This is a genomic window from Pseudomonas sp. 13159349 (genome assembly GCF_013305685.1).
In the GTDB taxonomy this organism is placed as follows: domain Bacteria; phylum Pseudomonadota; class Gammaproteobacteria; order Pseudomonadales; family Pseudomonadaceae; genus Aquipseudomonas; species Aquipseudomonas asiatica.
Map to the genome: position 1 here is coordinate 5,870,360 of NZ_CP045553.1, position 106,933 is coordinate 5,977,292.

A 106,933-nucleotide genomic window follows, 5' to 3' on the forward strand; every position below is an offset into this window, starting at 1 on the left:
GACATGTCGATGCCGTGGGTATGGGATTCTTGCTGCATGGTCAACTCCATACGCTAACAATTCGTTTCTAAGGGCCGCCCGTTTAACGGGCGGCACGCTTGCAATCAGGATCAGCTGTCGAGGGCCTTGTACTTCTCGCGCAGGTGGTTACGGATCCACACGGCCGAGAGGTTGAGGGCCGCGATCACCAGCACCAGCAGCAACGCCGTGGCGTATACCAGCGGCCGCGCGGCTTCTACGTTGGGGCTCTGGAAGCCGACGTCATAGATATGGAAGCCCAGGTGCATGATCTTCTGGTCCAGGTGCAGGTACGGGTAGTTCCCGTCCACCGGCAGGGATGGAGCCAGCTTTACCACACCCACCAGCATCAGCGGCGCCACTTCACCGGCGGCGCGGGCCACGGCGAGGATCATGCCGGTCATCATCGCCGGGCTGGCCATCGGCAGGACGATCTTCCACAGGGTTTCGGCCTTGGTAGCGCCCAGGGCCAGCGAGCCTTCGCGCACGGTGCGCGGGATACGCGCCAGGCCTTCCTCGGTGGCCACGATCACCACCGGCACGGCCAGCAGCGCCAGGGTCAGCGATGCCCACAACAGGCCTGGGGTACCCAGGGTTGGCGCCGGCAGTGCTTCGGGGAAGAACAGGCGGTCGATCGAGCCACCCAGCACGTAGACGAAGAAGCCCAAGCCGAACACGCCGTAGACGATCGCCGGCACACCCGCCAGGTTGTTCACCGCGATGCGGATCAAGCGGGTCACCGGGCCCTGTCTGGCGTATTCGCGCAGGTACACGGCAGCCAGCACACCGAACGGGGTGACGATCACGGCCATGATCAGGGTCATCATCACGGTACCGAAGATGGCCGGGAAGATACCGCCCTCAGTGTTGGCTTCACGCGGGTCATCGCTGAGGAACTCCCAGACCTTGGTAAAGTAGGTGCCCAGCTTGGTGAACCCCGACATGGCGTTAGGCTGGATGGCGTGCACCACCTTGCTGAGGTTGATTTCCACTTCACGGCCGTTGCCATCACGGGCCACCAGGCTGTCGCGGGCGAAGGCCTGGTGCAGACCGGCCAGGCGGTCTTCGATAGCCTTGTAGCGACTGTTCAGCTCGGCGCGCTCGGCGTCCATATCGGCCTGGGCGGCGGCGTCCAGCTTGCCGTCCAGCTCCAGCTTGCGCGCTTGCAGACGCAGGCGCTCGAGGCCATGGTTGATGGCGCCGATGTCTTTCTTTTCGAGGCTTTGCAGTTCGCTGTTGAGCTGGTTGGCGCGCTTGAGGCGGGCCTGCAGCTCGGCCCAGGCCGCAGCGCCTTCGGCGACCACGCGGCCTTCTTCCTTGACGCTGACCAGGTAACCGTAGAAGTTGCCCCACTCGCGGCGCTCCAGGGCGACCAGGTCGGTCGGGTGCCTTTCGTCGACCAGCCAGTCGCCGACCACCCAGGTGAAGTCGCTGCCGTTGAGGTCGCGGTTGCCCACCTTGATCAGCTCACGGGTCATGAACTCCGGGCCTTGGTCAGGCACTGGCAGGCCAGCGCCCTTCAGGCGGGCACGGGGTACTTCTTCCTTTTGCACCACTTCGCCAATGACGACATGGTCGGCCTGGCCCGGCACCTTGTAGGTAGCCTGGACAAGATCGGCCGGCCAGAAGTGGCCCAGGCCGCGCACGGCAATCACCGCCAGCAGGCCAACGGTCATGATCACTGCCATGGCCACCGCGCCGCCGCTCATCCAGACGCCTGGGGCGCCGCTCTTGAACCAGCCTTTGAGGGAATCCTTTTTCACGGATCGCTACCTTTCTATCAAAGCGACGAGTATTTCTTGCGCAGACGCTGGCGAATCAGCTCGGCCAAGGTGTTCATGATGAAGGTGAACATCAGCAGCACCAGCGCGGCCAGGAACAGCACGCGGTAGTGGCTGCCGCCGACTTCCGATTCCGGCATTTCCACCGCCACGTTGGCGGCCAGGGTGCGCATGCCCTCGAACAGGTTCAGCTCCATCACCGGGGTGTTGCCGGTGGCCATCAGCACGATCATGGTCTCGCCCACCGCACGGCCCATGCCGATCATCAGCGCCGAGAATATACCTGGGCTGGCGGTGAGGATGACCACGCGGGTCAGGGTCTGCCAGGGCGTCGCACCCAGCGCCAGGGAGCCCAGGGTCAGGCTGCGCGGCACACTGAACACGGCGTCTTCGGCGATGGAGTAGATGTTCGGGATGACCGCGAAGCCCATGGCGATACCCACGACCAGGGCATTGCGCTGGTCGTAGGTTATCCCCAGGTCGTTGGTGATCCACAGGCGCATGTCACCGCCAAAGAACCAGTTCTCGAGGTGCGGGCTCATGGTCAGGGCGAACCACCCGGTGAACAGGATGACCGGGATCAGGATCGCCGCTTCCCAGCCATCCGGGATACGCAGGCGAATCGACTCGGGCAGGCGGGTCCAGGCGAAGCCGGCCAGCAGGATACCGAGCGGCATCAGCAGGAACAGGCTGAACACGCCCGGCAGGTGGCCTTCCAGATACGGGGCCAGGAACAGGCCGGCGAAGAAGCCGAGGATCACCGTCGGCATCGCTTCCATCAGTTCGATCACCGGCTTGACCTTGCGGCGCATGCCCGGGGCCATGAAGTAGGCAGTGTAGATGGCCGCGGCAATCGCCAGCGGGGCCGCCAGGATCATGGCGTAGAACGCAGCCTTGAGGGTACCGAAGGTTAGCGGCGACAGGCTCAGTTTGGGCTCGAAGTCGGTGTTCGAAGCGGTCGATTGCCAGACGTATTTCGGCTCGTCGTAGTTCTCGTACCACACCTTGCCCCACAGCGCGCTGAAGGAAATTTCCGGGTGCGGGTTGCGCAGGCTAAGTGGCAGCAGCTTGCCACCTTCCTCGATGATGATGCGGTTGGCACGTGGCGACAGGGCCAGGATGCCTGGGCCTTCGGCGGCCGGCTCGACCAGCAGGGTACGGTGCGCGGTGCTGTGGAACACGCCCAGCTCGCCTGCGGCGTCGAGGGCCACGAAGCCCTTGCGACGCTCTTCGGCGTCGATCTGCACGACTGCGGCCTTGCCCATCTGGAAAGTGCGGATCAGCTTGAAGCGCGATTCACCATCCGGGTCACGGGCCATGAACCACTGGGCCAGGCCGCCCTTGGAATCACCGATGATCAGCGAGATGCCGCCGACCAGCTGGGCGGTGGCGGTAATTTCGGTGTCGGCGCTTTCAGACAGTTTGTAGCGGCCGTTGAGGCTCTTGTCGCGCAGGTTGAACACGTCCGCGGTGGCACGGCCGTTGATCACGTACAGCCACTGCTGACGCGGGTCGATGAAGATGTTCTTCACCGTTTCGGTCATCTGCGGCAGTTCGATGCGGTTCTGCTCGGTCGTGACCTCTTCGGTCATCATGTTCTCGGTGCGGGTCAACTCGACCACCTGCAGGTGCGCGCCGGTGGAAGCAGCCAGCAGCAGGGTGTCGCCATTGACGTTTACGCTGACATGATCCAGCGCACGCCCCTGCTCGTCGAGCACGAACGGCTGCTCGCCGTACGGGTAGTCGATGCCGGGGGCGATGGTTTTCTTGTTGTCCGGGTAGGTGATCTTGTAGGTGTGGTGAAACACCAGCGCCTGGCCATTGGACAAGCCCAGCACCACCAGCGGGCTACCCGGCTGGTCGGCACTGATCGAAGTGACCTGGGTGCCTGCCGGCAGTGGCAGGTCGACACGCTTGAGCTCGTTACCGGTCTTGGTATCGAAGAACAGTGCCTGGCCCTTGTCCGAAACACGCATGCCCACCAGGTTCTGCTCTTCAAGCGCGATCATCAGCGGCTTGCCGGCATCCTGTTGCAGCCAGGTCGGCTCCAGGGCTTTTTTGCTGGTCAGCTCGGCCCCCTGGAACAGCGGCAGCACCACATAGGCCAGATAGAAGAAGATCAGGGTGATAGCCGCCAATACGGCAAGCCCGCCTACCAGTACATACCAGCGGGTCAGGCGGTCCTTTAGCGCGCGCATGCGGCGCTTGCGTTGCAACTCCGGCGTATTGAAATCAATCCGCACGGGCTGGGAGTTTTGGGTCATGTTGGAATTGGCCAGATCATTCATGCGCACACCCTAGCGGTCCCGTGTGACAAAAACATTACAAAGTGGTGACGCACGAAAGCCCGCCGCACAGGAAACCTGGCTTCGGACTGGAGCTTCGTGGAAGAGGCCGGGCATCAGCGCCGGCCTCCCCTTCAGTTACTTACTTTTTTGCGACGTTACCTGCGTGGGACAGGCCCAGGTCAGCCAAGGTCTTGTCGACGACTTTGGCCGGCAGCGGGATGTAGCCATCCTTCACCACGACCTGCTGGCCAGCTTGCGACAGCACCAGCTTGACGAACTCGGCTTCCAGCGGGGCCAGAGGCTTGTTCGGGGCCTTGTTGACGTAGACGTACAGGAAGCGCGACAGCGGGTAGGTGCCGTTCAGGGCGTTGGCTTCATTGTCCTCAACGAACTCACCGCCTTCCTTCTTGGCCAGGGCCACGGTCTTGACGCTGGCGGTCTTGTAGCCGATACCCGAGTAGCCGATGCCGTTCAGCGAGGAGCTGATCGATTGCACGACCGAAGCCGAGCCAGGCTGTTCGTTGACGTTAGGCTTGAAGTCGCCTTTGCACAGGGCTTCTTCCTTGAAGTAGCCGTAGGTGCCCGATACCGAGTTACGGCCGAACAGCTGCACCGGCTTGTTGGCCAGGTCGCCGGTCACGCCCAGGTCACCCCAGGTCTTGACGTCGGCTTTGCCACCGCACAGGCGGGTGGAAGAGAAGATGGCGTCGACCTGGGCCATGGTCAGGCCTTTGATCGGGTTGTCCTTGTGCACGAACACAGCCAGGGCGTCTACGGCGACCGGGATGGCGGTCGGTTTGTAGCCGTACTTCTGCTCGAAGGCCTGCAGCTCGACGTCCTTCATCTTGCGGCTCATCGGGCCGAGGTTGGCGGTGCCTTCGGTCAGCGCGGGTGGCGCGGTGGAGGAGCCGGCAGCCTGGATCTGGATGTTTACGTTCGGATATTCCTTCTTGTAGGCCTCGGCCCACAGAGTCATCAGGTTGGCGAGGGTGTCCGAACCGACGCTGGAGAGGTTGCCCGAAACACCAGTGGTCTTGGTGTAGGTCGGGATCGCAGGATCGACAGCGGCTACCGCGTTGGCGGTTGCAACGCCAGCGGCGGCAAAGGTGAGGGCCGCCATCAAACGCTTCAGTTTCATGCCTTGCTCCTAGCAGGAATATTGGGGTGTTGGATGGAACGGGCCCAAGTATCTGTAGGCCGCATGAATACGATATGACTTGAATATGACAATTGGATGAAAGGCCATCATCAAAAGCAGGTCTGGCCTCTTCGCGGGCACGCCCGCAGACAGGGCTGTGTGACCCTTGTGGGAGCGGGCGTGCCCGCGAAGAGGCCAGTAGCCCTGGCGTAGATCAGCGCTTGTTGGCGAGCAGGTACAGACCCACGACCAGACCAACGGCACACAGCCCCGCCACATAGTAGGCCGGCGCCATCGGGCTCACTTTCAGCAGCGCAGTCACCACCATCGGTGTCAGCCCGCCAAAGATCGCGTAGGCCACGTTGTACGAGAACGACAGCCCGCTGAAGCGCACCACCGCCGGGAACGCCTTGACCATCACATAAGGCACCGCGCCAATCACGCCCACGCACAGGCCGGTCACTGCATACAGCGGGAACAGCAGCTCGGGCCGGGTCGGCAGGCTGTGGTAGAAGGTCCAGGAGGTCGCCAGCAGCAGCAGGCTGCCGATCACGAACACCCGGCCCGCGCCGAAGCGATCGGCCAGGCTGCCAGCGCCGATGCAGCCGAAGCTGAGCAGCACGATGGCCAGGCTGTTGGCCTTGAGCGAGTCGGTGGGGCTGATGTGGTAGATGCTCTGCAGCAGCGCCGGAGTCATCAGGATGAGCACCACGATGGCGGCCGACAGCATCCAGGTCAGCAGCATCGACAGGATGATCGCACCGCGATGGTCACGCAGCACCGCGCGCAACGGCAGCTCCTCGGCCAGCGCCTTGCGCTGCTGCATCTCGGCGAACACCGGGGTTTCGTGCAGCCAACGGCGCAGGTACACCGAGAACAGGCCGAATACACCGCCGAGCAGGAACGGGATACGCCAGGCGTAATCTGCCACTTCCTGTGCGCTGTACACAGTGTTGATCAGGGTCGCCACCAGCGAGCCAAGCAGGATACCTGCGGTCAGGCCAGCAGTGAGGGTGCCGCAGGCGTAGCCGGTGTTGCGCTCTGGCACATGCTCGGACACGAACACCCAGGCGCCCGGTACCTCGCCGCCGATAGCCGCGCCCTGAATTACGCGCATCAGCAGCAACAGGATCGGCGCCCACATGCCGATCTGTGCATAAGTGGGCAGCAGGCCCATGATCAGCGTTGGCAGGGCCATCATGAAGATGCTGAGGGTGAACATCTTCTTGCGCCCTAGCAGGTCGCCGAAATGGGCCATGATGATGCCGCCCAGCGGCCGCGCCAGGTAGCCGGCGGCGAAAATGCCAAAGGTTTGCATCAGGCGCAGCCATTCGGGCATGTCAGCCGGGAAGAACAGCTTGCCGACCACTGTGGCGAAGAACACAAAAATGATGAAGTCGTAGAACTCCAGCGCGCCGCCCAGGGCGGACAGTGAGAGGGTCTTGTAGTCACTGCGGGTCAGCGGCCGCGAAGGCTGCTCGATACTGCTCGGCACGGAGGTCATCGCTCATTGTTCTCTTTGTGGGCATGCAGGCCGCTTGGCATGCGGCTTCTGGATTGGAAGACAGGCGAAGATAGCAAATTGCTGAGCTGCGCCGAAAGCGATACAAAATCCCTACACATATTCATGAATGCGCGGTCGTCGCTGGCCGTTATGCTCTATATACTGGCACTTCGTAGGAAAAGGTTGCTCCTAACGTGGGATGTTGTGCGAAAACGCCGGTCATTACTGTCAGGCGGTTTCGCAGAGTTTCCCTACGGCCGCCCAGTGAAACGAAATCGGCGTAGTATGTTTCAAGCTGAATCGTTTACCCGGCCTTTGCGCCACACCAACGAAAAGCGTCACGGGTCAGAGGCCCCATCGCATGATTGAGCTCGAACAAGAAGATCCAATCCCGCAAGGCGACCTGGCCTTGCAGATCACCGCACTCCCGCGCGAAACCAACGGGTTTGGCGACATCTTCGGCGGCTGGCTGGTCGCCCAGATGGACCTGGCCGGCACCGCCATGGCCAGCCGTGTCGCCGGCGGCCGCGTGGCCACCGTGGCCATCGACCGCATGGCCTTTCTGGTCCCGGTCGCCGTCGGCGCGCAGCTATCGTTCTATACCCAGACCCTGGAAATCGGCCGCAGCTCGATCCAGATGATGGTCGAAGTGTGGAGCGACGACCCGCTGTCCAGCGAATGGCGCAAGGTCACCGAAGCAGTCTTCGTCTTCGTCGCCATCGACGGCAGTGGCCGCACCCGCTCCGTACCTCGTCGCTGAGCCACGCCGGCGGTAAACTCATTGCATGTGCCCGGGTCCAAGGCCCACTGGCAATCAATGAGATAAATGCAATGGCTACCTTCCAGGTCGTAACCGAGCAACATGGCGAACTCAACTGCTGGCGTATCAGCAGCGACCACGCCGAACTACTGATCGCCCAGCAGGGCGCACAGATCCTCAGCTACCAGCGCGTTGGCCAGCCACCGCTGCTGTGGCTGAGCGACCAGGCCATCTTCCGTAAGGGCAAGTCGGTACGCGCCGGTGTGCCGGTGTGCTGGCCGTGGTTCGGCAACCTGCAGCGCAACCCCCAGGCCGTGCAGGCCATGTACCACGGCGAACAGGCACCCGCCCACGGCCTGGCGCGCGCGCGCGACTGGCAATTGCTGGGTATCGAGGAAGCGGGCGAAGGCCTGCGCATCGAATTTGAACTGCCGGAAGCGCAGGGTGACCTGCCTGGCTGGCCTCATGACGTCGAGCTGAAGCTGGTAGTGGAGCTGGGCGAGGACCTGCAGCTGAACCTGACCAGCCGCAACATGGGCAATACCCCCGTGACCATCAGCCAGGCCCTGCACAGCTACTTCGCGGTCAGTGACGTGCGCCAGGCGCGGGTCGAAGGGGTGGAGGGGCTGAGCTATATCGAGACCCTGGCGGACTGGGAGCAGCGCCAGCAGAAGGGGCCGCTGGCGTTTGCCGGGGAGACTGACCGGATCTACCTGGCGACCCCGCAAACCCTGAGCATCGTCGACCCGCACTGGGAGCGGCGCATTACCTTGACCAGCAGTGGGTCGCGCTCGGCGGTGATCTGGAACCCTTGGACTGAACGGGCCAGGGAACTGCCGGACATGGCCGACGATGGGTGGCAGCGGATGCTGTGCATCGAGACGGCGAATGTGTGGGATGACCTGGTGGAATTGAAGCCTGGGGGCAGCAGCTCGCTGGGGGTCAGGATTGGCTGTGAAATGATCTGAGTCTTGCAGTGCCTGTTCGGGCCCCTTCGCGGGTAAACCTGCGAAAGCGCCGGTGCAGGCAATCAGAGGTCTGCGTCCTCCACCACCCTCACCTTCCCGGCATCCAGCGCATAGGCCGCATCGGCCAGGTCATTGCTGACCTTCTCCACCTTCAGCTTGCCGCTGACCCACAGCGGTGTGTAGATATCATCGATCTTCAGACCCTTCGGGTAGCGCACCAGCACCAGCTGGTTCGGCGGTGGCGGCGGCACATGGATGCACGCGCCTGGGTACGGCACCAGGAAGAACAGCGTGCTGTTGCCCTTGGCATCGCTCTCCAGCGGTACCGGGTAGCCCCCAAGGCGAATATCCTTGCCATTCATGGCCGCCACAGTCTTGGTCGAGTACATCACCGCCGGCAGGCCCTTGTTCTGCTTCAGGCCGCCCTTGTCAGTAAAGGTACCCATGGCTTCCGGCGAGTTGTGGTCGATTTCGGGCATTTGCTCGAGCGCCTGCTGGTCAGACTCGGGCATCAGCTCCAGCCAGTCGGTTTCAGGCAGTTCGGCATGGGCCAGGGTGCTGGCCAACAACAGTGAGACGAGGAAAAAGGCACGCATGAAAATGCTCGGCAACTCCAGTGAATTGCCGGGCATTCTAACCACTAATCAGCGCTTCTTGATGAATCCGTAAATCACCAGAAGGATCACGGCACCGACCAGCGCGCCAAGGAATCCCGCAGCCTGCCCGGCCTGATAGATGCCCAGCGCCTGACCGCCGTAGGTGGCCAGCAGGGAGCCGGCAACCCCCAGCAGGATGGTCATGATCCAGCCCATGCTGTCGTCGCCCGGCTTGATGAAGCGGGCCAGCAGGCCAACGATGAGGCCGATGAAGATGGTTCCAATGATACCCATGGCAATCCCTCTGCAGTGAAGATGGAACAAGCCAAAGCCTAGACAGCGCTTTGGCTCGTTGCCATTTCAGAGGGCAAGCCGCTGGTAGAAGTTCGATCAGTTGCCGATCAGGGCTTCTACTTCGGCAATCTTGCGCTCGAGGGTGGCCATGTCGTGGCAGCGCAGGGTGGCGTGGCCAACCTTGCGACCGGCCTTGAACGCCTTGCCGTAGTGATGCAGGTGGCAGTCACCGATGGCGACGACCTTTTCCACCGCCGGCACTTCACCGATGAAATTGAGCATCGCGCTCTCGCCGACCTTGGCGGTCGAGCCCAGCGGCAGGCCGGCGACGGCACGCAGATGGTTCTCGAACTGGCTGCACTCGGCGCCTTCGATGGTCCAGTGCCCGGAGTTGTGCACGCGCGGGGCGATTTCGTTGGCCTTCAGGCCGCCGCCGACTTCGAAGAACTCGAAGGCCATCACGCCCACATAGTCCAGTTGCTTGAGCACGCGGCCCACGTAGTCTTCGGCCAGGGCCTGTAGCGGGTGCGCCTGGCTGGCGACCGACAGGCGCAGGATGCCGCTTTCGTGGGTGTTGTGCACCAGAGGGTAGAAGCGGGTTTCGCCATCACGGGCACGCACGGCCACCAGCGACACTTCGCCGGTGAACGGCACAAAGCCTTCCAGCAGGCAAGGTACGCTGCCCAGCTCGGCAAAGGTACCGACCACGTCCTCAGGCGTGCGCAGCACCTTCTGGCCCTTGCCGTCGTAACCCAGGGTGCGGGTTTTCAGCACGGCCGGCAGGCCGATGCTGGCCACCGCGGCGTCCAGGTCGGCCTGCGAGAGGATGTCGGCGAAGGCCGGGGTAGGGATACCCAGGTCGCGGAACATGCTCTTCTCGAACAGGCGGTCACGGGCGATGCGCAGAGCTTCGGCGCTGGGGTACACCGGCACGAACTGCGAGAGGAAGGCCACGGTCTCGGCCGGGACGCTTTCGAACTCGAAGGTGACCAGGTCGACTTCGTCGGCCAGCTGGCGCAGGTGGTCCTGGTCGCCGTAGTCGGCACGCAGGTGCTCGCCCAGTGGCGCAGCACAGGCGTCCGGCGCCGGGTCGAGGAAGGCGAAGTTCATGCCCAGCGGGGTACCCGCCAGGGCCAGCATGCGGCCCAGCTGGCCGCCACCGATTACACCGATCTTCATGGGTTGAGCCTCAAGCCTGGCGCGGGTCTGGGTTGTCCAGCACGGTGTCGGTCTGTTCCGTGCGGAACTGCTTGAGCGCCGCGTGGTACTGCGGGTACTTGGCACCGAGGATGCTGGCCGACAGCAGCGCGGCGTTGACCGCACCGGCACGACCGATGGCCAGGGTGGCAACCGGCACGCCGGCTGGCATCTGCACGATCGACAGCAGCGAATCGACACCCGACAGCATTGACGATTGTACGGGCACACCCAGCACCGGCAGGTGGGTCTTGGCGGCGCACATGCCTGGCAGGTGGGCAGCGCCACCGGCACCGGCGATGATCACCTCGATGCCACGACCCTCAGCCTCCTCGGCATACTGGAACAGCAGATCCGGGGTACGGTGGGCGGAAACCACCTTCACCTCGTAGGGAATGCCGAGTTTTTCCAGCATATCGGCGGTGTGGCTAAGGGTGGACCAATCGGACTTGGAGCCCATGATCACGCCAACCAGTGCACTCATCGTCGAGCCTCTCCTGCAAGCGCCTTCTGGCGCGCTAAAAGCAACAAGCCACGCAGGTGGGCCGGCGTGGCTTGTCATACGGATTCTAAATCGACCAGGTCGGCCGAAGGCGCGGGATTGTAGCGTATTTCAAGGCCCTGCGCCCACCCCCGCAAGCACATGTCGGATCAAAGGGCAAGCTGTCTCGCAGGACAACTTTTTCCTGCCGCCTCTGGGTCGACGAATACCAGACGCTTGTATCCCCGATCTCGAAAACTCAGGTACGTACATATGAGTGTTTCACGCCTCTTCGCGCTTTCGTGTGGCCTGGTGCTCAGCTTGCAACTGCCAGCTGCTACTGCTGCCCGCTCGCTTACCGTCACCGTCTATGTTCACGACGACCTTGCCGACATGAGCAATGAACAATTGAACAAGGACTTCTTTCAGCATTGGCTGGACGAGATGCGCAGTTTCAGCCAACAGTCCATCGAGGTCATATTTCAACGCGAGGTAGAACACATTACCGATATTGCTTATGCAGGAATGCCGTCCGCTCAACTACTCGAGGCCTTCACCCGGCAACTGCATGAACAACAGCGCCACCCATCCTTTTCCTTTATGGATAAACAGCTGCTGCTGACGCGCAACAGCTATGATCACAGCGGTCTGAACTATAACGCCGGCCTTGCCTATCAGAAGCAAAACACGGCTATTGCGTCGGCAGGTGCATACGGTGCTCCAGCCCATGAAATCGGTCATTTGCTAGGCGCCACGCACGAAGATGCCGAACTGAAATTCAATGGCTGGGTGTGTGAAACGTACACCCACCCCCGTGTACCGGCCCGATCCAATTGCTACCGCTACAGCGACAAGAATCGCGCGAATATCGCGGACTACTTGAAATACAACTCAAACTGAAGCCTCACCTTGTGCGCCTGACGACTCAAGCTTGCGCCACAACAAGCGGACGTTGGCCTTGCGCACCAGTGCGCAGCGGTACAGACGAATTTCCAGTGGCACATGCCACTGGCTGCCGCCGCAGATCGCCAGTTCGCCCCGCTCCAGTTCGCCACGCATCGACAGGCGCGGCACCCAGGCGATGCCCATGCCCTCCAACGCCATGCTCTTGAGGCTGTCGGCCATGGCGGTTTCGTAGACGGTGGTATAGCGCAGGTTTCGCTGGCGCAGCAGCAAATTGACCGACCGACCGAGGAAAGCGCCGGCGGTATACGCCAGCAGCGGCACACTGCCCTCGCCTTCCAGGTCGAACAACGGCTTGCCGTCGGCATCCACGGCGCACACCGGCAACATTTCAGTGGTGCCCATGTGCAGCGACGGGAAGATTTCGGCATCCATCTGCAAGGCGGCATCCGGGTCATAGAAGGCCAGCATCAGGTCGCAGCCACCTTCACGCAATGCATGCACGGCATCTCCGACGTTGGTCGCAACCAGGCGGGTGGCGATGTTCAAACCATCGTTGCGCAACTGGGCCACCCAACGCGGGAAAAAGCCCGACGCCAGCGAGTGTGCAGCGGCCACCTGTACCACTTCACCCTGCCCGCCCTCCAGGTGATGCAAATGGCGGAGAATTTCGCTCAATTGGTCGACAACAGTACGCGCGGTGACGAGAAACAGCTGCCCGGCCTCGGTCAGTTCGATCGGCGTGCGGGAACGATTCACCAATTGCAGGCCCAAAGCTGCTTCCAGACTGCGTATACGCCGGCTGAAGGCAGGTTGGGTAACGAAACGCCGCTCTGCAGCCTGGGAAAAACTGCGGGTCGCAGCCAGCGCGCTGAAGTCTTCCAGCCATTTGCTTTCAAGGTTCACGAAGCACATCTCCTGGCGTGCACCAAAATGGAACACGCTCGAACATCAATTGGCGTCACATGAAACACTATGCCGTTTGTGCATAGGTTAGCGTGCAACAGCATTGGCCGCAAAATCACCTTCAGGCCTAGGATTGGCGCCATTCCGGCATGTGCCGGGTCAAAATCGAGATGATATACATCATGTCCTCCGCTGCATCGTTCCGCGTCGAAAAAGATTTGTTGGGTACCCTTGAAGTTCCTGCAGATGCCTACTACGGCATCCAGACCCTGCGCGCTGCCAACAACTTCCACCTCTCCGGTGTTCCGCTGTCGCACTATCCGAAGCTGGTCGTGGCCCTGGCCATGGTCAAGCAGGCTGCTGCTGACGCCAACCGTGAGCTGGGCCACCTGAGCGATGCCAAGCACGCTGCCATCACCGCAGCCTGCGCCCGCCTGATCAAAGGCGATTACCACGACCAGTTCGTGGTGGACATGATCCAGGGCGGTGCTGGTACTTCTACCAACATGAACGCCAACGAAGTGATCGCCAACGTTGCGCTGGAGGCCATGGGCCACCAGAAGGGTGAGTACCAGTACCTGCACCCGAACAACGACGTGAACATGGCGCAGTCGACCAACGACGCCTACCCGACGGCTATCCGCCTGGGCCTGCTGCTGGGCCACGACGCGCTGCTGGCCAGCCTCGACAGCCTTATCCAGGCCTTCGCTGCCAAGGGTAAAGAGTTCGACCACGTACTGAAGATGGGCCGTACCCAGCTGCAGGACGCCGTACCGATGACCCTGGGCCAGGAATTCCGTGCCTTCGCCACCACCATGACCGAAGACCTGCAGCGCCTGCGCTCGCTGGCCCCGGAACTGCTGACCGAAATCAACCTGGGCGGTACCGCCATCGGTACCGGCATCAACGCCGACCCTGGCTACCAGGCCCTGGCCGTACAGCGCCTGGCTGCCATCAGCGGCCAACCGCTGGTACCGGCTGCCGACCTGATCGAAGCCACCTCCGACATGGGCGCCTTCGTACTGTTCTCCGGCATGCTCAAGCGTACTGCAGTCAAGCTGTCGAAGATTTGCAACGACCTGCGCCTGCTGTCTAGCGGCCCACGCACCGGCATCAACGAAATCAACCTGCCAGCGCGTCAGCCAGGCAGTTCGATCATGCCAGGCAAGGTCAACCCGGTTATCCCGGAAGCCGTCAACCAGGTGGCCTTCGCCATCATGGGCAACGACCTGGCCCTGACCGTCGCCGCCGAAGGTGGCCAGCTGCAGCTGAACGTGATGGAGCCGCTGATCGCCTACAAGATCTTCGACTCGATCCGCCTGCTGCAACGTGCCATGGACATGCTGCGCGAGCACTGCATCGTCGGTATCACCGCCAACGAACAGCGCTGCCGTGAACTGGTCGAGCACTCGATCGGCCTGGTCACCGCACTGAACCCGTACATCGGCTACGAAAACGCCACCCGTATCGCCCGCGTTGCCCTGGAAACCGGCCGCGGCGTACTGGAACTGGTGCGTGAAGAGAAGCTGCTGGACGACGCGATGCTCGACGACATCCTGCGTCCGGAAAACATGATCGCTCCCCGTCTGGTTCCGCTGAAGGCGTAACCAGGCCGCTGTAAACAGTCTCACCAGGTCGAGGGACTAGACACCTCTCAACCTTTCCAAGGCCCGAGCCTATGCTTCGGGCCTTTTTTTTGCCTGAAGGATTTGGGGGCTGCTTTGCAGCCCCCCGAACATCGGCACACAACTTGCTCCATAATGCGTCCCAGGCCAACGGGATTACCCAGCATGCTGCACAGCCACCTGACCACCCTCAACGCGGTTTCGCTGATCCTCAACGTCTTCCAGGCAGACGGTTGCGAGGCGTCGGCGCTGCTGGCCGGCAGCGGCATCGGCCCGGCAGACCTGGGCCATGCCGATGCGCGTATCACCACCCAGCAGGAACTGCAGGTGTGCGCCAACGCCGTTGCCCGACGCGAAGATATAGGCCTGGAGCTGGGCCAGCGCATGCATGTGTCGTGCTACGGCATGCTCGGTTACGCCCTGCTCTCCAGTGCCACTTTGGGTGACGCCTTGCGCTTGGCGCTGCAGTATCCGGCACTGCTGGGAACAGTCTTCAAACTGCGTTTGCTCGACGACGGCCAGCGCATCTGGCTCAGCGCCAGCGACTACCACGACAGCCCGGCGCTGACCGCCTTCAATGCAGAGTTCTGCCTGGTGTCGCTGAAGGTCATCTGCGACGACCTGCTCGGCCGCCCGCTGCCCCTGCTGGGTGCTCGTTTTGAACACCCACGGCCCGGTTACCATGCTCTCTATGCCGGGGCATTCCAGTGCCCGGTAGGTTTCGACGACGAGGACAATGCCTTTGCCTTCGAACGGCGCTGGCTGGACACGCCACTGCCGCTGGCCGACCCGATTACCCACAAGGCCATGAGCGAACGCTGCCGACGCCTGAACCTGGAATTCACCGGCCGCCAGGCCTGGCTGGGGCGGATTCGCCAACTGCTGGCGCAGCAACTGGATGCAGCGCCCGGGCTGGAAGGGCTGGCGCGGCAGATGAACTGCTCATCGCGCACCCTGCGCCGGCATTTGCAGGCGTTGGGCAGCAGTTATCAACAGCTGCTGGATGAACTGAGGTTCGAGCGGGCCAAGCAGTTGCTGGCTGATGAGCAGATGCCGATCTATCGGATTGCCGAGTGCCTGGGGTTCAGCGAGACCGCCAGTTTTCGGCATGCCTTCCAGCGTTGGAGTGGCGTCGCGCCCAGTCACTTCCGCGGTTGACCTGTACCGGCCTCTTCGTGGGCTTGCCCGCGAAGAGGCCGGTACAGGAAAAGTGGGCCAAAGAGCTTGGCCATATCGATCCCCTTTTGGCCACTTGCGTCGTTCTCCACCACTGGCCCGCCCATGAAAATGGGCCCACGCCAGTACCTACCGGAGAACAACAATGCTGACGATCTATTCCGATGACCACCGCCTGCACCATGGCCGCTGCGAGCTGATCGACGGCAAGCTGATGCCCTGTTTCGAAATGCCGTCACGCGCCGACCATGTGCTCGACCAAGTGAAAAAACGCAACCTTGGCGACATCCAGGGCCCCACCGACTATGGCCGTGCACCGTTGCTGCGCATCCACAGTGCCGATTACCTGAATTTCTTCGAAGGTGCCTGGGCGCGCTGGGCCGCACTGGGTCAGGATGGCGACCTGCTGCCATTCACCTGGCCCGCACGCACCCTGCGCCAGATAAAACCCACCGGCCTGCACGGTGAACTGGGCTACTACAGCTTCGACGCCGGCGCACCGATCACCGCCGGTACCTGGCAGGCTGCCTACAGCGCCGCCCAGGTCGCCCTCACCGCCCAGGCGGCGATCCAGCAAGGCGCCCATTCCGCCTTCGCCCTGTGCCGCCCGCCAGGGCACCATGCGGCTGGCGAAGTCATGGGCGGCTATTGCTACCTGAACAACGCCGCCATCGCCGCCCAGGCCTTCCTTGACCAGGGCCGGCGCAAGGTCGCAATCCTCGATGTCGACTATCACCACGGCAACGGCACCCAGGACATCTTCTACAGCCGCAACGATGTGTTCTTCGCCTCGATCCATGGCGACCCGCGCGACGAGTTCCCGTTCTTCCTCGGCTATGCCGATGAAACCGGCGAGGGTGCCGGCGAAGGCTGCAACATCAACTACCCACTGCCGGCTGGCAGCGACTGGGCCGCCTGGAACGCCGCCCTGGAGGACGCCTGCCAGCGCATCGCCGCCTATGACGCTGACGTGCTGGTGATCTCGCTGGGCGTGGATACCTTCAAGGACGACCCGATCTCGCAGTTCAAGCTGGACAGCCCGGACTACCTGGAAATGGGCAAGCGCATCGCCCAGCTCGGCAAGCCGACCCTGTTCGTGATGGAAGGCGGCTACGCTGTGGAAGAAATCGGTATCAACGCGGTCAATGTGCTGGAAGGCTTCCAGCAGGCCCAGCCAGGAGCCCGATAATGGTTCGACTCAAGCGTCTGCTCGCCCCGTTCATCGCCGCTACCCTGTTCACCGGTGCCCTGCAGGCCCAGACCGAACAGCGCACCCTGCGGGTGTTCAACTGGTTCGACTACATCACTCCGCAAACTCTCACCGAGTTCCAGAAAGACAGCGGAGTGAAGCTGGTCTACGACATCTTCGACACCAACGAGGCGCTGGAAGCGAAACTGCTGACCGGCAACTCAGGATATGACGTGGTAGTGCCATCCAACGTGTTCCTCGCCAAGCAGATCGAAGCGGGTGTGTTCCAGCCGCTGGACCGCAGCAAGCTGCCGAACTGGCAGCACCTGGACCCGGCGCTGATGAAGCTGATCGAAGCCAACGACCCCGGCAACAAATTTGCCGTACCCTACATGTACGGCACAGTGCTGATCGGCTTCAACCCGGCCAAGGTCAAGGCTGCGCTCGGCGAGAACGCCCCGGTGGACAGTTGGGACCTGATCTTCAAGGAAGAGAACATCGCCAAGCTCAAGCAATGCGGCGTGGCCCTGCTCGACTCGCCGTCGGAGATCATGCCGCTGGCCCTGCAGTACCTGGGCCTGCCACCGAACAGCGACAAACCGGCTGATTACAAGAAAGCCGAAGCGCTGATGCTGAAGATCCGCCCGCACATCACCTACTTCCATTCCTCGAAGTACATGGCTGACATCGCCAACGGCGATATCTGCGTGGCAGTGGGCTACAGCGGCAGCTTCTCTCAGGCAGCCAACCGCGCCCGCGAGGCGAAGAATGGCGTTGTGGTGGACATGCGCCTGCCCAAGGAAGGTGCACCGATCTGGTTCGACATGCTGGCGATTCCGAAGAACGCGACCAACCCGGAAGATGCCCACGCGTTCATCAACTACTTACTGCGGCCTGAGGTGATTGCGCCTATCAGCGACTTTGTCGGGTACCCGAACCCGAACAAGGATGCGACCGACAAGGTCGACCCGGCGATTCGCAACAACCCCAACCTGTATCCGACAGCGGAGGCGATGGCCAAGCTGTATACCCTCAAGCCCTTGGCGCGGGATGCCGAGCGAGCTCGGACCAGGGCCTGGACACGGATCAAGTCCGGTACCTGATTTAGAGCCGGGGCTGCTTTGCAGCCCAATCGCCGGCAAGCCAGCTCCCACAGGATCTCCACTACCTGTGGGAGCTGGCTTGCCGGCGATTGGGCCGACTAGCGGCCCTATTCACTTCCTCCAGGCCTTGCGCAAGCGCATCAAAGCCTCGGCAATCTCCCCCTCCGGCACCGCTGCAAACCCCAGCACCAGCCCTGCCCTTTTATCCACAGGCACCTCGCTGTCAGCCAGCCAGAAATTGCTCAGCGGCGTCACCTCCACCCCCACCGCTTCAGCCTTGGCCACCAACTCCTGCTCCCGCGCAAAGTTATCCACATCGACCTTCACATGCAGCCCGGCCGCCACCTCCGGCATGCCGCTCAAACCCGGAATATCCACGGGCCAGCCAGCCTTCAGCACATTGCGCCGGCTCAACGCCGCCTTGCGCATGCGCCGAATATGCCGCTGGAAGTGCCCCCGTGCCATGAACTCTGCCATCACGCACTGGCTACTGACCTCCGAATGCCGCACCGCCAGCGCCCTGCCCTGGCTGAACGGCTGCGCCAGTTGTGGTGGCAGTACCAGATAGCCCAGGCGCAACGCAGGAAAGGCGATCTTGCCGAAGGTACCGACGTACAGCACCCGCCCGTGCCGGTCGAGCGCCGCTAGCGGGGCCAAGGGCGCACCGCTGTACCGGTACTCGCCGTCGTAGTCGTCTTCGATGATCCAGCCTTCGCTGCGCTCGGCCCATGCCAGCAGCTCCAGGCGTCGCGCCAGGCTCATGGTCACCCCGGTCGGGTACTGGTGGGCTGGCGTGACATAGGCCAGCCGGCAATCCGTCAGTTGCCCGAGCCGGCGACAGTCCATGCCGTCCTCGTCCACCGGCACGCCACACAGCCTGCCACCGGCCAGCGCAAAGGCATGCCCGGCTGCGCGGTAACCCGGGTTTTCCACAGCCACACCGTCGCCGGGCTGCAATAGCAACTGTGCACAAAGGCTGATGGCCTGCTGCGCACCACTGGTGATCACAATTTGTTCAGCAGTACAACTCAGCCCACGCGAGCGACGCAGGTAGGCCGCGATCAGTTCGCGCAGCAGCGGCTCGCCTGCCGGGTCACCATAACCCAACTGCGCCGGAGCCGGGTTGCGCCAGAAACCCGCCTGCAGCTTGGCCCAGACGTCGAACGGGAACAGGTCGAACGCCGGAATACCGACGCGAAAAGCACGCGGTGCACCGCTTCTTGGGGGCGGCAGATGGTTACTTTTCAGGCGCTGCAAAGGCTCGCTGGAACGACGCTTGCTGGATAAATCCTCAGTATTTTCTGAGGGAGATGTGGATAAGTCTGTTGATAACCCACGGGATAACCCTGTGGATACTTGTGTGGATAGTTTTGCAGTGGAGAGCTTCGGTAACTGGCTGACATAGGTGCCGTCGCCTACCCGGCTTTCGATGTAGCCCTCGGCATATAGCTGGTCATAGGCCCGCACCACACTATTGCGTGACAGCGCCAGCATGGCGGCCAGATCACGAGTGGCCGGTAGCCGCGTGCCACTGCTCAGGCGCCCGTCCAGCACCCGCGCACGTAGCGCCTGGTACAGCTGCTGGCTGAGCCCGCGGCGGCGATCGAGGTCGATCCCGGCAGGGTCGAAAGGCAACACGAGGGGGCGCTCGCTCATGGCATTGGACCTATAAAAACAGCTGTTAATGGCTCTTACTATGAACCAATAGCCTGCCTAGGATGGAGCCATCGCACAAGGAAACCGAGCATGTACAACAGCAAACCCCATCAGGAACACGACCTCGGGCGCCTGCACCAGCACATGCTCGACACCCGCCTGGCCATCCTGGTCAGCCAGGGCGAACAAGGCCTGCTGGCCACGCACCTGCCAGTGCTGGTCGATATTGCCGAAGGCGAATTCGGCACCGTCTATGCCCACCTGGCGCGGGCCAACCCCCAATGGCACGACCTGAGGCAAGGTGGCGAAGCCCTGCTGGTGTTCCCCGGCGCCGATGCCTATGTCAGCCCCGGTTACTACCCGAGCAAGACCGACAACCCCAAGGTGGTGCCAACCTGGAACTACCTGGCGGTGCACGCCTATGGCCCAGCCGAAGTGATCCACGAAGCCGAAACCTTGCTGGCCATTGTCAGCCGACTGACCGAGCGCCACGAACAAGGCCGCGACGAACCGTGGAAAGTAACCGACGCCCCGCGTGATTACCTCGATGGCATGCTCCGCGCCATCGTCGGTGTTCGCTTGCCCATCACCCGCCTGCAAGGCGCGCGCAAGCTAAGCCAAAACCGCTCTGAGCAAGACATTGCCGGCGTGCGTGAAGGCCTTAGCGCCAGCCCCGATTACCTGGATAACCAACTCGCGGCGCATATGCGCCAACTCTGAAGGAATAGCCCATGTCCAGCGTTACCCTGCGTCCTGTCACCACCCAAGACCATGCTGCCTGGCTCGCCCTGTGGCAGGCCTACTTGCACTTCTATAAATCCGAATTGGCCGATGAGGTCAGCCTCAGCACCTGGCAACGCCTGCTCGACCCAAACGAACCGACCCATTCAGCCTTGGCCTGGGTCGATGGCAAGGCGGTGGGCATGGTCAACTTCATCTACCATCGTTCCAACTGGAGCATTGGCAACGCCTGCTACCTGCAGGACCTGTACGTGGAAAGCGGGCAGCGCTGCCTGGGCATCGGCCGCCAGCTGATCGAGCACGTCTACGCCCAAGCCAAGACCGACAACTGCATCAAGGTGTACTGGGTGACCCATGAGACCAACGCCACCGCCATCAGCCTGTACCAACAGGTTGCCGAGCGCTCGGGCTTCATCCAATTCCGCAAAGAGTTCTAAGGCCGAACATGACCGACGCATTGAACTGGAAACCCGCCGCAGTCCCACAGGCCGACCCTATCGACGGCCGTTTCATCCGCCTCGAAAAGCTTGACCCGGCGCGACATGGCGACGACCTCTGGGAGGTGTTGCAAGGCCCGGCTGCCGATCCGGTACTGTGGGACTACTTGCCCTATGGCCCATTTGCCGAGCGTGCCGCCTTCGACCGTTGGCTGGAAGGCAACGCCGCCGGCCGCGACCCGCTGTTCTACACCGTCATCGACCGCACCAGCGGCCAGGCCCAGGGCATCCTCAGCCTGATGTCGATCGTGCCCGACCACGGTCGCATCGAAATTGGCCACATCGCCTTCGGCGCCGCCATGCAGCGTACACCCAAGGGCACCGAGGCGGTGTACCTGCTGGGCAAGCTGGGCTTCGAGCTGGGCAACCGCCGGCTGGAGTGGAAGTGCAACAACGCCAACGCCCGCTCCAAGCGTGCTGCGGAGCGGTTTGGCTTTGTCTATGAAGGAGTGTTCCGCAAGCACCTTGTGGTGAAGGACCACAATCGGGATACGGCGTGGTATTCGATTACCGATGATGAGTGGCCAGCGGTGGCCGCCGGGTTCGAGCGGTGGTTGAGCGATACCAACCAACAACCTGGAGGTCAGGTAGAAACACTTGAGGCATGCCGTAAAAGTTGAGAGTTGTGTTGGATCAGCCGGCCTCTTCGCGGGTACTGACCTCAGGCTTGCGGGGGCCTGTAGGAGCAGCCTTGTGCTGCGAAGAGGCCGTCAGATTCAACGCAAAAAAGGGGAGCATTCGCTCCCCAGAGGTTAACCGCTTATAGATGAGGGCTTATCTCAGCCCTCGATCTCGATCAGGATCTCGCCCGGAGTCACACGGTCGCCCTTGGCCACGTGGATGGCCACGACCTTGCCAGCGATACCCGCCTGCACTTCGGTCTCCATCTTCATGGCTTCGGTGATCAGCACGGCCTGGCCGGTCTTGACCATGTCGCCTTCCTTGACCAGCACATCGACGATGTTGCCTGGCATGGTGGTGCTGACGTGGCCCGGGGCACTGGCCTGCTTGCGCTTGCTGCTGCCGCCGCCGACGAATTCGTTGAGTGGCTCGAACACCACTTCTTCCGGCATGCCGTCGATCGACAGGTAGAAGTGGCGCTTGCCTTCGGCCTTCACGCCCACACCGGTGATGTCGACACGGTAGGTTTCGCCGTGCACATCGATGACGAACTCAGTCGGTACGCCTTCACCGCTGTGGGACGCCACTGCGCCCGCTTCAGGAATTGGCAGCAGAACTTCGGGAGTCAGGGTGCCGGCTTCACGCTCTTCGAGGAACTTGCGGCCAATGTCAGGGAACATGGCGAAAGTCAGCACGTCTTCTTCGCATCGGGCCAGGGCGCCGATATCGGCACGCAGCTTGGCCATTTCCGGCTTCAACAGGTCGGCTGGGCGCACGTCGATCACTTCTTCACTGCCGATCGCCTGACGGCGCAGCTGCTCATTGACCACGCCCGGAGCCTTGCCGTAACCGCCTTGCAGGTACAGCTTCACCTCGTTGGTGATGGTCTTGTAGCGCTCGCCGGCCAACACGTTGAAGAATGCCTGGGTACCGACGATCTGCGAGGTCGGGGTTACCAGCGGTGGGAAGCCGAGGTCTTCACGCACGCGCGGGATCTCAGCCAGCACTTCGTTCATGCGGTTGAGGGCGCCCTGTTCCTTGAGCTGGTTGGCCAGGTTGGAAATCATGCCGCCCGGTACCTGGTTGACCTGCACGCGGGTGTCCACGGCGGTGAACTCGCTTTCGAACTGGTGGTACTTCTTGCGCACGGCATAGAAGTACAGGCCGATTTCCTGCAGCAGTTCCAGGTCCAGACCAGTATCGAATTCGCTGCCCTTGAGCGCGGCAACCATCGACTCGGTACCCGGGTGGCTGGTGCCCCAAGCGAAGCTGGAGATGGCGGTGTCGATGTGATCGGCGCCGTTTTCCACAGCCTTCAGCTGACACATTGCGGCCAGGCCGGCAGTGTCGTGGGAGTGGATGAACACCGGCAGCGACTGCTCGGCTTTCAGCGCCTTGACCAGTTCGCCGGTGGCGAACGGGGTCAGCAGGCCGGCCATGTCCTTGATCGCGATCGAGTCGCAACCCATGGCTTCCATCTGCTTGGCCTGGTTCACGAAGGCTTCGATGGTGTGCACCGGGCTGGTGGTGTAGGCGATGGTGCCCTGAGCGTGCTTGCCGGCAGCCTTGACCGCTTCAATGGCCACGCGCAGGTTACGCACGTCGTTCATGGCATCGAAGATACGGAATACGTCGATACCGTTGACTGCGGCCTTGGCGACGAACGCCTTGACCACGTCGTCGCTGTAGTGGCGGTAGCCCAGCAGGTTCTGGCCGCGCAGCAGCATTTGCAGGCGGGTGTTGGGCAGCGCTGCGCGCAGCTTGCGCAGGCGCTCCCACGGGTCTTCCTTGAGGAAGCGCACGCAGGCGTCGAAGGTGGCGCCACCCCAGACTTCCAGCGACCAGTAGCCGACCTTGTCGAGCTTGTCGCAGATCGGCAGCATGTCTTCGGTACGCATGCGGGTGGCCAGCAGGGACTGGTGGGCGTCGCGCAGGATCGTGTCGGTTACGTGAATTTTCTTGGACATTATGGGGTTCCTCACAGGCCTGCGTGGGCGGCGATGGCGGCGGCGATGGCCAGGGCCAGCTCTTCGGGTTTGCGCTTGATCGAGTAATTGGTCAGTTCCGGGTGGCTTTCGACGAAGCTGGTGTTGAACTGGCCGCTACGGAATTCCGGATTGCGCAGGATTTCCTGGTAGTACGCGGCGGTGGTCTTCACCCCTTGCACGCGCATGTCGTCCAGGGCCCGCAGGCCGCGGTCCATGGCTTCTTCCCAGGTCAACGCCCACACCACCAGTTTCAGGCACATGGAGTCGTAGAACGGCGGGATGGTGTAGCCGGTGTAGATCGCCGTGTCGGTACGCACGCCTGGGCCGCCGGGTGCGTAGTAACGGGTGATCTTGCCGAAGCTGGGCAGGAAGTTGTTCTTCGGATCTTCGGCGTTGATGCGGAACTGCAGCGCGTAACCGCGGTGCTGGATGTCTTCCTGCTTGACCGACAGCGGCAGGCCCGAGGCAATGCGGATCTGCTCACGGACGATGTCGATACCGGTGATTTCCTCGGTGATGGTGTGTTCCACCTGCACCCGGGTGTTCATTTCCATGAAGTACACCTCGCCATCGGCGAGCAGGAACTCCACGGTACCGGCGTTCTCGTAGTTCACCGCCTTGGCCGCACGCACCGCCAGGTCGCCGATGTAGGCGCGCTGTTCGGGGGTGAGCTGAGGGCTCGGGGCGATTTCGATGAGTTTCTGGTTGCGGCGCTGGATCGAGCAGTCGCGCTCGAACAGGTGCACGACGTTGCCAAAGCTGTCACCGAGGATCTGCGCCTCGATGTGCTTGGGGTTGACGATGCACTTTTCCAGGAACACTTCCGCAGAACCAAAGGCCTTGGTAGCCTCGGAGATGACGCGGGGGAAATTCTGTTCCAGTTCTTCACGGCTGTTGCAACGGCGAATACCACGGCCGCCACCACCAGAGGTGGCCTTGAGCATGACCGGGTAACCGATGCGGTCACCTTCGCTCAGGGCTTCGTGAATATCGGCAACGTTGCCTTCTGTACCCGGGGTTACCGGCACACCAGCGGCGATCATGGTGCGACGCGCTTCGGTCTTGTCGCCCATGCGGCGGATGACCTCGGCGGCCGGGCCGATGAACTTGATCCCGCGCTCGGCGCAGATCTCTGCCAGTTCAGCATTTTCCGACAGGAAACCATAACCTGGGTGCAGGGCATCACAGCCGGTTTCCACAGCCAGGTTCACCAGCTTGCGCGGGTTCAGGTAACCGGCCAGCGGCTCGGCACCAATGCTGTGGGCTTCATCGGCACGCTTGACGTGCAACGCATGGCGGTCGGCGTCGGAATAGATCGCCACCGAGCGAATGCCCATTTCGGCGCACGCACGCACGATCCGAACTGCAATTTCACCTCGGTTGGCGATCAGGATTTTTTTTATCACTGGAGTCTTCCCAAAGCCGTAGGAACAGTCGAGCCGGTTCTCCCGGTCGGCGCGTGACCAGACGTTGCTGGCCAGTCGCACATTCACCCTAGCGCTGTAGGTTGATAAACAAAAATCAATATTTGTTAGGGGCTGTATTAGCAAAAGCTTATAGTGCGGTAACAAGGTGTTGCCGAAGGGCGGATAAAAATGCGTAAGTCCTTGATGCGTATGACTTTGCGTCAACTGCAGATCTTCAACGAGGTGTGCGATTTGCGTTCATACAGCCGTGCGGCAGAAGAGATGGCGCTTACGCAACCCGCCGTTAGTCTACAGATCCGTCAGCTCGAAGAGCTGATCGGTCAGCCGCTGTTCGAGTACGTGGGTAAGAAGCTTTACCTGACCGAAGCTGCCGAGGCCCTGCAACGCGCCAGCCGCGATATCTTCGGGCGCCTGGAGAGCCTGGACATGCAGCTTTCGGACATGCAGGGCTCATTGCAGGGGCAGTTGAAACTGGCGATCGAGTCCAGTGCCAAGTACTTCGTGCCACACCTGTTCGCGGCTTTCAAGCAGCGTCACCCGGAGGTCAACCTGACCCTGACGGTGGTCAATCGCGCCCAGGCCATCCGCCGCCTGTCGGACAACCGCGACGACCTGATCATCATGTCCATGGTGCCGCAGGACATGGGCCTGGAGTTTCTGCCGTTCCTCAACAACCCGATCATCGCGGTGGCGCCGCCCGAGCACCCGCTGTGCAAGCTGGAGCAACTGCGCCTGCAGGACCTGGAGCCTCATACCCTGCTGGTCCGCGAACAGGGTTCGGGCACGCGCAAGGCTTGCGAGGAATACTTCAAGGACAAGCGCGTGCATTTCACCCAGACCCTGGAGGTGGCCTCGGCCGACGCCCAGCGCGAGTGCGTAATTGCCGGGCTGGGCATTGCCATGCTTACCCGCCATGCGGTCAACCTGGAGCTGGCTACCGGTGTATTGAGGGAGCTGCCGGTGGAAGAACTGCCGCTGTACCGCAGCTGGTGCGTGGTGCAGTCCAAGGCCAAACGGCAGTCGCCGGTGGCCTTGGCTTTCCTGGCGTTCATCCGCAGCGAACGTGCGCTGATCAGCGCGCTGGTTGAGCGTTTTTCGGGGAAGCTGCTGCCGACGCCTGCCAGACCGTGAGCTCTTGCAGTTCGGGGTAGTCCACTAGTTCGCGGAGCAATTGACGTTGGTCGCAATAGCTTTCGATCGCGCGGCGGTATTCCATGCGGCGCTGATCCTTTTCCTGCTGCTTGCGAGCCTTGGCGCTGGGTTGGTACGTACCGTCGAAGTCACGAGCCATTGCCTGTCTCCCAGATAGGATGCGGGAGTTTCAGACTGGCTTGAGTGGTTTACGGTTTGGCTGTGGAATGGTGACAGAATCGTGAATTTTCACTCCCTGTACCGGCCCATTCGCGAGCAAGCCCGCGAAGAGGCCGGCGCAGGGAGAATTCAGTCGTCGGTAGCCTTGATCGACTTGGGCGACAAGCGCAGGCTGCGCAAGCTGCGCTTCACGCTCTTCAGGTGGTTGACCAGGCTCGGCCCGCGCGCCATGGCTACGCCCATGGCCAGCACGTCGATCACCACCAGGTGGGCGATACGCGAGGTCAGCGGGGTGTAGATTTCGGTGTCTTCATGCACATCGATCGCCAGGTTGACAGTCGAAAGCTCCGCCAGCGGTGTCTGGCTTGGGCACAGGGTAATCAGGTTGGCGCCGCTCTCACGGACCAGGTTGGCGGTAATCAGCAGGTCCTTGGAACGGCCCGACTGGGAAATGCATACCGCCACATCACCTGGTTTCAGGGTCACCGCCGACATCGCCTGCATGTGCGGGTCGGAATAGGCTGCCGCGCTGAGCAACAGACGGAAGAATTTGTGCTGAGCATCGGCCGCCACCGCACCGGAGGCGCCAAAGCCATAGAACTCCACACGCTGCGCCTGGGCCATGGCAGTCACCGCCTGCTGCAGCGCCTGTGGGTCGAGGTGCTCGCGCACTTCCATCAGGGTGTGCAGCGTGGTGTCGAAGATCTTCAGGCTGTAGTCGGCGACCGAGTCGTCTTCATGGATGGCGAACTGGCCGAAACTCGCCCCCGCAGCCAGGCTCTGCGCCAGCTTCAGCTTCAGGTCCTGGAAGCCCGAGCAACCGATCGCGCGGCAGAAACGCACGATGGTCGGTTCGCTGATACCCACGCTGTGCGCCAGATCGGCCATGGAGCTGTGCATGACGGCAGCCGGGTCGAGTAGCACGTGGTCGGCTACCTTGAGTTCCGATTTGCGCAGCAGGTGGCGCGATTGGGCGATATGTTGCAACAGATTCACAGGCTGGACTCGGTTATGATCGGCTGGCCGGGTTGTAGCTTTCTTGTAGTTATACTACATGGACGCCAACCCGCCCAGTTAAACGAACGTGGAGAGTGGTGGTTTGACTATTCCTTGCGACATTCTGGTCTTCGGCGGCACCGGCGATCTGGCCCTGCACAAACTGCTTCCGGCGCTCTACCACCTGTTTCGCGAGGCCCGTCTGAACAACGCCGTGCGGATCATCGCGCTGGCACGACGCAACTTGCCACGTAACGATTATCTCAAGCTCGCCGAACGCCATTGCCGGGCACAGATTGCCCGCAGCGACTTCGACGAAGAGGTCTGGCAGCGGTTTTCCGCGCGGGTCGACTATTTCGCCATGGATGCTTCGCAAAGCGCCGACTTCGGTCGCCTGGCGCGCTACCTGGGCGAACCCGGCGGCTTGACGCGCATCTTCTACCTGGCCACCGCCCCCAATCTGTTCGTGCCGATTGCCAAGCACCTGCATAACGCCGGCCTGGCAGACACTGAGGCGCGCATCGTGCTGGAAAAGCCGATCGGCCACTCGCTGGAATCGGCTACCGCCATCAACGAAGCGATTGGCGCAGTGCTGGAGGAAAACCAGGTATTTCGCATCGACCACTACCTGGGCAAGGAAACCGTGCAGAACCTCATGGCCCTGCGTTTTGCCAACGCCCTGCTGGAGCCGGTGTGGCGCAACAACCAGGTTGATCACGTGCAGATCAGCGTTTGCGAGACCCTGGGTGTAGAGAACCGTGGTGCCTACTACGACCGCGCCGGGGCGACCCGCGACATGTTGCAGAACCACCTGCTTCAGCTGCTATGCCTGGTGGCCATGGAGCCCCCCGCGCAGTTCGAGGCCGAAGCGGTGCGTGACGAGAAAGTGAAGATCCTGCGGGCCCTCAAGCCCATCACTGGCCAGGACGTGCAGGACAAGACCGTACGCGGCCAGTATGGCGCCGGGCGCATCGGCGGCCAGGAAGTGCCGGCTTATTACTTCGAAAAGGACGTCGACAACGACAGCGACACCGAAACCTTCATCGCCATCGAGGCGCACATCGACAATTGGCGCTGGGCGGGCGTGCCCTTCTACCTGCGTACCGGCAAGCGCATGGCACGGCGCTCATCGCAGATCGTCATCCAGTTCAAGCCGGTGCCCCACGAGCTTTTCAATGGTGGCCAGGTCAACCAGCTGCTGATTCAGCTGCAACCGGACGAACGCATCAGCCTGCGCATGATGACCAAGAGCCCAGGCAAGGGCATGCGCCTGGAACCTGTGGACCTGGACCTGAACCTGGCCCAGGTGTTCAGCCAGACCCGCCGCTGGGACGCCTACGAGCGCCTGCTGCTGGATGTGCTGGAGGGCGACTCGACGCTGTTCATGCGCCGCGATGAAGTGGAAGCGGCCTGGGCCTGGATCGACCCGATCATCAAGGGCTGTGAAGAGCACTTCCAGGCGCCGCGACCGTACCCGGCAGGCTGTAATGGGCCAGAGCAAGCCAACAGCCTGCTCGCCAGGCACGGCAGGCACTGGCATAGCTGAAGCACTGCCCTGCTCCCCTGGCAGGCCAAAGGGCAGAAAGTAGCCCAGCGCACTGGCGCTACTTTCAACCCGAGACAGGAGCAGGCAATGGCTACTATCACCAACCTCGTTGCAATCAACGACATCGCCCACGGCAAGCAGGTTTTCAGGGTTCACGGCACCGTTACGGTCGCCTCCCCGGCCGTAGAACCGGTGCTGGTCGAACCCAAGCTGCGCCACAGGGGTGGCTGGGAAGTGCTTGAGCTTCAACTTCTGGATAGCGGCGCAATCACTCCGCAGGTGCTGACGGAAAAAACCGTGGCTTTCGAGCGTGCAGGCGGCACTGGCTGGAAAACCGTGGAGATCATTCATGCAGACGGTTCGCAGCGCTGCGAAATTCGTACCATCGAGGCGATTGACTGAGCCGCTGCCGGCCAGGTCGCCCGAGCGGTGGCCTGGCACCTTCCATCGGCTCGATGAACGGACATGTGGCAGGTGAATATTTATACAGTAGAGGTTTGCCCCATTTCCTGCCGCGCCCTAGAATGGCCCGATGCGCACAGACGACCTCTCCCTCCTGCTGAACTCCCTCAACGATGCCCAACGCCAGGCCGTAGCGGCCACGCTCGGGCGTCAACTGGTGCTTGCTGGCGCCGGTTCCGGTAAAACCCGCGTGCTGGTGCACCGCATTGCCTGGCTGATCCAGGTGGAGCAGGCATCGCCGCACTCGATCCTGTCGGTGACCTTCACCAACAAGGCCGCGGCAGAAATGCGCCAGCGTATCGAGCAACTGCTGGGTATCAACCCGGCGGGCATGTGGGTCGGCACCTTCCACGGCCTGGCCCATCGCCTACTGCGGGCCCATTGGCAGGAAGCGAGGCTGGTGCAGAACTTCCAGATCCTCGACAGCGACGACCAGCAGCGCCTGATCAAGCGGGTGATGCGCGAGTTGGGCCTGGACGAGCAGAAATGGCCGGCACGCCAGGCCCAGTGGTTCATCAACGGGCAAAAGGACGAAGGCCTGCGTCCACAGCATATCCAGGCCGGGGGCGACCTGTTCCTGTCGACCATGCGCGACGTCTATACCGCCTATGAGCAGGCCTGCGAGCGCGCCGGGGTCATCGACTTCTCCGAACTGCTGCTGCGCGCCCTGGACTTGTGGCGCGACCACCCGGGCCTGCTGGAGCACTACCAGCGGCGCTTCCGCCACGTGCTGGTGGACGAGTTCCAGGATACCAACGCCGTGCAGTACGCCTGGCTGCGCCTGCTGGCGCGCGGCGGTGACAGCCTGATGGCGGTGGGCGATGACGACCAGTCGATCTACGGCTGGCGCGGTGCCAAGATCGAGAACATTCACCAGTACACTGCCGACTTCCCCGACGCCGAGATGATCCGCCTGGAGCAGAACTACCGCTCCACCGGTGGCATCCTCAAGGCGGCGAACGCACTGATCGCCAACAACAGCGGGCGCCTGGGCAAAGAGCTGTGGACCGACATGGGTGAAGGCGAACCGCTGACCCTGTATGCGGCCTACAACGAGCACGACGAAGCGCGCTACGTGGTGGAAACCATCGAGAGCCTGGTCAAGAAGGGCAATGCGCGCAACGAGATCGCCATACTGTACCGTTCCAACGCCCAGTCGCGGGTGCTGGAAGAAGCCCTGCTGCGCGAACGCATCCCCTACCGCATCTACGGTGGCCAGCGCTTCTTCGAGCGCGCCGAAATCAAGAACGCCATGGCTTACCTGCGGCTGATAGAAGGCCGCGGTAACGATGCTGCCCTGGAACGGGTGATCAACGTGCCGCCACGTGGCATTGGCGAAAAAACTGTCGAAGCCATACGCGAGCACGCCCGCCACAGCCAGCTGTCGATGTGGGAAGCAATGTGCCAGCTGCTTGCCGCCAAAGCCCTGAAAGGTCGCGCTGCCAGTGCCCTGGGTGCATTTATCGAGCTGATCGAAGGGTTAGCTGCCAAGGTCGTGGACATGCCGCTGCATACCATGACCCAAACCACCATCGAGCAGTCCGGGCTGATCATCTACCATCAGGAAGAAAAGGGTGAGAAGGGCCAGGCACGGGTAGAAAACCTTGAGGAACTGGTCAGCGCAGCGCGCAACTTCGAGTCTACCGACGAAGACGCCGACCTCTCGCCTCTCTCGGCATTCCTTGGCCACGCCTCGCTCGAAGCAGGCGATACACAGGCCGACGAGCATGAAGACAGCGTCCAGCTGATGACCTTGCACAGTGCCAAGGGCCTGGAGTTTCCGTATGTGTTCCTGGTGGGCATGGAAGAAGGCCTGTTCCCGCATAAGATGAGCCTGGAAGAGCCTGGCCGCCTGGAAGAGGAACGCCGCCTGGCTTATGTGGGTATCACCCGCGCCATGCGCCAGCTGGTCATGACCTACGCCGAAACGCGTCGCCTGTATGGCAGCGAGACTTACAACAAGGTGTCACGTTTCGTACGCGAAATTCCGGCAGGCTTGGTTCAGGAAGTGCGCCTGTCCAACAGCGTCAGCCGACCGTTCGGCGGGGCCAAGACGGCCACGAACAGCAACCTGTTCGCCAATGCCAGCATTCCGCAGACCGCGTTCAACCTTGGCCAACGTGTGCAGCACGCGGTGTTTGGCGAGGGTGTGATCCTCAACTTCGAGGGCTCCGGCGCCCAGGCGCGTGTGCAGGTGAATTTTGCCGAAGGGAGCAAGTGGCTGATGCTGGGGTATGCCAAGCTCGAGGCCATCTGAAAGCCTGCGCGGTCCCTTGTAGGAGCGGCCTTGTGTCGCGATAGGGCCGCAAAGCGGCCCCACAATCATGGCGTCGACGCTGATATCTTAGGGCTGCTTCGCAGCCCTTTCGCGACACAAGGCCGCCCCTACAGGTCCGTCATAAGCACCTTGTAACATTCAGGCAAAAGCTCGAAACATTATGTCGCTGGTCATCTGCCCGGGAACCTGTGCACCATGACGCGCGTGCAATCCACAACAGGGGATATCCCACTTATGCAACGTTTTCTTAGCATCGCTCTGGCGCTCTGCGTCGGCCTGACGCTGAGCCTGGACGCCAACGCCAAGCGTTTTGGCGGCGGCAAGAGCTCGGGCTCCGCGCCTATTCACCAGACCCGCCAGGCCACGCCAACCACGCCTGCCGCCGCGCCGACCGCACCTGGCCGTGCCGCTCCGGCCGCCAGCGGTGCTTCGCGCTGGTTAGGCCCTCTGGCCGGCCTCGCCGCCGGTGGCCTGCTGGCTTCCATGTTCATGGGCGACGGTTTCGAAGGCTTCCAGATCATGGACTTCCTGATCGTGGCGCTCATCGCCTTCCTGGTGTTCCGCTTCATCGCCGCGCGCCGTCGCCAGCAGCAGCCGCAAATGGCCATGCCGGGCCATGCGCCGATGCAGCGTGAAACTCACGCGCAGCCGGCCCAGCCGTCGATCTTCGGTGGTTCGGCCGCACCTGCTGCCGCAGCCGCCCCGGTGATCAACGCCCCGGCCTGGTTCAACGAGCAGAACTTCCTGGCTGCTGCCCGTAACCACTTCCAGGCGCTGCAGCAGCACTGGGACGCCAACGAGATGGACAAGATCGCCGAGTTCGTCACCCCGCAGATGCTCGAGTTCCTCAAGCGCGAGCGCGCCGAACTGGGTGATGGCTTCCAGTCCACCTACATCGACAACCTCGAGGTACAGCTGGACGGTGTTGACGACCGCGCCGACCGTACCGACGCCACCCTGACCTTCCGTGGCGTGTCGAAGAACTCGCGCTTCGACCAGGGCGAAGTGTTCAGCGAAAGCTGGCACATGGTTCGCGCCCAGGGCGAAAACCAGCCTTGGCTGGTGGCCGGTATCCGTCAAAACGGCTAACCGCTGCGTGCTGCACAAAAAACCCCGGGCCTGTCCCGGGGTTTTTGCTTTTGCCAGAGTGGCCTACTAGGGTATAACGCGCAGCGTTGTCATCTAGGTCAGAGGAAGTGAACCGTGGAAGAAGTGATCGAACAACTCCGTGAAGCCAACGAGCCAGTGCCGGTGCCCCTTGAGCTTCCCGACGAGGACCTGCTGGTCGAAATCGAAGAAGAGCTGTTCATTAACATTCCTTTCGTGTTCAAGGAGTTCCTGCTGACCGTCAGTGACGTGGTGTATGGCTCACTGGAGCCGGTGACCGTTACCGACCCACAGTCACATACCTACCTGCCCGACGTCGCCGCCAACGCCTGGGATGCCGGCGTGCCACGTGACCTGATTCCACTGTGCCAGGACGGCGACAACTACTACTGCGTCGAAGAGGATGGCACCGTGGTGCTGTGGGATGCCGAAGAGGAAATCGTCGGTGAAGACAGCTGGGAATCGGTGTGGCACTGGGCGCGGGATGTCTGGCTGGAGAGCTGATCTCTATTCCATTGCCCAGGCCCTGATTGGATTTAGCAGGGTCCTGTGGGAGCGTCGCGCTTACGAATTGAGTTCTCCGATCTGAGACAGAGAATTATGGCCTAGTGCCATCTATACAGTTAAAATCGCCAGGCTTTCTGCGCCTGGCGACATCGCTACCGCTCCATCCCCTCGGACGACGGTGAAATCTTGCGCAGGGAGCATTGCCCTCTTCAGTGCGTATTCTCGCGGCTGTTCTCCAGCGTCTCCAGCAAGGCAATCTGCATGCGCGTATGCACGCGGATAAACCAGCGCCACAGCAAGGCCACCACCACTGCAGCCACCACGGCGATCACCAGCAGCAGCTCGCTGGTCGGTAGAATGCTCGCCGACAGCGCCGACAGCAGCAGGAAAATCACCAGCAGCGACAACAACGGAATCACCTCGGCAATAACTCGTCGCACGCGCTGAGTATGCCGTCCGGCCGTTTCCGGTTTGACGCCCATCTCTGCCAGTAGCATCGACAGCGCCTTGAGCTTGCGATAGGCCGCAATCAGGAATGGTAACGACAGCAATAACGCTACCCCCCAGATCAGCGCTTTCTGTTGGCTGGTATCGCTGACCCACTCGCTGAGCCAGTTGCCGATCCGCCCGGCGAAATAGCCACCACTGAAGAAGATGGCGATCACCAGCGCCAGGTTCACCCCAACCTGCAACAGGATGCGCCGGATCATCGCCGCGAGCATGGCGCCCTCGCCCTGCGGCTGGATGCTGCGCAACCATTCGCCATACAACGACAACACCCGCGCCAGGCGGCTGGGCACCACCTTGCCCAGCTTGAGCGACAGCGGGTCGGCGGCACGGATCAGGTAGGGTGTCAGCAGCGTGGTGATTGCCGATACCGCCACAGCCACCGGGTAGAGGAAGTCGCTGGTCACCTGCAGAGTCATGCCCAGCGCGGCGATGATGAAAGAAAACTCGCCAATCTGCGAAAGCCCCATGCCCACCCGCAGCGATGTGCGCCCGTCATTGCCTGCAATGAACGCGCCCATGCCACACGACAACATCTTGCCCAACACCACCGCTAGGGTAATGACCACGATCGGCCAGGCGTAGTCGATCAACACCTGGGGGTCGATCATCAGCCCGATGGCGACGAAGAAGATGGCGCTGAACAGGTCGCGTACCGGTTCGATCAGGCTCTCGATCTTCAGCAACTGGCGCGACTCGGCCATGATCGCGCCAATCAGGAAGGCGCCAAGCACCATGCTGTACTCGAGCTTCACCACCAGCAGGCAGAAGCCGAAGCACAGGCCCAATACGGTTATCAGCAGCATCTCGTTGCTTTCGAACCTGGCCACGTAGGCCAGCAGGCGCGGCACCAGCAGGATGCCGATGACCAGCGCAACGATCATGAACAGCGACAGCTTGCCGACAGTGGAGAACACCTCGCCCGAGCTGACCGTGCCGCTGACGGCGATGCCCGATAGCAGGGCGATGATGCCGATACCGAGGATGTCCTCGACGATCAGCACGCCGAATATCAGCTGGGCGAAACGCTCGTTCTTCATCTTCAGGTCGTTGAGCGCCTTGACGATGATGGTGGTCGAGGAAATCGCCAGGATGGCGCCGAGGAACAGCGAATCCATGGTGTTCCAGCCGAACCAGCGGCCGATCTCGAAGCCGATCCAGATCATCAGCACAATTTCCAGGAACGCCGCGATGAACGCCGTGGCGCCTACCTTGAACAGCTTGCGCAGGCTGAATTCGAGCCCCAGGCAGAACATCAGGAAGATCACCCCCAGCTCGGCGAGGGTCTTGATGGTGTCTTCATCGTGGATCAGGCCGAACGGTGGGGTGTGCGGGCCGATGATGAAGCCGGCGACGATGTAGCCCAACACCACGGGCTGCTTGAGGCGGTGAAAGAGAATGGTGACCACGCCAGCAACCAGCATGATGACTGCCAGGTCCTGGATGAAGCTGATGGCATGCATGGCGTGATACTCCTTTTCTCGTCCGTTGCTGGATGCCTGGGCAGACCGCTCCTCTGCCAAGGCAACCCTGAGCGAGCAGCAAGTACTTACTGTTTTGAATGCAGGAAAAGCCCATGTTGCATGGGTGCAGTCAGGTTAACATCGCACCCCGCCGCAAAAAGGCGGTGCAATATGCAGAAACAGATCGGCTGGAAAAGCGCCGCTGATGGCATGATCGGCGTGACGATGGAGCGTCAGCCAACGTCCCGTATCAGGAAGGCAAATTCAAAAGAGGGGAACAGAAGTGTCTGCAGATAATGCCCCCCATTCGCCCGATTCAGCGCAACCTCACCGTGAGCACACTATGGAACCTGGAAACGCCCAGCTGAGCATGACCGTCCTGATGACCCCGGACATGGCCAACTTTTCTGGCAACGTACATGGCGGCACCCTGCTCAAGTACCTCGACGAAGTGGCCTATGCGTGCGCCAGCCGCTATGCCGGCAGCTATGTAGTCACCCTGTCGGTCGACCAGGTGATCTTCCGTGAGCCGGTGCACGTGGGTGAACTTGTGACCTTCCTGGCGTCGGTCAACTACACCGGCAACACCTCGATGGAGGTGGGCATCAAGGTGGTGACCGAGAACATCCGCGAGCGCTCGGTGCGCCATTCCAACAGCTGCTTCTTCACCATGGTCGCGGTCGACGACAACCGTCGCCCGGTGCAGGTGCCGCCGCGCCAGCCGCAAAGCAGTGAAGAAAAGCGCCGTTTCCTGCAGGGCCAGCAGCGCCGACAGATCCGCCAGGAGCTGGAAAAGCGCTACCAGGACCTGAAAACCGACGCGATTTAAAGCGCCAGCAGCTGTGCCTCGAAGCGTACCCTTGGGTGCGCAATGCGGTCCTGGGCCCGCACCAGTTGCAGTTCATAGCTGGAGCAGGCCTGGGTTTCGAGCAGCACTTCGTGTACGGCCGCAGCGGTGAATTCGAACGCCTGCACCCAGCTGTCGCCGAGTAGGACGCGGGCCAGGAACAGGCCTGAGGTCAGGTCACCCACCCCTACCGGCTGCCGCGGGAACGCCAGCAGCGGGCGGCGCAGGTGCCAGCTTTGCTCGGCGGTCACCAGCAGCATCTCGAACTGGTCCTCGGCGCGCCCGGGGTAAGCAAGGTGCTTGACCAGCACCACCTGCGGCCCGCGCTGCAACAGGCTGCGCGCCATGTTCACGCAGTCCTCCAGCGACTGCGCTCGGCGGCCACAGAAGCTGTCCAGCTCCAGCTGGTTGGGGCACAGGATGTCGGCCCTGGTAGCCGCCTCATCGAGCAGGAACTCGCTCACTTCCGCTGGCACGATACAGCCCTTCTCAGGGTGCCCCATGACCGGGTCGCAAAGGTACAAAGCCTTTGGGTTGACTGCCTTGATCCGCTCGACGCCGGCCAGAATCGCCCGACCTTGTTCGGCACTGCCCAGGTAACCGGACAGCACCGCGTCGCAATGGCCCAGCTCGCCGATGTTGGAAATGCCTTCCACCAACGCAGGAATTTGCGCAGGGGCAAGCACTTCACCTGCCCACTGGCCATACTGTGTGTGATTGGAGAACTGCACGGTATTGAGCGGCCACACATTGACCCCGATACGCTGCATGGGAAACACCGCGGCGCTGTTGCCGGCGTGGCCGAACACCACGTGGGACTGGATGGCGAGCAGGTGCGGAGTACGTTTCATGCGGGAGGTTTCCAAAGCTGTTTCAGGGATTGTGCGCGACGCAGTATGAACTCGATTGCCACCTGTACGACAGGCCAGGGACGCAGTTAAGCTGGATCGACCTGTTTGGAGCATATGCAAATGTTGACCCTGGAAAACCTCTTCGTCCTGATGCTGGTCGCCACGGCAGGCGCCTGGTTGTGGCACAACCACGGGTTGCGCGAGAAAGCCCTGGAACGGGTCAAACAGCATTGCGCCAAGCTCGACCTCGAACTGCTCGACGACGCGGTCGCACTCAAGCGTATCGCCTTTGTCCGTGACGCCAACGGCCGCAAGCGCCTGGCGCGCGTCTACGCCTTCGAGTTCACCGTCACGGGCGAGCAGCGCCACCCCGGTACCGTGACCCAGTTCGGCGCCCACAGCGTGCAGATTGAACTGGCGCCCTACCCGTTCGAGATCAAGACCCCACCGCGCACCGACAATGTCATCGAGATGCAGCAGTGGCGCCAGGAGCACAACCGCTGGCGCAACTGATCAGTTGACACGACATTCGCTCAACCCGGCCTGCAGCGCGGATTGCGATTGCGGCTGGTCGAAAATCAGCTCGATACGCGTATCCCTGCGCCAGTCGCTGGGCTGCCAGGCGGGCATGTCCCCATTCAGGCCATTGAATGATTGCCAACCCTCCACGCTGTGGATAACCCCTTTCGCGCGCCGCCACGGCCAAGCCCGCAAGAACGCCTGCAGCCGCTGTGGATAAAACTGCTGGCCAGGGTGCCAGCGCCAGCCGATGCTCCAACCCCCCTCTCCCTGCTGTGCAAGACAGATCGGCTGCCCGGGGTCTGCCCATAGCGCTGCCGGTGGATTTACAAGATTGTCGACAATACTGTTATCCACAAGCGAGCTGTCGACAATGCCATGGGGTACAGCCGGAAGGTCCGACAAGGGCAGCCAACCTTGGACGGTCCAGAATATTTTCTTTTCATTAAATTTCTTATTTATCAACAACTTAGTGTTTTCATCCACAGCCTCTGATTTGTTCAAGACAACGCTCTCAGCAGCATCGAACGCCTGCTGTTGAGCCTCCGGAAGCTGTTCGTTCCGGACCATCGACTGCGCGTCGACGACCATCAGCAATGGCTGTATTGTCAGCACTCCAGTCCAATGGGCTTTTTGCAACTGAGCAAGCAACTGCAAGGGATGACCCAGTCCGGACGGCTCTATGAACAGCCGGTCAGGGCGGGATTTGCGCAGCAGTCGGCCCAGGCCCACCTGGAACGGCATGCCATTGACGCAGCACAGGCAGCCACCTGCGACCTCGCCGATGGCGATGCCGTCTTCGTCACGGCTGAGCAAGGCCGCATCCAGGCCTACCAGGCCGAATTCGTTGATCAATACCGCCCAGCGCTCATTGGCCGGGCGCTGGGCCAGCAGGTTACGGATCAGGGTGGTCTTGCCGGCCCCCAGCGGGCCGGCAATCACGTGGGTGGGAATGTTCTGCAGCATGGGGAGGCTTCGGGCGATGGCGATGCCTCACTATGCGCCGTCAGGCCAGCCAGTCAAGGCTGAGCAGCAGGCGCCCCTGCTGCCCCGATGGCGACCGATGCACCAGACCCGCGCCTCCGTTGCCCTGCCACTTTTCACCTTTGAGCACCGCCACATCGCCAGCTTGCAAGTACTGAACGTTATCCACAGGAAGTATTGCTGTGTGTAAGTTGCCACGAGGGCTCGCGTCCTCTTTCAACCACTCGCTACCTGGACCTGCGTAGGTAGTGAGCAGACGCAGCGGTACGTTATCCACATGGAAGCGCGGGCACATAGGGCCGGTCAGTACCCGCAGGCGCAAACCAACCCGCTGCGCACCCACCAGGCAGGTATAGGCCGCCACCAGCCAGGCCACATCTGCCACGAATGCCTCATAGCCGTGCAAGTCGGCCGCTTCGCGCAAGAGTTCGGTGAATACCGGCATGTGCCGCTCGTCCACATCGATGACGCGCTGGTCTGCCAAGGGCTGGCCGAGGCTAACCACCAGCGCGGCAAAGTCCTCCAGTTGCGGCGGCAAACGTCGGCGCCATACCGCCAGGTTTACGCCATCCTGCAGCACATCGGTCAGCACCTGCGGTGTCTCGCCAAATACCTGGAAAATATCCACAGGCTTGCGTGCAGGGTTCATGCTGCGGCCTCCTCATGCCATGAACCGAACGGATCGGGCAGGCGCAACCAGCCCATGTGCCCCAATTCCATTTCCTGATCGGTCAAAAGGCATGCATCGAGTGCTGTGGATAATTTTTCGAAGTCGATATTCTGCCCGATGAACACCAGTTCCTGGCGGCAGTCACCGCTCTCGGCAACCCAGTTCTTCAAGATCGCGGCAGTGTTATCCACATCCTGTGGCCACTGCTCGCGCGGCACGAAACGCCACCAGCGGCCCGCCAAGCCATGGCGCATCATGCCGCCTGCCTGCGACCAGCTTCCAGCTTCCTGGTATTTGCTGGCCAGCCAGAAAAAACCTTTCGAACGCAGCAGGCGGCCATTGCTCCAGGGCTTGTGGATAAAGTCGAAAAAGCGCTGTGGATGAAAGGGGCGCCGGGCCTGCCAGGTGGTGGCGGCAATGCCATACTCTTCGGTTTCCGGCACATGCTCGCCGCGCAACTCTTGCAGCCAGCCCGGTGCCTGGGCGGCCTGGTCGAAGTCGAACAGGCCGGTGTCGAGGATGCGGTCCAGCGGTACCTGGCCCATGACCATGGGCACGATCTGCGCCCGAGCATTGAGGCTGCGCAGAATGGCCATGAGCTCTTCGCGCTCGTGCTGGCTGATCAGGTCGATCTTGCTCAGCAACAGTACATCGGCGAACTCGATCTGCTCGATCAGCAAGTCACTGATTGAGCGCTCGTCTTCCTCACCCAGGGTTTCGCCACGGCTGGCCAGGCTGTCTGCTGCCTGGTAATCACGCAGGAAGTTCAGGCCATCGACCACAGTGACCATGGTGTCCAGGCGCGCCATGTCGGACAGGCTACGGCCCTGTTCGTCGCGGAAGGTGAAGGTCTCGGCCACAGGCAGTGGCTCCGAGATCCCCGTGGACTCGATCAGCAAATAATCGAAACGCCCTTCTTCAGCCAGCCGCGCCACTTCCTCGAGCAGGTCTTCACGCAGCGTGCAGCAGATGCAGCCATTGCTCATTTCCACCAACTTCTCCTCGGCACGGTTGAGGCTTACGTTGCGCTGCACCTCGCTCGCATCGATGTTGATTTCGCTCATGTCATTGACGATGACCGCGACTCGCAGGTTGTCGCGGTTACGCAGCACATGGTTGAGCAAGGTGCTCTTGCCGGCGCCAAGGAAGCCGGATAGCACGGTGACAGGGAGACGGTTGGACATGGCGAAACCTCTTCAGGCGAGCGCATTCGAAACGATGCATTGCACAATGTTATAAAGTAACAATACAATTTCGCCAAGCCGTTCGTGACGAATGAGTGCCCACCGGGAGGAAAAGTGAACCCGCCACGTGCCAGGGTGCCCCTCCCGGCATTGCAGCTTGATCGGTGGTGGCCGCTGATCTCCCTTTTGTTTGGAATAGTAGATGACTCAGCTCAAGCTCCCCGACATAGCCGCACAAACCCATGAATACGCCTTACCTTTGAACTGGGTGGGTATGTGCGGGATCGCCCAACCTGTGCAGTTCGAGGGGCGCACAGCAGCTGCCACGGTCGATGCCGGCGTTAGCCTGGTAGACGGCAGCTCACGCGGTATCCATATGTCACGGCTTTATCTCGCCCTGGAGTCGTTGGAGCATCAGCCCCTGACGCCGCTCACCATCCACCAGCTGCTGACTGACTTCCTCAGCAGCCATGAAGGCCTTTCTTCCTCAGCCTATTTGCGTCTGCGCTTCGAGCATCTGCTAAAAAGGCCTGCATTGATCAGCCCGCTGCAGGGTTGGAAAAGCTATGCCGTCACAGTCGATGCAAGGATCGAAAATGAAATGTTCCACGTGGAACTATCCGTTTCTGTCCCTTACTCCTCGACCTGCCCATGCTCGGCTGCACTTGCACGGCAACTGATTCAGCAGCAGTTCCAGGCGCATTTCAGTGCAGAGCAGGTCGACAAATCTGCAGTGCTGCAGTGGCTTGGCAGCGCCGAAGGCATCGTAGCGACGCCCCATAGCCAACGTAGTAGCGCGCAAATCCAGGTAAGGCTGCGCAGCAATCAGCAGGTTCTGCCAATCACCGAGTTGATCGACCGCATAGAAGCAAGCCTGGGGACAGCGGTGCAGACCGCAGTTAAGCGCGCAGACGAACAAGCCTTTGCCTTGGCCAACGGCCAGAATCTGATGTTCTGCGAAGACGCCGCACGACGCCTGCACAAGGCGCTACGGCAAATGGAATGGAGCACGGCCTTCAAGCTACGCGTGGAACATGCAGAAAGCCTGCATGCCCACGATGCTGTCGCGACCAGCCAGTGGCAATGGGATGTCAGCTGCGCGGCTTGACCGAGCCGCAGTCATTACCCAACCACACGGCACGGGTGTTCATGCTGCCTTGCTGCTGTACACCCGAAGCGTTGAATGTACCGTTGACCTGGGTGGTGAATTCCCGGTCACTGAGGAAAGTCGCCTGGCCACTGCCCTGCGCTTTGGGGCAGCTGAACTGGAACTTCCATACATTGCCGGTGCGGTCGGTTATCTTTTGTGTACAACCTGACTTCGGGTCCTGCAGGGGGATATCGTTGGTTGCCACCTGTTCTGGCGTCAGGCACGAGCGCACCCCCTTACCCCCAACAGTCACTCCCTGCTTGGCCAGCACCCCTTCCATCATCGCGCGCTGCTCTGGCGGCAGGTTCTTCAACTGGCCGAGCATGAACTCCATATCGGGTAACGGCTTGCCATCGACCTGCATGTTGCTGGTGGTCAGCTCCCACAAACCTGGCTGTAGCATCTGAGCATGCACCAGCGGGCTGCTCACACCTAGGGCCAACGCCAACAGTGGCAGATGAATCTTCATGGACGAACGCTCCTGGAAAAAGCCGGCCAAGCGGGCCGGTCTGTGCCTTAGACGCCAAATCCACCTGCAGGTTGCAAGGCGGACCGGGAACGTGTTCTGTTACTCAAGTGTACTCGGCAAGCAGGATGCATATGGACTACCACAGCCCCTACTTCTTCGGTTACCTACTCGGCCTGGTTCATTTGCTGGGTATTGTCGCCGCATTACACGCACTGTTCACCGTGCGCACTGCCCAGGGCGCAATCGCCTGGGCCATGCCGTTGTTCTTCATCCCCTACCTCACCCTGATCCCTTACCTGATCTTCGGTGCGCGCTCGTTCTATGCCTACATCAAGGCTCGGCGCCAGGCCAACCAGGAAATGCATGTGGCCATGGCCAACCTCAACTGGCGGCCTTGGGTAGAAGAAGCCCTTACCGCCCGCGAGTCGGAAAGCTATGCGGCCTTGCGCGCCATGCCCAAACTCGGGCGGATGCCCTGCCTTGCCAATAACGAGGTGAAGCTGCTGATCGATGGCAAGGCAACATTCGATGCAATATTTGCCGCCATCGAAAAAGCCCGCGACGTGGTGTTGGTGCAGTTCTTCATCATCCATGACGACAACCTTGGCAAAGCATTGCAGCAACTGCTGCTGCGCAAAGCCGCCGAGGGGGTGCGGGTGTTCGTGCTGTATGACCGTGTCGGCAGCCATGCCTTGCCGGCAAGCTACAGCCAGTTGATGCGCGACGGTGGTGTACAGATTCATGCCTTCGCAACCCGTCGGGGCTGGTTCAACCGCTTCCAGGTTAATTTCCGTAACCACCGCAAAATCGTGGTGGTGGATGGCTTGCTCGGTTTCATCGGCGGGCACAACGTGGGCGATGAGTACCTCGGTGGCCACCCGCAGCTTTCACCTTGGCGCGACACCCACGTGCAGATCAGCGGGCCGGTGCTAGCCTGCCTGCAGGAGTCGTTCGCCGAGGACTGGTACTGGGCCACGCGCCAACTACCGCCGCTGATTCTGCCGGACGCCTACCCTGACAACGGCGTGCTGTGCCAAGCCTTGGCCAGCGGCCCGGCCGATCCACAGGAAACCTGCTCGCTGTTCTTCCTTGAGGCGATCCATTCAGCCACCCGGCGCGTGTGGATCACCAGCCCGTACTTCATCCCCGACGAGGCGGTGTTCGCCGCGTTGCGTTTGGCGGTACTGCGTGGGGTCGATGTGCGAGTGCTGATTCCGTCACGCCCAGACCATCGCATCGTCTATGCCGCCTCCAGCCTTTTCGCCTTCGAAGCGGTACGTGCGGGTGTACGCATGTTCCGCTACCAACCGGGTTTCCTGCATCAGAAGGTGGTGCTGGTGGATGACGATGTCAGCGCTATAGGCAGTGCCAACCTGGACAACCGCTCGTTCCGCCTGAACTTCGAAATCACCCTGTTGACAGTCGATCGCGGCTTCGCTGACCAGGTCGAGAACATGCTGAACAATGACTTTGAACAGGCACGGGAAATTACTGCGGAGGACAGCCGCGATACTCATCGGCTGCAGCAACTGGGGATGCGGATTGCTCGGCTGATTTCGCCGATTCTCTGATGCGCCTGCGCCCGTTGCAGGGTATCGCGGACCTTGTGGGAGCGGGTTTACCCGCGAAGACGTCAGTGGCTGTACCGACGCATTCGCGGGTAAACCCGCTCCACAGGGTATGGTGTCGCGCTTGCGTGCTTTGTTGCAATTCAGCGATACAGGTCTTCACGCGTCCAAGGCAGGTCATGGTGCCCATCGGCGTACGGCTTCACGGCCAGGATCTGATGCAGGTTGATCCAGCCCTTCTGGAAGGCATAGGCACACCCGGCCAGGTACAGGCGCCAGATGCGCAAGGTCTTCTCGGGCACCAGCGCCGCCGCCTTGTGCAGCTGGTTCTCCAGGTTCTCGCTCCAGTGGTGCAAGGTCTTGGCGTAGTGCAAACGCAGGCTCTCCACGTCTACTACCTCCAATCCCGCTTCACAGATGCTGGCACTGATCATCGACAGGTGCGGCAGCTCGCCATGGGGGAACACGTAGCGATCGATGAACTCGCCAGCGCCACGCCCGACCGGGCGACCATCCACATGCTTGGCGGTAATACCGTGATTCATCACCAGGCCCCCTTCCCTCACGGCACCGAACAGCTTCTGGCTATACAGCGCCAAGTTGGCATGCCCGACATGCTCGAACATGCCAACGCTGACAACCTTGTCGAAGCGGCCGTCCTGAGGCAGGTCGCGGTAGTCGAGAATCTGCAGGTCGACCTTGTCGGCCAACCCCTCTGCCTTCACCCGCTCGCGACCGAGCTTGAGCTGCTCCTTGCTCAAGGTGATACCAAACACCTTGGCGCCATATTCGCGAGCAGCGAAACGCGCCAGCCCACCCCAGCCGCAGCCAACGTCGAGCAGGTAATCACCCGCTTCCAGGCGTAGCTTGCGGCACAGATGATCGAATTTGTCCTGCTGTGCCTGATCCAGCGTGTTGTCCGGCTCACGGAAGTAGGCGCACGAGTAGGCCATGTCCTGATCCAGCCATAGCTGGTAGAACGCGTTTGAAACATCGTAATGGTAGGAAATCGCTTCGGCGTCGGTGCTCTTGTCGTGGGCCTGACGCTGCGGTGGGGTGTCGTCTTCGTCGGTCATTAGCGCTTCGCTCAGCTCATCGCATACGCGGATGGCTTCACCAATATCGCCTTCAAGCTCCAGCTTGCCTTCGACGAATGCCGTGCCCAGTTGGTCCATGCTCGGGTGGCTCAACTGGCTGATCAGCTGTGGCTCCTTGACCAGGATAGTGACCTGCGGGCTAGGCCCCAGATCGAACTGGTTACCGTCCCACAGTTTCAGCCGCAGCGGCAGATGCAGGCTCTGCAGTGCCGGTGGAAGTTGCGCAAGCATGAACGACCCTCCTGTCCGTATTTGGCCACGACGCCTGATATTTCGAACGTCGCCGGATCAGAGTAGTTCATTCGTGGGATGTTTCCTCTAAACGAGACCATGGTCTAGAACCAACTAGTCTTATGCACACCGCGGATTGTATACAATTCTTGCATCTCAGCTTAACCTTGTGCCCCTCTTGCGCTTCTTCATCCTGGAGTTGAACCCATGAAATCCTATGACGTGGTGATCATCGGCGGTGGCCCTGGCGGCTACAACGCAGCCATCCGCGCCGGCCAACTGGGCCTGAGCGTAGCCTGCGTGGAAGGCCGCTCGACCTTGGGCGGCACCTGCCTGAACGTGGGCTGCATGCCCTCCAAGGCACTGTTGCATGCTTCCGAGCTGTACGAAGCTGCCAGTGGTGACGAGTTCGCCCACCTCGGTATCGAAGTCAAACCTACCCTCAACCTCGCCCAGATGATGAAACAGAAGGACGAGAGCGTGACCGGCCTGACCAAGGGCATCGAGTACCTGTTCCGCAAGAACAAAGTCGACTGGATCAAGGGCTGGGGTCGCCTGGATGGCGTCGGCAAGGTCGTGGTCAAGGCTGAGGATGGCAGCGAAACCGCACTGCGGGCCAAAGATATCGTCATTGCCACCGGCTCCGAACCTACGGCCCTGCCGGGCGTGACCATCGACAACCAGCGCATCATCGACTCGACCGGCGCGCTGTCGCTGCCACAGGTGCCCAAACATTTGGTCGTCATCGGAGCTGGCGTGATCGGCCTCGAGTTGGGTTCGGTATGGCGCCGCCTGGGCAGCCAGGTCACGGTCATCGAATACCTCGACCGCATCTGTCCGGGCACCGACGAAGAAACCGCCAAGACCCTGCAGAAGGCCTTGGCCAAACAAGGCATGGTGTTCAAGCTGGGTAGCAAGGTGACCCAGGCGAACGCCAGCGCCGATGGCGTGAACCTGACCCTAGAGCCAGCAGCTGGTGGCACCGCAGAAACGCTGCAGGCTGACTATTTACTGGTCGCCATCGGTCGCCGCCCCTATACCAAAGGGCTGAACCTGGAAAGCGTGGGCCTGGAAACCGACAAGCGCGGCATGCTCGGCAATGACCACCACCGCACTTCCGTGCCGGGTATCTGGGTGATTGGCGACGTCACCTCCGGCCCGATGCTGGCGCACAAAGCCGAAGACGAAGCGGTGGCCTGCATCGAACGCATCGCCGGCAAGCCCCACGAGGTCAACTACAACCTTATCCCTGGCGTGATCTACACCCGCCCCGAGTTGGCCACCGTGGGCAAGACCGAAGAGCAGCTCAAGGCCGAAGGGCGTGCCTATAAAGTCGGCAAGTTCCCGTTCACGGCCAACAGCCGGGCCAAGATCAACCACGAGACCGAAGGCTTCGCCAAGGTCATCGCCGATGCCGAGACCGACGAAGTGCTGGGTGTGCACCTGGTAGGCCCAAGTGTCAGCGAGATGATTGGTGAGTTCTGCGTGGCCATGGAGTTCTCGGCCTCGGCGGAAGACATCGCCCTCACCTGCCACCCCCACCCGACCCGCTCCGAGGCCTTGCGCCAGGCAGCGATGAATGTGGACGGGATGGCGATGCAGATTTGATGTGAGATAGCCGGGGGCTGCTTTGCAGCCCATCGCGACACAAGGCCGCTCCTACAGGAGAACGCAATTTCCTGTAGGAGCGGCCTTGTGTCGCGATGGGCTGCTGATTTTTGAGAATTAAAACTGTCGCAGCGGGGGCATAAAATCCGCGGTCTGCAGCCCCGGCTTGAGGAAACTCAAAACTGTCGCAGCTGCCCCAAATGCCATTTATGACCGACTCTTCAGAGAATTAAAACTGTCGCAGCCACAAACGACGCGGCGTGCGGGTGCTTCCAGACCTCGCAGCGGGAAAGCCGCCAGTTGATGGGCGGGTCCTAGACGGCTGGGGTGCAACCAATAGCCAGGTGTGCAGCATCCTACATATATCGTTGCTTTCCATCAGCGTACTTTGAAAAACTCAGGCGCTGCCATACGACTCGACAAGGATCAACAGCAGCGAGTCAGCTTGGTGCTTAACATTCATGCCCGCTCAGCGTAACAGCGGACTTAGCTATCTCACGGGCAGATGTCTACTGGACCCGATTATCGTGAGGGACTTGGTACCCCGCGTCATTGCGACGTACAGGTCTTTCGCATCAAGAGAATCCGCGTCCAGGATGACCGCATGGTCGAACTCCAGCCCCTTAACCAGCAGGGTGGTTCCGATAAGTTTTTTGTGCCGCACAGGACGACCCGAATGCCGCATGTCACGTTGATAGATCTTCCCCGCCTCAATAAGCGTCATCCCTTGGCTTTCACCATGCAGCTTCAGAATTTGAAGCAGCCGGTTTAAAAGATCGCGCCGGTAGGCTCCTGTGTCAGGATTGGCCTTCAGCTCCAGGAAAAAACTCATCAGATGCGAGCTGGTGGAATCTTCCAGGTAAGCATTCGCTGCCGCTAAGAGGGCTGGATGCTTAGTGGTTTTCCGCAAGCCTGTAACCTCGCCACGTTTAGTGCCGGCCGTCAGCACATCACCTACTCCAGTGAAACACTTCTTCGCAAACTCAACTGCCAAGAGAAAGCCTTTCTGAGTGGTTTTCGCCCCATGCAGCTGCTTGAGAAACGAGTGAAGACCTTTACCCTCGATTTCTTCTATTGAAGAAAATTTTCCAGCCATCCGCCGGGCCAGCGAGTGTGTCTTGTTCTTCGATTGCTGGTCCCCACCGTGCAACGCGATAACGCTTTCGTTGTGACCCAGCAATCCATAGAGCGATGAAAATTGCTTGGCCTCCAACAATTCGGGATCGGTCCGATGTCGGACTACACAAGGTGGCCGATTGCCTAGCAAATCAATCTTTTGTCCGCCCTGGATCCTGTTGCGTACGTCTTTGAGCCAATCGCCAAGCTGCGGATTGTCAGCCCAGCGCCAAGGGATATTCAGCTCACCCAAACATTCGAAGGTGGGGTAAATACTCGCCTCCCAGTCCACGGGCTTGGAGCCGTCGAAATCAAAAATGGCCTGCATCGGATCACCGAGCACTCGGCAGGGCAGAAATTCAGCCAAGGCGCAAACAAGTGAGTGCTGAAGGTCTGAGCAATCCTGGTACTCGTCGACATAAACACCTGCGTAGGTGCTAGCGACGGTACGGCGAATGAACGACTTACCCAGGAGGGCGGAGCAACTCACGTATAGCTGATTCCACTGCTCATCAGTCGGGTTATCTGTAACCCACCCCGAGGTCTTCGGGTACGCCAAGCACAAACGCAGTGACCAGCTCGCGATCGTGTCAACCTGGTACATAGAGGACGGCACGCCCAACGCAGTCATTTTCGTTTTGATCGAGTTCACGCCTGCAAAGGTGTGAGTCAAGACGAGTTGTCTACCGGTAGATGCACGCACTGCCAACGCAATGAGCTGCGTCTTCCCGTAGCCAGCAGGGGCAATGACATACCCTTTGCCAACACAACCGTTCAGCTTGATGGCCAACTCTTCAGACATGCTCGATCCACGCCCACAGTTGATTGAGCTGGATGGCAAGGTTCGTCTTCGCGAATGCCTCATCCTTGAAGGCAGGCCTGATGGCCTTGAACCAGAGATCACCGCGAGTGATGTCCTTGAACCAGTTAGATTTCTTGGCCGTATCGCCAATCGCCCTCCTCAATTCAGGGCTGTCTTTCCAGGTGCCGAGATCGCTGTCGAGCGCACTGCCAAATTTGGACACGACTTGGTCACGAACGGAGTAACCGAAGCTGTCTCGCGCAAGCTGGACGCTCACAACAACATCACCCCACGGCAAATCGCGGAAGGCCCGTTGTTCTAGCGAGAGCTTGTCGCTCCACATGAAAACCGGAATTTCCAACGCAGTAAGTTCATCTGCATCAGCCTGGGAAAACTGGTCGTCAGCGTCAGCATCGGCAAATGCGGCAACGTGGTAGTGAAGTGCGTTGAAGGCCTTGGCAAATGCCTTCACTTTCGAACCTCCGCCTACGTCCAGCAACGCCACACCATGGAAGGACAGCGGATCCTTTGAGCTGTCGACCTGATAGTCATCAAACCCTCGGAGGAAGCCGACCTCTGTCGCGCCTTCACATACGACCACCTTTTTAGCCAGGAAAGCATCGGAGCTTGAGCGCACCTTCCCTTGCAACCCATGCTCTTCAAGACCTTTACCCGCTACGGGGGTGACCTGTACCACCCCATCTGCACGATGAACAACGTAAAGCTCCTCCACGGTCAACTCGCGGAGAACCGTCGGTGAGTGGGTCGTCAGGAAATACTGGCCTTGGTCATCCTCTCTGATGTGTTTGATCAGCCGAGTGATCCTGTGAGGCTCCAAACCAAACTCCACTTCGTCGAAAAGAGTGATGTGGCCTTCCTCAAGCCCGACTTTCTGGATCCCGCACAACAGCATGCGCCTAGATCCAAGCCCCAACTGCCGCAGCGGAATATCGCCGTCATGCAAAACTAGCCCGCCCACCCTCAGATTGATGGAGTTCAGATCCAGGTGCGCCTTGTATGCGTCGGTAACCGGTACCCCTAGGAGCTTGGCAATCTGTTGCGACTTCAATGCTGCAGCATCGAAATTAGTCAACATCTCTGTCCGGTTAGCATCCAGTGACGATCGAGCATTTCTGGAAGCATCTGCCAACAGTTCGTTCAGGCTCTGTGTTTCAGTCAACTTCGACAAGGCTGTACCGGTGGCCCAGGAAAGTTGCCGCTCGCTGAAAGCTCCGATCAAGCCCACACTGACCTTGTTACGGTCAGCCTGCTTGAACTGAACACCTTCCGGGGTTCGATCGCAGGTCACGACCCATTGAGGCTCAAGGTCCTTCCCAACGGTGAGCCTGACGGTGAGGACGCTTTCCAGGTGATCGTCAGGCTCATCGATGATCGTGAGCGTATCTTTGTCCCACCCTCTCAGGTACTGGCCGTACTTCTTGAACGAGCAGAAATCATCGACCAGGTCGCCAATTGTCGCCTCGATGACGATGGGCTCCTCGATGTTGCCCCTATGGAAGTCAGAGTCGTTGAGCGAAAGGTTCCACTGGGGGTAGAACACATAGCGTATCGCATCCAGAATCGTCGACTTAGCCGAATCACCTTTGCCGATCAGGCAGAAGGTGTGCCCCATCGGTAGATTCCACTCCAGCTGGCTGATACCTCGAAAGCTCTTGATGCTCAGTCTTCGAATCTTCACTGACCAACGTCTCCTTGAACCTCACCTATAGAAGCAGGGCCGGCCATCTGTGCTGCGCTGATGCTTAGCTTCCCCGCCACGGTCGATCATGACCGTCAACTCCGAGCACCCGAAACAACTCGACCTAGCCACTACCTTGATGGCCACCAAGATAAGCACGAAACTAGAAAAGCAGCCACTGGAAGGGGGCCGATTCTGAAGGGGAAAAAACCAATTACGCTGAAAGGCATGTCGCTGGTCTTCGGCCAATCTCCAACAGTCCTGTGGAGCAAGTTGGGTGGGATACGCCGGGCTGAGAAGGAAGTCAAACTGATACAGCTCGGAGCAATCGAGTAATACCACCCCCTAACTCGGGTTACCTGCATTCCGTGCCCCCTTGTGATCTAACGCCCTAAGATTCACATGTGTCCCCGTAGCGCCAGCAACCCACGTCGTACCAGCGTTTCGCACCGCAACCACGATCTACCTTTTCAGCGGATTGCTTGAAAGCGCGCGGGATCTTCTGGACGAAGGCCGTCACTACCCAGATCAAACCTCCAGTAGCCCACGTCATGCCAGGCATCGAGCTTGAACCCGACCTGGGGAAATGTCCCGATATGCTGGAAACCCAGTCGCTCGTGCAGCCCAACACTTCCTTCATTGGGCAGCGCAATACCGGCATACGCTGAGCGATATCCCAGACGCTTCAGAACTGGCAGCAGCACGTCATAGAGCTGCCGACCACCCCCCCTGCGGCGCTGGCCCTCGGCGACATACACCGTCACATCCACCGCCCAGCGATACGCTGCGCGCGCCCGGTGCTGACTGGCGTAGGCATAGCCGACTACCCGTTTCTCCTGCACCGCCACCAGATACGGGTAGGTTTGCAGCGTCGTGGTGATCCGCTCCTGCATCTGCTCCATGCTCGGCACTGCCTCTTCGAATGAAATGGCCGTGTTGAGCACGATGGGCGCGTAGATAGCCTGGATCTCTTCTGCATCCTCTGGTCTAGCGACACGAATCTCGATCCCGCTACGCATCCGGCTGCTCCAAGTTGTTCAGGTATTCGACTACTTCGTTGACGGTGCTGCGCGCGGTACGGGTGACGCCGATCAGCGTCGCCGAGGCCAGGCCGGTCCAGTCGCCATATCCGACCAGCCAGAGGCGCGGCTCGCGAATAGAGCGCGACCCGTCAACCTCGACCTTACCGCTGTCATCCAGCACGTCCAAGTCCCGCAAGTGATCCAGAGCCGGCCGGAAACCGGTACACCAGATCACCGCATCGACCTGGGTTTTCTCACCATTGGGCCAGACGACCCCGTCAGGCGTGAATGAGACAAAAGGCCTTACAGACCGCAGGGCTCCTCGCTCGCGGGCCCGGACCACCGGGGGCACCATGACTATATCGCCAAGCCCGCCGACCGGTGCGTTGATAACACGGCCCTCCTGTTGAGCCTTGAGGCGCTCGGTAGCCCGTTCGAACAGCACCCGGCCATCGACGTCATCAGGCAGAAACGCCGGCTCCTCCGAGGTTACCCACGTTGCGTCGGCGACCTCGGACAGCTCCGCATAGATTTGCGCCCCCGAGTTGCCACCACCAACGACCAGCACGCGCTTTCCTTGGAAAGCCTCCGGTGACTGGTAATGGGCGGAGTGAATCTGCTGTCCCTGGAACAGCTCTATCTCCGGATAGGCCGGAACATAGGGGTTGCTCCAGGTCCCCGTTGCGCTGATGACGGCACGAGCTTCCCAGTCGCGGTCCTTCGAGCGTACACGAAGCCCACGCCCGGTCCGCTCCACAGCCGCGACGCTAACGGGTCGAACGATAGGGAACCCGTATCGCGCCTCGTACTGCTCCAGATAGCTGACCACGTGATCCCTATTTGGATTACCTTCGGCGACTGGTGGCATCGGCCAGCCCGCAATCGAACTCCATGCGGAGGGAGAGAACAGCGTCAGCGAGTCCCAGCCATGGCGCCATGCCCCACCCGCGGCCTCTTCGGCGTCGAGCAGCAGGAATGACAACTTGGCCCGCTTGAGGAAATAGGCCACCGTAAGCGCGGACTGCCCGCCGCCAATCACGATGACATCGAGTAGTTCGCCGTCGGTGGCCATGGTCTCTCCTGTCTGGCTGGAGCGCTCAGTCTTCGCCGAATTGGTTGATGTAGTTGATGTGCGCAGGCTTCTGAATCGCGCGTGGGCGCAGTTCCTGCACCCATGCGATCGCCTCGCGGCGCGGCATTCCGGTTTCGATCAGCAGACGGGCAGCGAACAGCCCGGTGCGGCCGGAGCCGCCCTTGCAGTGGATGGCCAGGGCCTTGTTGGATGCGAGCAAAGCGTCCAACTCGTGGCGGATCTCTCCCAGCCCGGCCTCGAAGTTTTTATCCGGGGCCTGATCATCCTCGATCGGCAGCTGGTACCACTCCAACCCATGCTGCTTGGCCGCGATGCCAAGCTCGCCGACGCCGTTTTCCTGAAGCTCTGCGTCCGACATCAGCGTAACCAGCGCTACGGCACCGGCCTGCTTGAGCGTTTCCAGGCTTTCAGCGAGAGCGCTGCTCTGGGTGCCCGGACAAGGCGTAAAAATCAGTGCACTTGGAGTATGGGGCAACGATTTCAATGAGTAAGGATGCGACATGCTCATGACCTCAAATGGACCGAATATTGACTCTCTTGGATAGTTCTTCCGCCGACTCTTTGCGCTCGGAGTAGCGGTCTACCAAATAATCCTGCCGATCACGCAGCAGGAGCGTGAACTTGGTCAGTTCCTCCATTACGTCGACCAGTCGATCGTAGAAAGAAGACGGCTTCATGCGCCCAGCTTCATCGAACTCCAGGAAGGCTTTCGGCACCGACGACTGGTTCGGGATGGTAAACATACGCATCCAGCGGCCAAGCACGCGCAGTTGGTTCACCACATTAAAAGACTGCGAGCCTCCACAAACCTGCATCACGGCGAGGGTCTTGCCCTGGGTTGGGCGAACGGCGCCCATGGCCAGCGGTACCCAATCGATCTGCGCCTTGAAGACAGCACTCATTGAGCCGTGACGCTCGGGCGAGCACCACACCTGGCCCTCGGACCATTGCATCAGCTCGCGGAGTTCCAGCACCTTCTCGTGGGAGTCCGGAGCGTCATCCGGCAGCGGCAGGCCGGAAGGGTCGAAAATACGGGTTTCGGCGCCGAACTCTTCCAGCAGGCGCGCAGCTTCCTGGACCATCAAGCGGCTGAATGAGCGTTCGCGGGTCGATCCGTACAGCAGCAGGATGCGCGGTTTGTGTGTGGAAGGATCCTTAGGCGCCAGCCGCTCCAGCGACGGCAGATCAATCAGTTCTGGTTGGACATTTGGCAGGTGGTCGTTCATTTCGGTCTCCATTGATCCAGGGCCTACAGCGCGCCGATGCGGGCAAGTTCGGTTTTAAGTTCGTCCTGGCTCAGTTGCGAGAAAGGCAGCGCAATGAAGGCGCGCACGCGCTCATCGATCTTCGCAAGTGTTGTCTGGAAGGCTTCTTCGATTTCTGCCTCACTCCCGGTGACCGCCGAAGGGTCGGCCAGGCCCCAGTGGGCTTTGAGCGATGGGCCGAAGAAGATCGGGCAGGCCTCGCCGGCAGCACGGTCGCACACGGTGACAACGATGTCGGGAGGAGAGCTCTCGAAGGCATCCGAGGCCTTGCTTGAAAGACCAGCGGTGGGGATACCGGCGGCTTCCAGGGTATTCAGTGCCCGCTCATTGACCTTACCGCTTGGGAAGCTGCCCGAGCTCACAGCTTCCATACCTTCGGGGGCCAGGTGATTGAACAGCGCCTCGGACAGGATGCTGCGGCAGCTGTTGTGGGTGCACATGAACAAGACTTTCATCAGGTATCTCCGGTTCAAAAGCTCAGGCGGATGGCCAATGCGGCCAAGGTGGCAAGCAGGATCGGCAGCGTCAGGACGATGCCGGTGCGGAAGTAGTAACCCCAGGTGATGACGATGTTCTTGCGGGCCAGCACGTGCAGCCACAGCAAGGTGGCCAGGCTGCCGATGGGGGTGATTTTCGGACCGAGGTCACAGCCGATGACGTTGGCGTAGATCATGGCCTCGCGCACGATGCCGGTGGCCTCGGCGGAATGGATCGACAAGGCCCCGACCAGCACGGTGGGCATGTTGTTCATGACCGACGACAGGCCAGCGGCGAGCAGCCCCGTCCCGAGGGAGGCGCCCCAGATCCCGTAGCCGGCGAAGACATTGAGGATCTGCGTCAGGTAGTCGGTGAGGCCGGCGTTACGCAGGCCATAGACCACGAGGTACATGCCAAGCGAGAACACCACGACCTGCCAAGGCGCGTCCTTGAGCACCTTGCGGGTTGAAATCACGTGCCCACGCGCGGCGATCAGGTAGAGGATCAGCGCGCAGGCAGCAGCGATGGCGCTGATCGGAACACCCAGCGGCTCGATGGCGAAGAAGCCGACCAGCAACAGCGCAAGCACCCACCAGCCGGCAACGAACGTCGCTTTGTCGCGGATAGCGGCCTCGGGAGCCTTCAATTGGTCGAGTTCATAGGTACGCGGCAGGTCCTTGCGGAAGAACCACAGCAGCATGCCCAGGGTGGCGGCGACGCTGACCAGGTTCACCGGTACCATGACCGAGGCGTACTCGCTGAAACCGATGCCGAAGTAGTCGGCGGAGACGATGTTCACCAGGTTGGACACCACCAGCGGCAGGCTCGCGGTATCGGCGATAAAGCCTGCTGCCATGACGAATGCCAGCGTCGCCGCCGGGGAAAAGCGCAGGGCCAGCAGCATGGCGATGACGATCGGAGTCAGGATCAGTGCCGCACCGTCGTTGGCGAACAACGCCGAGACAGCGGCGCCCAGCAGGATGATGAAGGCGAACAGCTTGCGGCTGCTGCCATTGCCCCAGCGGGCCACGTGCAATGCCGCCCACTCGAAGAACCCCGCCTCATCCAGCAGCAGGCTGATGATGATGACGGCGATGAAAGTGGCGGTAGCGTTCCAGACGATCTGCCAGACCACGGGGATATCGGACAAGCTCACGACGCCCGCCAGCAGCGCCACGACGGCCCCCAGTGCGGCGCTCCAGCCCACACCCAGGCCTTTGGGCTGCCAGATGACGAGAACGATCGTCACCAGGAAAATCAAAAATGCGATCAGCATGACTACAACTCAATCAGCGAAGGGAAGTCTCAAGCACAAGCAACAGGGCTCTGCGGCCGTTCGCCCATTTCGGCAAGGCGCAATGCATCAAGGCTCAACCATTCCTGGTTGGCATCGACCACTCCCTTCAGCATCGCGTCCACCCACTGCGGCAGTTCGGGGTGCAGTCGGTAGTACACCCATTGACCCTTGCGGCGATCCATCAGGATTCCAGCCTCGCGCAACTGGGCAAGATGCCGGGAGATCTTCGGCTGGCTCAGCTCCAGCGCGTGGGTAAGTTCGCAGACACAGAGTTCGCCTTCACGGGCGATCAGCAGGGTCATCCGGGCCCGGGTGTCATCAGCCAGGCATTTGAAAACGATGGGGGGAGTCAGTGTTTCCCGCATGTGACCTCCTGGGGAATGCGTGTACGTCCAATATCTGGAAATTCGAATATATGCCTATTCAAATATGCGGTAAAGCAGATATTCACAATCGCCTCGCCTTACGGGACGTCATAAAACTGGTAAAAGCCCGCGCTCTGGGCCCTATACTGGCCTTCGATACCATTCCCAGAGTCCCCAATGAACCAGTCTGATATCTCTGTCCGATTGCTTGGTACCGACCATATCCAAGGCTTGGCTGCGCATCTGACTGCAGCGGGCTTGCCGACCCAAGACCTTTTTCAGCCCGACCGAATGTTCTATTCCTTTCACCGGGGAGAAACGGAGCTGGGATACGGGGGCATTGAAGGACGTGGCCGGACTCGTCTGATTCGCTCACTGGTTGTCGTACCGGCCCAGCGACAGTCAGGGATCGGTACCCTGCTGCTCAGAGCACTTGAGCGAATAGCGGAAGCTGACGGAGCCCAGAGCCTTCACCTGCTGACCACTACAGCACCCGACTTCTTCGAGGCTCGGGGATATGAGCACAGAGACCGATCCCAAGCCCCAAAGGCAATTTCCAATTCGGAGGAGTTCAACAGCCTCTGCCCGACGTCTGCGGTCTACATGGTGAAGGAGCTTGGCGACATGAACTCGGTGTCACCACAGGTAACTCGCCTCCACGAACGTCAGTGAGTTCGTTCTCAGGTGTCCCAGGAACGAGTCCTGCGGCCCCCGAAAGATGTCGAACCCTGTGCTGACCCGCCATGAGTCAGTGATGGCGTACTTAAGGCGGCCCCGAAGCATCCAATCATTGCGGGGTTCGGTCCACACCGCGAACAGATCGAGATCCGCCTTTGAGTCGAACAACGGCCTTGCGTAGCGGAGTGTCAGTCCATACTGGTCCCGATCAAGTTCGTTGCTGATCAGAGCCTGAGCTTCTTGCACTTGAGCCATAAGGGGATCGTTGGCGATAGTCGACACCGAGCGCAAATGACGCCAGAAGCCCTGCAACGATACGGTTTCTCGATCCCCGACGTACCACTCGGCCCCGCCGATTGCCGACGTGTAGGGCTGCCGGCGTGCTACCGTCGGGTCCGACGATTGCTCGAAGTCCACCCAGGCGATCTCTCCCCGATAGGCCATCTCGCCACGAACGATCGTGAAGTCGCTTCCAATCAGACGCATGCGGGTTGCATGCTGACCGAGGGTCACGCCAGCCGGCGTGGCACTACGCACTGCGAAGGTAGGGAACAGGTCGTGACCATCGATCACGCTGATCGACCAGTCCGCGTCCGAACCCAGTACATCGTACTTCACGGCCACCGTTGGACGAACATCCGGATCCTGCTCGCGGAAGGTTACGCCAGGCGTCTTTTCCAGCGGTACCTCATTAAAGCGGAACCGGTCGAGCACATGGACCTGCAGCTTTCCCACACCGGCAGCGCAGTCCAGATGCAGCCCCCAGTTGCCTGTACGCTGGTCCGTAGTCTCCGGGGTCAGGCGCCTGAAGTTGCTGGGCGACACCTGGTCGGTGGGGTTGATCCCATCGGCCCGGCCCCACATCACCAGCTTCTTGCCCAGCGCAGGGGCGCACAGCGTGTCACTGCTTTTCACATACAACTCGTTGACCCCAGCATCCTCCCGTCTGCCGTCCAACCGCTCGGGGGACGACAGGGCCCAGACCTCGCTGCTGAAGGCCAGGCTCTCGCTGGCTTGCCAGTCGAGTTTGAGCTTGGCGCGATTGGATGAAATCGTGTGACGGTCATCCAGCATCCTGTTCGATGACCAAACCCCTGCCGCGACTTCACCGGTGACTTCAGGCACGTCGGCGAAGGCGCCCACCGAGAAAACCAAGGGCACGACGGCGCCAGCCCACCAGCCGGGGGAAAAAGACCCGCTCATGTCCTCTCCTTAGCGCGAAGCCATGTTGTTCGCCGAGAAGAGGCTGTCGCTCAGCGCCTCACCCACCTTGAAGTTGGAGAAGGTGATGGAAGTGGTGTGACCGCTCTGGAGGTTCTTGCCCTCGGTCTTCATCGGCTGCCACTTGCCGTTGGCGGCATCCAGCAGTTGGATATCGGTGAAGGAGAACTGCTTGTACGGTGCCCCGCTGACGTCGGTCGCTTCCACATAGGTGGTCGCGAAGTTATCTTTGCGGACCCAGGTCATGCGTTTCGCGTAGCCGGAGTTGGTGCGCACGCTGTCCTCGGCGGGCAGCGACTCGATGACGTAATGCTCGACGCCGTCACGGGTCTCCTGCCTGACCAGGGTGTGCTTCCAGTCACTGACCTTGTGCCCCATCACGTCGCCGTAGCTGAAGTCGGTTCCGATGAAACTGTCCTTCTTGTTCGAAGCCACCAGACGGCGCACTCGCTTCATCGCTGGCAGGTACACCCACATCTCGTCGTCCTGGGCAGTCCGCTCCACCAGCAAGGTCGTGGTCCCGCGTATATCCGCAGGTGCCTCGAAGCGCACCAGGCGCATGGTGTCCTGCCCGTTATCCTGAAGCTTTGAGGCCATGTTGGACTTACGGATCCGCTGGCTGCCGTCCTGGGTCTGCAGCACAAACTCGGCATCGGCCTTGGAGGTGCTGAAGCGGGTGACCGCCGCGTTGCGCTCCATGATCTCTTTCGCCTCCAGTTCCGCAGACCAGCCGACCTGCGAATACGTCAGGAAGCCGATGGCTGCCAGGATGATCAGCAGTACGGCGCCACGGTCACCGGAGCGACGCTGGAAGATGAAGCCAGGTTTGAAGGCCAGGATGGCGCTCGGGATTAGGGTCAAGGTTGCAAAAACGCTCGCCAGCATCGCCAGCACGATAAAGGTAGAAAGCCACATATGAACCTTGTAGTCGTAGGAGAACATAAGGACGGCATAACCCCCGGCCACGGCAGTGGCGACGAATAGGCAGGCCTTGCCGGCGGTTTTCATCGCCATTTCCACGGCCTCGGGCAACGCCTTGCCCTGGGCCGTGTATTCGCTGATGCGGTAGATGAGGTAGATCGCGTAGTCGGCGCCGATACCAACTGCCATTGCCGAGATCAGTGAGTTGGGGATGTTCAGCGGCACGCCGAAATAGCCCATAACGCCAAACACCAGCGACAGAACCACCAGCAGCGGCGACAGCACCAGCAGGCCGGCGATCACCGAGCGGAACGCGATCACCGACACCGCGAAGATCACGCCGAGGATCTGGGCGATGTTGAGCAGCTTGCTGTGCACCATCACATCGGTGACCGCCAGGGTCTGCGCGACCTCACCGCCGAACGACACAGTGACATTGCTGGGGAAATGCTCGCTCGCGACCTGGCGCAGGTCGTTGACCAAGTGATCGATCTCGGCGTTGCTGTTGGTACGCAACATGATCGCGATCTTTGCCCGCCGGTAGTCGTAATCGACGTGGGCCGAAAAGTCCTCCGGATCACCTGACATCGAGTAGAGGAACAGGTACTGAGCAATCAGCTCGCGGTCGTCGGGAAGCGGCGTGGCTGCCCCCGTGTCACCCGACGCTGCTTCGTGCATACGCTGGAGGAAGTCATCGATAGACAGTGTCTTGCCCACGATCGGACGCTTCGCCGCATCCGCCTGCAGATAGCGGATCGCATCCAGTACGCGTGGGTCCTTCACCCCGTCCGCTTCGCCGGTATCGACCATCACATAGAGCACGTTGGTCCCACCGGTCTGGGTGTTCAGCAGGTTGTCATCACGTTGCAGGGGCAGCGAGTCCGAGAAGAAGCTCTTGCTGGAATTATCCACATGCACCAGCGGCCAGCCGGCGACCGCCACGCCGATCAGCACCACAAAACCGCCGAGAATCCAGTGCCGGCTGCGCGGTGTCACCACCAAATGAGCGATTCGGGCGCTGAGGCGATCCCAGATTCGAGGCTTGGTTTCGGTATCTATCTGCGCGGCCGATGGGGGCTTCAGTCCGGCCCGCACTGCCGGGGTAAAGGTGAACTCCAGGAGCACGGCCGCCAAGATGCCGATGCCGGTGAAGATGCCGAATGCCCGTACGGTTTCCAGCTCGAACACCACCAGCGAAAAGAAACCGAGGGCCGCCACACCGCCAGCGATCACCAGCACTGGGCCCACAGCCGCCAGCGACTGAATCGTCGCCAACCGGTTGGCCACCACAGGGTCCATCTGCTGACCGTTCACCAGCTCGATGAAGCGTTCGTAGTAGCGCTTGAGCAACTGCACCGCGTGCCCTGCCGCAACGGCAAGGATCAGGATCGGCGTCGGCGAGTTGAAGATGTCCATTGGCACCTTCATCAACCCCATGATCCCCACGCCCCAGACTACCGACAGCAGCGCCGTCACCAGCGGCAGAACAAGCCCCTGGCGAGTCCGGAACGCTTCGTAGTGCAGCAGGCCGATGACCAGTACCGCGATCGGGAACAGCCAGTTGATCCGGTCGGCGAAGACTTCAGCCTGATGCAAGAACACCGGGTTGCCACTCAGGGAGATCTCGATGCCCGGCGTATTCTCCTGGCTCAGGATCTGACGAACATCGGACAACATCGCTCCGAAGCCGTTGGGGTTTTCCTTGAGCTCCAGCATGATCGTCGCGGTGCGCCAGTCACTGGAGATCACCGTGTCCCGGTACACCGGGTTAGCGTTGATCGCCGCCTTCAGCTCCTCGATCTGCGCCGCGCTGGACGGCAACTGGTCACTCAGTAGCGGTTTAGCCTCGAAGCCGTCAGCGTTGCCGCGGATGCTCTTGGCCTGCCGCGATGACAGGCTGAGCAGCGTCTGCTTAGTGACCGACGGCGCCGCATAGAGCTTGTCGGTGATGCGCTTCACCGCCTCCAACACCTGGGGCTGCAAGGCGTCGCCCTGGGTTGGGGTCAGACCGATCACCACCAGGTACTTCGAGCCAAAGATCTTCTCGATAGTGTTGGTCGCCTTGATGTAAGGGTGGTTCTGCGGCACCACGGCAGCCGGGTTGATGATGACCTGCTGCTTGGCGGCAAAGAACGCAAAGAACGCCGACAGCGCCAGCACGATGGCGATAACCCATCGCCGATGGTCCACCACCCACGTCACGTACCGCTCCAGGGGCAGCGAGCTCTTCAGCCCGCTCGTATGAACAGAATCTACCGCTGCGGTTTTCGATATTTGCGTCATGAGTCAGGCATCAGCACGTGAAGGAAGGGTTGGGGCAACATCGCTTTCGTTCTGGGGAGCGATTTGTGCTTTGAGGAGGTGTTTCTGGACCTTCGCCGATGCGGTGTAGGGGAACGCATCCACGACGGTGCACCGGGTCGGGCACCAGCCCTTGAAGGCTTGCGCCAGCACCGCCTGTAGTTCGGCAACAACGGTATCGGGCTCTGCATCGGGAGCCGCGACCCAGGCCAGAACGCTGTGGCCGCTGCCGGGCTCGCAGATCACCAGCGCCGCATCCGCGACGCCCGGCACCTGTCTGGCCCGGTGTTCGACCAGGGCGGAACTGAGGGGAGCGCCACCGACCAGCAATGAGTCGCTCAGCCGATCGCTGACATCGAGCCGCGCATCGGCTTGAAGGGTCGCGAAGTCGCCGGTCGCCAGCCAGTCGTCCTGCTCGGCGCCGGTGGCTACCCAGTGCCCCCGCACCATAAGCTCGCCGGTACCCTCGGCCACGCATTCCGCATCGTCACCGCGCACCGCCAGCTCGATGCCGAATACCGGCTGTCCATGTCCCAAGTCCGTCGCACTGCCATCGAACCGTTCGATGGTGGCCAGCGGCGAGGTCTCTGTCATGCCCCAGGCGTGACATACCTCGACGCCCAGTCGCTCCTGAATGAAATACGCCACCTCGAACGGCAGGCGGGTTCCTCCGACAACGGTCCGGTGAAGGGTGCTGAAGCGCTGCCCGGTGGCCTGCATGTAGCGAGCAAGCGCCAGCCAGTGAGCCGATACCGCCCCCAGCACGGTGACCTGATGCTCTTCGATCCACTGGAACCATTGGGCGGGATCACGGGTTGACGGAACCAGGATCAACTCGGCGCCCACCATCGGGCACACAAACGGAGCGCCCCAGGCGCTGGCATGGAAGTTTTGCATCAGCGGCATGACCCGGTCGGCGCCGGTCAGGCCCATCGCGTCCGGCACGGCACAAGCCCAGGTGTGCAGTAGCGTCGAACGGTGTGTGTACTCGACGACTTTCGGCGTACCGGTGGTGCCGGACGAGTAGCAGACGTGGGAAAGGGTGTCCTCGGGGAACTGTGCTGGCACATAGCCGTTGGAGCCCTCGGCATCGCGATGATTCATCGCACGCACTGCACATCCCTTTAGCAGGCCCTGAAAAGCCTGAACTGCGCCAGCGGTAGCAGCGTCATGCAGCACCAGCTTCGGACGTATCTGTTGGAGGAAGAGCCCCAGGTCTTCGGAGCGATGCTGGGGGTTCAGCAGGTGGGTGACCACTCCTTGGTCGAGTGCCCCGTAGAGCCAGGCCATCTGATCGAGCGAGCTCAGGCCAAAGCTGACAAGCGCATCGCCTGGCTGGAATCCAAGGGCATGGAGTTGCGCGGCGCAATCACGAGCGGTAACGGCAAGTTCCGCATAGCTCTGGCGTTCGACAGCGCCGTCGAGAGCGATGGACGTTACTTTCACTGCGGCGTGCACCCTTGCCGCATGCTTGAGCACATCATGGACATGAAGCGGGAGGGTTTTCACTCTCGCGGTCGGGTATTGCACGGGTTTAGCAGAGATAGTGTTCATGCGGCCATGGTAGAAATCGCCGCGCTTTACCCACAATGGAACCGATGTACCATGGCGCCCTGCTACGCCAACTGTTCAGTTCAGGCGAATTGCAGATAGGCCTGGGTCAGTTCATGACGGGGCCGCTCGAAAACCTCCCGCGCCTTGCCGCACTCGATCAGCCTTCCCACGCCCTCGACCTTCCAGAACACCGCCACCTGATCGGCAACCCGGCGGGCCTGACTCAGGCTGTGGGTGACCAGGACAATGGTTCGCCGCTGGGACAGGCTTGAGATTAGCGCCTCGATCGTTTGCGTCGAGATAGGGTCGAGGGCACTGCAGGGCTCGTCCATCAAGAGCACCTCCGGCCCGAGTACCAGCGCCCTGGCGAGACACAAGCGCTGCTGTTGCCCGCCAGACAGCGCCAGAGCCGGGCCATCGAGGCGATCATGTACCTCTTCCCACAGGCCCACTTCCTTCAGCGAGGCCTCAATCCGCGCATTGATCTCGTCCCGCGCCTTGATTCCATGCTGCCGCAGCGCGAACTCGAGATTCTTGCGAATGGAGAAGGGAAACGGATTGGGCCGCTGGAACAGCATCCCGACCTGCCGGCGCAGCTGGGTCGGATCCTTCAACAGGCGCTTGCTATCCATCCAGCTGAAGCTGATCGAGCCGGATACCGAGCACTCGGGAACCAGGTCGTTGAGGCGGTTTAGGCAGTGCAGCAAGCTGGACTTACCGCAGCCGGAAGGACCGATCAGGGCCGTGACCGAGTTTCTCGGTACCCGCAGGCTTACCCCCTCGACCACCACCCGCTTGCCATAACTCACCGACAGGTCCTGAATCTCGATATGCCCTTCGGCTGCGGTATTTAGGTGCGTAACGGTGCCTGCGATGCTGGAGACTGCTCGCACCGAGGATTCGAGCGTTGCCGCCCCAGTCTTGTTGGTCATCGTCAATAACTCCCTGTCGTTGTGCCAGTCATGCGCCGCTGCATCCACCGGGTCAGGGCATGCACTGCGAAACTGAGCAGTGCCAGGAGCAGAAGAAGCGCGAGGGCCGATCCATAGGCGTTCGGCGTGCCGCCGGGTACGTTGGTGGCCAGATCATAGATGTGCACCGAGACGCTTCGCCCCGAGTCGAGCAATGATTGCGGCATCCGGTCCGAGTAACCGCTGGTGAACAGCAATACCGCCGTTTCGGCCAGAGCCCTGGTCAACGCCAGCACGATCCCGGCGCAAATGCCCGGTAGCGCCACCGGCACCATCACCCGCAACAGCACGGCTTGCCGCGACAACCCGAGTGCCGCGCCACCCGAACGATGAGCCATGGCCGCCGCTTCCAGCGAAAACGCCAGCGAGCGGGCTAGGGTCGGGAGGATCATGCAGGCTAGGGTTAGGCCTCCGGCCAGAATGGAATAACCCAACCCCAACTGCCGACAGAACAGGCTGAGACCGAAAAGCCCAAACACCACGGACGGTACGCCGGCCAAGATGTCGAGGCTGCAGCGCACAACCGTTGCTGGCCAGCCGTCTGGCTTGAACCCTTCGGTCAGCATCACCGCTACACCGAACGACAGCGGCAGCGCGGCCGCCAGGCTGACTAGCACGATGCCCAGCGTCGAAACCAGAATCGGCGCAATGCCGCCGCCACGGCCAGCATCGACTGGACTGGACGACAGGAAATCCCAGCTCAGAACCTGGACTCCGTTGCCGAACACCGTCAGCAACGGCCACAGCAGCATTGAGATCGCCCCGAGGGCCAGGCCGTAGAGCAATGCCGTCCAGGCCAACTCATAGAGTCGGGGCAAGGGGATCCGACTCATACACCCATCTCCCGCTGACGTCGGCCAACCCACTCGCCTGCAGCCACCAGCACGCTGACCAACAGCAACATCAGCAGACCAGCCACGAACAGCGAGGCCCGGTGATCGCCCATGGCGTAGGGCATCTCAAGCGCGATGTTGGCCGTCAGCGCTCGAATGGGTTCAAACAACGAAGTAGGGACTTGCACGATATTGCCGCAGACCATCAGGACCACCATGGTTTCCCCGATGGCCCTGGCCGCGCCGAGCACCATGGCAGAGAAAATGCCTTGCCTCGCCGCCGGCACGACTATGCGCAGCAGGGTCTGATTCTCGGAAACACCCAGTGCCGCAGCGCCCTGCACATAGGCGAACGGTACCGTCTGGATGGCTGATTGGGTCAGGACGGTAATGGTCGGGATGATCATCAGGGCCACCACCAGGACACCGGCCAGCAGGCTGGCTCCGGGAGGGCTCCACTGGTTGATGATCGGCACGATGGCACTCACGCCCCAGAGGCCGTAGACCACCGTCGGCACCGCCGCACTGAGTTCCACCAGATTGCGCATCAACCGCGCCAGCCCGGTGGGTGCCTTGAACGTGGTGACCAGCGATATCGCCAGGCTCAACGGCGTCGCCACAAGCAGCGCCCCGACCGTCAGGTAGAGGCTGGCCACGACCATCGGCGTCATATTGAAACTGGCATCTCTCGGCCACCAGCCTTCGTCGGTGAAGAACCGGGTGAAGCCTCCCTTGCTGATCAAGGGGAGCGCCTCACCCAGGAGAAACGCGACGATCAAGAATACGATCGCCGCCCCGAGCAAGGCCAGCATGGTCATTGCCGACCAGAACGCCCATCCGCGCAGCGCCGACGGCGGCCGTGAGATCGACTCAACGATAGGTAGTGTCATGAAGCGGCCCTGGCCAGCAACGCCGGCCGTTATTTCACGACCGGGATGAAGTACATCCGCGTGACGAAGTCCTCGGCCTGCTTCGATTGCGCATAGGCCACGAAGTCCTGGACCTGCTCATTCAGCGGCGTCTTGTAGACCAGGTTCAGGTCACGGCTGATCGCGTACTGCCCCGAGGCCACGGAAGCGGTCGAAGGAACCTGGTCGCCCATGGGGATCAGGCGAATGGCCGCGCCTTGCCCAGCTTCGTACTCCGCCGAGCCGATGGAGACATAGCCCACAGCGGCAGGAGATCCGGCAACGGTCTGAATGCCTTGCTGGTTGTCGCCGATGATGACGTGGGCCTTGATATCCTTGTAGGGAATGCCGAAGAAACTGCTGAAAATCTCCAGTGTGGAGCGGCCTTCCGCCTTGCTCACCACAGTGATCGGTGAGTCGTCGCCGCCCACTTCCTTCCAGTTAGTGATTTGGCCGGTATAGATCCCGATGACCTGCTCCTTGCTCAGCCCGGCAACCGGATTGCTCTTGTTTACGATCATGCCAATACCGTCCTTGGCGAGCAGAGCATGCTTAAGATCCTGCTCATCGGGTTTGAGGTCGCGAGAAACCATGCCAAGCACAGCGGTACCGCTGCGCACATCCATGATGCCGCGTGCACTTCCGCCCGCCTGCACTTCGATGCGAACTCCCGGATGCTCCTTCTCATAGGCCTTGGCCAGCTCGCTGATCAGTGGCGCGATAGTGCTGGCCCCGACGACGCTGACGCGTATCGACTTCGTCTCTGCTATCGACTCTGCCTCGCGATTGCAGCCGGACAGGCAGAGCAACGCCCCCAGCATCCACAGCGCAGGCACACCAATGTGCCGGGCTGCCCAGGTTCTTGTTTTCATTTTTTACCCCAGCCTCTTCCATGAAACGCAGCAAATGACCGCTGCGTCGTTATCTGACCCATGGTAGGGGTCAATGAGCCTGTCTTGAATAGAAGCTATGTACTATGGCCTCGCGCCATCATCCTCCCGACAATTCCCGCGGCAAGGGACTGCCCTTGAAGCCTAATGGGAGGATAAGAAATGCAAGAAGCATCTGCCGGCATTCAGCCAACTGCGCACGCCCCGATCGACCTTCGCTCCGTCAGCCGCCGCGAAGTGCTCGGCACCGAGCACAACAAGAGCGACGGCTACTTCAACCTGCTGGCTTACATCGCCTCGAACGCGATCGCAGGCGAGATCATGGCGGTCGAAAACTACTCGGAAATGGTCCCGCTGATGCCGGATACCGAGAGCAAGATCGAGACCGTCAAGCAGGCTCACGAAGAGTCCAAGCACATTCAAATGCTGGCCAGCCTGGGCAAGCGCCACGACTACAACGTCATGCGCGAGATCGTCGAACCGCAGTGGTTCAACATCCGCCGGCACTTCAGCACCGCCGTACAAAACAAGGACTTAGCGGCCTGCCTGGTGATCCAGGACCTGATGACCGAAACCATGGCCATCGTCTTGTACCGCACCCTGGTGCGTCAGGGCGACCCGGATACCGCAGCACTGGCCAACAAGATCCTCGACGACGAGTTGGAGCACCTGGAAATCGGTCTGGCCCGTATTCGCAACCTGATTGCCAAAGACCCTGAAGGCGTCCACGAAAGCCTCAAGTGGGCACACCATCGTGTCATGCCAGAGCTCTTCAGCATGGTCAGCACTAGCTGCCACTTCCTCTGCGATCGCCTGAATATCGATTGTGGGGCCCTCACTCTGGGCGATCTGAAGACTGACATTGACGAAATCCGCATCGAGGCACTGGACACCTATGTTGAGACCCTCGACAAGGCCGACTTCGACCCGGTGGTATCAGCCGCCCTGATTGAGTCGATGCAGACCTACGGTGGTACCCCGACCTTGAACGCAGGGCTGGCAAACGCCTAAGCGTTGTTCCAGTCCGCCCATCCGTACCGGCGGAGCTTTTATGTCCGATAACACGACCTTAGCGCAGGGTATTCGCGCATTCTTCGAGTTCCTGCTCATGGATGGCGCCCTACTTATTGGGCTTTTCCTGCTGGTCACATGGTCCGTAGTGATGCTGCAGCAGAAAATGCCATTTCAAGCGACACAAGGCACCTTGCTTGGTTCGTCAGGCTGGCGGTCAGCATTTACCGCCAGCGTGGGTGGCGTGATTACACCGTTCTGCTCGTGCTCAACCATTCCCCTTCTGAGCGGCATGCTCAGGGCGGGGGTGGGCTTCGTTCCGAGCTTCGCCTTTCTGGTGGCTTCTCCGGTGGTCAACGAAGGCGTCTTCATCCTGCTGTTTCTGACTGTCGGTTTCATTCCCGGAGCGGTGTTCATAATTGCCGGCCTTGCCCTGACCTCGGCGGCCGGCGTGATCGCCGGCCGCCTGGGGATGGCCAAGCACGTCACCATCACTCCGGCCCCGCAGAGCAGCGCAACCTTCTTGGGCCAGAAAGTCGCGGCGTGGCCGGGTTTGAAGCCGGCAAGCCGCTTCGCCTGGCTGGCCGCCAAACAAGAACTGCGCACCGTCGCACCGTACCTGCTGGTCGGCCTGCTGATCGGCGGCCTGATCTATGGCGCCGTGCCCAAAGACATGCTCATTGGACTCGTTGATAGCTTGCCGACCCCCTGGCTCTATCTCGCCTGCGCACTGGTTGGCGTGCCGCTCTACATCTCACCAATCGCAGCTTTGCCTATCGGTTTCGCGTTGATCGAGAAGGGCTTCCCAGTCGGGCCGCTGGTGACGTTCCTGGTCGCGGCGATCGGCACCAGCCCGCCCGAAGTGATGCTGCTGTTCAGGCTTTTCAGACTCCCGTTGGTGATAGCCCACACCCTGACCGTCGTTCTCTGCGCTTTGGCGCTGGGCCTGGCCGTCGCTCTCGTGCTGTAACCACTCAATCAAGAGGGACAAGACATGTTTGGTTTCTTCAACAAAGCCTCGGACGCCGAAATCGCCCAGGTCAAACGCGCGCTGGGCAACGAAGCTGTAGTGGTGCTCTCCGCCAGTTGCTGCATGCCAGGTACCAATGAGGTCGATGAACAGATCGAGAAAGCCGCACAGGCAGCACTGGCTGCGGCGAAGCTCGATTGGCCGGTGCTGACTGTCACCGTGACGACAGCACAAACCATCCTGCCGAAAATTACCTCCGAGCTAAATGCCGCAGAAGGAGCACTAGCCCAGCAGGTCTCCGAGCTATTCATGGCCCACGGCCTGAGCGCATTCCCGATCGTTATCGTGGATCAGAAGCTGATGTCCTACGGCGGGGTTCCCGATCAAGCGATGATCCAGGGCGCATTGCCCAACTCCACGGCGCCCAGCGTGGCGAGCGGAGGAGCCCGATGAACACGCCTCTGCAGACCGCACGCCATGGAGGGCGTGTTTTCCTAACTGGCGGTACCGGCTTTTTGGGAGCCTTAATGGCCGCCCAAATGCTCAGCGATGGATGGGCAGATCATCTGGTCTTGCCATCCCGTCGTGAAGTGCAAACCGGCAGCATTCCGGAAGAAGTCCAGCGAGAGCTACTCGCCCTGAGCAAAAACCCGGACGATTTTTCCGGCCAGATCACGACGGTTCACTGGCAAGGCGCCGAAACTGCCACGGTAGAGCTGCTGGAAAACACCCTGCGCGCGGGCAAGGTGGACACTATCGTTCACTGCGCCGGGTGCCTGGACTACTTCGACAACGACGCCCTCCAAGCGATGAACGTCGACTTCACCGAAAGGCTGGCTATCGCGGCCAAGCGTGCGGGGGTGAGTTTCTTCATTTTCGTATCCACCGCCTACTCGGCGGGCTACTCCGGTGCTCGAGTACCAGAAACCTCGCTGAGTGAGCCTCCGAAGGACCCGACCAATTACACCCTGACCAAGCGCGCAGCCGAGCGGGTTGTAGCTGAATGCGGCATTCCGTTCCTCGTCGTGCGTCCCTCGATCGTCATCGGCAGTTCGGTGGACGGACGCTACAGCGGTAAGCGCTACGGCCTGTATCAGCAATGGATGGGCATCGAACGACTGCTGTCGGACCGGCACCACTCCGAGCTGCACACCGTCGCCACTGACCAGGCACTCAACCTGCTGCATCAGGACGTGTTCCAGGCCAGTGTCTCCAGCATCTTCCGCTGGGTACCTGCCGGCGAGTACGTCAACCTGGTGGTAGACGACGAGACTAGCCCGTCCATGCGCGACCTCTGGCGAGTCTTCTGCGAAGTCACCCGGCCCAACACGGTGATCTTCTACGACAGCCTGAAGGACGTTGATCTTAAGGCCATCAACATTCGCCAGCGCGGCTATCTAACCTTCGCCCAGACGAACTTGGAAATCGGCGCCTATCCATGGGCGTTCGATCGCCAATGGCTGCGGAGCCTGCGCGAGCATGGATTGCACTTCACCGAAACCACGATGGAAACACTAAAGGTGTGCCAGGACCGGTTCGTTCGATCATCACAACCGATTCAGCGCTATCTAGAACGCTTCGGCGAGGTTCTGCCCGCCCACACCGAGTACCGCCATTATCTGGACACCCAGGACATAGCCGCAAATGAACATGCTTGATACCGCAGCCGTTAGGCTGGAGCCGTGGCAGCGGGAGTTGATGCATATCGCATCATTGGTGAGTAAAGACCTCGACCACGATGCGAGTGTTACAGATTCGCCCCGCACGCTATGGTGGGGCGGCGGTTACTCCGACCTTCTCCCCCTTTGTGCCAATGGCTTAAGCGGTGAACTGCTGATTGCCGACAACGAATCGCGGAGCCTGCGCAAAAGCACGGCGTTGGTCGCCAAGGCTCGCGCAGTTCGACTGATGGCGCTCTCAGATCTGTCCCGCGATGCTGGTGTGATAGAGACGTTACTGCAAGGCGCGGTACTCCGTGACATCGACGGCTACCTAGCCCTGGAAGAAAAGCTGCGCTTCGGGATAGAGCGCTCTCCAGCCGTCCCGTCGGGATGGGCTAGCCGGATCGTAATGGACTTCGCTCTCAACCGTGTCGGTGCTGAAAGCGAGCAACAACTGATGTCCGAAACTTTCCGCGCGCTCAGTCTCAGCGGGTCCGTTCTTTGCGCGGTTCTGGTGAGCGACGAACCACTGAATTCGCTGCAATCCGTACGCTCCGCACCTGCTGGGGCGCCGCTAAGGATTCCATCTGAGCAAGCAGTCATCAGCGCGTTCGAACGTGCAGGCTTCCATGGGATTACCCTTCATTGGTCGGCAACGGCAGCAGAAGCTATCGACAGGATCGGCGATGCGGAAATCCGGATGTGCACAGTCCAGGCATATAAGGGAAAGCAAGGGCCTTGCTGGGAGCTCGGTCAGGCCGTCATGTACCGAGGCCCCTGGAGCGAAGTCCGCGATGACGATAACCATGTGTATAGGCGCGGGGAGCGAGTGGCGGTCTGTGCGAAAACCTATGACCTCATGATGAGGCCCCCTTATCAGGGCTCCTTCCTCGGACTGCGCAGCGTGAACGAACCACCATTGGCCGAGGCGGTTTTGTTTGACTGCAATACACCGGCACTAAGGGACCCGAAAGTGACTAAAGGACTGTTGCCGTTTGAGGGTGCTCAGGCGACCGCCTGCTGTTCATCTGTAAGTGGATGTTGCTAGATCAAGCCCCACTAATGGCATTAGTCGCGGAGGTATCCGTTTCTCCATATAATCGAGAAAAATATGCTAATCAGGAGCCTGACCTCAGGCTTCTGATGCGCTATGACAGCACGGAGAGCGGAACATGGAAAAGGTCAAAAACGGCTGGGAAGTGCTTGGTGAAAGCATTGAATCGCCCCCCCTGGCTGACCTTGATGTGGACTGCGTTGCTGTCGGTACCGCCTCAGTAAATGGCCCGGCAGTTCACTTCGAGCAATTGCTCTTCATGCAGGGCGAAATCCATGAAGAACCAGAAACCCTGCAAAGCCATTGCGCTTCCCTCGTAGCCCTCTGGGCTGCCGTCCGAGCCCCGTCCTTGATTGACCTAGGAAAATGCACCTGCATAGGCCGCCGCCTGCTCCTGCAGGAGCCAACCTTGGGCAGGCGTTTCGCTATCGATGCGACCCCGATCAGCGAAAACCATTTGCTGTTCGCCGTCATCAGTTCCACAAAGCGCTGGAGCGACGTAGAACGCGTCAAAGCCATCGTGGCTGACTTGGTGCGACAAGCAAACGACCTACACACGTCTAAAACTCCTGCCTATGTGCCTCCTCCAACCCAGGAAATTGAAGAGTTGGATTGGTATCAGTTCACCGCCCGGGAGCTTGAAATACTGAAGCTAGTAGCCAGTGGAATAAGCAATAAGCAAATTGCCCGGCAGCTGGGTTCGAGCCCTAATACAGTACGCAACCAGATTCATGCGCTTTTTCGAAAAGCCAAGGTGACTAACCGAACTGAGTTGGCTCTACGCGTGACTGCTGCCATTTAAGATCACAATGAATCGCCGCTAGTTTCATAGACAGCTCTAAGCCTCGATGAGGCCCAAATGGAGGTGCCATGAAACCTGAGCGTTAGTGGAGAGTTCCGCTTTTGACCCATAACGGTCATTCAAAAATAGTGAAAGAAATCGGCTCTACAGTCATGCAACCACGCAAAAATTCAATCGCAAGGAGCGGAGTGCCGGCATCGGGCCTAGACCGTAACCTGACCTCATCAATAGATCTGATCAGGACCACCTTTCATGAACACTTCGCTGCTGTCGTCGATCAACCTCATTTTCCGCTCCCCCGTTGGCTCCAAAACCACGGCCATTCGCTACGCAGTAGGTCAGACGAATCTTGGTCAGGTGCTGGTTGGCCATAGCGGCCATGGCATTTGCGCAATTTTCCTGGATGACACGCAGTCTGGGTTAATGAGCCAACTGGAACGCGCCGCTACGAAGACGTCGTTGATTACTGCGCCAGTCAGGGAATTGGTTTCATCCCTTGATTCCCGCTGGGCGCCGGCGATCTCGCCAAGTCAGGCTCCTTCCTGGACCGCCTGGCAAAAAAGACCGCCTTCACCCCGAGCCAAATCGCACTTGCCTGGGTGCTAAAACGCAGCAGAGTCATTCTGCCGATTCCTGGCACCAGCAAGGTCAAACACTTGGAAGAGAATGTCGCTGCAGCCAATTTCGAGCTCAGCGAAGCTGATTATGCAGAGCTGGATGCTCTAGGACACGTGGCACCAGAAACGCCAGGGCCGGGAGCATAAAAATACGGCTTTCGGACTCTGCGACCTAATGAGGCTTTCAAGCGATTGCCGGCGCACATCATTGTGCGCCGGCTCCTCAAAACTCGGCAGGATGTGCTGCCTTCAGGCAGGCTCGTCCCTAACTGAGAAGCCGCTACTGCGGCATGCCAATAATATGTCGGCACCGATCGTCAAAAATTAGGTAAGTGCCTACCAGGCAGGCAATGGGCTACTATCGAGGACTATATCTTTCCGAAAGGGTTAGCTCAGTTGCCAGGGAATTGCATGCAGGCCATTGATATTGAAAACGCCATCGTACTACCGAGGGGGCTTGGCTCAAGTTCACCACATGGCTTGTTTTCAGTGTGCTCAGCAATCATAAACTGCCCTGGGGACATCGTTTTAGACGCTAGCGACCTCTCGTATATCGATCCATTAGGGATGGCTACGCTGCGAGCGTTGTTTGAGGACCAGTTGGCCCAGAAGCGAGTCTCGATGCAGTTCCTGAGTAGAGACCTCACCTCCTACCTGGCCAGGATGGATTTCTTCAAAGACATCGATGTAGAAGGTGTGGATCTATCTGGGGTTGGTAGACGAAATGATCGAAGCAACTCCTTGGTGGAGATCACCAAAATCAGTGAGCATCATCAAGCAGAGGCTGCTGCATCTCGCCTCGCTAGGGCTATCACGGGAAGGTTGACGCAGTCGGACCCCGACGCTCCAGTCGACGAGTATACCGGGCGGAATGAGTTCGACTCCTACCGGGGACCTCTGGAGTACTCTCTCAAGGAACTGTTGGAAAACTCGCTTACCCATGCACGTAGAGAGGGGCGAGGCAACGCTTCCGTTTGGCTGACCTGCCAGTTTTTCCCAAAATTGAACCTTGTGCGCATGGCCATCGTCGATAATGGTTGTGGGTTTCTCGCCACGCTGAGGAATCACCCTGAGCTTCATGATCACACGCATTTGCACGCCATCGAAGCGGCCCTCAAACCGCGCGTGAGTTGCAACCGAGGTGCAATGGCTCAGATCCTAGGCAGCGAGAACCAAGGTATTGGCTTAACAACGACCGCAAAAATTGCTGATGCGGCGGGTGGCGGTTTGATCATCGTAAGCGGCAATGGCATGCATGACACAAAGCGTGGGCAATCTCGAGAGCTGCAGGATGCGCAGTGGAATGGAGTATCGATTGCCTTCAGTTGTACGCGTGAGCTACTGCCCACCATTTCGATCAGCGACCTGCTGCCTAAGGACGATGCAGGACAGGTTGAAGACGATCTCGACCTGGATCTGGATTTCCGCTAGCTCTGGCTTTTTGATGGCGTGAAGGCTAGAGTCGATCATGCAAGGAGCGGTAAACGAGGATTTCAGCGCCAACTGAAATCCTCTGGCTGCAACAAAGGATTATGCAATACAAGGGGTTACGACATGCAAACTCAAATTCGATTAAGTAGGGATAGTTCTATCCGAACGTACGGAATGCGAGCTTCAGCGATCCCCTATCGTACCGAAATCGAACGCTCGCTCAACAGTGGTGAGAGCGTTGTCATAGATTTCGCTGGGAACGATGTCACTCAGTCCTTCGTGGACGAGTTGATAGGGGCGCTGATTTTGAAGGAAGGTCGCCAGGTAGTCTCGCGCCTTGCCTTCGAAAACTGCACCAACGATGTCAAAGGAATCATTAAATTTGTGGTCCATGATCGAGTTCGACAACTGCAAAAAATGCCTGCGTGACGGATCCGCATTAGATTTAAGGCCCTCAGCATTGAGGGCCTTTTCGTTGGTGCCATACACCGGAGATCGCCGAGCTAAGCGAGTTGCAGGGCATACGGCTCAGAAGATAGGCATGAGCGCTGTGCTAGAGCGCTAGGGAGTGAGCATCCGTTCAGCTATGCCACTGCACTGTTCCAAAAGCGCTGCTATCACGGTTTTGAGCTTACTCGCATCATAGACACCTGACCCAATGGCTTCGGCCGTGGTGTTGTAGAACGCCTTGGCGTAGCTGTCTTTGAAGTCGAGCGATCCTTGGTAAATACCCAACGACTCCTTGTAGTTCGTCCATGTCACCTGCGGTGGGGGACGCCCCTCTAGCTTAAGGTCGAGATAGCATTCGATAGCTGCGGCACATCCATTGATATCAGCGTTCGCAACACCGCCAGGCCCTTTTGCAGGAAAATCGCGCAACTCATCGAGATCGGGCAGAGCCATCGCTCTCATATTCACTGGAAATTTGAATCGATCAATCAGGTTCCGATAGGTATCAATCCCCTCAGCGTCGTTGTCGAAGAGAAAGATCACGCGGTTGTGTACGTCGATTTTTACCAACCCTTCGGCGAACTTGGCGAGGTTACCCGTGCCAGAGAAAGGGTGACGCTCCTCGATGTCGATGAAGCGGAAAAAATCCTGAATATCTGGCCTCAACAGCGATAAGCCCAGCTTCAAAATGTGAGTATCAGATGTACCCTCGGTCGCGATCAGATAGGTCTGTGTTCTGCGTGCATTAGCCACGAAATCCTCGTTTTTAGCCCATCCGGCATGGACGAAACTTCCGTAATCCCAGACAACGTTTTCGTCTAGGTTGGCGGGGTTTTCAGCAAGGATTCGAAGGGTTGAATATGGGCTCAAGAACCCGATCAACGTGCCAAAGTGGCTGCGCTCGGAGTAACCACCATGGTCACGATCAAAGTCTCCACTGGGCAGCAGAGAAACCGCTGGATCACCGGCAAAAACGCCTTGCCCCTGAGCATGTACGGTATCGTAACCATCCACGTAATCGTTCTTGAGGTCCCGCACGGCATACGTTTTGATAAAGTCGACAAACTGCTCGAACGTTAAACGCTCAGCTCGCGGCTCGTGGGAGTCGCAGTAGTCGAGTTGCTCACCGTCGAGCACGACCTGCATTTCATACTCCGACTTGACCCTCCCGATTGTGTAGCCAAGCAGCTCCAGCCGCGAAACCATGGAGCCAAGCGTTCGACTGAAACAAACCTCCAGTTGCTGAAGGTCTTCAGGGCTGTGTGCATAGTCATAATTGATATCAGCGTGACGACGGTACCGACGGTCACAATCCTGATACAGCATGCCATGGTCTACGCCCATGAATCCTGTGTTGTAGGTGAGATCAATATCGCCCACAGACAATGTGATTGGTGTGCTCATAGAGATCGCAGTCCCCGGAATTAACTCACTATGGTTGTCCTGTTACAGGCCGTTTTCAGACCAATTGAGTCGGACTTTGACAGCACGCTTCAGACTAGGCGTTTACGTAGAGCTTTGGCCTGAAGGCTAACAGATGAATGCGTATACAACCGAGCGATGATGTCTAAGATTGAAATGTGTAGAAATCCATCACTACTCACTTGTGCAACAGCTGTGAAAGGCCCGTATCTGTTGAGGTAACGGGCCGAAAAATATGTGCAAAAAAATGTGCATTTCATCAGCGTAGCGGTGGGCAGGCTTGGCTCGTTAAGTAGAATCATCAGGCGGCGAAAAAGCTGCGATCCCTGCGGCTTGAAGCAATGCGGGTAATACCACCCCTGCAGGTCCTATGAGCATTATCTCGTCCGCCCCGTCCATTCCCACGTCTTCAAGGTTTACATGGATCACTGTCGCCCCGGCCGCCAGAGCCATATCTGGAATACCGGCTGCCGGCATGACTACGCCAGATGTGCCCACCGAAATCAGCAAGTCACAGGCTTCCACAAGCCGTGCTGCTGAACGCCACGCGCCCTCTGGAAGATTCTCCCTGAACCAGACCACTCCAGGGCGCAACCTTCCGTTGCATCGAGTGCATCGCGGGGGCTCAATCATCTGTCCCGCCGGGGGAACCGCCAGTTGGTCTGGTGATAACTCTGCTGGCCGGTGACATCCAAAGCATTTCACGTCCATCAAGCTGCCATGGAGGTGTATCACCGGACTGGAGCCGGCTCGTTCATGCAGATCATCGATGTTCTGGGTAACGACAGATACGTTCCAGCCAGCATCAGCTATCCGTGGAATAGATAGATGAGCCAAGTTAGGTTTGGCCTGGCCAACCTGCTGTCGACGCCAGAGATACCAGCTCCAGACGAGAGCTGGATTCTCGCGAAAGGCGTCCGCTGTTTCGAGACGCTGAGGGTCATGCTTCGCCCAGAGCCCTGTCAGTTTGTCGCGGAAGGTCGGAATTCCGCTGTCAGCAGAGATACCTGCACCCGTGAAAAAAACGACCCTCTTGGACCTGCGCAAAGCCTCAGCAGCTCTTCGCAAATTGCTCATTAGACACACCTCAGCCCCGCAGCAGGGACACCCTTGCAGTAAACACGGGAAAAGCCTCACATCCCAGCCAAAGCACTCGCGTTTGATCGGAAAACCAAGCGTTGAGTGCAGGGGGCCGCATACTGATCTCACAGACTTTAAGAATGCTCCAATGGATTTCAACTACCCGATCTACAGCTAGCCGTAGCCCCATCGCGGGAGGTGCTTATGACCACTCCTTTTGCTCACATCCAGACCCGACATGAGCCTTCAACCGAGCCGAATGAAAGCAAGGTCGCTTTGGTTACTACCCTGTCGATTGAAGCCAATTCAAAACAGACGATCGATGCTTACCTCGGTGGGCTGCAGATGTACAACGATCTATTCGAGTGGCGGCTGGATGAGTACCCCCAGAAAGCGCTAGATCTCATCATCGACTGCTTTCTCCCCGTAGAGTCGGTGCCTCAATCCATCCTGAAGAACGGCGTTTCAGCCGGGCTCATCCGCTCCAGAGTCTTCCAAAGCGGAGACTGGATATCAGGCAAGCAATGGCTTCAGCTGGCATCTACCTCCACCCCAGGCGGTGAAGTTGACCCCAACCAGTTACTGTCTGATGGTCAGATCTTCTCGCTCCGACCTGGGAAGGTCGACTTCTTCCCCGTTTATGCTTTGGACGGTAGCAACGGCTATCGACCGATCAGCAGGCTTCGCGACGTACTGTCCGTTCTCTCGACTCGCATGGACGAGTGGTCTATGGCGGCTTGGTTCCAATCAGAAAATTCGTCTCTGGGCGGTATCGCTCCCAAGGCCTTGCTGTTATCCGCCCCAGAACAGGTGCTAGCTGCCGCAAAGAAAAAGCCAAGAGGAAGACGTGTGAGCAGATGAACGGCTTCAGACTGCATACCGTGACGCGTCCGATGGATGGCGTCTCAGGGGATCAAAGATGAACAGTCAACCAGCTCCCGGCAGCGATCGTAACTGGCGACCCATCTTCCATGATTGCTATTCGACGGTGATCAAGGCGGTTGATGCTCGGTATGACGTTCGCGGTTATCTGTTATCAGAGTTGGTGAAGCTGTGCCTGAAAAATCGGGCCACAGTTCCGCTAGCTCGGCGCGCCTACTACGAGGGATGCGTTCAGAAGGAAGCCATAGCTTTTCTGGAGCGTTATACCTCCCACCTGCTATTCGGCCCTGGCGGCCGACTCTCGCCGCAGGAATACCGATACGACACATATTGATGCTGTCAAAGGCGCGACTCTGGCTTAACAAATTGTCCCAACGTTGGCAGAGGCTTGATGATGAAAATCACTGGTCGTGTAGAAACGGAAGCGGTGGTCGACGTGAGCTGCGACGTATGCGGCTCCTCCACACGTTTGGAAACCGGCAGTCTTCAGTATGGGGTGCTCCACGCGCACTGGGGCTTCGGTGCACTGCATGACGGAGAGCGCTATGAGATGCACCTATGTGAACCTTGCTTCTTCCAGACCATCGCTTACCTCAAGCAAGAGCGGCGCACAGCCAACATGTTTGAAGGTGATCCACAGCAGCCCGAGGATGACTTCGGCCTCGCTTCCAGGGATGACTTTTTCCGTGATGGTCACTGATTTGAAAGCCAAGCTGGACAGGCTACTTCGGCTTTTTAGGGGGTGAGGACGGGGACTGTGAGTCCGCGTATCGATGGAAAGCGAGTGCTAGGTCTTCGTCGGTCGCCTTTGGAAGCGGTTTACGACGGGGCGCTTTGGCCGGAGCTTTCTCATCCGGTTGGGTAATCTGCCTCAGTAGGGAGCGCTCAGTCTCGGTAGCCGACGAATCGAAGACCTTTGTCTGTACACGCTGATCACGGTCTGTCCTGTTAAAGCTCACCACGTTCGACTTGTATTCAACAGGTAAGTCAAATGGACAGCGCAGGTCCAAATGCCCCCCTTGATTGCCTTTGCTAATGGCCAGCAATTGCAACTCTTCGACCTCTTTCGAGCTGGTGGTATACGCGCTCGATCTGTAGGCCTTGTGGAGGTCGTCGACTTCAATCCGGTTTCTGCCGGCGACTCGGCATTCGATGTAGGCAAGCTTCAGCAGTTGTACGACAAGCCGCTTGATACCAAAAGTGGAACGGTAAAGCTCAGCCGCAAATTCATCCTTTCCTGAACTGATACGGCCGTCACTGAGCCTCATGCACTCGCCTACGTACTCTGCCCAATCCTGGCTCGTTGGATCCTCGGGCAGCATTACCCTGGGTTGAGAAAGCAGCCTCTGCTTGTCCTCACTGTTGCGACGAAACAGCTTGTGCCCGAGGCTATAGTTGGACACAAAAATCGTCGGCACTCCGATGGCTACCATCGTCAATAGTATGTCGGTCACTTTGGACGCGCCCATGCCGGTGTTGATGTGCTGCGTCTCATCCAGGACAACTGTTAAAACCCCGTCCCTGTTGGCGCGACGGCGACACTCCACAAGCAGTTTTGCCAGGTTACCACCCCGCCCCTCATGACCACTTCCATGAATGAAGTCTAGTAGGAGCTGTTTACCACTCGCTTTACCGCGGGCGCTCGCATACCACATCGAGGCAAGCTCTATGCTGCCCTCGAACAGGTCACAAGTCAGCTCTACCGGTGGGGGCATCGCTCTTCGAAGAGCAGCAATCGTCTGGCTTTTACCGACCCCAGCTAGGCCGGTAAGGCAAATCGGTGAAGCTTCCACGTCGGGCGGGTTAAAGATCCTTCCGGCGTACTCTGCTTCACTCCTGAAATTTTTGAGGTTGTGCAAATATGCCAAACCGATCATTTCTTGAATAAAGGCAAGCGAGAACTGGTTGGGGAGGTACATTTCTTTGAGCCGCTCAGCGAGTAGCTCAGCACCGAGCAAGGGAGGAAGCGCCTCCAAATTCTTTATCGGATCTGGCCGAACAGTCACTCGACTACGGATGGATTCAATGTCCATATAACCATCGAAGCGAGCTTCAATGATTCTGTTCATTTTTTAGCGCCCCTGAATCTATTGAAATCGTCCGTGTCGCGCTGGGCAGCACCACCTTTCGAGGGCCGCCCAAATTTTCTCTCGCCAGCATCCCATTCCTCGCCTGTATTCTGTTTGAATCTGTCTTCGAAATGCTGCTCATGCGCAGGGCGCTCGTCTCTGAGATCAGCAGCAGCTCCTCGACGTACCTGATCAATGTCTTGAAGATCACGCAAGGAAATATCGACGGAGCTTTGCGGACTACGCGATGGCCTCATGAAGTCTAACTGATACAAAACCCCTTTAACTTCTATCCATATATGACGAACACACATGACCAAAACATATACTGAAGTATTGATGACTCCTTGCCGAGCCACCAAATCAAATACCCCTGTTTCTTCCAATGCACGGGATCGGTATTTCCGACCGTAAAAATAGACACCATCCTTTCTTATCGCAGCTGGCCGTACATCCAGAAACTGCCTCACAGCCGTATCGAAGGGAACCCCAATCGAGGAATCTCGCCCACGCATACTCAAATAGCAGTAAATGTCATGTGGAGTAGGCTTAATGCCGGCCAGAATCATCTTCTCGTCCATACGCTGGCCAGCGTCAGAGGTATGGTTATCCTTCAGGACCCGCACAATCTCCCGCTTGGCCATCTGTACGAAATCGAGCTTGCTGTGAAAATAGGTCGGCTGCCCGAGGGTCTTTTTATCTCTCGGGTGTGAGGATTCGACAGTAGCCTTGGACTGACCTGAGTAGACTGGCGCCAGATCTACCGACTTTAACCAATGAATCTCTGGATCTACCTCGTACCCTGCAGCAGGTCCTCTATCAAGCACCATAGAGCCCGACAAACCAGCACTCGGCCATTCTTCGGCACTGATTTCAATACCGTACTGCTCGCAGAATTTAACTTTGTCACATGCCATGCAGTAGATTGCCATGCGATAAGCGGCCATATTTTCTTTGCCTTCCGAAAAGCCAATGCCAAGCACCATCCCTGACAACGCACAAACAGCACGGACGACACAAAAGCTGTCAACTGCACTGCCTTCAGTCAACCCAGATAGTTTCTCGGAAATATTATATCCGTCAAACTCGATCCGCTGACTCACATTAATTAGGTTGTCGGCAAAACTTCCCTCTGAACCAGATTGAGCACGAGCCCGGTGCGCTCCTTTCAAAGCGATACGGAGCTGTTTCGCACTGATTAATTTAGATATCCAATATCTAAACTGTGGGAATGAAGGGAATGGCAAGCCTTGAGGATGTCTATATTCAACCGCCTCTCCCGCCAGCTTGTATGCTTTGCAGCCAAACTCTCCTGTAAGGATGTCGCTGTAGATCTTATTTTGAGTCTTGTGGGGGGATTTATTGGCGAGGAACCCCTTTAGCAGCCTCTGCTGCATTTCTGCATCGCAACGATAACCATGCCTTTTTCCCTTGCGAGAGGGCCGACCAAGCTTCGTCATACGCCCTGGCCCTTCTCGATTCCATGCCCCAATACGGTGGAGAGGTGGCAGCAAGGACCATTTAGTCCGACCAAACACCATGTAGGAGTAGAACCAGAGCCTTGTCCTGGCTGCGTTCTGATGGGGTCGTTGAGCTTTGGCGTAGGCGTTAATTAGGGCGTCAGGATCATCGCTCGCGAGGATTTCATTGTGGCGAGCAACCAAGCCAGATATCGCAGCAAAACGCTTGTCCACCTTCTGCTCATAGCTTTCTTTCTTTGAAGCCCGCCGATACTCCAGATGCTCGATGGCAACGCCCTCGACGGGTGTAAGCCATGGAGGACTTGAATCGGCCGGTCCATCCTCAACCAGCCACCCATTCTCGACTGCCTCCTCAAAATCAAACTGGCTCAGTTGGATCAGGTGGGTGCTGATGTGTTTCCCATCGTCTTTGAATTCGACCAAGCGAACACGGTTTTGCCGGCCATCGCTGACCAATAGGTGATATACATCGCCTTGTGGAAGGTTACGAAACCCCTCGGGGGCTATGATTCGTGATCCTGCCCTCATGGCGCGGCCTCTTCAAAAAGCGAGCCGAACTCCTGGAGCAGATCGCATCCACCGGTAATCAGCGGGCGATCGATCAAGATAGGTTCGCTGAAGTCGACTTGAAGCTTTCGGTCCCAAATCAGTTGGTAGATCTTGGCTATGAACTGGTCACGGAAGCCCCACCGAGCACCGTATTCAATCGCCACGTAGGCCACGGGCTTCCCGACCTGAACAGCCTCAGCAACCGCACCGACAAAGTCTTGAAGCAGATTCGGTTCAAGTGAAAAATCAAGACCGTGCATACCAAACAACAGGTCTAGATTCGCCTGAATAGTGGGCGATATCAGATCCCGGGAAACCTCTACCGTCCGGATGCCGGCGCTGGCGTAGTATCGGCGTTCGAGCTCTCCCCGAAGCTCGGCATGGTCGCGGTCCTTCTTTTGTTGAACAGGGGTCTTCGCAGACGTGCTTCGACGTTCTCGAAATTCCTGGGCCTGGTCCTTGACCGTCCAGTTGATGGCAAACGGTTCTCCTCGACAGTTGAAGAGGAAGAGCAGGAGGTCGCCTTGGTAGGGGTACGGGACCCAGCCCCTGTTTCCGCTCGCGTCTTCGACTACGATTTCATGATGTTTGAAACCGATCTCTCTTGCGATATCCATGGTGCCGCGGAGAGGGGGCGGGAATGTGCCCTTGGTCAATGGGTGCCCTTTCAATGGGTGCCCTGTGTTCACCGGCCAAAGCATTTTCTGCTCGTGCAGCTCAAAAAGCTCGGGGTGGAAGAGAGCTAATTGAGCAAACACCTTCTCTGGGTTGGAAAGGAGATGAATGGTGCGCCCCAGCTTTCGGCTATGCAGTCTGCTGATGCGAGAGCCTTTAGGTGCCTCTCGTGGAACCGCCAGCGTGGACGGTACATATTCCTGGCCCCATTCGAACCGGGCCTGGCGTTTCATGATCAGGTCAAATCGTTCCTGCGGTTTCATCCAAGCTTTCCAATCTCACCAGGATTTCCTGCCGAAGGCACGCTGGGGATAACAACGTGCACACCGGCAAAACCCTTATCCTGCGGGCAGGTAACCGCGTTTCCGGTTGTGGATAACGCGGAGATTCTTGTGGATGAGCGAATCCGTGCGAAACTTGACGTTTCACATGCAAGGGATAGACAATGGAGGAGTCAGGTGCCTTTTCTGACTTATCCACAAGGGCCCAAGGTCGCACTTGGGCCTTTGTCTATCTGATTTCCAGCGCTCTGGTTTAGCTAGCTGTCGTCTGAATTTCTTTCGTTAGGTCTACCTTAGGCGTCTTCGCCGATTGTGATCTTGCCATGCTTACGAACCCTTCTTTCAGGCTTCGCTGATGCAGCGCTTTCTGGCTACCAGCTTGGTTAACTCAATATGTTAACGCTGGAAATTCCTAGCTGACAACAAGTTTGCGCGCAAACCACACCTAACTTTCACATACTCCCACCTAGCAAATTTCCGCCTATACGGAGCGTACACAGGATTCCGGTCCATCCAAGGACCGTGCTGCCTTGGTCCGCCCCTGAGCACCGCCGAAGACGCTTGAAAACTGATAATTCTAACAAGCTCTAGACTGATAATTTATTGGACTTTAAGAATCCAAAACAATGTACTAGATTAATATTCTTTGAGGTGTATCTCATGAACCTCAAAGGCAAGCAATTACCCTTGTTACACTGGCTCCCAGATGAGTGTCTTTACAGCGTATGCAGCCGCCAGCATATTCTTTGGGGCAACCAGTCACCTACAGATACACTGAGTTTTCTTTTTGGAAGCGGGTATAAAAAATTTGCACACGACTTTCCAAGTAACCTGAGTCTATTAATCGAGTCTGCAAAGTCTACTTGGGGAACCCCAGAGGAATTGATATCTGAACACACCATTGCACCCATTTTCTTTCCTTTCCAATCTTCTGATCACATTCAGGAACTGAAACAAGCATTGATGGGGCCCAAAATTGGATCTATGAAGTATAGGCTTGGACTTGTGACTGGCCGCTTCGGTGGTGCGCACCCTCTTAAGGCGTGTGTTAAATGCATGGCAACTGACCGATCAGTTCTGGGCGCCACATATTGGCACTTATCTCACCAGCTTCCTGGTGTTACGACTTGTCCAGTGCATGGAGTTTTGCTCTCGGAGTCTATCGAGAACAGGCAGTGGTCCAGGGGTTTTCAGTGGCTTCTTCCTGATGAATTAGCCCTCAGCGTAACTGATCAATCGGCCATAGATCCTGCAACCTTCGAAGCACTACAAAACATGTCTGAGTTAGCGGTGGACCTGTGGAAATCAGGCTCCTCCTGCCAGTTTGATAGCACTACAGTCGCTAACGTTTACAAGGAAGCCTTCAGTAATTTTGGCCGCTCCCAGAAGTCTCGCGATGCTGCTGCCGACCGCTTTGCTGAGCTCTGTGCAATGCTCAAACAGCACCCGCCTTTCACCGCTTTGCCAACCACGCGCAAGTGTGCAATAGGGTTCATTTCTCAAATGACCCGTAAGCCCCGTGGTTACTGCCATCCGTTGAAGCATCTGACTCTGATTTGGTGGCTATTCGGGAGCTTAGAATCATTCGTTAAGGCCTATCAACATGCCGCGAATCAGCAGCAACTTCCAGACGCTAGCTTTAACGACACTGTGATTAAACCAGTATCACGCCAAGGTAAGAAAATTGGTGCGCAGAAACCCAAAAAACTATTTAATGACCTGAAGACTAGCATCCTCGGCACACTGATGACTGGCACAAGCAAAAAAGAGGTTTGCGTCATCTTTGAGATATCCATGAGCACGGTAAACCGATTACTACGGCTGAACCCGATGATTGACGAGGAAATAAATAAAAACTCAACACAAAAGAAGCTTGATGAAAAGCGTACCTTATGGCTCTGCGCCGTAGCCAAATCGCCCAGCGCTAGCGCAAATGTTATTAAACATTTGGTGCCCAGCGTCTATGCATGGCTTTACAGAAACGATAAGTCTTGGTTACTTTCGCAAACAGGCTCACTACCAACTGGTAGAGCCGGCAACCACTCCACAATAGACTGGGAAGCCCGTGATGAAAACTTAAGCGCCTTGGTTAAAAAAGTGTTGACTATGTCCAGCATCGAGCCAAGAAAAATCCGCAAACGTGACCTGTACCAAATGGTGCCTAATCTTTTTTCTTCACTTGAGCAGAAGCAGCATTATCCTAAGACGAGGCAGTTAATTTCGAAAATATTTCAGTAGCTAATTTCGATTGACTGGACCTCACTCTCAGGTTAATGGAGTTCTCGTAATTGGCGCTACCGCTCGTTGGCGGTTCTTTCGCTACATTCCAGTATTAGAATGATGTGTGGGTAGTTTCATGCAATTCCACAAAATCACTAAGAGGAAATATACATTGAGACAACCGAAACTATAGCTCCGCAATAGCAGAATAGCACCATGCAAAATCCGAGCGCCCAACACCGCGTTCGACCGATTGGTAGTGATCCGCCGATCTCGCCAAGAGAGTCATCCCTTCAACAGTACACGCCGTACTCGATTCTCCACAGCAGATCGCAGACCTGGCGGTAGCCCCCAGGCTCCAACAGAAGGCTGCAGGGGGTGCGTTTGCCTAAGCCGAGCGCAGGTCGCATTAACCACTCAGACGCTAGGCGATCGCTTCCAAGAACGTAGATCGCCTGGCCCCGAACCTGGTCGCGCCGCGCAACGAAACAACGGTATTGCGCGCTCCAGCAGCGGGGAGATGCGCAAGCACACGGACCGATGAGGTCTATCGAAAGCATATGGCCTCCGTTCTCACGCCAAACGCTGGGGGGAAGGTTTACGTTACCGCAGCAGACGGCCTCATGCGCCGACGATTGATGACTGGTACGTCTGTGGCGATTTGTTGGTGGGCACAGGAACCCAACCGGTTGCTCCAAGCTGAGGAACCGCCGGGAGTGAAGCCTTTACCTTTTCGGGCTTGAGTTGATGCCCCATAAGCCTAGGATGAGGCAGGTTGCAGCAAGGATAGATCCTCGGTCGACGGTTTTGATATGCGGAGTATCCTACGGTATCGGCACATGTCCATGAGCTTAGTCCAAGGCGATAATCTTCCTTCACGTAGTGCTCCGAGTTACCACTGCGAATCTCGTAAGTACTCCAGTAGGAGTCGATCGGTATAGGATTAAGATTGAGGTCTAAGCAGTCGGCCAGAAAGTGATCAAAGCTTTCGTACACGACCGCTAGTAACTCAAGCATTTCATAGACACGCTCCCCACCCACTAAGAATTCGAAGCAGCATCGCTCACCCGATTTAATTCTTGGTGAAAGTTCCTCGATAGCTTTCCTCAAGCGCCAGTCAAGCGCTTCGTAATTTATATTTTTGAGATTACTTTGAAGTAGTTGGAAAGCCTTTTCCGCTGAGAGGTGATACTCCAGGGAGCAGATTCTTTCAAAGAACTGAGCCAGCCGCAGGGCCATGGGGTCCTTGTTGGCCGTAGGCCGTGCCTCGCCTAGGCTACGCCCCCCGCAGCCACTCCACATCACCCGGACCGCGTGACCATCTCGCGAGAACGGTTGCTCACAGAATTGACAGTTCCGCAGCAAATTAACGTTATGCTTAGCGCAGACTGTTACATAGGGATAAAGACGTCTCCAGTAGGAGTAGCCCAGTAGCTGGATATCTTCTTTTACGCAAAGTGGGCAGTAAGCACGCTTATATAATATAGAATCAAAGAGATAAGAATCGCTTATAAACTCAGAACCCGAATACGATAAATTACCTTTTGACTTCAGGACACCACGGATAGGGTAGTATGTGTGCAAGTGCACTAGCTTGTTAAATCCGTAACAACCATGCCACCCCATAATTTTAGAAATTGACACTACCGTATCCCTACGCCAGTGTAAGCAACGGGGAGCTATCTGTTTGAAAATATCTATATCAGAGTTTCGGGGCTGTAGATAAAGATTTCGATCGACAAATGAACGGAGCGATTCATCAGGTTGGATTCGCAGCAGCATGGCTGGTCGGTGTCTACAGATTAGGGAGGATGGAAGGTCAGGCGAAGGCCGGTGGAACCGCAGGAGACGATGAGACAGACCTCACCGGCTCCTGCGACAGTTTTTATTCTCTAGCGACAGTTTTAATTCTCTAAAACCACTGCAAAGCGCCCCTGGCTTCTGGCTTACTCGACCGTAACCGACTTGGCTAGGTTACGCGGCTGGTCCACGTCGGTGCCCTTGAGCACGGCCACGTAGTAAGACAGCAGCTGCAGCGGGATGGTGTACAGGATTGGTGCCAGGGCGTCGGCGATGTGCGGCACCTTGATCACGTGGGTACCTTCGCCATTGGTCATGCCGGCCTGCTCGTCTGCAAACACTACCAGCTCGCCACCACGGGCGCGTACTTCCTGCAGGTTGGACTTCAGCTTCTCCAGCAGTTCGTTATTCGGCGCAACGGTTACCACTGGCATGTCGTTGTCCACCAGAGCCAGCGGGCCGTGCTTCAGCTCGCCTGCCGGGTAGGCTTCGGCGTGGATGTAGGAGATTTCCTTGAGCTTGAGCGCACCTTCCATCGCCACCGGGTACTGCGCACCACGGCCGAGGAACAGGGTGTGGTGCTTGTCGGCGAACAGCTCGGCGATTTTCTCGACGGTGGCGTCCATGGCCAGGGCTTCGCCCAGGCGGGCCGGCAGGCGGCGCAGTTCATCAACCAGCTCGGCTTCGACGCCGGCTTCCAGGGTACCGCGCACCTGGCCCAGAGCCAGGGTCAGCAGCATCAGCGAAACAAGCTGGGTGGTGAAAGCCTTGGTCGAAGCCACGCCGATTTCCGGGCCGGCCAGAGTCAGCAGGGTCAGGTCCGACTCACGCACCAGCGAACTGATACCGACGTTGCAGATCGCCAGGCTGCCGAGGAAGCCCAGCTCCTTGGCGTTGCGCAGTGCGGCCAGGGTGTCGGCGGTTTCGCCAGACTGCGAGATGGAGACGAACAGGGTGTCCGGCTGCACTACCACCTTGCGGTAACGGAACTCGCTGGCCACTTCGACCTGGCACGGGATCCCGGCCAGGCTTTCCAGCCAGTAACGGGCGACCATGCCGGCGTGGTAGCTGGTACCGCAGGCAACGATCTGCACGTTACGCACCTTGGCGAACAGTTCGGCAGCCTGCGGGCCGAAGGCCTGGACCATAACGTTGTCCTTGCCCAGCCGGCCTTCCAGGGTGCGCTGCACCACGCTTGGCTGCTCGTGGATTTCCTTGAGCATGAAGTGGCGGTAGGTACCTTTGTCGGCAGCTTCGGCACCTTCGTGGTACTGCACGGTTTCGCGCTGGACCTTGTGGCCATCCTGGTCCCAGATGGAGACCTGGTCACGGCGGATTTCGGCGATGTCGCCTTCTTCCAGGTACATGAAGCGGTCGGTGACCTGGCGCAGGGCCAGCTGGTCGGACGCCAGGAAGTTCTCGCCCAGACCCAGGCCGATCACCAGCGGGCTGCCACTGCGTGCGGCTACCAGGCGGTCAGGCTGCTTGGCACTGATCAGCGCCAGGCCGTAAGCACCATGCAGGCGCTTCACCGCAGCCTTCAGGGCATCGGTCAGGTCCGGAATGCTCTTCAGGGTGTGGTGGATCAGGTGGACGATGACTTCGGTATCAGTCTGCGAAGTGAAGACATAGCCAAGGCCCTTCAGCTCTTCGCGCAGTTCTTCGTGGTTCTCGATGATGCCGTTGTGCACCACGGCCACTTCATGGCCCGAGAAGTGCGGGTGGGCGTTGCCCTCGGTCGGCGCACCGTGGGTGGCCCAGCGAGTGTGGGCGATGCCCAGCTGGCCGGCCAGTGGCTCGGCGGCAACAGCGGCTTCCAGTTCACTGACCTTGCCGATACGGCGACGGCGCTGCAGTTCACCGTTCTGGGTGAGGACGGCCAGGCCGGCGCTGTCGTACCCGCGGTACTCAAGACGCTTGAGGCCTTCGATCAGGATGGCTGTGATGTTGCGCTCGGCGACGGCACCAACGATTCCACACATGGTTTATTGCTCCTGGCTGATCGCGGCGCAGATCAGGTTGATGCCGCGGGCTTGAATTTGTTCGCGTGCCGCTGCGGGCAGGCGTTCGTCAGTAATAAGGGTGTGCACGCTGCCCCAGGGCAGCTCGAGGTTAGGGATCTTGCGCCCTACCTTGTCCGATTCGACCATCACGATCACTTCACGGGCGACTTCGGCCATGACCCGGCTCAGCCCGAGAAGTTCGTTGAAGGTGGTGGTACCGCGGCCGAGGTCGATGCCGTCGGCGCCGATGAACAGTTGGTCGAAATCGTAGGAGCGCAACACCTGCTCGGCCACCTGGCCCTGGAACGACTCGGAATGCGGGTCCCAGGTGCCACCGGTCATCAGCAGCACCGGCTCGTGTTCGAGGTCGCAGATGGCGCGGGCCACGTTCATCGAATTGGTCATCACCACCAGGCCAGGATGGCGGCCCAGTTCAGGGATCATGGCTGCCGTGGTGCTGCCGCTGTCGATGATGATGCGCGCATGTTCGCGGATACGCGCCACAGCAGCGCGGGCGATGGCCTTTTTATAGGAAGACACCGGCTGGGCAGGTTCACCGAGCAGCTCTTGAGGCACCGGGACCGCGCCACCATAACGCCGTAGCAACAGGCCATTGGTTTCCAGGGCAGCGAGGTCCTTGCGGATGGTGACCTCCGAGGTAGCGAAACGCTTGGCCAACGCGTCCACACTCACCTCGCCCTGCTCGCTGAGCAAAGCCAGGATGTTGTGCCGCCGCTGCGGGGTGTTTCGTTTCGACATGAGCGCTTAAGTTTCGATTCGAAAGATAATGATGGCAATCAAAACCTAAGATGAGCGATTCGTCAAGTCGTCACTGCCCTGTGGATAGATTCTCTCTGCACTGGCGCGGCCCCTGTAGGAGCGGCCTTGTGTCGCGATGGGCCGCAGCGCGGCCCCAGGGTTTTCGAGGCAAAAGAGAAATTGTCGGGCCTACTTTGCAGTCCATCGCGACACAAGGTCGCTCCTACAGAGGCTGCGATATGCCGCAAAATAAAAAGCCGACTTATTCACATAAGTCGGCTTTCGATCGAAACAGCTGTGTATAACTCAGCTCTTCTTGATCTTTTCCGGCCGCTTCCAACCCGAGATGTTGCGCTGACGTGCACGAGCCACCGCCAGATCGCCTGCCTCAACGGTCTGAGTGATGGTCGAACCGGCTGCAGTGGTCGCACCAGCCTTGATTTCCACAGGCGCTACCAACGAGTTGTTCGAGCCGATGAATACATCCTCGCCCATCACGGTCTTGAACTTGTTCGCGCCATCGTAGTTGCAGGTGATGGTGCCGGCGCCGATGTTGGTACGAGCACCGATTTCGGCATCGCCCAGATAAGTCAGGTGACCGGCCTTGGCGCCCTCACCCAGGTGAGCGTTCTTCAGTTCGACGAAGTTACCCACATGTGCCTTGGCGTCCAGCACGCTACCCGGGCGCAGGCGGGCGAACGGGCCGGCATCGCTGCCCTCGCCCATCACGGCGCCTTCAAGGTGGCTGTTGGCCTTGACCACTGCGCCTTTGCGCAGGGTGGTGTTCTTGATCACGCAGTTAGGGCCGATCTGCACATCGTCCTCGATGACCACCTTGCCTTCGAGAATCACGTTGATATCGATCAGCACGTCACGGCCAACGGTCACTTCACCGCGGACATCGAAGCGCGACGGGTCGCGCAAAGTTACGCCCTGGGCCATCAGGCGACGGCCTTCACGCAACTGGTAGTGGCGCTCCAGTTCGGACAGCTGGCGACGGTCGTTGGCACCTTGCACTTCCATCGGGTCGTGCGGCTGTTCAGTAGCCACTACCAGGCCGTCAGCTACAGCCATGGCGATGACATCGGTCAGGTAATACTCACCCTGGGCATTGTTGTTCGACAGGCGACCCATCCAGTCGGCCAGACGCGCGGCCGGCAGGGCCAGAATACCGGTGTTGCCTTCCTTGATCGCTTTCTGCGCATCGTTGGCGTCCTTGTGCTCAACGATGGCGGTCACCTTCCCCTGCTCGTCACGCACGATACGGCCATAACCGGTCGGGTCGTCGAGGGTCACCGTGAGCAGGCCCAGCTGCTGCTCGTTGGCCTTCGCCAGCAGGCGCTGCAGGGTTTCCACTTCAATCAAAGGCACATCACCGTACAGCACCAGCACGGTTTCGGCGGTCAAGGCCGGCAATGCCTGGGCAACCGCATGGCCGGTACCCAGCTGCTTATCCTGCATGACGAAGTTCAGGTCGTCGGCGGCCAGGCGCTCGCGAACCAGCTCGGCACCATGGCCAATGACCACATGAATACCTTGCGGCTGCAGCTGGCGCGCGCTGTGGATAACATGGCCGAGCATGGAGTTGCCGGCAACCGGGTGCAGCACCTTGGGCAGCGCCGAGCGCATGCGGGTGCCTTGGCCGGCGGCGAGAATAACGATATCGAGTGACATTACTGGCTACCAATCCTGGGTGGTCAGTGAAATGACCGGGGGAGAGAAATCAGAAAAAGAAAAAGGGTAGCCGAGGCTACCCTTTTACTCAATCGCAACAGAAGTTATCAGCCGAGGGCCGATTACTTGCCTCTGCGCATTTGCTGGACGGTACGCAGCTGAGCTGCGGCCTCGGCCAGACGTGCGGCGGCGGCGCCGTAGTCGAAGTCCGCGCCTTTCAGATTCAGGGCGTTCTCGGCAGCCTTGAGGGCTTCCTGAGCCTGAGCTTCATCCAGGTCTGCAGCACGTTGCACGGTATCGGCAAGCACCTTGACCATGTTCGGCTGAACCTCGAGGAAACCACCAGAGATGTAGAACACCTCTTGGGCGCCACCCTGCTTGGTCAGCGTGATCGGACCAGGCTTGAGATTGGTGATCAGCGGCGCGTGACCCGGAGCGATACCAAGATCACCCAGGTTACCGTGCGCAACTACCATCTCGACCAGGCCGGAGAAGATCTCTCCTTCCGCGCTGACGATATCGCAATGGACTGTCATAGCCATCTGCTTGCCTCAACCTGATAGCGCCCCTTGCGGGGCGCAGGAATTACAGTTTCTTGGCTTTCTCGATCGCTTCGTCGATGCTGCCGACCATGTAGAACGCTTGTTCTGGCAGGTGGTCGTAGTCACCTTTGAGGATGCCGCTGAAGCCAGCGATGGTGTCTTTCAGGGAAACGTACTTGCCTGGCGAACCGGTGAAGACTTCGGCCACGAAGAACGGCTGCGACAGGAAGCGCTGGATCTTACGAGCGCGGGCTACCAGTTGCTTGTCGGCTTCGGACAGTTCGTCCATACCCAGGATCGCGATGATGTCTTTCAGCTCTTTGTAGCGCTGCAGAACATACTGAACGCCACGAGCGGTCTCGTAGTGCTCGTTGCCGATCACGTTCGGGTCCAGCTGGCGCGAAGTCGAGTCCAGTGGGTCGACCGCTGGGTAGATACCCAGGGAGGCGATGTCACGGGACAGAACGACGGTGGCGTCCAAGTGGGCGAAGGTGGTCGCAGGCGACGGGTCGGTCAAGTCGTCCGCAGGTACGTATACGGCCTGAACGGAGGTGATCGAACCTTCCTTAGTGGAGGTGATACGCTCTTGCAGAACGCCCATCTCTTCAGCCAGGGTCGGCTGGTAACCTACTGCCGAAGGCATACGGCCCAGCAGTGCGGATACTTCGGTACCGGCCAGGGTGTAACGATAGATGTTGTCGACGAACAGCAGAACGTCGTTACCTTCGTCACGGAACTTCTCGGCCATGGTCAGGCCGGTCAGCGCTACGCGCAGACGGTTTCCTGGTGGCTCGTTCATCTGACCGTAGACCAGCGCTACCTTGTCGAGAACGTTGGAGTCCTTCATCTCGTGGTAGAAGTCGTTACCCTCACGAGTACGCTCACCCACACCAGCGAACACGGAGTAACCACTGTGTTCCATGGCGATGTTACGGATCAGTTCCATCATGTTTACGGTCTTGCCGACACCGGCACCACCGAACAGACCAACCTTACCACCCTTGGCGAACGGGCAAACCAGGTCGATAACCTTGATGCCGGTTTCCAGCAGGTCGTTGCCGCCTGCCTGGTCAGCGAACGAAGGCGCTGGCTGGTGGATACCGCGACGCTCTTCTTCGCCGATCGGGCCGGCCTCGTCGATCGGGTTGCCCAGTACGTCCATGATACGGCCCAGGGTGGCCTTACCAACAGGAACGGAAATGGCAGCGCCGGAGTCAACGACTTCCAGACCGCGCTTCAGGCCTTCGGTCGAGCCCATCGCAATGGTACGAACCACGCCGTCGCCCAGCTGCTGCTGAACTTCCAGGGTGGTTTCCGCGCCTTGTACTTTCAGCGCGTTGTAAACACTCGGCACGACGTCACGTGGGAATTCCACGTCGATGACGGCGCCGATGATTTGAACGATACGTCCGCTACTCATAGCTGGATCCTCTGAATATTTGAACCGTTAAACCGCGGCAGCGCCGCCGACGATTTCCGAGATCTCCTGGGTGATCGCAGCCTGACGCGCCTTGTTGTAGATCAACTGAAGCTCTTTGATCAAATCACCGGCGTTGTCTGTGGCGTTCTTCATGGCGATCATCCGGGCCGCTTGTTCAGCAGCGTTGTTCTCGACCACCGCCTGGTACACCTGCGACTCCACGTAACGCACCATCAAGCCGTCCAGCAGCTCTTTTGCGTCGGGTTCGTACAGGTAGTCCCAGTGATGCTTGAGATCCTGATCCGGGGTTGCCACCAACGGTACCAATTGCTCGACCGTTGGCTTCTGGGTCATGGTGTTGATGAACTTGTTCGAAACCACCGAGAGGCGATCGATACGGCCGTCCAGGTAGGCGTCCAGCATCACTTTGACGGAGCCGATCAGATCGTTGATCGATGGCTCTTCGCCCAAGTGGCTGATCGCGGCTACGACGTTGCCGCCAAAGATGCGGAAGAAAGTCGCACCCTTGCTGCCGATCACGCACAGGTCGATTTCCACGCCCTGTTCGCGGTTTTCGTTCATGTCCTTGACCAGGGCCTTGAACAGGTTGGTGTTCAAGCCACCGCACAGACCACGGTCACTGCTCACCACGATATAACCGGCGCGCTTTACAGGGCGCTCGATCATGAACGGGTGGCGGTATTCCGGGTTGGCGTTGGCCAGATGACCGATCACCTGGCGGATACGCTCCGCGTAAGGACGGCTAGCAGCCATGCGCATTTGTGCCTTGCGCATCTTGCTGACCGCCACTTTCTCCATGGCGCTGGTAATTTTTTGCGTGCTTTTGATGCTCGCAATCTTACTGCGAATCTCTTTTGCGCCTGCCATGTATCACCTATCAGGTTAGCAAGCGGGGGCCTGAGCCCCCGCTGCGGCTTACCAGGTCTGGGTGGCCTTGAACTTCTCGATACCGGCTTTCAGGCCTGCGTCGATTTCGTCGTTGAAGTCACCCTTCACGTTGATCTTCGCCATCAGTTCAGCGTGATCACGGTTGAAGAAGGCGATCAGTGCTTGCTCGAAGCTACCGATCTTGGAGACTTCTACGTCAGTCAGGAAGCCACGCTCAGCGGCGTACAGCGACAGAGCCATGTCCGCGATGGACATCGGCGCGTACTGCTTCTGCTTCATCAGCTCGGTAACACGCTGACCATGCTCCAGCTGCTTGCGGGTCGCTTCGTCCAGATCGGAAGCGAACTGGGCGAATGCAGCCAGTTCACGGTACTGAGCCAGAGCGGTACGGATACCACCGGACAGCTTCTTGATGATCTTGGTCTGAGCGGCACCACCTACGCGGGATACCGAAACACCGGCGTTCACTGCTGGGCGGATGCCCGAGTTGAACATGGCCGATTCCAGGAAGATCTGACCGTCGGTGATGGAAATCACGTTGGTCGGAACGAACGCGGAAACGTCGCCAGCCTGGGTTTCGATGATCGGCAGGGCGGTCAGGGAACCGGTCTTGCCAGTGACTGCGCCGTTGGTGAACTTCTCGACATACTCTTCCGAAACGCGCGATGCACGCTCCAGCAGACGGGAGTGGAGATAGAACACGTCACCTGGGTACGCTTCACGTCCTGGTGGACGGCGCAGCAGCAGGGAGATCTGACGGTAGGCAACGGCCTGCTTGGACAGGTCGTCGTAAACGATCAGGGCGTCTTCACCGCGGTCACGGAAGAACTCGCCCATGGTGCAGCCGGCGTATGGCGCCAGGAACTGCAGTGCGGCGGATTCCGAAGCACTGGCAACGACCACGATGGTGTTGGCCAGGGCGCCGGCTTCTTCCAGCTTGCGAACGATGTTGGCAACGGTGGAACGCTTCTGGCCGACAGCAACATAAACACAGAAAATACCGGAGTCTTTCTGGTTGATGATGGCGTCGATGGCCATGGCGGTCTTGCCGATCTGACGGTCACCGATGATCAGCTCGCGCTGGCCACGGCCGACAGGGATCATGGCGTCGACGGACTTGTAGCCAGTCTGTACAGGCTGGTCTACCGACTTACGCCAGATCACGCCTGGAGCGACCTTTTCGACCGCGTCGGTTTCGGTGGTGGTCAGAGGACCTTTGCCATCGATCGGGTTACCCAGAGCGTCGACGACGCGGCCCAGCAGGCCTTTGCCGACCGGAACTTCCAGGATGCGACCGGTACACTTGGCGCTCATGCCCTCGGCGAGGGTGTCATAGGCACCCAGGATCACTGCACCTACGGAGTCTTGCTCCAGGTTCAGGGCCATGCCGAATACGCTGCCAGGGAACTCGATCATTTCGCCGTACATGACGTCGGCCAGACCGTGGATCCGCACGATACCGTCGGATACCGAAACAACGGTACCTTCGTTACGGGCTTGGGAGCTCACATCGAGGTTGTCGATGCGGCCCTTGATGATTTCACTAATTTCGGAAGGATTGAGTTGCTGCATTGCTCTGCTGCCCCTTCAAACTCAAGATTTCAATGCTTCGGCCAGTTTCGCGATTTTGCCGCGAACAGAGCCATCGATTACCAGGTCACCGGCGCGGATGACGACGCCGCCAATCAGGCTGGCATCCTCCGACGCGTGCAGGCGCACTTCCTGGCCTAACCGTGCACTGAGAACCTTGGCGAGTTTGTCTTGCTGTTCTTGGTTCAACGCGAAGGCACTGGTGACTTCCACGTCCACGGATTTCTCTTGCTCGGCCTTGTACAGGTCGAACAGGGCGGCAATCTCCGGCAGAAGCAGGAGACGGTCGTTTTCCGCGGCAACATGAATGAAATTCCGTGCCTGTGCATTGAACTTGTCACCGCACACGTCAATGAACGTGGCGGCCTTTTCTGCGCTCGTCAGTCGCGGGGCCTTGAGCAGGCGCTGCATGGTGTCGTCTTGCGACACCGCAGCAGCCAGGCCGAGCATGGCTGACCAATTGGCCAGTTGCTGATGGGCCTGGGCATGCTCAAAGGCAGCCTTAGCGTAAGGTCGGGCCAACGTGGTCAGTTCTGCCATGATCGCCCTCGCTTAAATTTCAGCGGCCAGTTTGTTAACCAGCTCCGCATGCGCGTTTTGATCGATTGTGGCGCCAAGGATCTTTTCAGCACCACCAACGGCCAGGGCACCCACTTGGGCGCGCAGGGCGTCTTTAGCGCTGTTCAGTTCCTGTTCGATCTCGGCCAGAGCCTGAGCCTTCACACGGTCAGCTTCGACGCGGGCCTGATCACGGGCTTCCTCGACAAGCTGAGCAGCGCGTTTCTTGCTTTGCTCGATGATTTCGGCTGCCTGTGCTTTAGCTTCGCGCAGTTGCTGACCCGCTTTCTCTTGGGCCAGCTCCAGGTCGCGAGCTGCGCGGTTGGCAGCGTCCAAGCCGTCGGCAATCTTCTTTTGGCGCTCTTGCAGGGCAGTGATGACCGGAGGCCACACATACTTCATGCAGAAGAGTACAAAAATCAGAAAAGCAACGGATTGGCCAATCAGGGTTGCATTAATGTTCACGCCAACACCTCGCTCGGTCTTAATTCATACAGCCATCAACTCGTGGTGACGAGTGATTAGCCGGCGATCTGACCAACGAACGGATTCGCGAAGGTGAAGAACAGAGCGATACCAACACCGATCATGGTTACGGCGTCGAGCAGACCGGCAACGATGAACATTTTAACCTGCAGCATCGGAACCATTTCTGGTTGACGAGCAGCGCCTTCCAGGAACTTGCCGCCCAGCAGGCCGAAACCAATGGCGGTACCCAGAGCACCCAGGCCGATCAGCAGAGCAACAGCGATAGCGGTCAGACCAACTACAGTTTCCATCTTTCCTCCCGACTTTTACGTCGTATTGGTTAGGTTTTTAGTTTGAAGCGGTAAAACAAATCGTTTGGTACAGCATGCCCTTGCGGACTTTTTAAGCCCTCCCCCCGAACAGGCGGGGAAGGCTATCAGACACGCCAGGCGGTCTTAATGGTTATCTTCGTGAGCCATCGACAGGTAGACGATGGTCAGCATCATGAAGATGAAAGCTTGCAGGGTGATGATCAGGATGTGGAACACAGCCCACGCCCATTGCAGCACCACACCCAGGCCGCTGAGCCACAGCAGGCCGGAGCCGAACATTACAGCGATCAGGATGAACACCAGTTCGCCGGCGTACATGTTGCCGAACAGACGCAGTGCCAGCGAGATCGGCTTGGCGATCAGGGTGACGAATTCCAGCAGGAAGTTGACCGGAATCAGCAGGATCTGAACGAAGATGTTCTTGCTGCCGAACGGGTGCAGGGTCAACTCACCGATGAAGCCGCCCAGGCCCTTGACCTTGATGCTGTAGAAGATGATCAGGGCGAACACGCAGAAGGCCATGGCCAGGGTCGCGTTCGGGTCGGTGGTCGACACGGCGCGGAACGGAATGTGCGGGTCACCGGAGATCAGGATGGCCAGCTGAGGAATCCAGTCGACCGGTACCAGGTCGACGGCGTTCATCAGGAATACCCAGACGAAAATGGTCAGCGCCAGCGGAGCGATTACTGGGCTACGGCCGTGGAAGGAGTCCTTCACGCTGCCGTTGACGAAGTCCACCATCACTTCTACGAAGTTCTGCAGGCCGCCAGGTTGGCCGGAAGTCGCCTTCTTGGCCGCCATGCGGAAGATGAACAGGAAGATCAGACCCAGCGCGACGGACCAACCCAGGGTGTCCAGGTGGAACGCCCAGAAGCCCATTGCCTTGGCTTCTGCAGCCGAATGGGCGAAGCCCCAGCTGCCGTCTGGTAGTTGACCGTAGGTCAGGTTCTGCAAGTGGTGCTGGATATAGCCCGAAGCGGTTTCTGCTGCCATGGTTGCCTCAAACGCCCTAAGGTCTCGAAAGTCTTTTATTCATCAGCAGGGGCGCGAACCAGCTGACCAAAAGGGTCAACACGAAGACGCCGAATACTGCTAGCGGCGCCAGTGGCTTCACTCCTGCGAAGGTCAGTGCAAAAAGCACTGCCGTCAAAATCATCTTGCCTGCCTCGCCAGCGTAGAACGACTTGACGATGGCTTGTGCCGCCCGGGCCCCACTGAAGCGAAAAGCCTTCCAGGCGAAATACACATTGGGTAGCCAGGCAATCAAACCTCCGCAAAGGCCTGAATATCCACTGACCGCCCCTTTCCACTGCCACAACACCAACGTTGCCAGCAGCAGTACGACGAATTGAGCCAGCAGTACCGGGAAAACCGCCCAGCGATGGAAAGGCAGGCGGTTTGGCGTGCGGATTTCCATCACAACTGCTCCTCGGAAGTCGACCAGCAAGTCAGTTATGACTTGGCATAATTTGTGCCGACAAAATGCGCGCAGAGTATAGGGGTGGATTAACCCCTATTCAACTATTCGGTAGTGATTTCCGACTGCGCGCTACAACGGGAATTGTTTCAGCGGATGTGAGCAAGCACGCCTTGCAACTCGTCAAGCGAGTTGTAGCGAATAACCAATTGGCCTTTGCCCTTGTTGCCATGGCGTATCTGCACGGCCGAGCCCAGGCGCTCTGCGAGCCGCTGTTCAAGGCGTGCGATATCCGGATCAGGTTTGCTCGGTTCGACCGGATCAGGTTTGTCACTGAGCCACTGGCGAACCAGTGCCTCGGTTTGGCGCACGGTGAGGCCACGTGCGACAACATGACGCGCCCCCTCCTCCTGCCGGTGTTCTTCCAGGCCGAGCAATGCTCGGGCGTGGCCCATCTCCAGGTCGCCATGGGCAAGCATGGTCTTGATCGCGTCAGGCAGGGTGATCAGGCGCAGCAGGTTGGCCACAGTTACCCGCGACTTGCCTACGGCATCGGCCACCTGTTGCTGGGTGAGTTCGAACTCCTGCTGCAGGCGCTGCAGGGCCAGCGCCTCTTCCAGCGGGTTGAGGTCTTCACGCTGGATGTTCTCGATCAGCGCCATGGCGATGGCGGCTTCGTCGGGCACTTCGCGGACCATCGCCGGGATCTTGTCCAGGCCAGCCTGCTGGGTGGCGCGCCAGCGGCGCTCACCGGCGATGATCTCGTAGCGGTTGCCATCGATCGGGCGCACCACGATCGGTTGCATCACGCCATGGTTGCGAATCGAGTGCGCGAGCTCTTCCAGCGCCTCCGGGTCCATGTCCCGACGCGGCTGGTATTTGCCACGCTGGATCAGCTCGACCGGCAGGTGTTGCAGTTCTTTCTGGTCGATCTTCACAGCCTGCTCTTCGAGCGCGCTGACGGAAGGACCACTGAGCAGTGCATCCAACCCACGTCCGAGACCCCGTTTCTTGACGGCCATACGGATTCCTTAAGTTGTTTGTGCAGTGCGTGATTGACGGCGTTGACGGCGTACCAGTTCCCCAGCCAGGGCCAGATAAGCCAGCGCGCCTCGCGATTGCTTGTCGTAGGCCAGGGCCGGCATGCCGAAGCTCGGGGCCTCGGCCAGGCGAATGTTGCGCGGAATGACCGTGTCGTACAGCTGCGGGCCAAAGTGCTCCTTCAGCTGCGCCGAGACATCGTTGTTCAGGCTCAGGCGCGGATCGTACATGGTCCGCAGCAGGCCCTCGATCTTCAGCTCCGGGTTCAACCGGGCGGCGATGCGCTTGATGTTATCCACAAGGTCGCTGAGACCTTCCAGTGCGTAATACTCGCACTGCATCGGGATGATCACGCCATCTGAAGCGACCAGTGCGTTGAGCGTCAGCATCGACAGCGACGGAGGGCAATCGATGAGGATGTAGTCGTAGTTCTCGCGGATAGGCGCCAAGGCGTTGCGCAGGCGGCTCTCCTTGACCTGCATTTCCAGCAGCACCACTTCGGCGGCTGTCAGGTCACGGTTGGCCGGCAGCAACTGGAAACCACCGTGCTCGGAGTAATGCATGGCCTGGGCCAGGTCGCATTCCCCGATCAACAGGTCGTAGACCGAGTGCTCGAGCTCGTGCTTGTCCACACCGCTGCCCATGGTGGCGTTGCCCTGCGGATCGAGGTCGATCAGCAGCACACGACGCTTGGTCGCGGCCAGCGAGGCAGCGAGATTGATACAGGTGGTGGTCTTGCCCACACCACCTTTCTGGTTCGCGATTGCGAATACCTTAGCCATTGTTGCGTGTGTTCCCAGTCATGCCTTGCGGCGCAGTATCAGCAGATGGCGCTGGCCCTGGCAACCTGGAACGGTCAGGGCCTGCTCGCTTTCCACTGTGAAGTCTGCGGGCAATGCTACCAGTTCATCGGCAGGATGCAGCCCCTTCATTGCAAGCCATTGCGTCCCGGTGTCGCCCAGGTGGCGGGTCCAGTTGGTGAAGTTCTCCATGCTGCTGAAGGCGCGAGAGATGATTCCGCTGAAAGGTTGTGCCGGCTGGAAGGCTTCGACCCGGCTGTGGATAACCGTGAGGTTGTCCAACTTGAGCTCCATTTTCACCTGGGTCAGGAAGCGGGTCTTCTTGCCATTGGCGTCCAGCACCGTCACGCGCTTGTGTGGATGCAGGATAGCCAACGGGATACCGGGCATGCCACCGCCACTGCCGACATCCAGCCAATTATCACGCTCGCTGTGGATAAACGGCATGACACTGAGGCTGTCGAGCAGGTGACGCGACACCATCTCGTTGGGGTCACGCACGGCGGTGAGGTTGTAGGCTTTGTTCCATTTGATCAGCAGGGCCAGGTAGCCGAGCAGCATCTCGTGATGCTCGGCGCTCAGCTCGACACCGAGCTGACGCGCACCTGTGGACAACTCTTCAGCGTGTTGCGGGGTGACCAGGGAACTCAAGCGCTTTGCTCCAATTCGCGGCCAGCGCCGCGTTTTTTCAAGTGAATCAGCAACAGGGAAATCGCCGCCGGGGTCACGCCCGGGATACGCGAAGCCTGACCCAGGGTTTCCGGACGGGTCTGGCCCAGCTTGCCCTGGATTTCCTTGGACAGGCCAGAAATCGTCGAGTAATCGATATCCACAGGCAGGCGGGTGTCTTCGCTGGCGCGCAGACGTGCGATTTCATCCTGCTGGCGGTCGATGTAGCCGGCGTACTTGGTGCGAATTTCGACCTGCTCGGCGACCTGTGGATCGATCGCTTCGCCGCCGGTTGCCTCGATCAGGCCGGCGTAGTCGATTTCCGGGCGCGCCAGCAGGTTGAGCAGGCTGTACTCGTGGCTGAGCGGGGTACCGAACTTATCCACAATCGCCTGGCCTTGCTCGGTGTTCGGGCGTACCCAGGTCGACTTCAGGCGCTGCTCCTCGCGTTCGATGCCGTCGCGCTTGGCGCAGAAGGCGGCCCAACGCTGGTCGTCGATCAGGCCGAGTTCACGGCCCTTTTCGGTCAGCCGCAGGTCGGCGTTGTCTTCGCGCAGGATCAGGCGGTACTCGGCACGCGAAGTGAACATGCGGTACGGCTCCTGGGTACCCAGGGTAATCAGGTCGTCGACCAGTACGCCGATGTATGCCTCGTCGCGGCGCGGGCACCAGCTGTCTCGGCCCTGCGCCCGCAGGGCCGCGTTGGTCCCGGCCAGCAAACCTTGGGCGCCGGCTTCTTCGTAACCGGTGGTGCCGTTGATCTGGCCGGCGAAGAACAGGCCGCCGATGACTTTGGTCTCGAGGCTGTACTTGAGGTCACGCGGGTCGAAGTAGTCGTATTCGATGGCATAGCCCGGGCGCACGATGTGGGCGTTCTCCATGCCACGGATCGACCGCACCAGCTCCAGCTGCACGTCGAACGGCAGCGAAGTGGAAATACCGTTGGGGTACAGCTCATGGGTGGTCAGGCCTTCCGGCTCGATGAACACCTGGTGGCTTTCCTTGTCGGCGAAGCGGTGGATCTTGTCTTCGATCGACGGGCAGTAGCGCGGGCCGACACCTTCGATGACACCCGAGTACATCGGCGAACGGTCGAGGTTCGAGGCGATGATCTCGTGGGTGCGCGCATTGGTGTGGGTGATCCAACAGCTCACTTGGCGCGGGTGCATCTGGGCATTGCCCATGAACGACATAACCGGAATCGGCGTATCGCCTGGCTGCTCGGTCATCACCGAGAAGTCCACCGAACGGCCGTCGATGCGGGGCGGGGTACCGGTTTTCAGGCGGCCGACGCGCAGCGGCAGTTCACGCATGCGGTGGGCCAAGGCGATCGAAGGCGGATCGCCGGCGCGACCACCGGAATGGTTTTGCAAACCAATGTGGATAAGCCCGCCGAGGAAAGTACCGGTGGTCAGTACCACCGATTCGGCGAAGAAACGCAGGCCCATCTGGGTCACCACGCCTTTGACCTGGTCCTGCTCGACGATCAGGTCGTCGCAGGACTGCTGGAATATCCACAGGTTCGGCTGGTTTTCCAGGATTTCACGCACCACTGCCTTGTAGATGGCGCGGTCGGCCTGTGCACGGGTAGCGCGTACAGCCGGGCCCTTGCGGTTGTTCAGAACGCGGAACTGGATGCCGCTCTTGTCGGTGGCCAGCGCCATGGCGCCGCCGAGGGCATCGATCTCTTTGACCAGATGGCTTTTGCCAATACCGCCAATGGCGGGGTTGCAGCTCATGTGACCGAGGGTTTCCACGTTATGGGTCAGCAGCAGGGTTTTCACACCCATACGTGCAGACGCAAGCGCAGCCTCGGTACCGGCATGGCCGCCGCCGATGACGATCACTTCAAAACGGGAAGGGAAATCCACCACGCACCTCGTGCCTGTTTTTGCGAATAGAGAAGGTAAGCGGACAAGTATAGGGACTTCACACCCTTTAAAGAAACCGTCTGAGCAAATTTTGACCAGTCTGTGGATGAGTGGCAGCCAACAGAAATCAAAGAGGAGAAATTTAAAAAAGCTTTGTTTTTATGTTTATTCTTATGCACAAGCCTTTCTGTGGATAAGCTTATGCATGCCTTTATCCATGCTGTGTAGAGCAAAATTAAACCCTGTGGCTGGAGTACCATGAGGGTTATGGATAACACGATTTAGCCTGTGGATTAAATGGCTGTTTACCCACAAGCACGTTTGTCCTCAGAAAAAAAGCCTGCTTATCAACGGGGCTGAAGGCGAGTTTTCCACAGGGCTCCTGAGAGCAGATTGGGGTAGGTGAATGAAAAGAATGTGAACCTGCACCGGCCTCTTCGCGGGTGAACCCGCTCCCACAGGAATCTGCAGAGTCTTCAGGTGTGGCGCGATTTCCGTGAGAGCTGCGAAATTTGAGGAAAAAAAAAGCCGCTCCCGAAGGAGCGGCTCTTGGTGTTACCCGGCTGTGGATTACTTGCCGATGCAGAAGCTGGAGAAAATCCGCCCCAGCAGGTCATCAGAGCTGAATGCCCCGGTAATCTCACCCAGGGCCTGCTGCGCCTGCCGAAGGTCTTCCGCCAACAGCTCACCCGCGCCAGCCAGGGTCAGTTGTGCACGGCCATGTTCCAGGTGCTCACTGGCCTGGCGCAGGGCATCCAGATGGCGCCGGCGAGCGCTGAAGCCACTCTCGGCCGTCTGTTCATAACCCATGCAGGCCTTCAGGTGGTCACGCAGCAACTGCAGCCCTGCATCGTCCCCTTTGGCACTGAGGGTGATCGTTACATGGCCGTCATCGCACTGTTCCAGCGCTACCCGCTCACCACTAAGATCAGCCTTGTTCCGAATCAGCGTCACCTTGGCCGGGTCTGGCCGCTGGTCGAGAAATTCTGGCCACAGGGCGAACGGGTCGCTGGCCTCGGGCGCGGTGGAGTCCACCACCAACAACACCCGATCTGCCTCGCCAATGGCCTTCAGCGCACGTTCCACGCCAATCTTTTCCACATGGTCATCGGTGTCGCGCAAACCGGCAGTATCGACCACGTGTAGCGGCATGCCGTCGATGTGGATATGTTCGCGCAGGATGTCCCGCGTGGTGCCGGCAATATCAGTCACGATGGCCGCTTCCCGCCCGGCCAGCTGGTTCAGCAGGCTCGACTTGCCAGCATTCGGCCTACCGGCGATGACCACAGTCATGCCGTCACGCAGCAAAGCCCCCTGCCCGGCTTCACGCTGTACTTTGGACAACTCGCCCCGCACGGTATCGAGCATCGCCAGCACATGGCCGTCGGCGAGGAAGTCGATTTCCTCTTCAGGGAAGTCGATCGCCGCCTCGACGTAGATGCGCAGCGCAATCAACGCATCGGTCAGGAAGTGCACGCGCTTGGAGAACTCCCCCTGTAGCGAACGCAGGGCATTGCGCGCAGCTTGGCTGGAACTGGCTTCGATCAGGTCGGCAATGGCTTCGGCCTGGGCCAGGTCGAGCTTGTCGTTGAGGAATGCACGCTCGCTGAACTCACCCGGGCGAGCCAGCCGGCAACCAACCTGTACACAGCGCTGCAGCAGCATATCCAGCACCACCGGGCCACCGTGGCCCTGCAGTTCCAGCACGTCCTCGCCGGTGAACGAATTCGGCCCGGGGAAGAACAGCGCGATCCCTTCGTCCAGCACCAGGCCTTCCTCGTCGCGGAACGGGCCGTAATGGGCGTGGCGCGGGGTAAGCGTACGGCCGGTGATCAACTGGCCGGCCTTGGCAGCCAGAGGGCCGGACAACCTGACAATACCCACACCGCCGCGGCCCTGGGCGGTGGCGATGGCGGCGATGGTTTCACGCACAGTGTTCATGCTGGAAAGCCTCTACGACAAAAACGACAGATAGCAAAAACGCCCCACTAGGGGGCGTTTTTATTCACAGGCTAGCGCAGTAGCCTGTCAAGCAGCAGCTTTTTTGGTGGCTGCTTCGATGCTGCGGGTGATGTACCACTGCTGTGCGATCGACAGGCAGTTGTTCACAACCCAGTACAGCACCAGACCAGCCGGGAACCACAGGAAGAAGAAGGTGAAGATGATCGGCATCATTTTCATCACCTTGGCCTGCATCGGATCCGGCGGCGTCGGGTTCAGGCGCTGCTGGATGAACATGGTGGCGCCCATGATGATCGGCAGGATGAAGAACGGATCCTTGATCGACAGGTCGGTAATCCACAGCATCCATGGAGCCTGGCGCATTTCCACGCTTTCCAGCAGTACCCAGTACAGGGCCAGGAACACTGGCATCTGCACCAGGATCGGCAAGCAGCCGCCCAGCGGGTTGATCTTCTCTTTCTTGTACAGCTCCATCATCGCCTGGGACATCTTCTGGCGATCGTCACCGAAGCGTTCCTTCAGTGCAGCGAGCTTCGGCGCAACGGCACGCATGCGCGCCATCGAACGGTAGCTGGCAGCCGACAGCGGGAAGAACAGGCCTTTGATCAGCATGGTCAGCACGATGATCGACCAGCCCCAGTTACCCAGCAGGCTGTGGATATGTTGCAGCAGCCAGAAGATCGGCTGGGCGATGAACCACAGGAAGCCATAGTCGACGGTCAGTTCCAGGCCTGGGGACAACTCTTTCAGCTTGGACTGGATTTTCGGGCCGGCGTACAGCATGGCGCTGGTTTCGACCTTGCCGCCAGCAGGCACGCTGATGGCCGGGCCGGTGTAGCCGATGATGTAGTTGCCCTGGCTGTCCTTGCGGGTCTGGACAACGTTGTTGTCCGACTTGGCCGGAATCCAGGCGGTCACGAAGTAGTGCTGCAGCCAGGCAACCCAGCCGCCGGACACATTTTCTTTCAAACTACCTTTGTCGATGTCCTTCATCGAGACCTTTTTGTAAGGCTCGGAAGCAGTCCACAGGGCAGCGCCCAGGTAGGTGGCGGTGCCGGTGGCAGTACTCGACGACGGATCGGAGCTGGCGTCACGCTTGAGCTGGGCAAACATGTTGCCGCTCCAGGCCTGACCGCTCTGGTTGTCGATCAGATAGCTGACGGTCAGGTCGTACTCGCCGCGCTTGAAGCTGAAGCGCTTGATGTAGTTGACGCCGTTGTCACTGAACTTCAGGTCGACCACCAGTTGTTCCTGGCCATCGGCCAGCTGGTAACCCTTCTTGTCGGTAGCGTACAGAGGGCGACCGGCAGGGCGGGCATCCGGACCGTTTACGCCGGTCAGGCCGCTTTGTGCCAGGTAGACACGTTCGCCACCGTTGTCGAACAGCTGGAACGGAATTTCCGGGTGGTCCTGGCGACGTGGGTACTGCGGCAGGTTCAGCTGGACGATGTCACCACCGACCGGATCGATAGCCAGCTCCAGGACATCGGTCTTGACCCGGATCAGGTCCTTGCTGACCGCAACCGGTGCCAGTTCGGCTGCGCTGGTTTCGGCGTTGGCGCTTGGCACATCGGCGCTGGCGCCGGCGTTACCGGCCGGTACGCCATCCGGCAAACCCGGGGCAACGGTGCTGGCAGCAGTATTCTGAGTCGGCAGGGCAGCCTGGCCGTAGTCCTGGTTCCACTTGAGGACCATGACGTAGGACACGATTGCCAGGGCGACGATCAGGATCGTGCGTTTAATATCCATGATTACTCGGCTATCGAAGAAGTTCGGGAGGAAGGAGCGGGAGGAACGGGATCGAAACCGCCGTCGTTCCACGGATGACAACGCCCCAGGCGACGAACGGCTAGCCACCCACCACGCCAGAGGCCGTGGTTTTCGATGGCTTCATAAGCGTAACAGGAGCAACTGGGGAAGAAACGACAGTGATTGGCCATCAGAGGACTAATGGCGTAACGGTAAAACTGGATCGGAACGAGCGCCAGTTTACGCATCTTGGCTGTCTACCCCTACGGAATTGGCGGTTACTGCTGGACTGGGCCGGCTGCGCGCCAGGCGTTTCCAGAGTTTGCCAAAGTGTTGGTGCAATTCCGGGTTTTCTATCTCACCCAATCCCTTGCGCGCGACGATCACAATGTCCAACCCGGCAAGCAATTGCTGGTTCAGGCGAAAGGAATCGCGCATCAAGCGCTTGAGGCGGTTGCGTTGAACGGCGAGCTTGACGCTCTTCTTGCCGATCACCAGGCCAAGGCGTGGGTGATCGAGGCCGTTCTCGCGAGCAAGGATCAGCAGGTTTTTCCCTGGAACCTTGCCGGTTGGGGAGTCGAAGACCGCTTTGAAATGTCGGGGTGTAAGCAGTCGCTTTTCCCGACTGAAGTCCTGACTCACCACCTGTGCCGAAAAATCAAATGGCCAGACGCTTACGGCCTTTGGCACGACGACGCGACAGAACAGCGCGGCCGTTCTTGGTAGCCATACGGGCACGGAAGCCGTGGGTGCGCGCGCGCTTGATGGTGCTTGGTTGGAAAGTACGTTTCATGGCGTGTTACCTGGTTTGTCGACGACGGGCCGGGATGGCCCCCTTTTTAAGAGACCGGCGATTCTAGAGAAAGCAAGCCCGTAGGTCAATTTCCAACCAGTCTTTCCATATAGAGCACGTGATGGACGGTGCGTGCTTGTTCATCCCCCAAGGGTGCTTGATCGGACACACGAATTGGGGACAACATGAAAAAAAGAAGAGACATATAAAAAGCTTTTCTGAAGAATCTATAAATCTTAAGTGGATAACCTTCTGTGGATAACCTGCTTGAGGCCAGAAAATCCGGGCTGTATAGA

The 106,933-nt window shown here is 59.4% G+C and carries 102 protein-coding genes (1 of these 102 only partly in view); 36 read left to right on the forward strand and 66 right to left on the reverse strand.

The window, feature by feature from the left end:
• The 5 genes from pstB to GEV38_RS26950 all read right to left on the reverse strand — a co-directional run.
• Positions 1 to 38: the 5' portion of a phosphate ABC transporter ATP-binding protein PstB gene (gene pstB, locus GEV38_RS26930; RefSeq protein WP_003258171.1), read on the reverse strand. 796 nt of this gene lie to the left of the window's left edge; 38 of the gene's 834 nt are visible here — the first part of the coding sequence; the start codon lies at positions 36 to 38; the stop codon falls past the left edge of the window.
• A 72-nt stretch (positions 39 to 110) separates the two neighbouring features.
• Positions 111 to 1,727, reverse strand: a complete 1,617-nt coding sequence (pstA, locus tag GEV38_RS26935) for a phosphate ABC transporter permease PstA (RefSeq protein WP_170976287.1) — start codon at positions 1,725 to 1,727, stop codon at positions 111 to 113.
• Between the two features lie 71 nt (positions 1,728 to 1,798).
• Positions 1,799 to 4,087, reverse strand: coding sequence for an ABC transporter permease subunit (locus GEV38_RS26940; RefSeq protein WP_015272350.1), 2,289 nt, complete (start codon positions 4,085 to 4,087; stop codon positions 1,799 to 1,801).
• Between the two features lie 139 nt (positions 4,088 to 4,226).
• Positions 4,227 to 5,225 (reverse strand): phosphate ABC transporter substrate-binding protein PstS, encoded by a 999-nt coding sequence (locus GEV38_RS26945; protein ID WP_013974822.1) that lies wholly within the window; start codon positions 5,223 to 5,225, stop codon positions 4,227 to 4,229.
• 214 nt (positions 5,226 to 5,439) lie between these two features.
• Positions 5,440 to 6,729, reverse strand: coding sequence for an MFS transporter (locus GEV38_RS26950; protein WP_015272351.1), 1,290 nt, complete (start codon positions 6,727 to 6,729; stop codon positions 5,440 to 5,442).
• Positions 6,730 to 7,090: 361 nt separating this feature from the next.
• On the opposite strand from GEV38_RS26950, the gene GEV38_RS26955 reads away from it, so the two are divergent.
• Together GEV38_RS26955 and GEV38_RS26960 are read left to right on the forward strand one after the other, a co-directional pair.
• The gene (locus GEV38_RS26955) at positions 7,091 to 7,489 is read left to right on the forward strand and encodes an acyl-CoA thioesterase (RefSeq protein WP_003253317.1); all 399 of its coding nucleotides are present in this window, start codon (positions 7,091 to 7,093) and stop codon (positions 7,487 to 7,489) included.
• 71 nt (positions 7,490 to 7,560) lie between these two features.
• A complete protein-coding gene (locus tag GEV38_RS26960; protein WP_061304780.1) occupies positions 7,561 to 8,457 on the forward strand; it encodes a D-hexose-6-phosphate mutarotase in 897 nt (298 codons plus the stop codon).
• Between the two features lie 62 nt (positions 8,458 to 8,519).
• Here the strand turns inward: GEV38_RS26960 and GEV38_RS26965 are convergent, their stop codons facing one another.
• From GEV38_RS26965 to purE, 4 genes are all read right to left on the reverse strand, one after another.
• A complete protein-coding gene (locus GEV38_RS26965) occupies positions 8,520 to 9,053 on the reverse strand; it encodes a DUF3299 domain-containing protein (RefSeq protein ID WP_015272353.1) in 534 nt (177 codons plus the stop codon).
• A 48-nt stretch (positions 9,054 to 9,101) separates the two neighbouring features.
• Positions 9,102 to 9,347, reverse strand: coding sequence for a GlsB/YeaQ/YmgE family stress response membrane protein (locus GEV38_RS26970; RefSeq protein WP_015272354.1), 246 nt, complete (start codon positions 9,345 to 9,347; stop codon positions 9,102 to 9,104).
• A gap of 96 nt (positions 9,348 to 9,443) precedes the next feature.
• The gene (locus tag GEV38_RS26975) at positions 9,444 to 10,526 is read right to left on the reverse strand and encodes a 5-(carboxyamino)imidazole ribonucleotide synthase (protein ID WP_015272355.1); all 1,083 of its coding nucleotides are present in this window, start codon (positions 10,524 to 10,526) and stop codon (positions 9,444 to 9,446) included.
• 10 nt (positions 10,527 to 10,536) lie between these two features.
• A complete protein-coding gene (gene purE, locus GEV38_RS26980; RefSeq protein WP_003253304.1) occupies positions 10,537 to 11,028 on the reverse strand; it encodes a 5-(carboxyamino)imidazole ribonucleotide mutase in 492 nt (163 codons plus the stop codon).
• 270 nt (positions 11,029 to 11,298) lie between these two features.
• On the opposite strand from purE, the gene GEV38_RS26985 reads away from it, so the two are divergent.
• A complete protein-coding gene (locus tag GEV38_RS26985) occupies positions 11,299 to 11,925 on the forward strand; it encodes a hypothetical protein (RefSeq protein WP_015272356.1) in 627 nt (208 codons plus the stop codon).
• Here the strand turns inward: GEV38_RS26985 and GEV38_RS26990 are convergent.
• Positions 11,917 to 12,834: a LysR substrate-binding domain-containing protein gene (locus GEV38_RS26990; protein WP_013974829.1), complete on the reverse strand. Its 918-nt coding sequence runs from the start codon at positions 12,832 to 12,834 to the stop codon at positions 11,917 to 11,919. The two genes, GEV38_RS26985 and GEV38_RS26990, sit on opposite strands and share 9 nt — an antisense overlap.
• A 182-nt stretch (positions 12,835 to 13,016) precedes the next feature.
• Here GEV38_RS26990 and aspA point away from each other — a divergent pair, with 182 nt between their 5' ends.
• The 4 genes from aspA to GEV38_RS27010 all read left to right on the forward strand — a co-directional run bounded on the left by aspA (position 13,017) and on the right by GEV38_RS27010 (position 17,927).
• Complete coding sequence (gene aspA, locus GEV38_RS26995) at positions 13,017 to 14,441, forward strand: aspartate ammonia-lyase (protein WP_003260072.1); 1,425 nt, start codon at positions 13,017 to 13,019, stop codon at positions 14,439 to 14,441.
• Between the two features lie 183 nt (positions 14,442 to 14,624).
• A complete protein-coding gene (locus GEV38_RS27000; RefSeq protein WP_015272357.1) occupies positions 14,625 to 15,617 on the forward strand; it encodes an AraC family transcriptional regulator in 993 nt (330 codons plus the stop codon).
• Positions 15,618 to 15,780: 163 nt separating this feature from the next.
• Positions 15,781 to 16,824, forward strand: a complete 1,044-nt coding sequence (locus GEV38_RS27005; RefSeq protein WP_015272358.1) for a histone deacetylase family protein — start codon at positions 15,781 to 15,783, stop codon at positions 16,822 to 16,824.
• Positions 16,824 to 17,927 (forward strand): polyamine ABC transporter substrate-binding protein, encoded by a 1,104-nt coding sequence (locus GEV38_RS27010; RefSeq protein WP_015272359.1) that lies wholly within the window; start codon positions 16,824 to 16,826, stop codon positions 17,925 to 17,927. The genes GEV38_RS27005 and GEV38_RS27010 overlap by 1 nt, the downstream gene beginning before the upstream one ends.
• A 111-nt stretch (positions 17,928 to 18,038) precedes the next feature.
• Here GEV38_RS27010 and GEV38_RS27015 read toward each other — a convergent pair whose 3' ends face one another.
• Positions 18,039 to 19,583, reverse strand: coding sequence for a PLP-dependent aminotransferase family protein (locus tag GEV38_RS27015; protein WP_043936034.1), 1,545 nt, complete (start codon positions 19,581 to 19,583; stop codon positions 18,039 to 18,041).
• A gap of 90 nt (positions 19,584 to 19,673) precedes the next feature.
• On the opposite strand from GEV38_RS27015, the gene GEV38_RS27020 reads away from it, so the two are divergent.
• The 3 genes from GEV38_RS27020 to GEV38_RS27030 are packed head-to-tail and all read left to right on the forward strand — an operon-like array spanning position 19,674 to position 21,441.
• The gene (locus GEV38_RS27020) at positions 19,674 to 20,303 is read left to right on the forward strand and encodes an FMN-binding negative transcriptional regulator (RefSeq protein WP_015272361.1); all 630 of its coding nucleotides are present in this window, start codon (positions 19,674 to 19,676) and stop codon (positions 20,301 to 20,303) included.
• A gap of 11 nt (positions 20,304 to 20,314) precedes the next feature.
• Complete coding sequence (locus GEV38_RS27025; RefSeq protein WP_015272362.1) at positions 20,315 to 20,761, forward strand: GNAT family N-acetyltransferase; 447 nt, start codon at positions 20,315 to 20,317, stop codon at positions 20,759 to 20,761.
• A gap of 8 nt (positions 20,762 to 20,769) precedes the next feature.
• Positions 20,770 to 21,441 (forward strand): GNAT family N-acetyltransferase, encoded by a 672-nt coding sequence (locus tag GEV38_RS27030; protein ID WP_015272363.1) that lies wholly within the window; start codon positions 20,770 to 20,772, stop codon positions 21,439 to 21,441.
• 159 nt (positions 21,442 to 21,600) lie between these two features.
• Here the strand turns inward: GEV38_RS27030 and oadA are convergent, their stop codons facing one another.
• The gene (oadA, locus tag GEV38_RS27035) at positions 21,601 to 23,409 is read right to left on the reverse strand and encodes a sodium-extruding oxaloacetate decarboxylase subunit alpha (protein WP_013974836.1); all 1,809 of its coding nucleotides are present in this window, start codon (positions 23,407 to 23,409) and stop codon (positions 21,601 to 21,603) included.
• A gap of 11 nt (positions 23,410 to 23,420) precedes the next feature.
• Complete coding sequence (locus GEV38_RS27040; RefSeq protein ID WP_013974837.1) at positions 23,421 to 24,836, reverse strand: acetyl-CoA carboxylase biotin carboxylase subunit; 1,416 nt, start codon at positions 24,834 to 24,836, stop codon at positions 23,421 to 23,423.
• Between the two features lie 189 nt (positions 24,837 to 25,025).
• On the opposite strand from GEV38_RS27040, the gene GEV38_RS27045 reads away from it, so the two are divergent.
• Positions 25,026 to 25,988 carry a LysR family transcriptional regulator gene (locus tag GEV38_RS27045; RefSeq protein WP_015272364.1) on the forward strand — a complete coding sequence of 321 codons (963 nt, stop codon included), beginning with the start codon at positions 25,026 to 25,028 and terminating at the stop codon, positions 25,986 to 25,988.
• Here the strand turns inward: GEV38_RS27045 and GEV38_RS27875 are convergent.
• Both GEV38_RS27875 and hexR read right to left on the reverse strand, forming a co-directional pair.
• Positions 25,930 to 26,148: a PA3496 family putative envelope integrity protein gene (locus GEV38_RS27875; RefSeq protein ID WP_080563834.1), complete on the reverse strand. Its 219-nt coding sequence runs from the start codon at positions 26,146 to 26,148 to the stop codon at positions 25,930 to 25,932. The two genes, GEV38_RS27045 and GEV38_RS27875, sit on opposite strands and share 59 nt — an antisense overlap.
• Before the next feature lie 149 nt (positions 26,149 to 26,297).
• Positions 26,298 to 27,164 (reverse strand): transcriptional regulator HexR, encoded by an 867-nt coding sequence (gene hexR / locus GEV38_RS27050; RefSeq protein ID WP_011536461.1) that lies wholly within the window; start codon positions 27,162 to 27,164, stop codon positions 26,298 to 26,300.
• A gap of 103 nt (positions 27,165 to 27,267) precedes the next feature.
• On the opposite strand from hexR, the gene zwf reads away from it, so the two are divergent.
• The 5 genes from zwf (at position 27,268) to GEV38_RS27075 (ending at position 33,061) form a co-directional block, all read left to right on the forward strand.
• Positions 27,268 to 28,710 (forward strand): glucose-6-phosphate dehydrogenase, encoded by a 1,443-nt coding sequence (zwf, locus tag GEV38_RS27055; protein WP_015272365.1) that lies wholly within the window; start codon positions 27,268 to 27,270, stop codon positions 28,708 to 28,710.
• 87 nt (positions 28,711 to 28,797) lie between these two features.
• The gene (locus GEV38_RS27060; protein WP_015272366.1) at positions 28,798 to 29,112 is read left to right on the forward strand and encodes a hypothetical protein; all 315 of its coding nucleotides are present in this window, start codon (positions 28,798 to 28,800) and stop codon (positions 29,110 to 29,112) included.
• Positions 29,113 to 29,242: 130 nt separating this feature from the next.
• Entirely contained in the window at positions 29,243 to 31,429 is a 2,187-nt protein-coding gene (gene uvrD, locus GEV38_RS27065; RefSeq protein WP_015272367.1) for a DNA helicase II, read from the forward strand.
• 255 nt (positions 31,430 to 31,684) lie between these two features.
• On the forward strand, positions 31,685 to 32,539 hold the full coding sequence (locus GEV38_RS27070) for a Tim44 domain-containing protein (RefSeq protein ID WP_003260050.1): 855 nt from the start codon (positions 31,685 to 31,687) through the stop codon (positions 32,537 to 32,539).
• A 114-nt stretch (positions 32,540 to 32,653) separates the two neighbouring features.
• Positions 32,654 to 33,061, forward strand: a complete 408-nt coding sequence (locus tag GEV38_RS27075) for an SMI1/KNR4 family protein (protein ID WP_013974843.1) — start codon at positions 32,654 to 32,656, stop codon at positions 33,059 to 33,061.
• A gap of 212 nt (positions 33,062 to 33,273) precedes the next feature.
• Here the strand turns inward: GEV38_RS27075 and GEV38_RS27080 are convergent, their stop codons facing one another.
• The gene (locus GEV38_RS27080) at positions 33,274 to 35,034 is read right to left on the reverse strand and encodes a cation:proton antiporter (protein WP_015272368.1); all 1,761 of its coding nucleotides are present in this window, start codon (positions 35,032 to 35,034) and stop codon (positions 33,274 to 33,276) included.
• A 343-nt stretch (positions 35,035 to 35,377) separates the two neighbouring features.
• Here GEV38_RS27080 and GEV38_RS27085 point away from each other — a divergent pair, with 343 nt between their 5' ends.
• Complete coding sequence (locus tag GEV38_RS27085) at positions 35,378 to 35,863, forward strand: acyl-CoA thioesterase (RefSeq protein WP_003260046.1); 486 nt, start codon at positions 35,378 to 35,380, stop codon at positions 35,861 to 35,863.
• Here GEV38_RS27085 and pdxY read toward each other — a convergent pair.
• Positions 35,860 to 36,732, reverse strand: a complete 873-nt coding sequence (gene pdxY, locus GEV38_RS27090; RefSeq protein ID WP_013974845.1) for a pyridoxal kinase PdxY — start codon at positions 36,730 to 36,732, stop codon at positions 35,860 to 35,862. The two genes, GEV38_RS27085 and pdxY, sit on opposite strands and share 4 nt — an antisense overlap.
• A gap of 120 nt (positions 36,733 to 36,852) precedes the next feature.
• Here pdxY and GEV38_RS27095 point away from each other — a divergent pair, with 120 nt between their 5' ends.
• Positions 36,853 to 37,245 (forward strand): DUF3301 domain-containing protein, encoded by a 393-nt coding sequence (locus GEV38_RS27095; RefSeq protein WP_015272369.1) that lies wholly within the window; start codon positions 36,853 to 36,855, stop codon positions 37,243 to 37,245.
• Here the strand turns inward: GEV38_RS27095 and GEV38_RS27100 are convergent, their stop codons facing one another.
• From GEV38_RS27100 to zigA, 3 genes are read right to left on the reverse strand one after another with little or no spacing between them, the layout of a single operon-like run.
• The gene (locus tag GEV38_RS27100) at positions 37,246 to 38,217 is read right to left on the reverse strand and encodes a GTP-binding protein (protein ID WP_054572032.1); all 972 of its coding nucleotides are present in this window, start codon (positions 38,215 to 38,217) and stop codon (positions 37,246 to 37,248) included.
• A gap of 40 nt (positions 38,218 to 38,257) precedes the next feature.
• Positions 38,258 to 38,884, reverse strand: a complete 627-nt coding sequence (locus GEV38_RS27105) for a DUF1826 domain-containing protein (RefSeq protein ID WP_054572033.1) — start codon at positions 38,882 to 38,884, stop codon at positions 38,258 to 38,260.
• Complete coding sequence (zigA, locus tag GEV38_RS27110; protein ID WP_054572034.1) at positions 38,881 to 40,089, reverse strand: zinc metallochaperone GTPase ZigA; 1,209 nt, start codon at positions 40,087 to 40,089, stop codon at positions 38,881 to 38,883. The genes GEV38_RS27105 and zigA overlap by 4 nt, the downstream gene beginning before the upstream one ends.
• A 202-nt stretch (positions 40,090 to 40,291) precedes the next feature.
• On the opposite strand from zigA, the gene folE2 reads away from it, so the two are divergent.
• Positions 40,292 to 41,197 carry a GTP cyclohydrolase FolE2 gene (gene folE2 / locus GEV38_RS27115; protein ID WP_015272373.1) on the forward strand — a complete coding sequence of 302 codons (906 nt, stop codon included), beginning with the start codon at positions 40,292 to 40,294 and terminating at the stop codon, positions 41,195 to 41,197.
• On the opposite strand, the gene GEV38_RS27120 is transcribed toward folE2, so the two are convergent.
• Complete coding sequence (locus tag GEV38_RS27120) at positions 41,181 to 41,708, reverse strand: DUF3617 domain-containing protein (RefSeq protein WP_054572035.1); 528 nt, start codon at positions 41,706 to 41,708, stop codon at positions 41,181 to 41,183. The genes folE2 and GEV38_RS27120 overlap by 17 nt on opposite strands.
• A gap of 131 nt (positions 41,709 to 41,839) precedes the next feature.
• On the opposite strand from GEV38_RS27120, the gene cls reads away from it, so the two are divergent.
• Complete coding sequence (cls, locus tag GEV38_RS27125; RefSeq protein ID WP_015272375.1) at positions 41,840 to 43,279, forward strand: cardiolipin synthase; 1,440 nt, start codon at positions 41,840 to 41,842, stop codon at positions 43,277 to 43,279.
• A gap of 140 nt (positions 43,280 to 43,419) precedes the next feature.
• Here cls and cfaB read toward each other — a convergent pair whose 3' ends face one another.
• Positions 43,420 to 44,604 (reverse strand): C17 cyclopropane fatty acid synthase CfaB, encoded by a 1,185-nt coding sequence (gene cfaB / locus GEV38_RS27130; RefSeq protein WP_015272376.1) that lies wholly within the window; start codon positions 44,602 to 44,604, stop codon positions 43,420 to 43,422.
• Between the two features lie 207 nt (positions 44,605 to 44,811).
• On the opposite strand from cfaB, the gene lpdA reads away from it, so the two are divergent.
• A complete protein-coding gene (gene lpdA, locus GEV38_RS27135; RefSeq protein WP_054572036.1) occupies positions 44,812 to 46,212 on the forward strand; it encodes a dihydrolipoyl dehydrogenase in 1,401 nt (466 codons plus the stop codon).
• Positions 46,213 to 46,702: 490 nt separating this feature from the next.
• On the opposite strand, the gene GEV38_RS27140 is transcribed toward lpdA, so the two are convergent.
• From GEV38_RS27140 to GEV38_RS27180, 9 genes are all read right to left on the reverse strand, one after another.
• Positions 46,703 to 48,130 carry a UvrD-helicase domain-containing protein gene (locus GEV38_RS27140; RefSeq protein ID WP_054572037.1) on the reverse strand — a complete coding sequence of 476 codons (1,428 nt, stop codon included), beginning with the start codon at positions 48,128 to 48,130 and terminating at the stop codon, positions 46,703 to 46,705.
• Positions 48,123 to 49,829: an ATP-dependent endonuclease gene (locus GEV38_RS27145; RefSeq protein ID WP_054572038.1), complete on the reverse strand. Its 1,707-nt coding sequence runs from the start codon at positions 49,827 to 49,829 to the stop codon at positions 48,123 to 48,125. The genes GEV38_RS27140 and GEV38_RS27145 overlap by 8 nt, the downstream gene beginning before the upstream one ends.
• A gap of 470 nt (positions 49,830 to 50,299) precedes the next feature.
• Positions 50,300 to 50,848 carry an arsinothricin resistance N-acetyltransferase ArsN1 family B gene (locus tag GEV38_RS27150; RefSeq protein ID WP_054572039.1) on the reverse strand — a complete coding sequence of 183 codons (549 nt, stop codon included), beginning with the start codon at positions 50,846 to 50,848 and terminating at the stop codon, positions 50,300 to 50,302.
• Positions 50,841 to 51,923, reverse strand: a complete 1,083-nt coding sequence (locus GEV38_RS27155; protein ID WP_054572040.1) for an ArsO family NAD(P)H-dependent flavin-containing monooxygenase — start codon at positions 51,921 to 51,923, stop codon at positions 50,841 to 50,843. Before GEV38_RS27155 ends, GEV38_RS27150 begins: the two co-directional genes overlap by 8 nt.
• 25 nt (positions 51,924 to 51,948) lie before the next feature.
• Positions 51,949 to 52,452, reverse strand: coding sequence for a cyclin-dependent kinase inhibitor 3 family protein (locus GEV38_RS27160; RefSeq protein WP_054572041.1), 504 nt, complete (start codon positions 52,450 to 52,452; stop codon positions 51,949 to 51,951).
• A gap of 4 nt (positions 52,453 to 52,456) precedes the next feature.
• On the reverse strand, positions 52,457 to 53,170 hold the full coding sequence (gene arsH, locus GEV38_RS27165) for an arsenical resistance protein ArsH (protein WP_023048559.1): 714 nt from the start codon (positions 53,168 to 53,170) through the stop codon (positions 52,457 to 52,459).
• A gap of 23 nt (positions 53,171 to 53,193) precedes the next feature.
• Complete coding sequence (locus GEV38_RS27170) at positions 53,194 to 53,664, reverse strand: arsenate reductase ArsC (protein WP_054572043.1); 471 nt, start codon at positions 53,662 to 53,664, stop codon at positions 53,194 to 53,196.
• A 14-nt stretch (positions 53,665 to 53,678) separates the two neighbouring features.
• The gene (locus GEV38_RS27175; protein ID WP_054572044.1) at positions 53,679 to 54,962 is read right to left on the reverse strand and encodes an arsenic transporter; all 1,284 of its coding nucleotides are present in this window, start codon (positions 54,960 to 54,962) and stop codon (positions 53,679 to 53,681) included.
• A 29-nt stretch (positions 54,963 to 54,991) separates the two neighbouring features.
• A complete protein-coding gene (locus tag GEV38_RS27180; RefSeq protein ID WP_054572045.1) occupies positions 54,992 to 55,348 on the reverse strand; it encodes a metalloregulator ArsR/SmtB family transcription factor in 357 nt (118 codons plus the stop codon).
• Between the two features lie 177 nt (positions 55,349 to 55,525).
• On the opposite strand from GEV38_RS27180, the gene arsN2 reads away from it, so the two are divergent.
• The gene (arsN2, locus tag GEV38_RS27185; RefSeq protein ID WP_054572046.1) at positions 55,526 to 56,020 is read left to right on the forward strand and encodes an arsenic resistance N-acetyltransferase ArsN2; all 495 of its coding nucleotides are present in this window, start codon (positions 55,526 to 55,528) and stop codon (positions 56,018 to 56,020) included.
• On the opposite strand, the gene GEV38_RS27190 is transcribed toward arsN2, so the two are convergent.
• The 7 genes from GEV38_RS27190 to GEV38_RS27220 all read right to left on the reverse strand — a co-directional run bounded on the left by GEV38_RS27190 (position 55,985) and on the right by GEV38_RS27220 (position 65,607).
• A complete protein-coding gene (locus GEV38_RS27190; protein ID WP_023660519.1) occupies positions 55,985 to 57,229 on the reverse strand; it encodes a hypothetical protein in 1,245 nt (414 codons plus the stop codon). The two genes, arsN2 and GEV38_RS27190, sit on opposite strands and share 36 nt — an antisense overlap.
• A gap of 9 nt (positions 57,230 to 57,238) precedes the next feature.
• A complete protein-coding gene (locus GEV38_RS27195) occupies positions 57,239 to 60,370 on the reverse strand; it encodes an outer membrane lipoprotein-sorting protein (RefSeq protein WP_173896055.1) in 3,132 nt (1,043 codons plus the stop codon).
• A gap of 84 nt (positions 60,371 to 60,454) precedes the next feature.
• On the reverse strand, positions 60,455 to 62,023 hold the full coding sequence (locus GEV38_RS27200) for an AMP-binding protein (protein ID WP_081013908.1): 1,569 nt from the start codon (positions 62,021 to 62,023) through the stop codon (positions 60,455 to 60,457).
• Between the two features lie 80 nt (positions 62,024 to 62,103).
• Entirely contained in the window at positions 62,104 to 62,955 is an 852-nt protein-coding gene (locus tag GEV38_RS27205) for a phosphate ABC transporter ATP-binding protein (RefSeq protein WP_081013909.1), read from the reverse strand.
• Between the two features lie 2 nt (positions 62,956 to 62,957).
• Complete coding sequence (pstA, locus tag GEV38_RS27210; RefSeq protein ID WP_054572050.1) at positions 62,958 to 63,827, reverse strand: phosphate ABC transporter permease PstA; 870 nt, start codon at positions 63,825 to 63,827, stop codon at positions 62,958 to 62,960.
• Positions 63,824 to 64,717: a phosphate ABC transporter permease subunit PstC gene (pstC, locus tag GEV38_RS27215; RefSeq protein WP_081013910.1), complete on the reverse strand. Its 894-nt coding sequence runs from the start codon at positions 64,715 to 64,717 to the stop codon at positions 63,824 to 63,826. The genes pstA (GEV38_RS27210) and pstC overlap by 4 nt, the downstream gene beginning before the upstream one ends.
• Before the next feature lie 29 nt (positions 64,718 to 64,746).
• Positions 64,747 to 65,607 carry a phosphate ABC transporter substrate-binding protein gene (locus tag GEV38_RS27220; protein WP_152976789.1) on the reverse strand — a complete coding sequence of 287 codons (861 nt, stop codon included), beginning with the start codon at positions 65,605 to 65,607 and terminating at the stop codon, positions 64,747 to 64,749.
• A gap of 180 nt (positions 65,608 to 65,787) precedes the next feature.
• Here GEV38_RS27220 and GEV38_RS27225 point away from each other — a divergent pair, with 180 nt between their 5' ends.
• The 10 genes from GEV38_RS27225 (at position 65,788) to GEV38_RS28145 (ending at position 73,600) form a co-directional block, all read left to right on the forward strand.
• A complete protein-coding gene (locus tag GEV38_RS27225; protein ID WP_054572051.1) occupies positions 65,788 to 66,636 on the forward strand; it encodes a ferritin-like fold-containing protein in 849 nt (282 codons plus the stop codon).
• Positions 66,637 to 66,676: 40 nt separating this feature from the next.
• Entirely contained in the window at positions 66,677 to 67,606 is a 930-nt protein-coding gene (locus GEV38_RS27230) for a permease (RefSeq protein WP_173896057.1), read from the forward strand.
• Positions 67,607 to 67,630: 24 nt separating this feature from the next.
• Positions 67,631 to 68,059 carry a hypothetical protein gene (locus tag GEV38_RS27235; protein WP_054572053.1) on the forward strand — a complete coding sequence of 143 codons (429 nt, stop codon included), beginning with the start codon at positions 67,631 to 67,633 and terminating at the stop codon, positions 68,057 to 68,059.
• A complete protein-coding gene (locus GEV38_RS27240) occupies positions 68,056 to 69,264 on the forward strand; it encodes an SDR family oxidoreductase (protein WP_081013912.1) in 1,209 nt (402 codons plus the stop codon). The genes GEV38_RS27235 and GEV38_RS27240 overlap by 4 nt, the downstream gene beginning before the upstream one ends.
• The gene (locus GEV38_RS27245; RefSeq protein ID WP_054572055.1) at positions 69,251 to 70,315 is read left to right on the forward strand and encodes a hypothetical protein; all 1,065 of its coding nucleotides are present in this window, start codon (positions 69,251 to 69,253) and stop codon (positions 70,313 to 70,315) included. Before GEV38_RS27240 ends, GEV38_RS27245 begins: the two co-directional genes overlap by 14 nt.
• 124 nt (positions 70,316 to 70,439) lie before the next feature.
• Positions 70,440 to 71,123: a LuxR C-terminal-related transcriptional regulator gene (locus GEV38_RS27250; RefSeq protein WP_054572056.1), complete on the forward strand. Its 684-nt coding sequence runs from the start codon at positions 70,440 to 70,442 to the stop codon at positions 71,121 to 71,123.
• A 252-nt stretch (positions 71,124 to 71,375) separates the two neighbouring features.
• Positions 71,376 to 71,729: a hypothetical protein gene (locus tag GEV38_RS27485; RefSeq protein WP_198749944.1), complete on the forward strand. Its 354-nt coding sequence runs from the start codon at positions 71,376 to 71,378 to the stop codon at positions 71,727 to 71,729.
• Entirely contained in the window at positions 71,723 to 71,887 is a 165-nt protein-coding gene (locus GEV38_RS28140; protein ID WP_371929272.1) for an aldo/keto reductase, read from the forward strand. The genes GEV38_RS27485 and GEV38_RS28140 overlap by 7 nt, the downstream gene beginning before the upstream one ends.
• Positions 71,888 to 72,151: 264 nt before the next feature.
• A complete protein-coding gene (locus tag GEV38_RS27260) occupies positions 72,152 to 73,171 on the forward strand; it encodes an ATP-binding protein (protein WP_054572066.1) in 1,020 nt (339 codons plus the stop codon).
• A 174-nt stretch (positions 73,172 to 73,345) separates the two neighbouring features.
• Positions 73,346 to 73,600 carry an STAS-like domain-containing protein gene (locus GEV38_RS28145; RefSeq protein WP_371929312.1) on the forward strand — a complete coding sequence of 85 codons (255 nt, stop codon included), beginning with the start codon at positions 73,346 to 73,348 and terminating at the stop codon, positions 73,598 to 73,600.
• A gap of 132 nt (positions 73,601 to 73,732) precedes the next feature.
• On the opposite strand, the gene GEV38_RS27270 is transcribed toward GEV38_RS28145, so the two are convergent.
• Together GEV38_RS27270 and GEV38_RS27275 are read right to left on the reverse strand one after the other, a co-directional pair.
• On the reverse strand, positions 73,733 to 75,025 hold the full coding sequence (locus tag GEV38_RS27270) for a HEPN/Toprim-associated domain-containing protein (RefSeq protein ID WP_054572064.1): 1,293 nt from the start codon (positions 75,023 to 75,025) through the stop codon (positions 73,733 to 73,735).
• A 306-nt stretch (positions 75,026 to 75,331) separates the two neighbouring features.
• On the reverse strand, positions 75,332 to 76,120 hold the full coding sequence (locus GEV38_RS27275; RefSeq protein ID WP_081013918.1) for an NAD-dependent deacylase: 789 nt from the start codon (positions 76,118 to 76,120) through the stop codon (positions 75,332 to 75,334).
• A gap of 207 nt (positions 76,121 to 76,327) precedes the next feature.
• On the opposite strand from GEV38_RS27275, the gene GEV38_RS27280 reads away from it, so the two are divergent.
• From GEV38_RS27280 to GEV38_RS27290, 3 genes are read left to right on the forward strand one after another with little or no spacing between them, the layout of a single operon-like run.
• Positions 76,328 to 76,984 (forward strand): hypothetical protein, encoded by a 657-nt coding sequence (locus GEV38_RS27280; protein ID WP_054572063.1) that lies wholly within the window; start codon positions 76,328 to 76,330, stop codon positions 76,982 to 76,984.
• A 58-nt stretch (positions 76,985 to 77,042) separates the two neighbouring features.
• The gene (locus tag GEV38_RS27285) at positions 77,043 to 77,339 is read left to right on the forward strand and encodes a hypothetical protein (RefSeq protein ID WP_081013917.1); all 297 of its coding nucleotides are present in this window, start codon (positions 77,043 to 77,045) and stop codon (positions 77,337 to 77,339) included.
• Positions 77,340 to 77,396: 57 nt separating this feature from the next.
• Positions 77,397 to 77,705 carry a hypothetical protein gene (locus GEV38_RS27290; protein WP_081013916.1) on the forward strand — a complete coding sequence of 103 codons (309 nt, stop codon included), beginning with the start codon at positions 77,397 to 77,399 and terminating at the stop codon, positions 77,703 to 77,705.
• Between the two features lie 22 nt (positions 77,706 to 77,727).
• On the opposite strand, the gene GEV38_RS27295 is transcribed toward GEV38_RS27290, so the two are convergent.
• The 3 genes from GEV38_RS27295 to GEV38_RS27305 form a co-directional block, all read right to left on the reverse strand.
• Positions 77,728 to 79,074 carry an AAA family ATPase gene (locus GEV38_RS27295; protein ID WP_054572062.1) on the reverse strand — a complete coding sequence of 449 codons (1,347 nt, stop codon included), beginning with the start codon at positions 79,072 to 79,074 and terminating at the stop codon, positions 77,728 to 77,730.
• Complete coding sequence (locus GEV38_RS27885) at positions 79,071 to 80,978, reverse strand: transposase (RefSeq protein WP_256674064.1); 1,908 nt, start codon at positions 80,976 to 80,978, stop codon at positions 79,071 to 79,073. Before GEV38_RS27885 ends, GEV38_RS27295 begins: the two co-directional genes overlap by 4 nt.
• A gap of 101 nt (positions 80,979 to 81,079) precedes the next feature.
• Entirely contained in the window at positions 81,080 to 82,042 is a 963-nt protein-coding gene (locus GEV38_RS27305; RefSeq protein WP_054572060.1) for a hypothetical protein, read from the reverse strand.
• Between the two features lie 678 nt (positions 82,043 to 82,720).
• Here GEV38_RS27305 and GEV38_RS27310 point away from each other — a divergent pair.
• A complete protein-coding gene (locus GEV38_RS27310; protein ID WP_081013915.1) occupies positions 82,721 to 84,298 on the forward strand; it encodes a TnsD family Tn7-like transposition protein in 1,578 nt (525 codons plus the stop codon).
• Positions 84,299 to 84,573: 275 nt separating this feature from the next.
• Here the strand turns inward: GEV38_RS27310 and GEV38_RS28150 are convergent, their stop codons facing one another.
• From GEV38_RS28150 to rpmH, 23 genes are all read right to left on the reverse strand, one after another.
• Positions 84,574 to 84,840 carry an antitoxin Xre/MbcA/ParS toxin-binding domain-containing protein gene (locus tag GEV38_RS28150; RefSeq protein WP_081013914.1) on the reverse strand — a complete coding sequence of 89 codons (267 nt, stop codon included), beginning with the start codon at positions 84,838 to 84,840 and terminating at the stop codon, positions 84,574 to 84,576.
• A 61-nt stretch (positions 84,841 to 84,901) separates the two neighbouring features.
• Entirely contained in the window at positions 84,902 to 85,519 is a 618-nt protein-coding gene (locus GEV38_RS27320; RefSeq protein WP_152976791.1) for a hypothetical protein, read from the reverse strand.
• A gap of 707 nt (positions 85,520 to 86,226) precedes the next feature.
• A complete protein-coding gene (gene glmS, locus GEV38_RS27325; protein WP_015268399.1) occupies positions 86,227 to 88,062 on the reverse strand; it encodes a glutamine--fructose-6-phosphate transaminase (isomerizing) in 1,836 nt (611 codons plus the stop codon).
• Positions 88,063 to 88,065: 3 nt separating this feature from the next.
• Positions 88,066 to 88,842, reverse strand: a complete 777-nt coding sequence (locus GEV38_RS27330) for a DeoR/GlpR family DNA-binding transcription regulator (RefSeq protein ID WP_015268400.1) — start codon at positions 88,840 to 88,842, stop codon at positions 88,066 to 88,068.
• 306 nt (positions 88,843 to 89,148) lie between these two features.
• Entirely contained in the window at positions 89,149 to 90,516 is a 1,368-nt protein-coding gene (gene glmU / locus GEV38_RS27335) for a bifunctional UDP-N-acetylglucosamine diphosphorylase/glucosamine-1-phosphate N-acetyltransferase GlmU (RefSeq protein WP_015268401.1), read from the reverse strand.
• Positions 90,517 to 90,638: 122 nt separating this feature from the next.
• Positions 90,639 to 91,058: a F0F1 ATP synthase subunit epsilon gene (locus GEV38_RS27340; protein ID WP_003260039.1), complete on the reverse strand. Its 420-nt coding sequence runs from the start codon at positions 91,056 to 91,058 to the stop codon at positions 90,639 to 90,641.
• 43 nt (positions 91,059 to 91,101) lie between these two features.
• Positions 91,102 to 92,478, reverse strand: coding sequence for a F0F1 ATP synthase subunit beta (gene atpD / locus GEV38_RS27345; protein WP_013974904.1), 1,377 nt, complete (start codon positions 92,476 to 92,478; stop codon positions 91,102 to 91,104).
• Between the two features lie 27 nt (positions 92,479 to 92,505).
• Positions 92,506 to 93,366 (reverse strand): F0F1 ATP synthase subunit gamma, encoded by an 861-nt coding sequence (gene atpG / locus GEV38_RS27350; protein ID WP_013974905.1) that lies wholly within the window; start codon positions 93,364 to 93,366, stop codon positions 92,506 to 92,508.
• Between the two features lie 48 nt (positions 93,367 to 93,414).
• Entirely contained in the window at positions 93,415 to 94,959 is a 1,545-nt protein-coding gene (gene atpA / locus GEV38_RS27355; protein ID WP_013974906.1) for a F0F1 ATP synthase subunit alpha, read from the reverse strand.
• Between the two features lie 21 nt (positions 94,960 to 94,980).
• Positions 94,981 to 95,517 (reverse strand): F0F1 ATP synthase subunit delta, encoded by a 537-nt coding sequence (locus GEV38_RS27360; protein ID WP_003260034.1) that lies wholly within the window; start codon positions 95,515 to 95,517, stop codon positions 94,981 to 94,983.
• A 12-nt stretch (positions 95,518 to 95,529) separates the two neighbouring features.
• Positions 95,530 to 96,000 (reverse strand): F0F1 ATP synthase subunit B, encoded by a 471-nt coding sequence (locus GEV38_RS27365; RefSeq protein WP_003260032.1) that lies wholly within the window; start codon positions 95,998 to 96,000, stop codon positions 95,530 to 95,532.
• A 56-nt stretch (positions 96,001 to 96,056) separates the two neighbouring features.
• A complete protein-coding gene (gene atpE / locus GEV38_RS27370; RefSeq protein ID WP_003097235.1) occupies positions 96,057 to 96,314 on the reverse strand; it encodes a F0F1 ATP synthase subunit C in 258 nt (85 codons plus the stop codon).
• A 144-nt stretch (positions 96,315 to 96,458) separates the two neighbouring features.
• The gene (gene atpB, locus GEV38_RS27375) at positions 96,459 to 97,328 is read right to left on the reverse strand and encodes a F0F1 ATP synthase subunit A (protein ID WP_003260030.1); all 870 of its coding nucleotides are present in this window, start codon (positions 97,326 to 97,328) and stop codon (positions 96,459 to 96,461) included.
• A 16-nt stretch (positions 97,329 to 97,344) separates the two neighbouring features.
• Positions 97,345 to 97,752: a F0F1 ATP synthase subunit I gene (locus tag GEV38_RS27380; RefSeq protein WP_008092225.1), complete on the reverse strand. Its 408-nt coding sequence runs from the start codon at positions 97,750 to 97,752 to the stop codon at positions 97,345 to 97,347.
• A gap of 149 nt (positions 97,753 to 97,901) precedes the next feature.
• Positions 97,902 to 98,774, reverse strand: coding sequence for a ParB/RepB/Spo0J family partition protein (locus tag GEV38_RS27385; RefSeq protein ID WP_003260029.1), 873 nt, complete (start codon positions 98,772 to 98,774; stop codon positions 97,902 to 97,904).
• Between the two features lie 9 nt (positions 98,775 to 98,783).
• On the reverse strand, positions 98,784 to 99,575 hold the full coding sequence (locus GEV38_RS27390) for a ParA family protein (protein ID WP_012274913.1): 792 nt from the start codon (positions 99,573 to 99,575) through the stop codon (positions 98,784 to 98,786).
• Between the two features lie 18 nt (positions 99,576 to 99,593).
• The gene (rsmG, locus tag GEV38_RS27395) at positions 99,594 to 100,244 is read right to left on the reverse strand and encodes a 16S rRNA (guanine(527)-N(7))-methyltransferase RsmG (protein ID WP_015268402.1); all 651 of its coding nucleotides are present in this window, start codon (positions 100,242 to 100,244) and stop codon (positions 99,594 to 99,596) included.
• Positions 100,241 to 102,133, reverse strand: coding sequence for a tRNA uridine-5-carboxymethylaminomethyl(34) synthesis enzyme MnmG (gene mnmG, locus GEV38_RS27400; protein WP_015268403.1), 1,893 nt, complete (start codon positions 102,131 to 102,133; stop codon positions 100,241 to 100,243). Before mnmG ends, rsmG begins: the two co-directional genes overlap by 4 nt.
• A 570-nt stretch (positions 102,134 to 102,703) precedes the next feature.
• Complete coding sequence (gene mnmE / locus GEV38_RS27405; RefSeq protein WP_015268404.1) at positions 102,704 to 104,074, reverse strand: tRNA uridine-5-carboxymethylaminomethyl(34) synthesis GTPase MnmE; 1,371 nt, start codon at positions 104,072 to 104,074, stop codon at positions 102,704 to 102,706.
• 87 nt (positions 104,075 to 104,161) lie between these two features.
• Entirely contained in the window at positions 104,162 to 105,844 is a 1,683-nt protein-coding gene (yidC, locus tag GEV38_RS27410; RefSeq protein ID WP_015268405.1) for a membrane protein insertase YidC, read from the reverse strand.
• A gap of 2 nt (positions 105,845 to 105,846) precedes the next feature.
• The gene (gene yidD, locus GEV38_RS27415; RefSeq protein ID WP_015268406.1) at positions 105,847 to 106,092 is read right to left on the reverse strand and encodes a membrane protein insertion efficiency factor YidD; all 246 of its coding nucleotides are present in this window, start codon (positions 106,090 to 106,092) and stop codon (positions 105,847 to 105,849) included.
• A complete protein-coding gene (gene rnpA / locus GEV38_RS27420; protein WP_003260020.1) occupies positions 106,085 to 106,489 on the reverse strand; it encodes a ribonuclease P protein component in 405 nt (134 codons plus the stop codon). Before rnpA ends, yidD begins: the two co-directional genes overlap by 8 nt.
• Positions 106,490 to 106,502: 13 nt before the next feature.
• Positions 106,503 to 106,637 carry a 50S ribosomal protein L34 gene (rpmH, locus tag GEV38_RS27425; protein ID WP_003253163.1) on the reverse strand — a complete coding sequence of 45 codons (135 nt, stop codon included), beginning with the start codon at positions 106,635 to 106,637 and terminating at the stop codon, positions 106,503 to 106,505.
• Positions 106,638 to 106,933: the final 296 nt, after the last annotated feature.

Bases quoted from the DNA above. Each gene is read 5' to 3' on its own strand.
- pstA (WP_170976287.1), bottom strand. From the start codon at position 1,727: ATGAGCGGCGGCGCGGTGGCCATGGCAGTGATCATGACCGTTGGCCTG.
- GEV38_RS26940 (WP_015272350.1), bottom strand. From the start codon at position 4,087: ATGAATGATCTGGCCAATTCCAACATGACCCAAAACTCCCAGCCCGTG.
- GEV38_RS26945 (WP_013974822.1), bottom strand. From the start codon at position 5,225: ATGAAACTGAAGCGTTTGATGGCGGCCCTCACCTTTGCCGCCGCTGGC.
- GEV38_RS26950 (WP_015272351.1), bottom strand. From the start codon at position 6,729: ATGACCTCCGTGCCGAGCAGTATCGAGCAGCCTTCGCGGCCGCTGACC.
- GEV38_RS26955 (WP_003253317.1), top strand. From the start codon at position 7,091: ATGATTGAGCTCGAACAAGAAGATCCAATCCCGCAAGGCGACCTGGCC.
- GEV38_RS26960 (WP_061304780.1), top strand. From the start codon at position 7,561: ATGGCTACCTTCCAGGTCGTAACCGAGCAACATGGCGAACTCAACTGC.
- GEV38_RS26965 (WP_015272353.1), bottom strand. From the start codon at position 9,053: ATGCGTGCCTTTTTCCTCGTCTCACTGTTGTTGGCCAGCACCCTGGCC.
- GEV38_RS26970 (WP_015272354.1), bottom strand. From the start codon at position 9,347: ATGGGTATCATTGGAACCATCTTCATCGGCCTCATCGTTGGCCTGCTG.
- GEV38_RS26975 (WP_015272355.1), bottom strand. From the start codon at position 10,526: ATGAAGATCGGTGTAATCGGTGGCGGCCAGCTGGGCCGCATGCTGGCC.
- purE (WP_003253304.1), bottom strand. From the start codon at position 11,028: ATGAGTGCACTGGTTGGCGTGATCATGGGCTCCAAGTCCGATTGGTCC.
- GEV38_RS26985 (WP_015272356.1), top strand. From the start codon at position 11,299: ATGAGTGTTTCACGCCTCTTCGCGCTTTCGTGTGGCCTGGTGCTCAGC.
- aspA (WP_003260072.1), top strand. From the start codon at position 13,017: ATGTCCTCCGCTGCATCGTTCCGCGTCGAAAAAGATTTGTTGGGTACC.
- GEV38_RS27000 (WP_015272357.1), top strand. From the start codon at position 14,625: ATGCTGCACAGCCACCTGACCACCCTCAACGCGGTTTCGCTGATCCTC.
- GEV38_RS27005 (WP_015272358.1), top strand. From the start codon at position 15,781: ATGCTGACGATCTATTCCGATGACCACCGCCTGCACCATGGCCGCTGC.
- GEV38_RS27010 (WP_015272359.1), top strand. From the start codon at position 16,824: ATGGTTCGACTCAAGCGTCTGCTCGCCCCGTTCATCGCCGCTACCCTG.
- GEV38_RS27015 (WP_043936034.1), bottom strand. From the start codon at position 19,583: ATGAGCGAGCGCCCCCTCGTGTTGCCTTTCGACCCTGCCGGGATCGAC.
- GEV38_RS27020 (WP_015272361.1), top strand. From the start codon at position 19,674: ATGTACAACAGCAAACCCCATCAGGAACACGACCTCGGGCGCCTGCAC.
- GEV38_RS27025 (WP_015272362.1), top strand. From the start codon at position 20,315: ATGTCCAGCGTTACCCTGCGTCCTGTCACCACCCAAGACCATGCTGCC.
- GEV38_RS27030 (WP_015272363.1), top strand. From the start codon at position 20,770: ATGACCGACGCATTGAACTGGAAACCCGCCGCAGTCCCACAGGCCGAC.
- oadA (WP_013974836.1), bottom strand. From the start codon at position 23,409: ATGTCCAAGAAAATTCACGTAACCGACACGATCCTGCGCGACGCCCAC.
- GEV38_RS27045 (WP_015272364.1), top strand. From the start codon at position 25,026: ATGCGTAAGTCCTTGATGCGTATGACTTTGCGTCAACTGCAGATCTTC.
- GEV38_RS27875 (WP_080563834.1), bottom strand. From the start codon at position 26,148: ATGGCTCGTGACTTCGACGGTACGTACCAACCCAGCGCCAAGGCTCGC.
- GEV38_RS27060 (WP_015272366.1), top strand. From the start codon at position 28,798: ATGGCTACTATCACCAACCTCGTTGCAATCAACGACATCGCCCACGGC.
- uvrD (WP_015272367.1), top strand. From the start codon at position 29,243: ATGCGCACAGACGACCTCTCCCTCCTGCTGAACTCCCTCAACGATGCC.
- GEV38_RS27070 (WP_003260050.1), top strand. From the start codon at position 31,685: ATGCAACGTTTTCTTAGCATCGCTCTGGCGCTCTGCGTCGGCCTGACG.
- GEV38_RS27080 (WP_015272368.1), bottom strand. From the start codon at position 35,034: ATGCATGCCATCAGCTTCATCCAGGACCTGGCAGTCATCATGCTGGTT.
- GEV38_RS27085 (WP_003260046.1), top strand. From the start codon at position 35,378: ATGGAACCTGGAAACGCCCAGCTGAGCATGACCGTCCTGATGACCCCG.
- pdxY (WP_013974845.1), bottom strand. From the start codon at position 36,732: ATGAAACGTACTCCGCACCTGCTCGCCATCCAGTCCCACGTGGTGTTC.
- GEV38_RS27095 (WP_015272369.1), top strand. From the start codon at position 36,853: ATGTTGACCCTGGAAAACCTCTTCGTCCTGATGCTGGTCGCCACGGCA.
- GEV38_RS27100 (WP_054572032.1), bottom strand. From the start codon at position 38,217: ATGCTGCAGAACATTCCCACCCACGTGATTGCCGGCCCGCTGGGGGCC.
- GEV38_RS27105 (WP_054572033.1), bottom strand. From the start codon at position 38,884: ATGAACCCTGCACGCAAGCCTGTGGATATTTTCCAGGTATTTGGCGAG.
- zigA (WP_054572034.1), bottom strand. From the start codon at position 40,089: ATGTCCAACCGTCTCCCTGTCACCGTGCTATCCGGCTTCCTTGGCGCC.
- folE2 (WP_015272373.1), top strand. From the start codon at position 40,292: ATGACTCAGCTCAAGCTCCCCGACATAGCCGCACAAACCCATGAATAC.
- GEV38_RS27120 (WP_054572035.1), bottom strand. From the start codon at position 41,708: ATGAAGATTCATCTGCCACTGTTGGCGTTGGCCCTAGGTGTGAGCAGC.
- cls (WP_015272375.1), top strand. From the start codon at position 41,840: ATGGACTACCACAGCCCCTACTTCTTCGGTTACCTACTCGGCCTGGTT.
- cfaB (WP_015272376.1), bottom strand. From the start codon at position 44,604: ATGCTTGCGCAACTTCCACCGGCACTGCAGAGCCTGCATCTGCCGCTG.
- lpdA (WP_054572036.1), top strand. From the start codon at position 44,812: ATGAAATCCTATGACGTGGTGATCATCGGCGGTGGCCCTGGCGGCTAC.
- GEV38_RS27140 (WP_054572037.1), bottom strand. From the start codon at position 48,130: ATGTCTGAAGAGTTGGCCATCAAGCTGAACGGTTGTGTTGGCAAAGGG.
- GEV38_RS27150 (WP_054572039.1), bottom strand. From the start codon at position 50,848: ATGCGTAGCGGGATCGAGATTCGTGTCGCTAGACCAGAGGATGCAGAA.
- GEV38_RS27155 (WP_054572040.1), bottom strand. From the start codon at position 51,923: ATGGCCACCGACGGCGAACTACTCGATGTCATCGTGATTGGCGGCGGG.
- GEV38_RS27160 (WP_054572041.1), bottom strand. From the start codon at position 52,452: ATGAGCATGTCGCATCCTTACTCATTGAAATCGTTGCCCCATACTCCA.
- arsH (WP_023048559.1), bottom strand. From the start codon at position 53,170: ATGAACGACCACCTGCCAAATGTCCAACCAGAACTGATTGATCTGCCG.
- GEV38_RS27170 (WP_054572043.1), bottom strand. From the start codon at position 53,664: ATGAAAGTCTTGTTCATGTGCACCCACAACAGCTGCCGCAGCATCCTG.
- GEV38_RS27175 (WP_054572044.1), bottom strand. From the start codon at position 54,962: ATGCTGATCGCATTTTTGATTTTCCTGGTGACGATCGTTCTCGTCATC.
- GEV38_RS27180 (WP_054572045.1), bottom strand. From the start codon at position 55,348: ATGCGGGAAACACTGACTCCCCCCATCGTTTTCAAATGCCTGGCTGAT.
- arsN2 (WP_054572046.1), top strand. From the start codon at position 55,526: ATGAACCAGTCTGATATCTCTGTCCGATTGCTTGGTACCGACCATATC.
- GEV38_RS27190 (WP_023660519.1), bottom strand. From the start codon at position 57,229: ATGAGCGGGTCTTTTTCCCCCGGCTGGTGGGCTGGCGCCGTCGTGCCC.
- GEV38_RS27200 (WP_081013908.1), bottom strand. From the start codon at position 62,023: ATGAACACTATCTCTGCTAAACCCGTGCAATACCCGACCGCGAGAGTG.
- GEV38_RS27205 (WP_081013909.1), bottom strand. From the start codon at position 62,955: ATGACCAACAAGACTGGGGCGGCAACGCTCGAATCCTCGGTGCGAGCA.
- pstA (WP_054572050.1), bottom strand. From the start codon at position 63,827: ATGAGTCGGATCCCCTTGCCCCGACTCTATGAGTTGGCCTGGACGGCA.
- pstC (WP_081013910.1), bottom strand. From the start codon at position 64,717: ATGACACTACCTATCGTTGAGTCGATCTCACGGCCGCCGTCGGCGCTG.
- GEV38_RS27220 (WP_152976789.1), bottom strand. From the start codon at position 65,607: ATGAAAACAAGAACCTGGGCAGCCCGGCACATTGGTGTGCCTGCGCTG.
- GEV38_RS27225 (WP_054572051.1), top strand. From the start codon at position 65,788: ATGCAAGAAGCATCTGCCGGCATTCAGCCAACTGCGCACGCCCCGATC.
- GEV38_RS27230 (WP_173896057.1), top strand. From the start codon at position 66,677: ATGTCCGATAACACGACCTTAGCGCAGGGTATTCGCGCATTCTTCGAG.
- GEV38_RS27235 (WP_054572053.1), top strand. From the start codon at position 67,631: ATGTTTGGTTTCTTCAACAAAGCCTCGGACGCCGAAATCGCCCAGGTC.
- GEV38_RS27240 (WP_081013912.1), top strand. From the start codon at position 68,056: ATGAACACGCCTCTGCAGACCGCACGCCATGGAGGGCGTGTTTTCCTA.
- GEV38_RS27245 (WP_054572055.1), top strand. From the start codon at position 69,251: ATGAACATGCTTGATACCGCAGCCGTTAGGCTGGAGCCGTGGCAGCGG.
- GEV38_RS27250 (WP_054572056.1), top strand. From the start codon at position 70,440: ATGGAAAAGGTCAAAAACGGCTGGGAAGTGCTTGGTGAAAGCATTGAA.
- GEV38_RS27485 (WP_198749944.1), top strand. From the start codon at position 71,376: ATGAACACTTCGCTGCTGTCGTCGATCAACCTCATTTTCCGCTCCCCC.
- GEV38_RS27260 (WP_054572066.1), top strand. From the start codon at position 72,152: ATGCAGGCCATTGATATTGAAAACGCCATCGTACTACCGAGGGGGCTT.
- GEV38_RS28145 (WP_371929312.1), top strand. From the start codon at position 73,346: ATGCGAGCTTCAGCGATCCCCTATCGTACCGAAATCGAACGCTCGCTC.
- GEV38_RS27270 (WP_054572064.1), bottom strand. From the start codon at position 75,025: ATGAGCACACCAATCACATTGTCTGTGGGCGATATTGATCTCACCTAC.
- GEV38_RS27275 (WP_081013918.1), bottom strand. From the start codon at position 76,120: ATGAGCAATTTGCGAAGAGCTGCTGAGGCTTTGCGCAGGTCCAAGAGG.
- GEV38_RS27280 (WP_054572063.1), top strand. From the start codon at position 76,328: ATGACCACTCCTTTTGCTCACATCCAGACCCGACATGAGCCTTCAACC.
- GEV38_RS27285 (WP_081013917.1), top strand. From the start codon at position 77,043: ATGAACAGTCAACCAGCTCCCGGCAGCGATCGTAACTGGCGACCCATC.
- GEV38_RS27290 (WP_081013916.1), top strand. From the start codon at position 77,397: ATGATGAAAATCACTGGTCGTGTAGAAACGGAAGCGGTGGTCGACGTG.
- GEV38_RS27295 (WP_054572062.1), bottom strand. From the start codon at position 79,074: ATGAACAGAATCATTGAAGCTCGCTTCGATGGTTATATGGACATTGAA.
- GEV38_RS27305 (WP_054572060.1), bottom strand. From the start codon at position 82,042: ATGAAACCGCAGGAACGATTTGACCTGATCATGAAACGCCAGGCCCGG.
- GEV38_RS27310 (WP_081013915.1), top strand. From the start codon at position 82,721: ATGAACCTCAAAGGCAAGCAATTACCCTTGTTACACTGGCTCCCAGAT.
- GEV38_RS28150 (WP_081013914.1), bottom strand. From the start codon at position 84,840: ATGCTTTCGATAGACCTCATCGGTCCGTGTGCTTGCGCATCTCCCCGC.
- GEV38_RS27320 (WP_152976791.1), bottom strand. From the start codon at position 85,519: ATGGCCCTGCGGCTGGCTCAGTTCTTTGAAAGAATCTGCTCCCTGGAG.
- glmS (WP_015268399.1), bottom strand. From the start codon at position 88,062: ATGTGTGGAATCGTTGGTGCCGTCGCCGAGCGCAACATCACAGCCATC.
- GEV38_RS27330 (WP_015268400.1), bottom strand. From the start codon at position 88,842: ATGTCGAAACGAAACACCCCGCAGCGGCGGCACAACATCCTGGCTTTG.
- glmU (WP_015268401.1), bottom strand. From the start codon at position 90,516: ATGTCACTCGATATCGTTATTCTCGCCGCCGGCCAAGGCACCCGCATG.
- GEV38_RS27340 (WP_003260039.1), bottom strand. From the start codon at position 91,058: ATGGCTATGACAGTCCATTGCGATATCGTCAGCGCGGAAGGAGAGATC.
- atpD (WP_013974904.1), bottom strand. From the start codon at position 92,478: ATGAGTAGCGGACGTATCGTTCAAATCATCGGCGCCGTCATCGACGTG.
- atpG (WP_013974905.1), bottom strand. From the start codon at position 93,366: ATGGCAGGCGCAAAAGAGATTCGCAGTAAGATTGCGAGCATCAAAAGC.
- atpA (WP_013974906.1), bottom strand. From the start codon at position 94,959: ATGCAGCAACTCAATCCTTCCGAAATTAGTGAAATCATCAAGGGCCGC.
- GEV38_RS27360 (WP_003260034.1), bottom strand. From the start codon at position 95,517: ATGGCAGAACTGACCACGTTGGCCCGACCTTACGCTAAGGCTGCCTTT.
- atpE (WP_003097235.1), bottom strand. From the start codon at position 96,314: ATGGAAACTGTAGTTGGTCTGACCGCTATCGCTGTTGCTCTGCTGATC.
- atpB (WP_003260030.1), bottom strand. From the start codon at position 97,328: ATGGCAGCAGAAACCGCTTCGGGCTATATCCAGCACCACTTGCAGAAC.
- GEV38_RS27380 (WP_008092225.1), bottom strand. From the start codon at position 97,752: ATGGAAATCCGCACGCCAAACCGCCTGCCTTTCCATCGCTGGGCGGTT.
- GEV38_RS27385 (WP_003260029.1), bottom strand. From the start codon at position 98,774: ATGGCCGTCAAGAAACGGGGTCTCGGACGTGGGTTGGATGCACTGCTC.
- GEV38_RS27390 (WP_012274913.1), bottom strand. From the start codon at position 99,575: ATGGCTAAGGTATTCGCAATCGCGAACCAGAAAGGTGGTGTGGGCAAG.
- mnmE (WP_015268404.1), bottom strand. From the start codon at position 104,074: ATGAACACTGTGCGTGAAACCATCGCCGCCATCGCCACCGCCCAGGGC.
- yidC (WP_015268405.1), bottom strand. From the start codon at position 105,844: ATGGATATTAAACGCACGATCCTGATCGTCGCCCTGGCAATCGTGTCC.
- yidD (WP_015268406.1), bottom strand. From the start codon at position 106,092: ATGCGTAAACTGGCGCTCGTTCCGATCCAGTTTTACCGTTACGCCATT.
- rpmH (WP_003253163.1), bottom strand. From the start codon at position 106,637: ATGAAACGTACTTTCCAACCAAGCACCATCAAGCGCGCGCGCACCCAC.